Genomic DNA, 115,343 nt, shown 5'->3' with positions numbered 1-115,343 from the left:
ACGAGAGCCTCCTGATCGGGGGATATGTCTATGAAACGCAAGTTGACAATGAATCGAAGGTTCCCCTGCTTGGCGACATTCCGGGGCTTGGTATCTTGTTCCGTTCGACAGAGCAAAGCAACGAGCGGCGCGAACGCTTCTTCATGATCACCCCGAAAATCGTCAATCTTCCTGCGGCGTCTTAGCAATGACAGATCACTCCGCACAAACAAAAGCTGAAAGGCTGATCTCCGATTTCGGCAAAAGCATCGGCATCGAAAGCCTTGCATTTGACGAGTTCGGTTGCTGCATGCTGGCATTCGATGACGACATCATCATCAATATCGCCCAAGAAAAAGCCAATCAGCGTATCCTGTTTTTTGCCTATGTCGGCAGTGTTGTTGCCGCCGTCACCCCATATAGAACTTTGTTGAAGGCAAATTTCTACTGGCGGGCCACAGGCGGGGCTACGTTATCGCTTGATCAGGATGATGGGGCCATTTGCCTGACCAAGCCGTTTGGTGAGGAAGACTTGACCCCACAGGAACTGACCGCCGAGCTGGAGAAATTTATTTCAACCGTTGAAAAATGGCGGGATTGGTCGAAAGAAGGGCAAGACTCACAGGAAACGGCACCACAAGATAAGGAACCAATCGGGACCTTTGTGTAACAAAATCAAAGCGGCATACATTTACGCTTCAGGAGATCAGGCACCTGCCTTGAAACCATGACCGGTATTAGAAACGACAATCTGCCATCCCAGAATGTCTCGACGCATGAGACCAATGGTGTCGCGCGACCGCAGGATGACAGTGCGCAAACCGGACCGGGCAAAATTGGCGAAAGAGCTGTCCGTGCCCTGACCAAGGAAATGCTTGAAGGCGACAGCGGCGCGCTTGCGAAGTTTGGTACGTTTGAGAAAGCACAAATATCGCGGGCCCATTCCACCTTTGCCGAGCAAAACATTGCCCCGCCGTCAGAGAGCAGTGCTTCACTTTTGGATCGGAAAATTGCACTGGCGCAGAACGATCAAAAACAGGCCACGCATAACTCTTTTGTGATCGAAAATTTTATGAGCGCGACGAGAAACGGCGATGGGTTTGTAACTGCTTGTAATCTTGCAAAAATAGACCCGAACAACCTCGACGACCACAAACGTGAACAAGTAGATGAACAGCTATCAGACCTGTTTTCCAGTAAAAAAAGTGCTGCAACACCGGACTTGAGTGATGTATCTGTGCTGCTCGAGAAGTCGGTTGAAGTTATTCGCCAGATAGCGCTGCCACAGCGACCCGGCTAGTTTTCAATGACACCTTAACCACTTAAACAGGCACACTGTCATACGGACCGACGAATGATCAATAATTCCGCCACGCTGACCCAGATTCTGAATGCTGCCCAGGAGGACAAATACGTCCTGCTAAACGGCAACAATGGAAGCCTGAAGGTAGAATCCGTCGGCGAACTTCCCGACAGTGGCCGGCGCGTGAAGTGGGTACGTGCCGTTGATTCCGGTGATGTGTCCGTCGCGGAACTGAATGCCCATAGCGTTTTCACAGCCGAAATGCAGACGGCATTTGGCGAAAAAATCAGCGCGATGGCAATGGATAAAGTGAGCCTTGGTGTTTCGGACAACAAACAAGTTCTGAGCTCCGACGAAATCAAGGCTGCTGTCTTGCGCGCAAAGGAAATCCAGTCCCTTTACGAGGGCATCATGCTCCCCACCCGACTGGAGTTTTCAGCGGTCCGTAAAACACCGCAATTTGTCGCATGCTGTAAGGAGCTGGGCATTCAGCCAAGCGACCTGCCCGCCGAGACGGTTGATATGTTGCTCGACAAAGCACTCAGTAACTACTGTGCTGAGAATGGCCCGATGATCGACCATGCAACGTCGTATCACTTGCTCGCAGAGACGATCAAAAACCTCTCAGCAGACGTCTGAAGTAGAAGCACTGGGGTCAGATACGGCTCGAATTCAAACTCGGTCGCATCGTCCCCTAGAGCGTCACGCGACCGAGTGGCTGAGTATTGATCTCGGACGTTAATTCCTGGAATGACAGGACCGGCAATTCATACAAATCACCCTCGATCAATTTCCGCACATAGCGTCGAATATCCATCGACGTCAAAAGGACCGGTTTGTGCGCAGAGCTTGATATATCCGAGACAGTCTTCTTGATGTTTTCAAGCAACCTCGCCGATACGTCCGGCTCAAGCGCAAGATAGCTGCCGGCAGAAGTCTGTCGGATCGCATTGCGGATTGTATCCTCAACATCCGGGGTAAACAGATAAGCCGGAAGGATGTTGTTGCCACCGCTATATTTGTAGCTGATATAGCGGCTTAGCGACGTCCTTACATACTCCGAAAGCAGCACTGTGTCTTTTTCCTTCTGGCCCCAAACAATCAGGGCTTCGAGGATCGCGCGCAGATTTCGGATGGAAACTTCCTCGGAAACCAGCCGCTGGAAAATCTCTGCGATGCGCTGAAGCGGCAACACGCGCTGAACTTCTTTTACCAGCTCCGAGAAATGGTCTTCGACACTGGCCAACAGATATCGTGTTTCCTGAATGCCGACAAAGTCGGCCGCATATTTCTTAAGAACAAAGGCCAGATGATAGGTCAGAATACTATCAAGGCTCAGGTAGGACAGCTTGCTTTTATCAAGCATGGTCCGGTGTTTTTTATCGACCCAAAGCGTATTCAATCCCGGCAGGAACTTTTCACCCTCTTCATAGGCAAGGTTCAATGTTTGGAGGTTCGCAGCAGGTTCACGAACAAACAGCATGTCTGGCTTCAAACGGCCCTGGGATACGGGCACTTCATGAAGCAATATGCGATAGGAGTCTGCTGGAAGATTTTCATTGAAACGCAAATGAATCCCCGGGAACGGAACGCCAAGGTCATAGTAAAGCGCGCGTCGGACTTTCATCAGTTCCTTGTTCAGGCTTTCCGCACTCAGGAACTCCTTGATGTTTGCCGACACATCCAACAGCAGCGGCACGGTCAGAACGACTTCATCGCCTGTGTCGTCTTCTTCGCGTTCGGAATATGACTGCCCGGCAGGAGCAAGGGACTTAAGATGTGTGGCATCGGAGCCCTTGCTTTTGGCATCGACAGCATTCTGCGCCCTGAAAAGAACAGTCCCGACCCCACCAATGATAAGCGCGAGAACAATGAACGTGCCCGTTGGCATCCCCGGGATCAAACCAAACCCGAGCATGATACAAGCGCCAATCATCAGGGCACGTGGCTGTGCAAGGACCTGTCCACCAATATCCTTACCAACGTTACTTGGTCCGGCACCATCTTCCTCGACCGAAACGCGGGTCACAATGATACCGGCCGTAATGGCGATAAACAGTGCAGGGATCTGCCCGATCAGGCCATCGCCAATTGTAAGGATGGAATAGATATTGACCGCTTCGCCAGCAGCCAAGTCACGCTGCATCACGCCAATCGCCATACCACCGATCAAGTTGACAGCAACAATGATCAGGCCGGCAATCGCATCACCCTTGACGAACTTCATCGCGCCATCCATGGCGCCATAAAGCTGACTTTCCTTTTCGACCAGACCGCGACGTCGGCGTGCTTCATCCATATCGATCACACCGGCGCGCATATCGCCATCGATCGACATCTGTTTGCCAGGCATTGCATCAAGTGAAAAACGTGCGCCGACTTCGGCCACACGTTCAGCACCCTTGGTGATCACAACAAACTGGACAATTGTCAGGATCAGAAAGACCACCAAACCAACAACCAGGTTGCCGCCGACCACGAAGTTGCCAAATGTTTTAACGATACTACCCGCATCAGCCTGCAGCAGGATCAGTCGCGTTGTCGAGATCGACAAAGCCAGCCGGAACAGAGTTGTCACCAGCAGAACAGCCGGAAACGCCGCGAACGCCAGTGGATTTGGCAGATACATAGCAACCATCAAAAGGATGGCAGCCAGCCCCATATTCGTTGCAATCAGGGCATCAACAAGCTGCGTTGGCAGCGGCAGGATCATCATGAAGATGATAGCCACAAGCAAGATCGCAAGAACGATATCTGTACGGTTGGTCGCAAGAAGCAGGAGTTTCTGCAGTTTTTCCATCAGTTCTGTTTCACTCTGTTCTTAGCTGGCGCTGAAGCTGGCACCTTTGATTGCTGTTCATTTTTATTGAGAAAGGCCTGAACGGCCTCCTGCGCCTCTTTGGTATGCCCAAGTGCATGATGAGATCGCGCCATCAGGAAGAAAACACTCGCCGGCGGGTTTGGCCGCGTTGCCAAATAATTCGCGAGTTTCAGGCAGCCTTCATAGTCCTCGCAGGCCAACCGGGCACTGGCGAGACCAAGTCCGTATCTCTGATTTTCGGGGAACTGCGCATAAAGGGCAGCATAAAGCGCCCGGGAATGGCGGAATTTGCCATACTGCGCATAGAAAAAGGCAAGTGCGTCGACAACATTCCAGCCGCTTGCCTTTGCATCAACGATCGCGGATGCTTTTCGGGCTTCGGTGCTAATCGCTGCATCCGGCAGCCCGGATGATGTTTCTCCGCCAGTTTCCGGACCCGAATTCACCCGATTATCATCCTCACGAGGCTCGACTGAAACGTCACTCAACAACCTGTCTCCTACCCCTTGAAAAGCGCGCGCACATAGTTTTGCAGCATGCCTTCGATTTCACGGTTTTCGTTCAACACACGAATGGCTGCCTTGTAGGCCTTGTCATTCTGGCTGTCTTCCGTCCGAAGGCGCTCAAGCTCGGTTATGGCATCGCCAAGAGCCTGCTTGAATGCGCCCGGCGCAAGGAGCCCGCGATCTTCGATCACCGGCTTGAGTTCCGCTTCAAGCACATCCTTGATACCCGGCTTGTCCAAAACAGCAGCAAGCCTGTCGACACCAACATCCTGCGACGGCGGCAACGATGTTGCCTGTGGCAATTGCTTACTTACCTCGTCGGACTGATTGATGATGCGATCAATTCCCTGATTGAAATTGAAACCGCCAATTCTGATATCGACCATCGTTTCTGTACCTGACCTTTGCGTTTCCAAAATCACCGGAAGGCCTAACGGCCATCCAGTGCCTCATGGGCCGACTGAAGCAGCTCCAACGACTGTTCAAGTTTGATGTGGGATACTTGTGCCGCAGATATTCTTGTCAAAAACACCAAGGTGTTTTCGCCGCGCAGGGCCGCCTGTATGCCCGCGGTCCGCGTATTTTTGTAGTTCCCGAAAGACAGGGCTTCTGCCAGCTTCGCATCATCAACATGCTGTATATGACGCGACAGATACACCAGAAGATCATCCCCCGCCTGTTCGAAACAGACCGATCGCTCACCATCATCAAAATCCAGAACAAGGCCGTTTCGACCATCTGCCAGTTCGGACAAACCAAGATTCTCGATGCCGATCTCCTCACCGAACCGTTTGAGGGTTTCTTCGATCCAGTTCACAACAATTCATCCTCTTCGCGTTCGATCACGTCATCCAGACTTTCCTGCAGGGCCATCATGACTTTGTCCTTGGCTTCCTGGTCCGCAAATGCCCGTAACGGCATCTCTCTTACGACTGTTTTGATTTCCTGAAGGAAGCCGATTTGGGCTTCGGTCTCGGCGACACCGCTGTCGTTCAAAAGCCGGTTAAAGGAATCCTTGGTGGTCCAACCAGCCGCTGCAATATCAAGCAAGCCCTGCATGACGGCGACCGGTTCCACGCTATCGCACCCGAAACGGCGTTCCATGTTTTCCGAGAGCATGTCGCACTGCTCAAGCCCTGTACCGATCACTTCCACCGCATACAATTCGTCAATCAACGATTTGAGCAGAACCGGCTCGCTTGACGGTCCTTGTGCACTCAAATCATCGCCAACCGCACGCAGGAGCTTTTCCACGGCATTGGGCAGCTCGTCGCGTCCAAACCTTTCACAAATCCCCGAGAAGGACTGCGCAAGTGTCTGCCCCTCTTCGATCAGACCACGATAGCAGTCCCGGAATGACTGGGTTCGTTCGCTATTGCCTGCACCAAACAGCGAGGCGGTTGATGCGATGTTAAACCCGGCACGAATGTCTGGCCCAAAGTCGTCATCGAGCTCCTCAATCGCGTCCTGAAGCTGTTCCAGAATGTCATCAAAACCACCTTCGGCTTCCAGCTCATGGTAGGCCGAAGACAAGGCGGCATACTGATCGGTAATATCGCCGAATGCAGACGCGGCTTCAAACGGGTTCGTCCCGGATCTCAGCTTGGCGATAAGTTGCTCAAGCTTGCCCTGATCAAACGCTTCGTTTGCAGTCTGAATATACTCATTGATCTTCTCGACCGTCGGAATTTGCCGAGATGCCGCCTGTTTGACCGTGCGTTCCTGAATGCCTTTTGCTTCTTCTTTTTCAGAAGCAGCAAAAGTCATTTCTTCTGCGGCATCAGCAATCATTGATGTCGGGTTTTGACGCACAGAAACATTCTGGCCCTGCCACGATCCGGTGCGCTGACCGATATCGGATTGAGGACCGGAATTCTGATTCTGAATGTTGGCAGACTGAACACCTTCAAGCCCCACCATTTACGCCAACTCCCTTTATTCGTGATCGCACACACGCGTGCTGAATATTAAGTGGCAAAATCCCCCGATCAGTTCCCTGAATTTTCCAACTTGTTTGCACGAAAAAATGCACGGCTCAGGGAACTGATCCTGATCGCCTGTTACTTAATCTGCAGAAAGGGTCGCAACGCTTTCCAAATTGCTGGATCAGGCAACGACGCAGGGTTTTAACCAAGCAAACCGAAGGACGAAAAATGACAGTCGAACCAGAAGTTCAGGCACTTGAAATCGTCAAACAGCTCGAAGCGCTGTGCAATCAGGCTGAAAGCGCGATCAAGGAAACGGATGCGCTGTTTTCCAAAGGTGGTGTCAGCCGTGAGGCAATGGACCAGGCCTTTGGCGCGTTGCCGGAAAGCGAAAAGTCAAAAGGCCGTGCGCAGCTTTCTGCCGACCTCGAAGAAATCGAGCAGGAAGTCAACGCAGCCCGTCAAAGCCTGACACAGGTGCAGACAAAGACCAGCGCCTCGATGAAGCGCATGCGCCGGATGATCTGACCAATCTAAAGACATCCAGGCAGACCAATACTCGGAAACGACGACAAGCAGGAGTTGAGGATATGAGCAGTGTAAGCGGTGCAGGCGCAACATCTGGTGTGCAGGGTATTCAGCCCGGTATGGGTATGGAAGAGATGATGATGCTCGTCCAGGCCGAGCGTGCCAGCAACCTTGAAAGCCAGATGGCAGACCAGATCAAGGAAATTCAGTCGCGCAACGAACAGGTTCGCCAGCTTAATGACTTGCTCAGTTCGCTTCGCGCGGTTCGTCCCTCTGGTGATAACCCCGATAAGTGGGCCGTCCTTGGTAGCAATCGTCAGGAATCACGCGAAACCATTCGCGCTCTGGCCGAAGCAGGGGTCCCGGTAACCATTCAGCTCCTTGATGACGGTTCCTTGGATGATCTGAAAGGCCTGCCGAACGTCACGGTCAAGACGACCCATGGAGACGGGATTTCTGATGAGTATGGCAGCAATGGCTATGACGCCCAGCAGAAAACCATCGACACCTGGATCAATGACATCAAGGGCAAGATCGACGGCCTGAACTCAACCGGCCAGCTCGACATGATCCGGATGCAAAGCCTGATGAACAAACGCAATCAGGCCTTCGACACCCTGTCGAACACCTTGCAGAAAATTCAGAAATCCCTCGATGCCATCGTTGGCAACATGCGCTAACGGCGCTTAATCCACCTACGGAGGACGAAACCATGGTGACCGGAGTTTCTGGTAATAACGTCAACGGCGTTGAGGGCATCAAGCCCGGCATGGGCATGGAAGAAATGATGATGCTGGTTCAGGCCGAACGCGCCAGCAACCTTGAAAGCCAGATGGCTGATCAGATCAAGGAAATCCAGTCGCGCAACGAGCAGGTTCGCCAGCTTAATGACTTGCTCAGTTCGCTTCGCGCGGTCCGTCCCTCTGGTGATAACCCCGATAAGTGGGCCGACCTTGGTGCGAACAAGTCGCAGGCCCGCGAAATCGTCCGCCAGTTGGCAGAACAGGGCGTCAAAATTGACCTGCAGCTCCCGGGCGACGGCTCAATGGACGACCTGCGTGGCCTTCCGAATGTCAACGTAACCTCTTCTGCTGATGGCCGCATCAACGAACCGGGTACCGGAAAATTCGACGCCCAGCAGAAGACCATCGACACCTGGATCAACGACATCAAAGGCAAGATCGATGGCCTGAACTCTACAGGACAGCTCGACATGATCCGGATGCAAAGTCTGATGAACAAACGCAATCAGGCCTTCGACACCCTGTCCAATACCCTGCAGAAAATTCAGAAATCCCTCGACGCTATTGTCGGCAACATGCGCTGAGCCTGAGAAAAGGAACAAGCTGATGACCACCGAGCAAACCAGTGACAGCATCAACCCTGAAGTTATCGAAACGATGGCAACAGAGCTCTTTGAAAACAAAAGCACGATTGCCGCCCTTCGCGGCCTTGGCGAGGACGAACTAGAGGCGATCTATGCGCTTGGTTTCAATGCCTATCGCCAAGGAAAATACCACGATGCGGCACAGACCTTCTCGATGCTCAGCGTCTATAATCACTTCGAGCCGAAATACCACAAGGGTTTGGCGGCATCCTGCCAGATGATGCAGATGTTCCCCGAAGCCATTCAGGCCTATGGCGCTGCTTTGGCAATTGCCCCCCTTGATGTCGAGCCGAAGCTCCATATCGCGGAATGTCTGATCGCCATCGGCGAAATTGACGATGCCAAAGAAATGCTTGGCTATGTCCTGGAAGAAGTCGAAGGCGAAGAAGCAAGCGCAATACGCGACCGTGCAAATGTGCTGCTTGATGCATTGGCCAGCAACTAGGCCCTCGCAAAAGACACGGCACCTATTAGGTCGCACGACGATTGTGCCCATCTGGATGGATCATGATCGGTCGCGCCTGTTCAGTCCCGCGAAGGGAGGAATAAAATGAGTACCATTGGCGTAAACAATAGCAGCGCGACACCGCTGCCCGGAAATACCGATGTTGAAAACGCACAGAACATACAGGCAGCTCAAGCTGGCAAGGCTGGCGCAAAATATGGTGCGGCTCAGAACCTGCCGCCGGAGCTGACCGGTCCGTCTAACGCACCGACACTTGCGCCACCGGCGAACGAAGATTTCGAAAGCCTGGTCATGTTGTTGCAGCAAGCAAAATCGAAGCTGAGCGACCAGATGTCCAAGGCTACGGCAGAGGAAGTGCGTAATAACGGCGAAATCAAAAAAGAACAGAATGAAAAGCTCCAGAAAAAGATGGAGGAGCAGTGGGACAAGATTGCGGATGCCAAGGCCAAAGCCAAGATCGGCAAAATATTTGGCATCATCGGCAAGATCGCCGCAGTCGTTGCCTCCGTCGCCCTGGCTGTAGTGACAGCAGGAGCTGCGTCGCCGCTGGTTGCCGGTGTTCTGATTGCTGTTGCTGCCATTTCGGTGGTTGATCTGGCCTCGACAATTTCAGTGGAGGCGGGTGGACCCGACTTCTCGTTGCAGGCGGGTGCCATGGCGCTTGGAAAGGCCATGTATCCCAACGATGAAGAAATGGCGCAAAAAGCCGGGATGATCATGGGGATCACCTTTACGGTTGCCATTGCGGTCGCCGGTTTGGCTGCCGGGGTTGGTGCAGCAAACGCGGTCTCCCAAGCCCCTGCCCTGTTTGCCAAGGTCTCTGTTGCTGCTGGTGTGATTGGTGGTGCCGCAAACGTGACCTCTGGCGGAGTCAACATCGCGGCTGCCGCTGATCAGCGGGATGCGGACGAACTAGCAGCAGATCAGGTCGACATCAAAAAGTTCCTCGCAAAGCTGCAGGCCTTGATGGACGAGGATTCAGATCGTCTGCAGGAAATTGTCGAGCAAGCACAAGACTGCATGCAAAAGGTCGCGGAGATGGTGTCTTCGACTGCGGAAACAAAAATGCAGATTACGCGCCGTATGATCTAAACGTGGCCAACGGCCCAAAAGGAAATGGTTATGAGCAATACAATCTCGAATACCAATTCGCCGAACCCGTTGCAGCATATTGACCAGCTCAACGAGGCAGAAAGCACGAACGCCACCGGCAGCAAGAAAGCCACGCAAGCCGCACGTCAGGGCAATGCGGCCGATATCAACGACCTTGGAATTTCAAAGGACGGGAACAGCCCGACCCTTGCAGCCCCAAGCAACACGGTAGCAAAGGACATCTCAGGACTTTTGAATAAGTTGCCCGGGGATGGCGATAATGCAGCCGTCGACATGTTTGCCGTCATGTCACTCATGCACAAAATGTCGACCGAAAACCGCAAAGCTGACCGTGAAGACCGTCTGAACCGGATGGACGAGATGGTTACAGCAATGGAAAGCAAGGTCGAAAACCTGCGCAAAGCGGCCAACAAGGCATTTGAAGCAGCAGCAATTCAGGGCGCAGTTCAGATTGGGTCGGGCCTGATCCAGATGGGCGCTGCCGGAATGGCGATGAAGGCGTCAAATACAAGTGCGTCGTACGCCGACCAAGCGACGGCAGCCACCAAAAACGGCATGACAAAAACGGCCGAGTTCTTCTCGAAAGCGGCAACCGCGGCATCAACCAAAGCCCAAAGTATAAACCAAGCTGGTAGCGCTCTTGGAAATGTTGCTGGCGGTATCGGTCAAATCGCAGCAGCTGGTTCGACACGCGAGTCCGAAATGGCCAAAGCTGATGCCGAAGCAGATCAGGGGCATTCGGATGTCAGTCGCCAGCAAATGGACAACCTGCGTGAGGCAGAGCAAGCCTGGCGCGACATGATGAAAGACATTCGCTCGCAGCTCGAACAACAGATCCAACAGGACAGCCAGACACGGCGCAACATCCTGCAAATCTGATCACAACAAGGGGTAAGGGATGACTCCCGTAAATGTACCGGAAAGCAAATTACTTGCTGAAATAGGATTTCTGGCAGCCGGACGTGGTTTGCCAAGCGTTGCCAGAAACATCCTTGAAGCATTACTGGAAGCAAATCCCAGCGAAAGCGGGGCCGTTATCGGCCTCGCTATTGCTGATTTAACAGACAAGAAATTCGATCAGGCAATTTCAACGCTGCAGAAACGCGTTCTCGATAAGGACCCGGACAATGACATGGCTCTGGCCTTCCTTGGCATGAGCATGAAAATGGCTGGACGCGCCGCAGAAAGCGAAATTCCGCTTGATCGCGTCATCTCGCGCAACGCCGACATGCAGGCTGTCGCACTGGCACAATCCATCAAATCTGAAACGGTCTAGACGGAGGTCACCATGGCATTAATCAATGGCTTAGCAGCCGCCATTCCTGGCGCAGGTCCGACTGCTGTCGCAGATGCAGCAACCCAGATCCCCCAGGCACGCATTCCCGCAGCAGAGGCCGATGTTGAAAAGTTCAACGCGACCATGTCGCCCGCAGTCTCGGGCGCGGACGAACATGCCGCTGTGATTACACCAGCTGCCCTTCCACCTACCGGGTTGAGCGAAGAGGTAACAGGCAAGGTCAGTTCAATTGGTGATCATATCCTTGGCGGCCTTGAAAAAATGCGCACCGAGATGGGCGGCCAAGAAAATAACATCCTGAATACGCTCCACAATTCCTCGTCTTCCGGTGCGATGGACGTCAAAGGCATGGTTGAACTTCAGATGCAAGTGACCGGCTGGGCGATCCAGCAGGAATTGGTCAGCAAGGTTGTGTCCAAATCAACCCAAACCGTCGATCAGTTGATGAAGGCCCAATAAATTGAACATGCTCAGAAAGTTGCTCATCTCGCTGTTCGTCAGCCTTGCGTTAACGGCGTGTAGCGAACAAGTCGAACTGGTGTCGGGTTTGCAGGAAGATGAGGCAAACCAGATCCTGTCTGTGCTGCTCAATACCGGCATTGATGCACAGAAATCGCCTGGCGCAGAAGGTCTGGTGATTTCCGTCGGATCCGAAAATGTCGCCGAAGCGCTTGGCATCATGCGTGCGAAAGGATTGCCCCAACAGCAATTCGTCAAGATGGGCGATGTCTTCAAAAAGGAAGGATTGATTTCCTCACCGCTTGAAGAAAAGGTCCGCTACATCTACGCGCTGTCACAGGAACTTTCTGAGACCATCACCCAAATTGACGGCGTTGTCACGGCGCGCGTGCATGTTGTCTTGCCCAGCGAAAGCACGGGCCTGTCTGCAGCAAGCGACCCGGCCTCTGCGTCTGTTTTCATCAAACATGAACCGGACTCAGTTGTTGAAAACGTCGTTCCCCAGATCAAACGGCTTGTCGTGAACAGCATCTCGCAACTAGCCTATGACAATGTGTCTGTGATCCTGGTTCCTTCTGCAGTGATCGCTGCAAGCTCTACTTCGGACATGCGCCCTGTCACCCGCGTCATGGGGTTTGATGTCGCCGTCTCGTCCGCAAGTGATTTCTCCGTCACGCTGATTGGACTGATTGTTGCGCTGTGTCTCAGCCTGATCGGGGTCGGGGTTCTGGCTGTTCTCTGGAAGAAGCCGGACCTTCTGAATTTCCGGTCATCAACGGCAAGCGAGCCAGCCAATGCTGAGTGATGGTTCGCAAACTCAAGCGGATTTCACCGCAGCAATGGCGCGCCGGGAAGACTGGGCGCGAACATATGCCTTCAATTTTCTGCCGTTGGGCTATGTCGATCAGACCCGACTGCCATCAACCTTGCAAACGGCAACAATTGAAGCTGCGGCAACGTCGCGCTCCGTTGCCGGGCATCTCAATAAATATCTGCTCGAAGAATTTGATCTGATCGGAAAATGGGTCACGGCTTTTGACGATGCCGTTTCGCGCGCACTTGCCTTGATGCCCTCATCAATATTTGTCGAGATCGTACGTTTTCTTGGTCTTTGCAGTGCGGGGCAAAGCATCCGCAACCTGATGACCCCGAATGATATTCGCCAATGCAAGGACAGGATCGGCACCAGAGAGTTTGACTTTGTCCTGAACAAGAGCCCGCTCATCGCACCACAAAAAATCTTGCCTGATACCGGCATATCAATTGTCGATCTGACGAATGACAACCTGATGGCAAGCGGTGCCGCGATTGTTGGCTGCGCGATGACGTCTGAGCCAAATGCCCTGAAAAGTCGCCTTGCCCTTAAATTACCCAAGGACATCACGCTTGATGCTGACGGCATCACGTTGTCCGGGCCTGTCGCAAGCGGGCTCGTCAAACGTGTTATCAGGGAGGTCGCCCCGCAATGGCATTCCGCATAAGAAACGCCAACAGCACCATCTCGGTCGATCCATCCGCGCGCGTCCTCAAGGGCGAAACCGTCGATACGATTGCCCAGGCCAAGGATATAATCGAACAGGCCAAACAGGAAGCCGAACAAATCCGTAAAGATGCGCTCGACGCCTTCGAAGCCGAAAAGAAGCGTGGCTTTGAAGAAGGTATTGCCGAAGCACGATTGGAAGAAGCTGAACGGATGCTCGACAACGTATCGCGCACCGTAAACTACTTTGAGAAGATCGAGCATGATGTAGTTGGCCTTGTTTCCACTGCCGTAACCAAGGTCATCGGAGAACTCGACAGCCAGGACCTTATTTTCCGGATCGTGCGTACCGGGCTTGCAGCCGTTCGCACCCAAAATCAGGTGACCGTTCGCCTGAACCCGGCCGAAAGTGAGGCCGTCAAAGATAAAATCAACGACCTGCTGAGTGCCTACCCGGCCATTTCCTATCTGTCGGTCGAACCGGATGTGCGGCTCGCGCCGGGTGCATGCATTCTTGAAACAGAGATCGGCTCGGTCGAGGCAAGTCTCGATACCCAGCTGGAAGCCATTCACAACTCGTTCGAGCGCGTTCTTGGCAGTCAAGGCACAACCGTCACCAAGCCCATGGTTGCCGGAGATAACTGATGCGTGATTTTTCCTACATCACGGATATGATGGCACTTGCGCTGAACGAAGTGCAGCCCCTGACCATCAAGGGTCGGGTTGCACAGGTCGTCGGAACGATCATTCGCGCGGTTGTGCCATCGGTCCGGATCGGAGAGATCTGCATTCTGCGCACGCCCGGCGAAAAATTTGAACTTCAGGCCGAAGTCGTGGGTTTTGCCAAGGATGCCGCCCTTCTGACCCCGATCGGGGATATGTATGGTATCTCGACTGCGACGGAAGTCATTCCGACCGGTCGCGCACATATGGTGCCGGTCGGACCTGCCCTTCTTGGCCGGACGCTTGACGGGCTTGGTCGTCCGCTTGATGTCGCCGAACGTGGCCCCCTTACCGTCGAGCAACATTATCCGGTCTATCAGGAAGCCCCGGACCCGCTTACGCGCCGCATCATTTCATCCCCACTGTCCCTTGGTGTTCGCGTTCTGGATGGCGTTCTGACATGTGGCGAAGGCCAAAGGGTTGGTGTGTTTGCAGCAGCCGGCGGCGGTAAAAGTACATTGCTTGGCATGCTGGTCAAAGGGGCCGATGTCGACGTCACTGTCATCGCGCTGATTGGTGAACGTGGCCGCGAAGTCCGCGAATTCATCGAACATGAACTGGGCGAGGAAGGCCGACGAAAATCTGTCTTGGTTGTCGCCACATCTGATAAATCGTCAATGGAACGCGCCAAGGCGGCCTATGTCGCAACGGCAATCGCCGAGTACTTCCGCGATCAGGGCAAGAAAGTCCTGTTCCTGATGGACTCTGTCACCCGATTTGGCAGGGCACAGCGCGAAATCGGCCTTGCTGCCGGCGAACCGCCAACCCGTCGCGGCTATCCGCCTTCTGTCTTTGCCACCCTTCCCAAACTGATGGAGCGGGTTGGCATGAATGACAAGGGATCAATCACAGCACTCTATACCGTCCTTGTTGAAGGGGACGATATGAATGAACCGATTGCCGATGAAACCCGCTCGATCCTTGATGGTCATATCATTCTGTCTCGCAAACTGGCATCGGCGAACCATTACCCCGCCGTTGATGTCATGGCCTCTGCCAGCCGTGTGATGAACGCCGTGATCACCCCCGAACACAAGGCCGCCGCCGGGCGCCTGCGGGAACTGATGGCGAAATACTACGAGATTGAGCTGCTGGTGAAAGTCGGCGAATATCAACGCGGTACAGATGCCGCGTCTGACGAGGCACTCGACAAGATTGGTGCGATCCGTGCCTTCCTGCAGCAACAGACCGATGAACTCGTTCCGTTCGACGAAACCCTGCGGCAATTGCAGGAGGTCGTCGGTTAATGTCGAACATCTTCGCCGAACTCCTTGAGCTCAAGATCCGTCGCGAACAAGGTGCCGAACGTCGTCTGTCTTTGGCACGGCTTGAGGCGCGAAAAGCGGCCGACAAGGTTATCGAGCTTGAGAACAAGCTTAAAGAATACCGTGTCTGGATGGTCGAGCATCAGGATCAGTTATTCACCGAGATCTGCCAGAAGACAGTCAAGGTGCGTGAAATCGAAGAATTGCGCACCCGCATCCTGATGCTGCGTGATGAAGAACAGGCAATTCAGACTTCAATCGATGATGCAAACAAGGCCCATCAGCAGGCTCTTGAGGCGGTTCATCTTGCGGAACAGCGGCTGAGTGAAGCCAGCCGTCAGCGTGAGAAATTCGAAGATCTGGCTGAAAGCTACGACGCAGAATTGCGCGAGGCGCTGGCCTACAAGGAAGAGATGGAGATGGAAGAGTTCACCTCGCCGGTCATGATTGAAAGCTGGGAAGAGGAGCAGCACGGATGGTAGGTACCAGCGGCACGTCAGCCCCAAGCAACAGCACGGTCAACACCGAAAGCACGTCTTCGAACAGCGGGCCCAAAATGGATCAAAGTCCCCCGGCGCAGGATGATGTGAAACGGTTCAATGAGTCCCTTGAGCGACGCGAACGCGATCAACAGGGCAAAGGTGACCAACAATCGGGTGACAAAGACGGCGGTCAGGATGGCTCGGGCTCCCGGCGCGATGACAAAGGCCAGGGTAACAGTCAATCCGAACCCCAGTCGCCAATGCAGCTTTTTGGCAAGATGAACACCAATCAATCCCAGCCGGTCAAACCTGCTCAGCCACTGTCACCTATGGCAAGCGACAACCGCCTGAATGAGCTCGCGCAGAACCTTACATCGCGCATTATGGTCGGCGAAACCAGTGGTTCAACCGAAGTCCGCATTCAGCTCAACGAGGCTGTTCTGCCCGGAACCGAAGTTCGCATTTCAGAACGCGATGGCAGGCTTGTGGCGGAATTTGTCATCAGCAATGCCGACAGTTCCAACTTCCTTAATCAGCGGCAAGACGACCTTGCGTCGCGCCTGTCCAAGGTATTGCAGAAGGATGTCGACGTTATCACCGTGCAGGACAGCGGTGCCGGAACCAACGAGGGTGATAGCAACCGCCGATCCAGTCAGGAATATCAAGGCGACGATGAAGAAGATGAAGACGGCGAGGATGATGGCCTATGAGTAATATGCGCCCGCTGGCTTCTCCGAAAATTGACCGCGAGACACGTCAGGCCTTGAACATTCTGGCAATGCCACGCCTTCCAGCATCCGTCACCTTCGCAGGTCGTGACTGGCAGGTGCAGGGAAGCATGCTCGCACGCCACGAAGTCCAACGCGCTGCACCGGGATCGGCCTTTACCCTTCGGGCAACACTTGCCAGCCACCCCATCGCCGTCAAAGTACCGGTCGACTTCCTTGGCGATATTCTGAGCGCGACTTTACCTGCCGGAACACCAATCAGCCACGTTCCGGAATCCCTGTCTTTGGCGCTAATTGAAGTGGCCATTGGCGAATTGGTGGCAAGCCTGGCAACACAAGGACTGACCTTTGAATTGCTGGGACTGGAGCAGAGCGACGCCGTTACTGAATATAACAACATCATGTCGGCAACCTTGAACGGCATGCCAGACGGTGATGCATCGACCTGCACAATAATGCTCTTTGCTTCTAACGGTGCACTGCCAGTGCTGGCGTCCCTTTGTCAGCAGGTCCCGATGGATGAGACGCTCAAGGCACCTGACATTCCGACAAAGGTCCGCCTCGAAATCGGTGAGAGCTCCCTCTCGTTCACAGATTTCACGAACCTCACCACTGGTGACGTCATTTTCCCCGATACCATCAGCATCCCCGATGACACCGGGTCGATACTGTTGCGGGTTTCCCAAAGACTTGGTTTGCGCGGTGTTTGGACAGGCACCCAAATCACTATTCAAGAGGTCATTACCGTGAATATGCCCCCTTCCGATGCGCCTGAAATCGTCGACGAGGACAGCGACATCCCGGAAAACGAAACTGAAGAAAGCGCCGTTTCCGAACCGGTCGACATCAGCAGCCTCGCCGATTTGCCGGTGCAACTCAGCTTTGACCTTGGCGTGCACCAACTATCACTTGCGGAGCTCAACAAAACCGGGGTCGGCAGTGTGTTTGAAACCGGCCGCACGCCGGAAAATATGGTCACGATACGCGCAAATGGTGCTGCCGTGGGGCGTGGTGAACTGGTTGACCTTGATGGCCGCACGGGGCTTCGCATTACCAGATGGAATATCCCGTCCACCCCCGACAAGGACTAGAAGCGGACGATGATCAATATTCCTGATCCATTAACACTTGCCCTGTTGCTGGCGCTGCTGGCGTTGATCCCGTTCGTTATCGTTATCACGACATCGTTTGTAAAAATTGCGGTTGTGTTATCTCTGGTGCGTAACGCACTGGGCGTTCAGCAAATTCCGCCAAACATGGCGCTTTACGGGCTGGCATTGATCCTGACGGTTTACATCATGGCGCCGGTCGGGGCTTCCGTTTTTGACATCCTGCAGGAAGGTAATGTGTCGTTTAATGACACGGCGAACCTGTTTGATGTGCTGGCGCAGGCGTTCGAGCCATTCCGCTATTTTCTGATGCAGCATACGGACGAAACCCAGCGGGAATTCTTCGTTCAGACAATCGCCCAGATCTGGCCTGCCGATCTTGCGGCTCAGCTTGGCCCGGACAGTTTTCTCGTTCTGGCCCCGGCCTTCACGGTCGCCGAACTGACATCAGCATTCGAAGTCGGTTTTCTTCTGTATCTGCCGTTTGTCGTGATCGATCTGATCGTTTCCAACATCCTGCTTGCAATGGGTATGATGATGGTTTCACCGATGACGATCTCACTTCCGCTAAAACTGTTCCTGTTCGTGATGGTTGATGGCTGGTCTCGCCTGATTCACGGACTTGTTCTGAGCTACGTGAACTAGGGAAAGGATGCGGAAATGTTCGAAGGCGATATCATAAGCTTCCTGACCCGGGCACTGGTTCTGACATTGATGCTGTCATTACCCCCGATCATTGCGGCCGCCGTTGTCGGCACGCTGGTCAGTCTTCTTCAGGCCCTCACACAGGTGCAGGAACAAACCCTGTCATTCGGTTTCAAACTTGCCGCCGTGGGCATTGTCCTGTTCATGACCGCCTCATGGATCGGTGGCGAGCTTTACCGTTTTGCACTGGCGGTATTCACCGACTTTCCGCAACTGACAAGCTAAGGCGCGGGTTATGGTCATTGAGCAGCTTCAGGACTGGGGTGTTTACGATCTGCATACCATTGCAGTCGCCCTGTCCTTTGCTGTCGCGCGCTTCCTTGGCCTGTTCATCGTTTTGCCCATGTTTGGCAAATCCATCCTGCCCGGACTGATCCGTAACAGCGTTGCGGCGGTGTTTGCCCTTGCCGTCATTCCGCTTGCGATGCCAGCGGTTATTGAAACCAAGGACAGCCCGCTTCTGGTCATGGCGATCATCGGCAAAGAAGCCTTTATCGGTTTTGTGATGGGATTTCTTGTCGCGATGCTGTTCTGGGCGATTGAGGCCATCGGCTTCATCATCGATAACCAGCGCGGCGCAACCATGTCGAGCACCATGAGCCCGCTGACAGGTGTGACGACATCGCCCCTGGCGATTTTGCTTAACCAGGCGGCAAGCGTGTTCTTTCTGATCAGCGGCGGCTTGCTGGTTCTTTTGCGCGCCGTCTATGAAAGCTTCATCTTTTGGCCGATCGGCTCCTTCTGGCCAAAGTTTGTTGGAAATGACGGCGGGCTGTTCTTCCTGCAGCAACTTGATCGTTTTATGTATGTCGCCATGATCATGGCAGCACCCGTCCTGATCGCAATGTTCCTGTCAGAACTTGGCCTCGCCATGATCAGCCGGTTCGCCCCGCAATTGCAGGTGTTCTTCCTGTCTATGCCGATCAAAAGTGCGGTCGGCCTGTTTGTTCTGATCATTTATGCCGGCTTCCTATTTGAATATCTGGGGCCAGAGCTGCGCGCCATTACCGATCACTTGTATGAACTACGTGGTGTGATGGAGTAGCGGCATGAATGAAAAGACCGAAGATCCAACTCCCAAGAAATTACGCGACGCCCGAAACAAGGGTCAGGTCGCGAAATCAAAGGATTTCACACAGACCGTGTTGCTGATCGCGCTGATTGGCTATTTCATCGGTAATGGTGCTAACATCCTCGAAGACATGATGGCGCTTATGGTCCTGCCCGCCGAGATGTATGGCCATCCCGTTTCATCAATGATCGCGCCCATCAGCACCGAAATCATGAACCGTTCGATCGGGATTATTGTGCCGCCAATACTGATCGCGCTGATCCTTGGTGTCTTTGCCGAGATGGTTCAAACCGGGGTTCTGTTTGCCTTCGAATCCCTCAAACCAAGTGCGAAGAAACTCAATGTCGGGGCCAATGCCAAGAACATGGTTTCGGCCAAGAACATGGTAGAGTTTCTCAAAAACATCCTCAAAGTCGTGTTTCTGTCGATCCTGATTTATCTGGTCGTCTATGGCGCACTTGGGGATCTGATGCTGGTGCCGCCCAGCGGCCTGTCCGGTGTCACAGCCATCCTCGCCCAGACTGTCACGCAGGTGATGATCTATACGTCGGCGGCTTACCTCATCGTCGGCTTCTTTGACATTGCCTATCAACGCTTCCAGCACAAAAAACAGCTGAAAATGACCAAGGACGAGGTCAAACGCGAATACAAGGAGTCCGAAGGCGACCCGCTGATTAAAGGAAAGCGTAAGCAACTTCATCAGGAAATGATGCAGAACTCCACAATCGAACGCACACGAAAGGCAAAGGTTCTTGTGACAAACCCGACACACATTGCCATCGCCCTCTATTACGAGGCCGATGAAACGCCGCTGCCGGTTGTGATTTCTGCCGGCGAAGGTGCAGTTGCCAAACGCATGATGGAAGTTGCGGAGCAGGAAGGCATTCCAATCATGCGCAACGTCCCGCTTGCCCGATCACTGTACGAGACAGCAACCGTCGATCAGTTCATTCCCGGCGACCTGATCGAACCGGTCGCGGAAATCCTGCGCTGGCTCGAAAGTGAGGCAACGCCCTACTAGTCTTTGCCAACCGACACGACCTATCCCGTGACTTCCAGCAAATTTGCGCAATAACCTGATATTTCAGGGAACCAACATGGCCCTTCCTGCCACTTACTATCCAGATAATTCATCTGTTCGCAGGAAGGAGTCAGGTCATGCCAAATATCGGTATTCAGAACCCGGTCGCGCATCAACTCGGCGGCATGGAGAATGTCGAGGCACGGCACAATGTCAGCCTGGCGGGCATGAAACTCGAAGTCGCTCCTCCGCCGCAGGGCCGTGCCGCAAATGCAGGCCAGGCAGGCGCACCGACCAGCCTTGCAGATCGCATTCTCAAACATATTCCCGGCACCAAGGTCCGCGCCCAGTATCTTGTTCAGAAAAACACAACTGAGCTGCGCAACAATATCGGCGCATTGGTCAAGGAGCTGGCAAACCCCGACAACAAGACACCGCCAAACATGTCGGCAATCGCCAAGTCGGTGGATAGCCTTCTGAAATCAGGACAGCCGCTTCAGAACATACTGCAGAACGCCATGATCAACAGCATGGAAGAGCTATCGCGCGATGGCGTGCAGCATCTTTCGCAAAAGCTTGCACTGGTCTCCAGCCAGGACCGGATCTCTGACGCACAGGACACAGACCTGGCAAAGGCGGGCGCCAAGGATGTTCTCGCGCTGTTGGCATCCAATGCCCAAACCGCATCGACCATGGTCACGGCTGAATCTGCTACCCGGTCGATGCAAAACGTGACCCGCGACCTTGCCGCGAACAAACCGCTTGCCGATATCCTGCCGTCCATGATGGAAGCAGCCAAATTGCTTCGGGACGTACCGGAAAATGCAAACGGTGCAGACCAAGCCTATCTGGACATGGTGGACGGTGCCAAAGGGCAGATGATTGAACAACTGGTTGCCCGGATGGAAAACGACCTTGATGGCCTGGATATGCCGGCCACCGCCATGCTGCGCGCCTTTTCTGGCGAGATCGGCATGTCGTCCGAGCAACGTCAGCCGATCAAGGACCACGCAAAAACATTCGCCGACGCCGCAATCGATTCTGCCAAGACTTTGCTCGATACAGCAATGGACAGCATTACCGCCGAGAATGGCGACATTTCGGACGCGTTTGGCAAGTTCATTGATGCGTCACGCAAGTTTGGTGAATACGCGCTTGCGACCAATGCCGGTGCTGATGACATGGCAACCGTGTCATCAGACATGATCGATAATCTTTTCGCCGGAATGACACGCGAACAACAGACCAGCTTCATCGAACAGTTCCCACCGACGAAATGGGAAAATCTGGGGATCGAAGCTTTCGACCTGACAGGTCAGTATTCGATGCTCAGTGAGGTTAATTCTTCGGGTGTGACGATGGTCGATCCGTATCAGGGGCCCGCCGCCAACTCCCAATTGATCGGCAGCAACGTTTTCCTGAAGATAGCAACGTCGCTTAATGACATCGTAAAAGAAAACGAAATCGCCATCCCCGAGGATGCCGATACCTCCGTCAGCGATGCCGAAAAAGCCGCCCTTCAGCGGGCCTGTGGCTTTGCCTTCGGCAAGGACAACGCCGCAACCCATATCCGCCTGACACAGGAAGGCTCAGAGCACATCTTGCTCGAAAAGGCCTTCCAGTTTGATCCCCAGAACCTTGGCGACGTCGCCGTTGGTGAACAGTTTTCCAAGGACTTCATACAGCGCGGCACCGTCCAGATCGAAGGACTTCAGGTCAACATCGCGCGCGACGACGAAACCACCACTGACATGGCCGAACGCGTCCACAACCAGCTTTCCGGTATGGGTCAGGCAGACAGCACGGCTCTGAAAACTCTGACCAGTGTGGTTCATCAGGGCATGTTGATGGATATCCTCAATGTCGATGACTACGGACTGCCATTCGAAAAGTTCGATGAAGGCAGCCTGATGCTCGGCGGCGGTGCATTCAGCCAGAACATCAATATTCGGTTCGCAGAAGACGGCACGGTTTCGGCAGATGTCAGCGTCTTCCGGAGATTTACCGAAGAGCAAAACTCCGTTCAATTGCTAGGTTCTGACGGGAACCTGGCGATTAAAAATCTGGACCCCAATGCGTCCGAGTATGGCGTGACATTCTCTGTATCCGTTTCGGGAACGGACATCTCCATCACCCGTCCTTTGGAAATCACTCAGAAGTTGGTCGAAGTAAACTAAGCGTCAGGGAAGTAGCGTTATGGATTTCAAAAACCTTATCACCGAGTTCGGTAAAAGTGCGGGCCTTGATCAATTGACCGTCACCGAGGATGGCACCTGCGCAATCCGGTTTGACGACCGTATCACGCTGAACATCGAACGAGATGCAGTGAAAGACGTCACGCACCTTTACGTTGTTCTGGCAAATGCCGAACAATCCCTGTCAGCAGAAAAAATGCGCATGATGCTTTGCGGCAACCTGTTTGGACATGACACCGGCGGCGCCACACTTGCGCTGGATGACAATCAGCGGGAAATCGTTCTGTGCCGTTATCTGGACTTTGACATCCCAGACGTCGCCACGCTGACCAAAATTATCGAGAAACTGGCTCAGTCCGCAGACCAATGGATCGAAAAACTCGACAAAGCGACGGCCACGAAGCCTCAGAGCTCTGCATCCAAAACCGCTTCGCCCTTCCCCAATCATTTCCAGACGGCCTGACGTGACTAGTTCGTTGCCCAAATATATGCCCCCAGTCGAAGCCGACACAGAAGCGCGGATCCCCCCGCCATGGCCGTCTGATCAGACGGCCCTTTTGGCGTTTCACCAGTCAGAATGGCAAAGCAACATCCTTAGACGTGACGACCCTGCTGAAACTTCATATGGGGTCACGTTACGGTTTCTGGAAACTGCTGATCTGAACGATCTTGTCGAACTTCATCAAGCGGTCGTCGCAAACCTTCCAGACCGTCACATTTTTCGTTCAGACCAACCCGATTTCCTCGCCGATCATATCGAGCGGCGCGGTGCAACCGTTGGCGCCTTCAAAGAAGGACGGCTAATTGGGTATGCGGTTGTGTCCTTTCCCTATCAGGATCCGGACAATCTGGCGCGCTTTACCGATTTGCCTGCAGATGAAGCGTTGCGGGTTGCGCATTTTGATGGCGCGGCCGTCCATCCGGATTTTCGCGGCAATCATTTGCATCAGACGATGAACCAAATTCGCGGCCATTATGCGCTGCTGGCTGGTTATCATCACCTGATGGGCACTGTATCCCCGCTGAACCCATACAGTCTGGGCAATCATTTGGGCGCGGGCTTTCAGGTGATCGGTCATGCGGTCTGCTATGGCGATATGCAGCGCTATATCATTCACCGCAAAGGTCATCCGACGTCACTCCAACGCCCCCGCAATCCAGAGGACAAGGAACTAATCAGCTGCCCGGTCGACGCTTTCTTCGAGGTCAGTGAGCACCTTGCACACGGATATATCGGCTTTGCTGTCCAGCGCACGTCCAGCGGAAAATACCTTTTGCAGATGGCACTGCGCGACACAGTCACCTCAGACACCAATCGGGCGTTTCGCACATGACTTGTAACGTGAACCGAACCACCAACCTTCCTGACAGGCTCCCCCGTATCATGGCATCCTGGATGATACTGGGAATGGCGGCATTCGGTACGCCCGCTTTCGCACAGGACGCCGGATATTCCGACATGCCGGTAGAAACATCCGAGGACGGCACACAGCGCCCATTTCGTATTTTCATGGTGCAGTGGCGGGGGGACACGATAACCGATCAAGGCTTCGTTGATTACTTCGCGAACCGGCATATCCCGATTGAAACCATCGTTCGCAACCCGGCACAAAACTACGAAGAGTTTCAGAAAATCCGCGAAGAAATCCGCGATGCCCGGCCAGATCTGGTTTACACCTGGAGCATGGCGACCGCCCAAAACATATCGGGCAAAACGTCCGAGCTAGGTCAAGCTGACTTCATTTCCGATATTCCGACCGTAAACTGCATGGTAGCTGATGCGAAGATCGGCGACCTTGTCGATGAAAGCCAGACTTCTGGTCGAAACATGACCGGCGTTTCCCATATCCCGCAAAGCTCGGCACAATTGCAAACGATCCTGAGCTATCTCCCCGCCGGAAAAATTGCCGCCATTTATGACTCTTCCCAGTCCAGCCCGACCAGTGCAGTGCAATCCCTACAAGCACAAGCAGAACTGCACGGCCTGGATTTCACGGCCTTCCCGATCCCGCTTGACGCCGAAGGCAGGTCACGACCGGATGCGATTGCAGAAACGGTCGACAAGCTGGCCATGACCCATCCCGACATTGTCTATATTGGTCCGGATACATTTTTGCTGCGAAACCAGAAAACACTTTTTGAAGCCATCGCCACACACAATCTGCCGACATTTGCCGCGGCAGACCCATTTCTTTCCAGTGGGGATGCGTTGTTTGGTCTGGTGGGAAATTACTATGTTGCCGGGCAATATTGTGCCGCCAAGGCGCTTCGCATTCTCGTCGACAAGACCGCACCAGGTGACATTCCCTATGATGCGCTCCCGCAATTCGTTCTGAAAATAAACATGGACATTGCCCGCCGGTTGGAAAAGTACCCGCCACTGGCATTGCTGTCCTTTGCAGAACTTCTTAATGCGCAGGAGAACTAGACAATGCTGGCAAAAAAACTTCCTGTGCTGATTGTTCTCAACCTGTTGATTGTCAGTATCGTTGCCATGGCCATGATGCTGATGATCAATATGTACAAGTTCGAAAAGGCTATTGATCAGGTCGTCAATGACCGCTTCTATTTCCTGATCGAAGGTCTGCGTACATCCCTCGAGGCAGAGATGAGCCTGGGCGGCGTTCCGCTTGCCCGCCTTCCCACCGGCAATCAACAACTTCTTGCCGCGATGGCTGAAAATGACAGCATCCTTTCGATCGAGGTATTTGATCAGGATGGCCGAACAGTTCTGAGCACGGACCCAAGTTTTGTTGGCGACATCATTCCGTCTGGCTGGGAACAGGCATGGCAGGAAAACAAGCATTCCAGCTGGATGGTCGAAGATGATCGCGGTGCCATTTCTCTTGGCCTTGGCGTGATTGATGCGCTTGGCAACCCGACCGGCAGCATTGTCCTTCGCTATTCCCCTGCCCGGCAGGCTCAACTCGTCTCGGACATCAATAAGTCCCTGATTAATGATGGCTTATGGATATGGGTCGGCGGCTTTGTCGCAATGACCGTTCTTGTTTTCTTTGTCACCCGTCCGATCAGTCGCTATCTCAATGGGCTCAGCAGTCATCTTTCCCAACTACTCGACCAACGAGATCAGCAGGAGCCACCCGTTCTTGCCGAACCGGCGCCCACCGCGGTGTCGGCAAAGCCCGGCTCGGAGTTTAACGATTACGGCTTTATGGATAGCTATCGTCTGACCCAAGACACGCTTGATCAAACGGCGAAAAAACTTCGGCAGATTGATGGGGATTTGAACTGATGAATCATTCTTCATCCGCAACAAAAGCAACCGATATATCACAGCAGAAATCCCGGGTTCTGATCTGGCTTCTGATTGGGGCACTCGGCTTGCTCTGCCTAACCTTGGGCGTGTTTTCCTATCGTGCGCTGACGACATTTGAAAACCGGCTATTGCCCGAATTTCAGGACAAGGCGGAGCTTGTCGCACGTAGCATAAGCAAAGATGTCGAACGCGCTGTTGCCGCAGGCATCCCAATCGACAAAATGGTCGGCGTCGAAGCCTATCTTGGAAAAATACTGAATGAAAACAGTGATATTTCCGCGATCTCGATTGCACCGCCTGCAAATGATTACAGCGGGGCCTTTGCATACGAGGCCGGCGAGCGCGGTCTGGACGCACCGCGCATCTCGCACGAAATCCGCCACAAAGGCGAAACCTTTGCCAACGTCACGATTGCCCTGAACCCGGATTACATCAGTAGCCAGCATGAAGAGGTTACCTACGAAGTTTTGACGACCCTTCTGATCACGATGCTCGTGACATATGAAATGTTGGGGTTCCTGATTTACGGCCGGTTGCTAAACCCGCTGCAATCCGTCGTCAACATCCTGCGCGATGGCGCAAAAGGAAGGTTCTCGCATTCGATCCATGCCAATGCGACGGCTGAACTCACCCGGGTTCAGAATGTACTCAACAATGTTCTCTATTTGCTGGCAGTGCGCGCAAGGCTGTTTTTTGATGACGCAAGCGAACTCCGTGCCGCCCAAATAGAGCCGGAAAAAGTCAACCGTATCGATCAAGCCGTCAGATCCATACAAAACAGATTTTCCTTCTCCGACCCCTTCAAGTTCCGCGAGAAGGAAACCAATAACATCCGTGCGTTACGGCTACCGCTGTTTATCTTCATGTTCGCCGAAGAACTGTCGCGCGCCTTCCTGCCTGTTTATGTTCAGAAACTTGGCCTTCCGAGTAGCCTGCAGCACATGCCTGATTTTGCTGCCGGCTTACCCATTATGGCCTTCATGGCAGTCCTTGCAGCAGTGTCGCTTTTGTCATCGCCTCTTGCTGAACGACTGGGGGCCCGCAAGACATTCATTATCGGTCTGGTTCCGGCAGTCAGTGGCTATATCGCGAGCTATCTTTTTGCCGACTTTTACCTGTTTGTTGCGTCCAGAATGCTCTCAGCGCTCGGCTATGGTCTGATCTTTGTTGCGTGCCAAAGCTATATTGCCAGCCGATCCCAACCATCGAGCCGCGCTACCAACATGGCGATATTTGTCGGCGCAATTCTTGTTGCCGGTATCTGCGGCCCTGCAATCGGCGGCATTCTTGCTGATCGGATCGGATATGCTGCGACATTTCTGGTTTCTGCCGGTCTTGCGTTGTTGTCAGGCTTATTGCTTCGTTCAACGCTAAATACCGATACAGAGCACCTCGGACAGCCTGAAGACACCCCTCAATCTGATGCCCAAAACGCGCGAGAAAGATCACGTGTTGGAATGCGGAAGACTCCCGACTTTGCCCTGCTCGGTAATTTGCGGTTTGCCTCTTTGACAGTGCTTTGTGCCATTCCGTCCAAAATCATGCTCACGGGTGTTATTTTCCTGCTGGTTCCCCTTCACCTGTCAGGTTTGAACGCGGGTGATTCTGCCATCGGGCGGGTTGTGATGATGTATGGCATTGCGGTTGTGGTTCTAATGCCACAGGCATCCCAACTTGCCGACAGACGTCATTTACATGCGTTTTTCGTTATCGTCGGCGGCATCCTGGCCGGTTTGGGCGGCATCAGCCTGTCCATATGGGATGGCATTTGGGCGACGGTGGGCGTTGTCGCCCTGATCGGTATGGGCCAGGCGCTCAGCATCTCGCCACAGCTTGCCTTGGTGCAAAACATCATTGTGAAAAGCACGACAACCTCATCACCAGCCGAAGGCCTGAGCCTGTTTCGCTTTCTCGAGCGGATCGGCAACGTGCTTGGTCCGCTGATCGCGGGAAGTCTCGCAACTGTCTATAGTGTGGAAACAGCCGTCATAACCATCGGTATGATCGGATTGCTTGGCGCGATTTCCTTCTGGGTCATTGCTGGTCCCGGCGTGCTGATGGAAACCCTCAACGAAACGGGGGACAACTGATGTTGCTGCGTAACCGCCTGAGCATCTTTTCATGCATTTGCCTGCTCATCGTCTCAAGCAGTCTTTACTGGGCCTTCTCTTATCGCGAAAAATTGCTCCAGGTCGAATTTGGCCGTTCTGCAGCGCTTCAACAAAATAGCCTATGGAGCAAGGTTGTTGATGGTGCTGTCCTGTCGCTGTCTGACAAGATCTGGCTCCTGCGTGAAGACGGGCCACTACGTGACGCGATGCTGCGCAATAACTCCCGCGATATCCATTCGGCAGCACGCGCGATCGCAACTGTTGGCATTACGGATAACGCCTACTTTGATCGCATCGAAGTCTATCAACCGGACGGGGAACAGGCCTACACATCCGAAGCAAGCTATTTCCCAAGTCCACTGATCAACAGCGACCAACTTTTCCTTCTGGCAAATGGGGTTCGCAAGCGATTCACTGGTGTCTCTGTGACCCGTGACCGTCAGACATTTTTGGCCATCGCCGTCCCCCTTCCCTATGGCATGAACAACAACCCGGTTGCGGTTGCCGCAATCAAGCTCGAACGTCTGCTGGATGAGCTCTCTGATCTACAGGAAAGCGAAACACTGCTGATCAATCGTCGCGGCCGTTATCTAAGCGGCCAGAATGAAACGCTGTGGCAAGAGATCGGCAGTAGCGTCCAATACGGAACATCTACCGAAGAGCGCATCCCGTTCGGTGAAAGAATGTACAGCGTCACTAGCAACCCGGTTGTTGGTTTTTCCGAGCAGGCAGGTTACGTCGTTAGTGTTCAGGATATAAGCGAGAGTGTTTACACATTTGCGCAGTTTGAACGTGTCGTTTTTGTTGGAACTATCCTGTTTCTGATCGCTGCAGCCTTCGGGTTGTGGTTCTATATCCGGCGATCACTGAACCCGCTTGAAGGGGTCATCGGTGTTCTGGCCGGCGTCGCGCAGGGTGACTTTTCGCGGCATCTTGGACAGACACGAAGCAACGATGAAGTCGGACAGATTTCATCGGCAATCGTCAAACTGCGCAACGACATGATGCGTCTTGATCGCATGACCCGCTCACGCCGCAACCGCAGTCAACGCCAGGCCCGGGTCATTCGTGATCAAATGACCGAACTTGCCGAAACGCTTGATGAAGATGCACGCAAAGAAATCATGGATGATCTCACCCAGATTGAACAACGGCTTGCGAGTAATGGCACGGAAAACGAGAACGAAGACGTCAAGTCCGCAAGCGAACTTGCGGTCGTTACCCTTACGCTTTCCAGCCTCAAGGAACGCATTCACCAACAGCACGGCACACTGCAATCAACCATCTCTGAACTCGAAGAAGCGCTGAAATCGAAAACCGCCTATCTGTCCCTGCAACAGGAACTTGATATTGCACGGCGCGTCCAATTGGCCATGCTGCCCGACGACATGCCCCCAAGCGCCCAACTTGATATTGTCGGCCAGATGGTTCCTGCAAAGGACGTCGGCGGTGATTTTTATGACTTCTTCTATCTTAATGACAATCGCCTTGCTGTGGTTGTCGCCGATGTATCGGGCAAGGGTGTTCCCGCAGCACTCTTTATGGCGATTACCCGTTCGATCCTGCGTGCCATTGCACCGGAATTCAATTCCCCGGCGGAATGCATCACCGCGCTGAACAATGCACTTTGCCAGAACAATAGCGAGGAGCTGTTTGTCACCGTCTTTTACGGCATCCTGCATCTTGATAGCGGTGTGTTCACCTATTGCAATGCCGGTCACAACCCGCCCTATCATCTGCCGGCCGGACAACAGCAAAGTATTGCAATCCCCGGCACCGGTGACATGGCCCTGGGCGTCATGGAAGACATGCCGTACGAAGACAAGCAGCTGCCAATTGCAGACGGGGATCGTGTGTTCCTGTTTACAGATGGCGTAAACGAGGCCATCAACCCCACAGAAGAAGAGTTTGGCACAGAACGCCTCGAAACAGCGTTGCGTCAGACGTTCGAAAATGTGGGTACTCTACAGGAAGATGTGGTTTCTGCTGTCTATCGCTTTGCAGACAGCGCGCCGCAGGCCGACGACATTACCTGCGTGACCTTCGAATATCGCGATAAGGCGAACTGATCGCCAAACGCCAAAGATATCCGGGCGACCTTTTTACAAGTTCGTACATGCGCCGAATGTGTCGCCCGGGTCCTTACTGAGCAGTAAGCCAGAACCGGTTAACATTGTGATTTTTGGTGCGCTGATAGTCATAGCGCCTTGCCATCGTCTTGACGATGTGGATCCCGAGCCCGCCAATATCACGCGCTTCAAGCTCCTTATCCAGACTGTCTGGAGATTCACGGTCAAAGGGATTGAAGGCGATACCGTCATCTGAAACCGTGACGAGAATTTCCGCGCCGTCGAACGTGATTGATATCTCAATCTGGCCGGTACTTTCTGGTGGATAACCGTATTTCACCGCATTGGACAGCATTTCATCCAGACAAACCTGAATGCGGGTAGCAACCGCAAACGCAACACCTGATTCCTCAAGCCTGTCTCCGAGTGTTTCCAAAAAGTGATTCAATTCTTGCTGATCATTGGTGATCACGGAATGAATTCTGACTTCGGATTGCTCCATCAAAGCGTTTCCTGGACGAAGATTTATGGATACCCGGTTCGCTGGCTCTCAGCAACGACACAGCTCTTGACGACAAAGAAAGGTAGTGTAGCCCGCAGAAAACGTATGCTGCCACCTAAATCTTACGAGGGCCGCCCGTCACATCGGGTGGCCCTCGTGTATAGTTCTGTATTCAGGGTATTGATTTATCAGACCCCGAACTCCTGACGGGCCAAATCATACAGAATGCCAGCAGCAACGAAGTTGTCCTCGTTCGCGAAGTTCCCGCGCTGCGGCTCTCCCTCGTGGATCAACATCTGCTTTTCTTCATCCGTCATCAATCCAAACGCCTGCAGCGGTGAATCCACTTCAACCATATAGGCGGCATCACGACGGTTGCTGATTTGCTCAAGCATCTTCATGGATGCCGTTGCTTCGGCAACCTGTTTGTCCTGATCAGAGGCATTCAAATCGGTCGTTCCGATTTTGCCGTGGAACACGACGAATGTGTTCGCACCAGCTTCATACACCTTGGAACGGTCATCGATCTTGTCCTGGTAGTGGTTCGGGTTATTAACCAGTGAACTCTGGACATTCCCTTTGAAACTGTTCTTGACGGCACGGTCATCAGGGGAGCCGTGCAAGGACGTATACGCCTTGTTTCCGTCATCAAAGACCATGAGTGCGGTACGTGCGCGAATTTCCTGATCCATCAACGACCCATTGGTCGGATTGGTTGCCCCCGCCCGCCCATTCGGATACACAGCCTCCGCCGCAATATTGGAAGCAATCCCGCCATCTGCGAGTTGCACACCATCAAGCACAATACTTTTTGCAATCAGCGGATGGGCCATTGATGCACGGGCAGCAAATGCCACCGGCATATCCGGGGACTCAGTCGCATTGAAGGTCTTTGGCTGTTGGTTCGCCACATCGTAAGCGGTAATCTGAATGTTCTTGAACTGATTTGGCGCCATCGCGTGAAGCATCGCCATGTCAGAGAACGTGACCATGTTTCCGGAACGATCATTGTCAAAATCGGGATTTGCAAGAACACCGATCCGCTGCGAAATCTGGTCTGCGGTCGTGCCGTCGTTCAGGCGCGCGGCATATTCCTGTGCAAAATCATCGCGTGCTTGATCAGAGACAGTATTGAGATAGGCTTCAACCTTTTGACCGGTTTGACGGTCAAGCGCATGGAGCATCGGGGTCGCGTCGCCTCCCATAAAACTGATCATTCTTTTATAATCTGCTTCAGGATAAAGCGCCTTGAGGTCGTCATTGCCCTTCATCAGGGCCTTAAGGTCCTGATTGGTGAAATCCTGCAACTCCTCGGTCGTCAAACCGACGGAGACTGCCACGGCTGTCAAGGCACCGGCCGAAGTCCCTACGACCTGTTTCAGCCCGTCAAGCATGCCGGTTTCCGCCATTTCGCGCAGCGCAGGAGGATAACCGATCCCTTTTGCTCCGCCCCCTTTCAGGACGAGGTTTTCTATCTGCGGCGCCTTACGCACAAGATTGAAATGCCCGTCTTCGGTTTTAAACATCTGCGGTGCGGCAACACGGTCGGGCGCGTTACGCAGTTCGCGACCCATGTCCTGGCTTGCAACATTCATCGCGGTTGGCTTGAGTTCTTTAAGAAACTCCATCGCCATCTTGTTGGCTGCCTGCATGGTTTTCTTGCGGCCGGATATGGTTTTTCCAGACAGCGCCTGATCTTCCATCCGCGCAAACGTTGCGTCGTGAATTTCGCCCAGTCTTTCTTCTGCGACACGCGTAAAGGCACGAACATTGTTATCGTTCATACCTGCGGTCATCGCCTTGACCTCGGAGCGGAAGAAGTTGCTGAACAACTCTTTGCTATTGATCAGCGCATCCACAGTCTTGCCGGTCTTAAGCGTAGCGCCTTGCAGGCTTTCAAAACCAGCTTTCTGCAGCGAAGATTTCCCAATCAGCTTTTTGGTTTCGAGCTGGTCATTCCAAAGAGCGCGATTTATCTCCTGGCGGGCCTCAAATGATTGAAGTTTAACACTCATCACATACCTCCTGCGACTGTATCGAGCTCATATCCGATATCTTCAGACTGGAACGAAATTGTTTGGGCAAGCGAACGCAGGCGATTGGCCTGATCCAGCCAAAAGGTGAGCTCGCGATCAAAGCTTTCGGACCTCAAACCATCAAGCTGGCAGTACCCCGACAGAACGAGGTAATTTCTGCTGTCGATCGTCACCATGAAATTGCTGTTCTGTGCGGCGACCTCATTGATCCCCATGACGGCGTGCACCAGACTGCGACGTACCCCACCCATGAATGCAGAAACATCAAGAACATAGATATCGCTCAGGACAGTTTTGTCGTCGTTGGTCAACGTGACATCGACGTAAAGGCCCTTGTCATCAAAAACCAGATCGAACCGCCGCGACGATGACATTTCAAGGTCAGGCACAAAATCACGCGCGAATTCCTGAAACGTTTGTAATGCCATGGTTCTATTCTCCGAATTCAAAATCTCTGGGGTTTCAGGCCATTGCCCACGGTTGCGGACCGGCGCCACCCACATCTGACTGCTTTGCACCGGGCAAAGACTTTGCAGCCTCGTCAAGCAGTTGACGGGCTCTTTTCAGCAAGGAAAGAACATCGGCATGTTCGTCTGATTGCGCGACATGAAAAGTGAGGTTCACACCACCATCCTCTTCCAAGCTGGCAGTGAAAGGCGCCCCGAACCGAAGCTTGTTGGTACTGGTTAGCAAGTGCTCCAGGAACAAACCAACATGATCTGAATTTATGGATGCGCTATCCTGAATGAGGCTGATCGTCCAGGTGTTGCGCACGCGATTAAAGCCGATCTGGGCCGCACACCCCACCTGAACGGGGACCTGCGCAATTTCAGGAAGACCGTTCTCGTCAAACATTTCCGCCGCGGCATTTTCCTGTTTGATGAGTTTTTCGAAAACACCGGCAATTTCTTCCAGGGAGTTGCTCATGCCACACTCGTCCTTATGCAAAATGGCGTCATGATGTGATTAGGTAGTGAGTAACCAGCACGGCAAATTGGTTCCCTAAAAACGGACTGCGGAGTTTCCATTCGGCAGGCACACATTCCTGTATCCAGACCTGATCAAGACATGCGGCTACTAGCTTCAAGCATGTGCAAGAAGAAAAAAATCAGGCAGAAATCGCGGATTTTAGAGAGGTATTCTAGGTTATTTGGCCTATGACCACGAAAGCATGATAACAGCCAAGGCGGATCAGCATGAAGCTCAGCAATTGGGGGCCGGCAAACGTGGCACTGGCGATCTCCAGCGCACCTCGAAGCCTTTTTGGCTACCTAAACCAAAAAAGGCTTAGAGGGAAAACCTCTAAGCCTTTGAATATTTGGGGCGAGTGATGGGACTTGAACCCACGGCCCCCAGTGCCACAAACTGGTGCTCTAACCACCTGAGCTACACCCGCCATCGTGTGGCGCGGTTTATATGGCCCGAGGCGGTCAACGTCAAGCGCATAATTTCACTTTTTTCCCACCAAAAACGGCAAGTCGTTCAAAGCACCGAATTTTGCGGGCTTTGGCATTCTGGACCTGTTTATAACGCGCAATTCATAACACAAATCACCCCTCCTACCCGTCAGGGCATCTTGCATGTGAAGGCAAATGCCTTAATTAGTTCAATTCAATAACAGGCCCGGATAGCAGAAAGCCGCCCCCTGCCACCCTATATGAACGTTAAGGGTTGGATGAAACAGGCCCGGCTGACCGCGATCAAAGGGCCGCATAAGACCAACAGACGGAGTATCGGAATGAAGTGGGGCATCCTTAGCACCGCCAAGATCGGCACGGAGAAGGTCATTCCGGCCATGCAGGAAAGCGATGCGCTTGAAATTCTGGCGATCGCCGGTCGTGATCATGAAAAGACCCGTGAAGTCGCAGAAAACATGCGCATTCCGCGCGCCTATGGCTCTTACGAGGAATTGCTGGCAGATCCGTCGATCGAAGCGATCTACAATCCCCTGCCCAACCATTTGCATGTCGAATGGACGATCAAGGCGCTTGAGGCTGGAAAGCATGTTCTCTGCGAAAAGCCGATCGGCCTTCATACCGAAGATGCCAAACGCCTGATCGAGGCGCGTGACAAAAGCGGCAAGCAGGTGCTGGAGGCCTTTATGGTCCGCCACCATCCGCAATGGCTTGAAGCCCGCAAAATTGTTGAAAGCGGTCAGATCGGCACGCTTACGACCGTGCAAAGCATCTTTACCTATTTCAATGCCGACCCGAACAATGTGCGCAATAAAAAAGACATTGGCGGCGGCGGGTTGCTTGATATCGGTTGTTACTGCGTCGTCGGCCCGCGCTTTATCACTGGCAAGGAACCAGTGCGCGTGGTTTCGCTGATGGACAAGGACCCGAAATTCGGCACCGACCGCCTGGTATCAGGCATGCTTGATTTCGGATCGGGCCTGCAGGCAAGCTTTACTTGCGGCACGCAATCAGCAGCCGTTCAGCGCGTTCATATCCTTGGTACCGAAGGCCGGATTGAAATCCTGTTGCCGTTCAATGCTGTGCCGGAAAACGAAGCCATCATTCGCGTGGCTGGCCAGAAACAGCCGGGCTTTGATGAAGCCCGCGAGATCAAATTCCCGGTCTGCAACCAGTACACCCTGCAAGGTGAAGTCGCGACCGCGATCTTCAAGGGCGACAGCCCGGTCGACTATCCGATCGAAGACGCCATTGCCAACATGCAGATCCTTGATGCCCTGACCCGCTCCGCCAAGACCGGCAGCTGGGAAATGGTCAAATCCTGATCCGGGCCTAAAACGGAAACAATTAAAAGGGGCGCCAATCACATCTTGGCGCCCCTTTTTGATTTTGATCGCTGATTTCCGGCCAGATTACTTGGCAAACGCCTTTTTCATCCGCGCAATCGCTTCGTCCATCTTGGCTTCGTCCTTACAGAAGCAGAAGCGCACAAAGTGGCGCACGCCGCCATCTTCGCCCTGATAGAAGGCCGAGACCGGAATGGCGACCACACCGGCTTCCTTGATCATGATCTGACAGAACTCGACATCATCACAATCATAGCCAAGCGGGCGGAAATCGCAGGTGATGAAATAGGTACCCTGAGAATCCAGCACATCGAACCCGACTTCCTTCAAGCCCTTCATCAGATAGTCGCGCTTGGCTTCCATCTCGGCGGTGAAGTTCTCGAAATAGGCATCATCCTTGTTAAGCCCGAACGCAACACCATGCTGAAGCGCAGGTGAAACGGTAAAGACAAGGAACTGGTGGGCCTTTTTGATCGGCTCCATCAGTTTCGCACAGGCCGTGATATAGCCGATCTTCCAGCCCGTCAGCGAGAAGGTCTTGCCCGCCGACCCGATCCGCACGGTGCGTTCATGCATCCCCGGGAACGTCATCAGCGGCGTATGCTTGCGCCCGTCAAAGACAAGATGCTCATAAACTTCGTCACACAGCGCGATCACATCATGCTTGATGCACAGATCGGCGATGAATTGCAGCTCATCCTCGCGGTAAACCTTCGAGCACGGATTTTGCGGCGAATTCAGCAGGATCAGCTTTGTTTTCTCGGAAAACGCAGCTTCAAGCTCTTCGCGCGGAAGTTCCCATTCCGGCGGGGTGACGCGCACCAGCTTGGGAATGCCGCCTGCCAGCTTCACCATCGGAAGGTAGCTGTCATAAAGGGGCTCGATCAGGATGACTTCATCACCCGGCGCAACCAGCCCCAGGATCACATCGGCCAGACCTTCGGTCGCACCAACAGACACCAGCACTTCTTTTTTCGGATCGACCTCGATGCCATAAAACCGCTTGTTGTGATCGGCAACGGCCTGAAGCAGTTCGGGCACGCCGGCCAGTGGCGGGTACTGGTTGGACAGATCAGTCAGTGATTTGGCCGCGGCCTCGCGAATATCGGCCGGGCCATCTTCATCCGGCGCGCCCTGCCCCAGATTGATGGCCTTGTGCTTGATGGCCAGTTCGTTCATCACTTCAAAGATCGTGATCCCGCCCGAAGCGAAAAGCGGATTGCCGACAAATTCGGTCATGAGGCGTCCTTTATATAATGGTCAATCACCGGATGGTGGCCTCCGGTCGAGTCCCGCTCATCGTGCATATTTTCACGTGTGATAGAACCCTTGCATAGCAAATCCTGTCGCATGAAGCCCCTCGAATGGCAAGCCCGGAACGGTTTGAACAGGGTTGCCCGGCTTCTAAACAGTGCGTTTGCATAATTTTTGAACATCTTGCCTAAAACGCAGTCAGCAACAAGTCGGAAAATCGTAAAAAATTCATGGGTTTTGCTGGGTTTTCGCAACGAGAATCCTTAGAATGCCGTGGCCGGTGAAAACTGGCATGGTCCGTGCAATAGTCAGCGGGCGAAGCATTACGCTTTATAGAGTTCAACGCAACTCTCGCCAAAAAGCAGAGGGCGCTAATGAAAAAAATTGAAGCCATCATCAAGCCGTTCAAGCTTGACGAGGTAAAAGAGGCCCTTCAAGAGATCGGTCTCAAAGGGATTACCGTTACCGAAGCCAAAGGTTTCGGACGTCAGAAAGGTCATACGGAGCTGTATCGCGGCGCCGAATACGTTGTGGACTTTCTGCCGAAGGTAAAGCTGGAAATCGTTGTCGAGGACACGCTTGTCGAGCGTGCGATTGAGGCAATCCAGCAAGCCGCTCATACCGGGCGTATCGGCGACGGTAAAATTTTCGTTTCCTCACTCGAGGACGCGATCCGTATTCGTACTGGTGAACGGGGCAACGACGCGATCTGATCGGTCACGCCTTCGAAAGAACACCATACGGTAACTGTTTATGAGTTTTAAAGGGTTGCATCATGTCTGACGCTGCTTCTGTACTTAATCTGATCAAAGAAAAAGGCATCCAGTTTGTCGATCTGCGCTTTACCGATACCAAAGGTAAATGGCAGCACACCGCGCAGGATATCTGCACGATCGACGAAGACGTCTTTGTTGACGGTATCATGTTCGACGGTTCGTCGATCTCCGGTTGGAAAGAAATCAACGAATCTGACATGATTCTGATGCCGGATCCGTCGACCGCTGTCGTTGATCCGTTCTCGGCACAGCCGACCCTCATCATTGTTTGCGACGTTATCGAACCGGCTACCGGCCAGGGTTACGAGCGTTGCCCGCGTTCGACCGCGAAACGCGCGCTTGCTTACATGAAGTCAGCTGGCATCGGCGACACCGCATATTTCGGCGCAGAGCCGGAATTCTTCCTGTTCGACGACGTTCGTTGGAGCACCTCGCAGGAGAGCATGGCTTACGCGCTTGACTCCGAAGAAGGTCCGTACAACACCGGCACCGAATTCGAAGGCGGCAACCGCGGCCACCGTCCGGGTCCGAAGGGTGGTTACTTCCCGGTACCGCCGGTTGACTCGGCAAACGACATCCGTGCCGAAATGGTCAACTACATCAACGAAATGGGCGTGCGTTGCGAAAAGCACCACCACGAAGTTGCACCGTCGCAGCACGAACTGGGTATCGCATTTGGCACCCTGATCGAACATGCTGACGCCGTTCAGACCTACAAGTACTGCATCCACATGGTTGCACACCAGTATGGCAAAACCGCAACCTTCATGCCGAAGCCGATCTTCGGTGACAACGGCTCGGGCATGCACGTGCACCAGTCGATCTGGCACGAAGGCAAGCCGCTGTTCGCAGGTAACGGCTATGCGGACCTTTCTGACACCGCTCTGTACTACATCGGCGGTATCATCAAGCATGCCAAAGCCCTGAACGCCTTCACCAACCCGACGACCAACTCCTACAAGCGTCTGGTCCCGGGCTTCGAAGCACCGGTTCTGCTGGCATACTCTGCTCGTAACCGTTCTGCTTCCTGCCGTATCCCGTACACCGCGTCTCCGAAAGGCAAACGCGTTGAGATCCGCTTCCCGGATCCGCTTGCCAACCCGTATCTCGCATTCACCGCAATGCTGATGGCTGGCCTTGACGGTATCGAGAACAAGATCCATCCGGGTGAAGCAATGGACAAAAACCTCTATGACCTTCCGCCGGAAGAGCTCAAAGAAGTTCCGACCGTTTGCCGTTCGCTGCACGAAGCTCTCGACAGCCTCGATGCAGACCGCGACTTCCTGAAAAAAGGCGATGTTATGACCGACGACCTGATCGACGCATACATCTCCCTGAAAATGGAAGAAGTCATTCGCTTCGAACAGTCGCCGCATCCGGTCGAATTCGACATGTACTACAGCGGCTAATCTTCCATCCGGAAGACCATGCTTACGGGAAACGCCCGGCCGATTGGCCGGGCGTTTTTCGTTTCCGCTTAAACCGTTTGATCACCCCTTGCCGATAGGGTTGACCCAGCCATTCGTATCGGGATTTAATCAGCTTCATGAGCAAGGCAGTCGCACCGCCCAGTTTCGCGCAAAAACGTAATCGCCAGAAGGCCGACAAACTGATCAGAAGCGCAGAAAACGCGCTGGCATCAGGCAAGGCTTCTGATGCGCAGGCACAGGCGCAACAGGCCCTTTCGCTTGCAGCTGATTATGGCCCGGCGCTTATGATAATGGCCAAAATTCACCGCGCGACCGGCAATCTCAACGAGGCGGCCAAACTCCTGCAGGCCGCGTGCAATCTGCCCGATACAAAGATCGACTATTTTCGCGAACTGGCTGGCCTGTTTGCCGGGGCTGGAAAGTATGATCTGGTGCAGCAAATCCTGTTTGCCGCCGTTCGCAAATTCCCGACTGACGGCCAGACCTATAGCGACCTTGGGGTCTACCTTATTCAAGGCGAACACATTAACCAGGGCATCACGATCCTTGAAAAGGCCGTGCAATTCAGCCCTGATAACTGGCGTGCCTTGAACAACCTTGGCTCCGCCCTGCTCAAGGTCGGGCGTGAGGCAGAGGCCTTGGAATACCTCGCCCGGGCAGAAGAACTCGCCCCGGATGAACCGGAACGCCGGGTCAACAACTTGCTTCAGATCGGCGAAGCAAAACGTCATACGGGTGATCTGGAAAGCGCAGCGGAATATTTCCGCAAGGCCATCGCCGAAAACCCGAAATCAGGCCGCGCATGGCATGACCTTGCCGATGTCATAAAGTTCACCGCCGACAGCCCCGACATCAAGACTATGGAGAGTATCCTTGGTGAGGATGCTGACGATCTGCCAAAGGTCGATCGAGAAATGATCGGCTTTGCCCTTGGCAAAGCCTATATCGACAGCAAGAATCCCAAGCAGGCGATATTTCACCTTGATGCCGCCAATGCCCTTCGCCGTCAGGACTTCGCCGAGGACACCCCGACACACAAGGCTTATGATTCAAAAACCGCCTGCGGGCGCGTGCGTGCGATTGCCGATTACTTCCCCGCCTCACTGTTTGAGAACCTGCCAGAAAAAACCGTTGACGGCCCCGATCATGCTTTCATCGTCGGCATGCCACGGTGTGGCAGTACCCTGACCGAGCAAATTCTCGGCAGTCATCCTGATACCCTCGCGACCGGCGAACTGCGCAGCTTCCCTAAATTCAAGGATCGACTGTTTGGTACCCTTTTCCCCAGCCAGCCCGAAGATCACGACAAGATCAAAATCCCGGCCTTGCTGGCAGAACTTGCGAAATCCTATCGCGATGAAGTCCTGGCAATGTATCCGCCGGAACCGTCGACGAAGATTGTCATCGACAAGATGCTGGGGAACTTTTCCTGGGCCGGCCTGATATTGCTCTCGGTTCCGGGCGCCAAGATCATTCATTGCCGCCGCAATCCGGTCGACACCTGCCTGTCATGCTATTCGAAGCGGTTTGCCAATCTGCAGGTCTATACCTGCAACCAGACGGAACTGGGCGAGTTCTATCGCGCCTATGAAGACCTGATGGCGCATTGGCGTGCGGTCCTGCCCAAGGACCGGTTTATCGAGATCAATTACGAAGACCTTGTTTCCGATATCAAACCCGAAGCCCGCCGCTTGATCGATTTCCTAGGCTTGTCTTGGGATGAGTCCGTGCTGGACTTCCACAAGACGGAACGCTCCGTCCGCACCGCAAGCGCCGCACAGGTCCGCCAAGGCCTGTATCAGACCAGCGTTGAACGCTGGAAGCCCTACGCCCCCTATATCCAACCGCTCCTGACTGCTCTTGGCATGGAAGCGCGTGACTGATGAGCGGGCGTACCGCGCACGCCCATCCTCAGTCGTCGGTATGCAGGTCTGGTTCGAGTTCAGGGGTATAAAGGCAATATTGAGCTTTTCCGGCCGCCTTGGCTTCATACATTGCCTTGTCGGCACGGCGGAGTTGTTCGCTCATATCACAGCTGCCGCCATCAAAGACAGCCAAGCCGATTGAAGCTGAAATACCGCAATCCTGTCCTTCCCAGACAAAAGGCTGGCTCATTTCGGCAATAATCGCATCGGCGGCCTCGGTCATTTCCTTCTCACCGCCCTTATTGAGGAACAGCAGCGTAAACTCGTCCCCGCCAAGTCGCGCGACTTCCTCTGCCCGGCGCGCTGCGCGTTTCAGACGCTTACCGGTTTCAATCAGAACCCAGTCTCCGGCGGCATGGCCCTGTGTGTCGTTAAGCTGCTTGAAGCCGTCCAGATCAAGGATGAAGATCGCGGCTGGCGTATCAGTGCCGCGCAGGACGTTTTCACACTGATCGAGCTTCTGCATGAAGCGCGCCCGGTTGGCGAGCCCGGTCAGCTCGTCATTATTGGCCTTGTTTTGCAATTCACGCGCGGCGTGCTTTTGCTTGGTAATGTCACTCGTCCACCACAGCACGCTCTCCTCGCCCTGAAACGATAGCGGTTCGATCGAGGTCTTAAGCCAGCGTGCTTCGGACATTTCCGGGCGGCGCAGACGAATTTCGACATCCTGCAACTCGCCCAGCGCATCCATATCCTTGAGCGACTGTTCGCGGTAGCGCTCGGAAAGCAGAATAGAGTCCGAAGGCTCCTTCTCGTCCGCAAGCCCAAGCATTTTGGCAAATGTGCTGTTAAAGAACCGGAATACACCATTTTCGCGGCTGGAAATCCCGACCCCGATCGGCGCACTTTCCAATAGTCCCGTCAGGCGCTCGGAGGCCTCCGCGACTTCGGCCTGAGCTTGCTTGAGGCTGGTGACATCGATCAGCGAGCCAATGGTCCCGGCAATCGCACCACTTGGCCCCCGAAGTGTGGAGGCAGCAAAGAGCGCGGTGCATTCATGGTCATTGAGGGCAAATGTAATTTCATCGCGCACCTGCCCATCGCTTTCACGCAAGGGGGCTTCGAGTTCGCCGATGGTCTTGGCCAGTGATTTTGGCGCAAAATCGGCCATGCGCTTGCCAATCGCATCCTCGGGATCCAACCCGAACAGCTCGGCAAAGGCACCGTTGCAGCGCGTCAGAACCCCTTCGCGGTTTTTCAGATAAACCGGGGTAGGCAGGACATCAATCAGGTGCTGGATAAAGGTTTTATGATCTGCCAGTGCCTTGGCCAGTTCCTGTGCCCGGCCGGCATCCCGCAAAACAAGGGCCAGCGTGCCGGAAGGACCAACATCGCAGTGCCAAAGAAACGGAGTCTTGCCCAGACGAAAGCCCGGCAGTTCCGAAAATTTGCCCGTGGAAATCGACGCAAGTGCCGTGCGCACCGCCGTGACGGCGTCGCCATCGGTAAATTCACCGTTTTTCGCAAGATAGGCGAGAAGCTGTTTGACCTCGGTCCCCGGCCGCAAAACCGACTTGGCATCGCCAAGTTGCTTTTCTGCAGCCGCATTGACATACACGACCTTCAGGTCGTCCGGATCAAGAAAAACAAGACTATCGCGTGACAACGCCGCTGTTGCCACAACATCCGCACTGACTGACAAGACACCCGGCGCGCTGCAAAGCAGCGCTCTCCCTTTTTTCGTGTTTTATGTGATGTCCCAGATCAGACCTTTTAAGACGGCCTTGTAATTTATATGCGCAACCCATTGCATATACTGGAGAATAAGTCATTATTTTTCTTAAGGCTGGGACCATCAAAGCACGGTGCTTGTCAGGATAGGACTATTTTTTGACCGGAAGATCGATATAGCCGCGATCAATGCAATGTTCGAGTTCCTTGGCCACCGCCAGCATTTCCTGGAAACTTTCGCGCAGGTGTTTGAGCTTTGCCAGTTCCTCGGCCGTCGGGTGATCCTCGTTGCGATCATCGCAGAGATGGAAGGCAAATTTCAGATATTCGGCCCGCAGGCGAGCAACCGTAATCATCAGGGGAACAGCGTTTTCCACTGACATATCCGGGATGGCCGGGCTGATGATCTCGTGATTGATCTCACGCAGGACATGTTCCATGCCCATCATGAAGCGGCTTTTGCTGCGCGTTGGATCCTCTGTCATGGCCGTAACTCCTGCACCATAGGTATCTGAATAATCAGACCAGTATCCGAGCGGAAAGTAAAAACTCCCATAACAACTTACCACTCATGGTCGCATTTCTCATCCTGCTTCACGCCAATGTCACCGATCTCACCTTGCAGCCCCGCCCAAGGCGGGCTAGAGGTTAGGGTAACAACTCTTCACAGATGGGAATGCGATTATGGAAGCGCGTGTAAAATGGCTTGAAAACCTGACCTTCACCGGCACCAGCGGCACTGGCCACGGTGTTGTCATGGATGGTGACAAGGATAACGGTTTTGGACCGAGCCCGATGGAAATGCTTCTGCTTGGTATCGGTGGCTGTTCATCGATTGACGTTGTTCATATCCTGAAAAAAGGCCGAGAAAACGTCCTTGATGTCGAAACTGACGTCAAAGCCGAGCGTGCGGAAACCGATCCCAAGGTCTTCACCAAGATCCACCTGCATTTCAAGGTGAAGGGTGAGAACCTTAATGAAACCAAGGTCGGCCGCGCGGTTGAACTTTCGGCAGAAAAATACTGCTCCGCCTCGATCATGCTATCAAAGGCTGCAGAAGTCACCCATAGCTGGGAACTGATCGAGTAACGATTTTTACCAGTTCAAACGGCCCCAAAAAGCGATCTGTTTACAGGTCGCTTTTTTGTTGCTCGCACCATAGCAGCGCGCGCGTTAACATCCCTGCCAACACATTCAAAAGAAACGACACATCACCGACACTGAACGGAGCAAACATCATGGGCACGCCCCGCATCCTCAGAACAGGTCTGGCATCGCTTGCCCTGTGCAGCCTGCTAGCAACCGGCGCCTGCGCGAAGAATGACGCTGCCCTTGAACCATCTGGTGCGGCGATTATGGCCCCGAATGCCGGAATGTCATTTGATGATTATGTCAAATCCACGCGCCAACAGATACGCAACGTACTGACGCAAACGCGCTTTGCCGTGGAGGAAAAACCGTTCGGCGAACACACCCTTGATCAGGTTGTCGACATGCGCGCGCCCTTCGCGCTTGGACCGGTTGGCGCGACATGCAACAGCGATGATGCCGGATTGCAGGGAAATGGTGTTGGTTTCCTGATGGTTCATGGCCTGACGGACAGTCCCTATTGGCTGAGTGACATTCGCGACGATTTGCGGGATCGCTTCCCCTGCGCGACCTTCCATGGCGTCCTTCTGCCCGGCCATGGTACTGTCCCGGGTGACTTGCTTGATGTGGACTATGAAGACTGGCTTGAAACGGTTCGCTTCGGCATGAACAGCTTTGGTGATGAGGTTAAACACATCATTCCGATGGGCTTTTCCACCGGTGCTGCCCTGATCGGTCGGGTTTATAGCGAACAAGCGGATAAGGAGCGGACCAGCGCGCTTGTCATGCTTTCGCCGGGATTAGCTGCCAAAAGCGAACAGGCTTGGCTTACCCCCTATGTCCGCTATGTCAAAGACTGGGTGGGTCAGGGTGAAAACAGTGATCCGGGAAAATATGGCTCCATGGCGATGAATGCCGCGGCGGAGTTTTATCTGCTCACCAAACCTTATGGCGACGGCAGCCTGCCCGACTTTGATTTACCCGTCTTCGGGGTTGTCAGCTCAGACGATCAGACGATCAATCCGGAGCTGGTCGGTGACTTCTTCTGCAACAAGGTCACAAGCGCGCAAAAGCACCTGATCTGGTATCAGGGCGAGATCCCTGCCCCCGATGGCACAGCGACCTGCGACGGCATTGATATCGTGCGCTCTGAAAATCATGAGCTGCGCACGCTCAATCACGCCCACACGGCGATTACCATGAGCCCCCAGGACCCGTTTTACGGGCTGGATGGCGCTGTTCCCGATTGCGGGCATTATGACGAGGGCGATGCGCTCACCCGCTGTCAGACCGGCGAAGATATCCTTTATGGCGAGCGTAATCTGTTTGATACCGCCCCCGATGGCAGCTTGCGCCGCGGGACATTCAATCCCGATTTCGCGGGCATGATGGATAAAATGACGGCCTTTATCACAACCGCACTCGCAGACGAGTAATCAGAACCTGAAAGCCATCCAATGACGTTTGCGATCAACACCCTCACAACACCGGACGGGATCCGTCTGCGCTATGGCGTGCAGACGCCAGACCAGGCGCGACAGCATATTCTGATCCTGCAAGGACGTGGGGAGTATATCGAGCGCTATCAGGAAACCGCAGACGAGCTCTCTGAACGTGGCTTTGGCTGCGTCACCTTTGACTTTCGCGGTCACGGTGGCTCATCACGCGAAACCAGCGATCCGGTAATGGGATATATCCATGACGTTGCGCATTATATCGCCGATACACGCCATGTCATCGGCCATGTCCGTGACAATCACGGGATCACCTGCCCGATTGTCCTGACCCACTCGACCGGCGGATTGGTCGCCATGGTGATGATGCTTGATCGACCGGGTCTGTGGGAAAGTGCCGTAATGGTCGCGCCGTTCTTTGGCCTGGGGGGCCATGACTGGTTGTCGCTCGCGGCACAGTTCGTTGCTGACAGCATGTGTCGCTATGGTTTTGACAAGCAATACCTGCCCGGCCAAAGCAAGCTCAGCCCGCTGACCAAGTTTGTGCACGACAACATCCTGACCTCGGACGCCGTGCGCCATGCCCGAAATGTCGCGATCCTGAAAAAGCATCCGAACCTTGTGGTTGGCGGTGTTTCTGCCGGATGGCTGGATGCCTGTTTCAAGGCACAGGCATTAGTTTCCGACCGGATAGAACATATGAAATCGGGCGCATGGACCCTGCCCCCCATCACCATGGTTCTGGCCGGCAATGATCAGGTTGTTTCCAACCAGACCACCGAAGATCTGTTTGGCAATGTGCCATCCATCATCATCACGGAAATCCCCGAAGCCCGTCACGAGATCCTTCAGGAACATGATCTCTATCGCCACAAGTTCTGGCAGGCTTTTGATGCGCATATCGCGCGCTGCAAGTCCATTTGACGCTTAAAGCTTCGCGATAAGCCTGGCCTTGGTGTCTTCATCAACAAAGGCGGCTTCGATGGCCGTGCGGGTGATGCCCGTCAGTTCTGCCGGACTGAAGCCAAACAGCTCTTCTGCACGCTGATATTCGTCTGCCAGCGAGGTAAAGAAGAACGGCGGATCATCTGACCCAAGGGTGACCTTGACCCCGGCCTCATAAAACTTGCGCAATGGATGGGATGCATAATCCGGGAACACCGAAAGCGCGATATTTGACCCAGGGCAGACTTCCAGCACGATTTCGCGTTTGGCCAATGTTTCGACCAGCTTCGGATCTTCGATGGACCGCACACCATGACCGATCCGGGTCACAGGAAGCTTTTCAATCGCATCCCAGACGCTTTGCGGTCCTTCGACCTCACCGGCATGGGTGGTGCAGCCAAGGCCTGCATCACGGGCGATTTTGAAGGCCGGATAGAAATCTTCCTGCGTGAACATGCTTTCATTGCCGCCCATGCCAAATCCGACAATGTATGGATGCCCGCAAGCAACCGTTTCACGCGCAACCTTGATCGCAATATCCGGCCCGACATGGCGCACACAGGTCATGATGATCCGGCCAATGATCCCGCTTTCCTTTTCGGCACGATCAATGCCTTCAACCACGGCTTCAAGATGATCGTCAAAGGACAGGCCGCAATTGGCCGCATGAGTTGGAGAACAGAAAATCTCGGCATAAAGGGTTCCGACCTTTGCCTGCTCGATCAGATAGGAGGACGTCAGGTCGGCGTAATCCTGCTTGGTGCGGATGGCAGCACTGGCCTTGTCAAAGCTGTTGAGGAATTCTGGAAAGTCATCCCAGAGATAGCGATCCTGATCATCATAGATGTCATCAGGCAGAGTAAGGCCATTACGCTTGGCAAAACGGCGCACAAGCGCTGGCGTCATCGCGCCTTCAAGATGCAAATGCAGTTCTGCTTTGGGAATGGTGCTGGTCATCGCGGTGCTCCGGATTTCTCGGTATCGTTTTCCTTCTGATACCTTCTAACCCGAAGCTCGCCTGAAGGTCACGCGGCAACCGCACGCCGCGATGATTTGACCGCAGCCCGCCATTGACGGATATCCGGATCATCTGCCAGTGCTGCCAACGGCCCGATATAGGGCTCAAACCGCTGCCATTTCTGAACAGAATCCTGATTAATCGGACGGCGCACCTGAATCATGCTGGCCGTCGCAGCCGCCTTGCCCGCGCGATAGAATTCCAGACATTCCGGCCGCCAATCCAGTCCGCAATGAGCCAGATAGTCGCGTGCTACCGCCTCGGGATCAGATACCAAATCCTCGTAGGACAGATCATAAATCTGTCCGTTCTGATCGGTCTCAAAACAGGCATTCATCAGATCGACATATCCGCGATAGTATTGTGCGAACTCTCCCAGATCGTCGGAATAGCGCATCGGCATGGCAAATGGCGTCGTGTAAATCGACAGACATGTCGCCAAAGGATGACGGTGCGTGTGAATAATCGGTGCATCCGGGAAGACACGCCGGATCATTTCAATCCGCAAATAGTTGGCAGGTGTCTTGTTCGTGACAAACTGTTTGTCAGGTGCATATGCTGCCAATGCATCAAGATACTGCTTTCTGATCCGTGCTGCGGCCTTCGCGTCAATTCGCGCTGCCTGTTCCGAAATCTGCCCTGGCCCTACAACATCCGTAACTGCCTTCGCAAGATCACCAATCTCACCAGCAGCATGCACATCCGGGTGCGCGCCAAGAATACGTTCCGTAAGCGTGGTTCCAGATCGCGGCATGCCGACAACAAAGATGGGCTTTGGTCCTGCGGGATCTTCTGCGCCGGCTGACAGCATAGAGGTTTGTCGCGGAGCACTCACCAGATCACGCAGTTTTTGCAGCTCACCAAGTTCGCGCTTGATGTTAAAGGGGCGCCCCGAACGATCAGCAGCGTGCCCTTTCTGATAATATTCAAAGGCCGCCTGCATATTGCCTTGGACTTCCTCGATCTTGGCCAACGCAAATGCGGCCTTGTAGCGTTCTCCACTATCTGCCCCGGCATTATTCACGATGCCGTCAAGTACCTTCTTCGCCCCGTCCGGCATGGCCTGTGGGCGCATAAAGGAAATGATCAGGTAAGGCTGCGCACTATAGTCCGGGTTGCTTTTGATAATTGCGAGGCTGTTTGAAACCGCATCCTCATCCTTGCCTGCAATCGCATAAGACGACGCCAAAAGCATTCGGACTGAAATGTCCCCTGGAGCACGCGCGAGTAACTCTTCGAGCACACTGGATGCCAGCTGATATTCTTCCTGGTGAAGATAAATGCGTGCGAGCAGTTTCTGACTGTCTTCGAACTTCGTGCTTTTCTCGGGAATATTGCGCAAAATCTGAACTGCTTCCGCCAAACGAGGTGCATGGCACAGTCCGGGACTTGAAACGATTTCACGCCGAAAAATGACGTCGGCGAGCATCGCTGACAACATATCGTTGTGCGGCGCCGCACGAAGGCGTTTACGGATTGAAGACTCTAATGATCCGTAGTCATTAAATGCTTCTGCGTATTGCAGAAAATTCTTTGTAACAGCCGGGAAATAATTGTCGCCAAAGGGCAAGGAAGCAAACAGCTTTTTCAGTCTTCTTGCCCCATTATCTGGCAAACCAGCCTGTAGCTCGCTGACAGCTGTCATTATCTGGAGATCGGTTCTCTTTGGGTGCAGACGCACGAGCTGGGCGCCGATTTTGGCGGCCTGCTTAAACTGCGCGGCTGACATCGCCTGCTTCATTCCGAGCGCAATGTCTTTTTTTGGCTGCGTCATTCATCTGTCCCTGGATGCGTAAACTGTTTACTACGCCCCCTCCCCAAGCACATACCGACTATAAGTCATTTAAATATTGCCGCACAGCACAAATATTGCAGAAATTCCGTATAATCACGTAAATGTGACCGATATGTAACAGGGGCCGGTTTCGCGAACCTATTCCGAAGAGAGTGAACGACCTCGCTTGCCAGACAAAAAGTTCGCAGACGCCAGAACAGCGCCACCGACAATCAGGATACAGCCAACAATGATTGCAGGCGTTGCAAGCGCCTTTCCGAAGGCAATCAGCAAGCAGGTACTGAGCAGCGGCGCGCCATAGGCGGCAACACCGAGGATTTGAATGTCACCATGTTTGGTGCCGTGATCCCAGACAAAGAAGGCCGCGCCAACCGGGCCGAGCCCCAGACCGAGGATTGCCAACCATTGTATGGTATCTGGTGTCACCCAGGTTTCGAGTAGGCCATGGGTGACAAAGCCAAGCAACGACGCGCCTGCGCAAAAGCCGCAAACCGCCCCCACCGGAACGTTGCGATAGCGTCGGTTAAGCACTGAATAGCCCGACCAGAGCAAAGAACAGATAACAGCCGCACCATAGCCCAACGCAAATGCCGGGTTGAAAGACAGGCCTTGCCCCTTGCTGACCAAAAGGACTGCACCAAACAATCCCAAAGCAACCCCTGCGAGATGCTGCCATCTCAGGCGTTCACCGGGCAGAAGTGCAGAGAACAACACAATCAAAAGCGGCCAGAGATAGGCAATCAGGCTCGCCTCAACTGCAGGCGCGTTTGCCAGTGCTACGAAATAGAAGAAGTGATAGCCAAACAGTCCACCAACCCCGAGCACCCAAGCACCAAGCGGCTGACGCAAGGCGCGCACGACACTGCCACCGCGCAAAGTGATCCAGAGTGCACTGAAAATACTGGCCACGGCAAAGCACAGGCTCACCAACTGAAAAGGCGGAATGCATGCCAGTTCGGTGGTAAACAGGGCAAGCAGGGCCCAAAGGACCACAGCAATCACCCCGATCAGCGTTGCCTTTCGTTTTTCATCAACCGTTTTCATGGAGCACCCGATCCTGCCGTTTTGCAAGATCGGAAGATGCCCCCGTTCGGGCATCAGGTCTTTGCCCAAACTCCAGAAGTTCTCGACATGAACGAAACGGTATGAGTTGCGCGTTTGGCTTTAAAGAACGGCCGCACCCGGACGTATCGTCCTTGGCGCACAGCCAAAGCGACGGGAAAAGGCACGTGAGAACGCGCTTTGGTCGGCGAAGCCGACGGCGTTCGACAGATCAGACATCGAAAGGCGGATCTCAGGGTCGCGCAGCAGCGCCATGGCCATCTGCAGGCGTTGCTCGGTCAGCCAGCGCATCGGGCTTGTTCCGACATGCTTTTGAAAGGCAGCAAAGAGGCTGCTTTCCGATTGGGCGGCAATGGTTGCGAGGTCGGTGATTGTAATTTCCTCGCCCAATCTGGCCTCGGCCCAGGCCATGGTGCGGACAAGGCGCGATGGTAAATCCACCTTACCGTAAGCCAAGCCGCCATTAGTCTGACGACTGCTCAGAAGAAGCGTTTTCAAACCATCCAGCAACCGTGCCCCGTCAGTACTTTCGTGCGTATCGGCTGTCGACAAACCGTCCAAAAGACCGATTAATCCGCGTTGATGGCCAAGGCCGACTTCAAGATAGGTCGCAGCACTGCCGTGCCGATGCCACAGCGCCTCAAGACCGGTGCGATGGGCTAGGTCGGCGTTGACATCGAGGACAAGGAAACGGTTAAGCCCCTCCGCCCGATAGGCATGGGTTTTGCCTGCCTCGACAAAGGCCAGTTGCCGACCGCAAACCTCGCCACCGCGTCCTTCGACCTCCATCTCGAGCTTGCCGAGCTCGGAGATGATGATCTGATGGAAATCGCTGTGACTGTGGCTTTGCGCTTCGGCGCGGTATTGCCGCATGCTGTAATGCATTTGGTCCTCTGAGGGGCATGTTGGTTGGCCCAGAATAGCAGTGCACCGCCCTTTGACCAATCGTTTCGCGCTTTGCGATGTTTGAGCGAATTGGCAAGCCTCACCGTATCAGAGTGAACAGGGCCGCTATCGCCTTGAATGATAAAACTTCTAGGCTGGATTTTTTGGCTTCGCGCGGCATATGCTAGGCTGACGACACAACAACAAAGCGATTGGCCAAAGCCAGCAGCGCGACGGACGGAATGGAGATCTTGAGGTGACCTATTGTGAAAAATGTGATTCGGTTCCCGAAATCGCCCCCGCCAACGGCACGCTCTATCTCTGGCCGCCGGTCGCCCACACCACCGGAAAAATCCTGGCTGGTGCCAAATCCATCGGTGTAGAGGTTGAAAAATCGGCCTCTGTCGCGACACTTTCGGTACATTACAAACGTCCCGGCCTGCGTGCCCTGATCGACGCCATTTCGGCCCATCTCCTTCCCGAAGAACTGGCCGATACCAAGGCCCTGATTATGCCCGGCGAACAGCGCCCGGAAATTGATGACATTGCACAAATCACAAGCCTTGGCGCAATTCGGGCCGCCATCGGCGCGGAATGGCTGGGCGACTTGTTGCGGGACAACCGGTTGAATTCCGTCTTCCAGCCGATTTTTGCCATTGATGACCTTGGCAAACCCTTTGCCCATGAATGCCTTGTGCGCGGGGAAAGCGTGTCTGGTGAAGTCATCAATCCCGGTCAGCTGTTTGACGCGGCCCAATCGGCAACCCTTCTGTTTCAGTTGGACCGGGCGGCACGGGCTGCCAATGTGCGGAATGCGCACAAGGCCGGCATCAATGGCAACCTGTTCATCAACTTCACGCCCAGTTCGATCTATGATCCGGATTCCTGCCTGCGTTCAACCATCGACGTGGTCGAGGAATGCAATCTGGATCGCAGCAATGTGGTGTTTGAGGTGATTGAAACCGAGAAGGTCCGCAGCACCGCACATCTGAGCGCCATTCTGGAAAGCTATCGCGCATCGGGCTTCCGGGTGGCACTTGATGACGTCGGTTCGGGCTATTCAACCCTGAACCTGTTGCCGGAACTGCGCCCTGATATCATCAAGATTGACCGCGAACTGGTCGATCATGTTGATCATGACAAGTTCAAACAGGCCATCGTCAGCAAACTGATCGCCCTGGCCAAGCAACTTGATATCGAAGTCGTCGCCGAGGGGATCGAGCGCGAGGAGGAGCTTGAATTCCTGCGCAATCACGACGTCGATTACGTGCAGGGCTTCCTGCTGGCCCGCCCCGCCCCGACACCGTTTGCAGCCAAAGTCGGTTAATAATCAGCCTAAATCCGGGCCATCTCAGCCAATTCCCGACCGACCATCCGCTTGTAACTTGCGACGATCTCGCGCCCTTCACTGCGCGGGACGGCGATGGCAAGCCGCATGGTGGATTCCCCTGAATACATGATCAACAGACAGCGTGCGACGATGGTTTTGAAATCACCATCATTGCCCCGCACGCGCAGGATCGCCTTGGCCAGAAGGCCGGCATTGGCCCGGCTGACTTCCATTTCCATATCGCGCAGGGTCTTGTCGGCTTGCGTACCGGTCCAGATGTCGCAAATCACCGGTTCGGCCAGAAACAGCTCGTAATAGGTATCAATCAGCTTATCGAACGCTGCCAGTAAGGCATCAGCTGAGCTTACCTCCGCCAATGCTTCTTCGATGCAATGGACGGATTCGGCGTTATAGCGATCGGCAAGCGCATGAATGATCGACGCCTTGTCCGGGAAATACTGATAGAGCGATCCGATGGAGACTCCCGCCTTTTCGGCGACTTCACCCATCCTGATCGCGTCGCTGCCATGAGTTGAAATCAGCTCGCAGACGACTTTTAGGATGGTGTCGACCCGTTCACGGCTTCTTTTTTGGGTCGGCGCACGGCGCATTTTTTTCACGTTATCAGTCAACGCGTTAGATCCTTTTTCCTCGAAACAACCCGGCATGATGAGCCAGGTTTCACAGGCTTGTGATGGGTCACAACTCTTGACGATCAAAATATGAGGATTTATCACATTTGGCAAATGTGAGGATTCCTCACATTTTGAAACCCTTGTCAGGAGCCAATATGATGTCGACCAATCCCCGCTTTCTTGTACTCGGCGCAACGGCCAAAACCGGCCGCCGCGTTGCTGAAAAACTGATCTCTCTGGGGCATGATGTGCGTGCGGTTTCACGCAGCACCACCCCCGCCTTTGACTGGACCGATCGCAAAACATGGGATGATGTTCTACGCGATCGCGATGCAGTCTATGTCACCTTCCAGCCCGATCTCGCCGTTCCGGGATCTGATGAAATCATTGCGAGCTTTGCCAAGCTTGCCCTGATGCACGGCGTAAAGCGCATTGTGATGCTATCTGGCCGAGGCGAAGAAGCCGCCCATCAGGCCGAACATGCCCTGCATCTTTCCGGTGCGGATGCGACGGTGCTGCGTGCCAACTGGTTCTTCCAGAATTTCAACGAAGACCTGTTCCTGCCCTATATCCAGCAAGGCACGCTGGCCCTGCCGGCCGGGAACACGCCAGAGCCGTTTGTTGATGCCGATGATATTGCGGAATGTGCGGTTGCCTGCCTGCTTGATGATCGTCATATCGGCAAGACCTATGAATTGTCCGGGCCGAATGCCGTGACCTTTGCCGAAGTCACCAAGATCATCTCGGACGTCACCAACCATCCGGTCAATTTCGTGCCCATCACCCTTGATGAGCTTGATCACGGACTGGCCGCCGATGGCATGCCTGATGAGGTGCGCGGACTAATCCGGTACCTGTTCTCCGAAGTACTGGATGGTCGTAACAGCCAGCCAACCAATGACGTGCATGAAATTCTGGGTCGTCAGCCCAACAGCCTGCGCTGCTTTGCCGAAGAAGTGGCACGCACCGGCGTCTGGGATATCGCCAAACGGGCGTGATCTGAAACGCAAACGGCGCGCAGTCCAGAATGCTGCGCGCCGTTTGGTTTGTTTTTTTATCGTGGGTTCGTGCGGAGGCAAATCCTGCCTGATGATCAGGAAAACAGGGGTTTGTTTTCTTCGATGATCTGCGGCAAGCGTTCCATGGTGCCCGAAAGGTGCTGGCGCATTTCGGCACTGGCGGCATTGCCATCACCCGACTGGATGGCATCAATGATCGCCTTGTGGCCTTCAAGGACGGAAACCATTTTACCGGCACGCGGCAAATCAAGGGTCCGCACACGGGCCAGATGGCCACTGCGTGCGGTGATCTGAAGATGCAGGTTTGACTGGCTCACACCATTAAACAGCGCGGCGTGGAAGGTCTCATCAAGCTGCTTGAAAAGATCAATCTGTTCGATGTCGCCAACCAGTGCTTCCTGCATTTTGACAATGCCCTTGGCTTTCACCACCGCTGCGGACTCTTCGGCCTCTGCCAATTGACGAACCACTTCGCATTCAGCGGCAACACGGAGGAAATGTTCCTCGCGGATGCGGGCAACATCGATCTTGGTCACCACTGTGCGCGACTGCGGATAGGACACAACCAGCCCATCCTGTTCGAGGCGCAGGATGGCTTCGCGCACCGGTGACTGACTGACATTGAAGCTGTCGGCAAGCTCGGCCCGCACAAGCGTTGTTTCAGGCAAAAGCGAAAGCGAGATGATCCGGTTACGGACTTCTTCATACACCAGTGCCGATGCTGGAACATGCGCGCTGGTTTTTGCCGCCCCGTCATACATCGCAAGCAATCCGCCCGTCGAACTATTCATCTTCATCTGTCTCCCTGGCATTTTGCCTATGCCTGTCTTCGTCTGAAACTGTCATTACATCAATGTATTGGGTAACAACAATGTCAAACTTGGTACCGCCGCCATCAGAATGAAAAACAGCACCATGGCAATAAAGAACGGAATGGACGCCTTGGTATAGGACCCGGTTTTGACATCGAGAATGCCGCAGACCGTAAACATGATCACACCCACAGGCGGCGTCAGACCGCCAAAGTTGATCAGGGTGACGATCAGAATGCCCATATGCACCGGATCGTAGCCGGCATTGACCAGAACCGGCATGACAATCGGGGTTACCAGCAGGATGTTTGCCGCCCCTTCAAGGAACATGCCACTCACCACCAACACACCGACCACAAGGATCAGGATCGCGGTTTTGTTTTCGGTCAGGGTGGTGACAAATTCCGTGATCTGTTGCGGGGCACGTTCAATCGTCATGGCATAGCCCAGAACCGCCGCCATGATGATCAGCAACATCACCATGCCAAGATCCGAGATCGAACCGAAAATGGCTTCTTTCAGCCGTGCGAAATCAAGCTCGCGATAGATGAACAAGCCAACGCCGAGCGCATAGAAAACTAGAAACGCCCCGGCCTCGGTCGCGGTAAAAATGCCAAAGCGGAAACCAACGATCAGAATGACCGGAAAGGCCAGCGCCCAGATGCTTTCAAAGAAACTCGCCGTCAGATCCTTGGCCTTGGGTAGTTCCGGCAGATCAGGTGTATAGCCGTTCTTGCGCGCGACAATCCATGACGTGATCATCAAAACGATGGTCAGGAAAATGCCCGGCAGAACGCCTGCCAAAAACAGGCGCCCGATGGACACTTCATTGACAAAGCCAAACAGGATCAGACCGATGCTGGGCGGGATGGTTGCGGTAATCACCGACCCGAATGCCAGAACTGCTGCCGTATTGGCCTTGGAATAACCCTTCTTGATCATGCTGGGGCCCAGCAGGCGCGCCTCCATCGAAGCGTCAGCAACGGCCGATCCGGAAATACCACCCATCATGAAGCTCAGCACGACAGAAACCTGTGCCAGCCCGCCAGCCATCCAGCCGGTCAGAAGGCTTGCGAATTTGACAAGGCGATGGGTAATACCCGTCACATTCATCAGGTTGCCGGCAAGAATAAAGAACGGCACCGCCAAAAGCGGGAAGCTTTGGGTGGCCGTGACCATTTTCTGGATCACAACCGTCGGCGGCATCGCACCGGTCATGACAAATACCGGGATGGAAGCAAGCCCCAGCGCAAAAGCCACAGGCAAGCCACACACAAGAAATAGCGTAAACAGCCCTGCAATCAGCAACAGCATCAGTTGACCTCCCTGTTGCGGATGCGACGGATCAGTTGGGAAACCATGGTGCGGATCATCAAAAGGATCCCGACCACCATGGAGGCATGAATGTAGGACGCGTTAATCTGCGCAGCCCCGACAAGACGCGGATGCATCAAGATCATGTTGGTCCAGGCGTAATTGAGCAGAAATACAAGGAAGCCGATAATCACCAAAATATTGATGATCTCGATCCAGGCGCAGACCTTGGCCGGGAAAATTTCCCCCAAAATCTGAAGGCCGAAATGCCGGTCTTCCTGCATGGCAATGTCGGCTGCCAGCATGCATAGCCATGCAAAAATCAGCTGGGCCATTTCGACCGACCAGATAATCGGCGATCCCATGGCGCGCGCGACAGACGCCACTGCGACAAGAATGACCACGCCGACAAGCAACATGCCCCCAAAGGCAAACTCAATCCGCTTGAGCATCAATTCAATTTCCGTTGTGAAGTTTGAAGTGCGTTGCCAGGCAATCCGGGCAACGCACATTCATAGGCAGGGAGACCTAGTTATGGCTTAGCGGCCAAGAACCTTGTTAACCACAGCAGCCTCGGCTTCGAGGTCGAGCATCTGATAAACCGGTGCAACCGCTTCCTTGAACGGTGCTAGATCAACTTCGCTGACGGTAACGCCGCTTGCCGCAACGTCTTCAAGTGCCTTTTCACCAAGCTCGATGGTCAGTTGCGAGGCATAGCGACCATCTTCGACAGCCAGGTCACGCACGATTTTCTGATTTTCCGGCGAAATCTCGTCCCAGGCCTCGGCACCAACCACAAGGGCGGTTACCAGCTGGATATGGCCGGTTTTGGTGACATTCTTGATGACTTCATAAAGCTTGGCATTCCAGATCGCAGTCGGCTGTGCTTCGGCGGCATCGATCGTACCAAGCTGAAGGGCGCTGTATACTTCGCCCCAGGCAATCGGGGTCGGCTCAGCACCCATGGCGCGGATGGTTTCAATCCAGACCGGAGCACCGATGGTGCGCATCCGAACGCCCGAAAGATCAGCCGGGCTTGCAACCGGCTTTTGCGTCAGGGCATGACGCGCGCCCTGATACCAGTTCGATGCAATCATCACGAGGCCGGATTTTTCACGAAGCTCCTCACCCCAGGAAATATATTCGTCTGACAGGGCGAATTTGTCGGCCTGCTCATAGGTATCAAACAGGAACGGTGCCGACATGATGGCAAGTGACGGCACAAAGCTTGAAAGACGGGCGACGTCAGTCACGGTCCCCACGGCTGCACCCGCGCGTGCCTGATCGATCATTTCGGTGGTATCGCCAAGCTGCGAGTTGTGGAACACCTCGATCACCACATCGCCATTGGTGGCTTTTTCCACATCCGCCTTGAACTTTTCAAGGCCCTGGCCCATCGGATCATTGGGCGCCAAAACGGTCCCGATCCGAAGTGTTGTTGCCGCAGATGCGGGCATAGTTGCCGCCAGTGCCCCCGCCAGAACGGCGCATAGTCCGAACGTTTTCCCGAGTGATTTGATAGTGAGCTTCATTTGGATGTCCTCCCGATGGATTGGCTTTTGCCAAAATTGATATTTTAGTTGCTTTGAAATTCTAGATATCACCGATCAATCTTGTCAACGGATTTTTCAATCCTGTAAAATTGTTTATTTTCAACAACTTGAATTATTCGGATTTGCTTGTGCCGCACAACTTGTCATCAACCTGCACACGATTTCGACAGGGATGCTGTTCGCGAAATCTGCCACCAGGAGCGCGTTACAGCAGCCAAAAGACCGGAGCTCGGACATGCCAGAACAGCCCGATGACCACGGGACAATCGGCAGCGTCGTTTGAAACTTTAAAAGGACTAGCGGGAAATATTGCGATACTTCGCAGGCGTCAGACCGGTGAAGTGGCTAAAGCGGGTTGTCAGGTGGGCCTGACTGGAAAAACCGGTCGCCACAGCAATTTCGGCAACCGGTGCATTGCCATCGCGCAGCATATGCATGGCGCGTTCGATCCGGCGGCGCAGAACGAATTTATGCGGCGCCTCGCCGACGGTTTTGCGGAACATCCGGGCAAAGTGATAGGCCGACAAATCGGCAACTTCTGCCAATTCCTCGATCGTCAATGGCTGATCAAGGTTGGCATCGACAAAATCAAACACCCGGCGTTTGATCGCAGGTGACAACCCGCCGCGAACCTTGAAGCCAAGATCACGGCGCGTTGAATAACTGCGCAGCATATGGCCCATTAAAAGCTGCCCGGCATTGGACATCGCCATCCGGTCGGCCGGAATATCCCAATCAAGTGGCAGCATCGACTGCCGCACAGTCTGTTCAATCAGCGGATCAAGAAAGAAGGTCTTTTCCGGGACTTCGACCGCATTGGGTTCGATATCAAAGGCCTCTACCACCGCGCGTTCCCACGAAGTATGCGGAATATAAACGTGAAACAGCTCTACCTCGCCATGCATCAGCCAGTCCGAGGTCAGATAGGCTGGCATCAAACAGCACCGGCCGGGCCCACCACCACTCATCGGGTCGATGCCGATCTTGCGCTGAACACCCGTTCCTCCATTAACATAGAGGCTGATGGTATGATGGTCAGGGTCGGTATAGCGGGTCAGGACATCGGCATTGCGCCGCCAGTGGGCGGCCGAAATGCTTTCGCCGAAATCGCCCGCACGCAACAGGTTTGCATCCCCAATCAACTGATTGAAGACTTCAAACTTCTGATAACGCCCGTTGGGCTGGAAAGCGGGTCCGGTCTCTGCCATTTCCTGTTCCTGACATTAAGTGACCATCATCGCACCGTGATCGCCTTTTGCAAAGCAACGCGACTGCAAGGCTGCCCTGTTTTGCGCAAGAATGTGAAAATCCCGTCGCCCGCCAGACACTTATCGCCCGAAATGATCCTGCCAAATCCGTGTTCGATCCGCATCGCGCGCTTCATAAGCAGCAAGGGCATGGTCGAGATCATCAAAGTCCGGGAATTCCTTGCCTTCAGCCAATGCGGTCAGACGCATTGTGTACCATGCGGTGATCCCGCCAGACGGCGCGCGTTCGAACCGCGGAAACACCGGATCCTTGGGGTCCGACATTCGCCAGATATTTGGCAATGCGGGTTCAATCACAAGCGCCCGGGCCAAACCGACAATATCAATGGCACCACTTGCCACCGCATCTTCTGCCTGTGCGCGGGTTTTAATGCCCCCGGTCAGCATCAATGGCTTGGAAGTATGCTTGCGCGCCTTTCTGGCGAATTCAAGAAAATACGGCCCATCGCCGGCCCCGTCGGATGCCGCCTTGGCACCCGGGAAATAGGTCCCGCCGCTGATATCGATCAGATCAATGCTGCTGCTATCAAGTGCGGCGACAACGGCCAGTGCGTCATCCTGGCTCAAGCCGCCTTCAAGCTGGTCGGTGGCATTAAGTTTGATCGCGACAACAAATTCCGGCCCGACGGCAGCGCGCACCGCATCCACCGTTTCAAGCAGCAACCGCATGCGATTGGCGATCGATCCGCCATACTCATCGCCGCGCCTGTTAAAAAGCGGCGAGAGAAACTGGCTTAACAGGAAGCCGTGCGCAGCATGAATTTGCACCCCGCCAAACCCGGCCCGTTTCGCAAGTTCGGCGGTCTTTGCAAAACGTTTGGGGATGTTACGGATTTCATCATGTGTCAGGGCTGCACATGTCAGGCTTGGCAGATCAAGGGCGCTTGGTCCCTTTGGCGTGCTGGTCGGAGCATAGGCGAGCGCCCCGGCATGACCAAGCTGCAGCCACAAGCTGCTGCCATTTACCGATCCTTCCCGTGCAAGGGCACGAAACCGCTCCAGATCAGCCGCCGCATCAAGCACAAGATTGCCGGGCTTTTCCGCATATCCAGGATGCCCCTGCACTTCGCCGATAATTGAAACCGCAACGCCCCCTCGGCCCAGTGGCGATAAAGCCGATTTTGCACCTTCGTCGGGTGGCCGGTGCCATCCCCAAGAGAGTCCGACATCGCCGATTTGGCAATCCGGTTCTTGAGGATGACACCGCTTGGCAGCTCAAGCGGCCTGAACAACGGGTTTTCAATGGTCATTGATCATTCCGCCAAGGTTGCGCGTGAAGAGAAGCCATCAGTGATGCTTACGCGACGGCGATGGCCAATGCAGAACCGGCCCCGACAACACATCGGCTGCTTCGAAAAACGTCCCAGTATTCTTCTGGCCACTTTCATAAAGCTCGGCTGCCGTCAGATGAGACAAGTCTGGACCGGCAGAAAGATCGCTTTCAGATGTCACCCCAATGGCCATCTGGGGCGCGCGTTTGTGTTTCCTGGCTTCCAGGGAGGCACGCAAAACCTGTAACAGACGTCCGACAAAGCCAATCCGTACTGGGGAAACCAACTTTGTCGCCTTGAACGCAGATACATTTGATGAAGACGTGCCAAGGGCAGGATGACGAGCGTCTTCGCAATAGAATACAGAACCTATCATGAGAATCTCCAATCGATGATGTGGAAAGATTGAGGATTTCTCATTGATTAATCAAACGAGAAGATTTAACATTACCTATCAGAAAAACTCACACATGTGGTGTCTGGATGTTTCAGCAGCACAGTCGGCAACCACAGCTGTTAAACCTAGAGGCAGGCCATGAATTCTCCGACAAGTGCCATTCATAATCTTGATCTTGATTTGGCCCGGACCTTTGTTGCGATCTGTGAAACCGGGAACTTTTCACGCGCGGCCGAAAAGGTTCATCGCAGTGCCTCGGCGATCAGTCTGCAGGTCAAGAAGCTTGAAACCATGGTCGGGCGCGAATTGTTCAAACGGGAAACCCGCAAGGTCACCATGACCGAGGATGGCGAGGTTTTGCTGGGCTATGCGCGGCGCTTACTCAAACTCAATGACGAGGCCATGTCGCGTTTCCATGCTCCGGATTTTGCCGGCTCGGTACGGCTTGGCGTGCCCAATGACACGGGTGTGGTTGTCATTCCCGAAATCCTCAAACGGTTCGCACAAAGCCATCCGCACGTTGATATTGATGTCAGTTTTGGCCCAACCCGTACTTTGCGACAGCGCATTGATAATGGTGAAATCGATATCGCTGTGTTCAGCTTTGATGCAGAACTTGATCACCAGCCGCCAATCCATACCGAACCGCTGGTCTGGCTTGGCGCGCGCCATGGCAGTGCAATTGACAAGCGCCCCCTGCCCGTTTCCATGGCCGAACCGGGTTGTTATTGGCGGACCATGGCGCTCAAGGCGCTTGATGATGCCGGGGTGGATTACCGCATCGCCTATACCAGCGAGTTTTGTCAGGCCCAGATTGCCGCCGTGCGGGCCGATCTGGCGATTGCAGCCGTGCCGATCAGCGTGATTTCAGATGATCTGGTGCATTTGGGCGCGGCACACGGCCTGCCGGAAATCGGTGAATACCGCATGACCCTTGCCAAACGCGATGGCCATGGCCCGGTGGAAGATGCGCTTGCCGAACATGTTATTGCCGGCTTCCGCAAAAGTTCGGAACGCGGCATGCGGGTCTTTGCCTGAGCTCTCGACAGACTGGCGCAGGCTGCACCAAGTTATCATGTAAGTATCACCCTCGGTTCTTGTACCCTTTAAATACAGTTGTCACTTCCCGACCCGAAACCCGGAAGATCAAGCGTACTGAGCCGCTATCGTGTGCTGAGCGGGGTATGGGCAAGTGGCCCCGCATGATCAAGTTGCGGCCGAAGGCTACTGCCATTCACACAACCCTAGCAGGCAATACATGGCGTTTTCTCAAACCCAATGACGAGGTGATTCCGTATTTTGATGTTCAAGAATCAGCCGGTACCTTGCAACTTTTCTTTCCCAATGACACGGAATCCTAAGTTATTGCCAGAAATTGCTAAAAGATTTTGTCAAACTTATTCGAAATTCGATATTGATGTAAATTCTAGCCCAATGTAAGGGTAAGTACGCTTGGCTATTTCCAAAAAGTGGTATGTACGTATCTTCGAAGCCAATCCTGAGTCTACTAAAAGAGGGGATGAGTGGGCTATAGTTCTTAGGGTAGCCATATTTAGGCGAAACTTCGCAACCAATCAGATAGGTTAATCGTGTCATTATCAACTTTGATCCCAAGCACTCCCGGACAGTTCTTTCACTGGTGCCTAGAAAATGCAAATTCGGACCTAGTTCCTTTCAGAGCGAACTACGCCCATTACTATGACCATCGCGGCGGTTCTGAGTATCTTTGGAATGTCTACGACCAGAGGCTAGCCGATATAATCCCGATTGCATCGGCTGAACAGAAAGTTCTCGAGATCGGCTGTGGCATTGGATCGGACTTGCACTGGCTTGCGTTGATGGGCTGTAAAGCGACAGGGATCGATGTGAAATCAGAGTGGATCGACGCGGCCAACGAGTTGACTAAAGTTGTTTCCAAAAATTTCGGCCCGGTTGGTGTCGATATCAGGCGAATCAATTTGCTAGACATGCCGGCTGAGCAATTCGACCTGATTTACATGAAGGACACGTTCCACCACCTTGAACCGCGCGTTGAGGTAACAGCCAAGATCGCCAGCATGTTGCGCCCCGGTGGCCGTGTTGTCATCGTTGAGCCGAATGCATGGAATCCCCTGATCCAACTTCAAATGTTTAGGATACGAGGCTTCAATACTATCTTAACAAAGACCGACCAAGCGACTGGCGAGAAATTCGTTTACGGCAATGAACGGTTGCTTTTTGGCAGCACGATGAAAAGACTTTTCCGGCAAGCTGGCGTTCACGGATCAACTCGAACATTTCGAGTTCTGCCAACCGCTTTAGCAGGAAAACCGGCCTTTGTTAGAGGCGCGGAGATTGTCGAGAAACTCAAACTATGCCACTTGATCCCGCCGCTAGCGATCCACTGTGTCTATAGTGGGACCAAGGCAGGTTAGGCAGCTTTAATTTGAAGGCACTCTGATCCACACAAAACACACGCGGTGATCAAATCGCATATCTTCGCAGAGCTTGCGGTGCCTGAGGCTCGATTGACCGAGGAGGCAAACCGTCTCCAGTCCAGACTCCAACACCTTCGTTTTTCTTCCATTCATGATTGTAATCACTATTTAGTCAAATAGCCCAGATATGCCGCACTGTGCCCAAACGTCATCAGGCCTCAACACCAGCGTTTATAATGTCGAGCCCAATTCGATATCCCATTCGCTAACTTTGGTGTTTTTGGCGAAAGTTACAAACGATTCTGTTCTGGTCGTTTTTGGTAACAACTCTGCATCTGCTGGGTATGCAACGGCAGGGTGTAGAAGCCGGCCACAAGATGGCCAACCCTAAAGTCCATACATACCACGCAGTTCTAAACCAGAGCCGTTATGGGCCTATGAATGAGGTTTTGATGTCAACCTAAAACGATGCACCTCTTTATGATGCCTCGAATAGGCAAACCAGATACTCGGCGCCTTCGAGATATCCATTGTGATACCAGATTAACGATATCTCATGCCTATAGTCGCCAATCACACCGACCATTAATGGCTTCAGACCATACAGATCGCGCGATCAGTTTATTCAGGCTACTATGCATACGAGATGTGAACTGAGCCACACCTGTGAGCACATACAAAAGGCTCAGAAACCTGCCGTCGCCCGCCCAATATGCAAGAGCGATTTTGTAACTTAAAGTTAAGAAATTGGAAACATGTAGCGTTTTCTGTATACTGCCCGACGAATATAAAGGCCCAATAAAACAGGGAAGGCTACACTATGGGAAAACTCTCTACCCTCCTCTTTTCGGCAGCACTTTCGACGGCTGTCATCGCAGGCGCATCTGCACAGGAACAGGTAAAGATCGGCATGCTGCAAGGCTTCACCGGCCCGACGGAATCTCTCGTCAAGCCGATGGCACTTGGTGGCGAATTGGCCATTCAGGAAGTCTCCGACAGCGGCCTGCTGCTTGGCGGGCGTGAAGTTGTTTCGGTACGTGGTGACAGCACCTGTATTGATGCAGCAGCAGCCACCGCGGCAGCTGATCGTCTGGTAACGTCTGATGGCGTCCATGGCATCAACGGCGCGACCTGCTCGGGTGCGACCACAGCCATCCTGAACAACGTTGTCCGCGCCAATGGCGTGGTCATGATCTCGCCGTCGGCAACCTCGCCGGCGCTGTCGTCAATCGAAGATGACGGCTACTTCTTCCGTACCGCACCGTCCGATGCACGTCAGGGCCAGATCATCGCAGAAATCCTTGATCGTCGTGGCATCAAAACGGCTGCCCTGACCTATACCAACAACGACTATGGTAAAGGTCTTGCAGACGCCATCCAGGCGGCATACGAAGCAAAAGGCGGCAAAATCACCGCTGTTGCAGCCCATGAAGATGGCAAAGCCGACTATTCTGCTGAAATCGGCACCCTTGCTTCGGCTGGTGGTGACGTGCTGATCGTTGCTGGTTATCTTGACCAGGGCGGTAAAGGCATCATTCAGGCATCGCTTGATACCGGTGCGTTCGAAACCTTCGTCCTTCCGGACGGCATGGTTGGTGAAGCGCTGACTGACAACTTCGGCGATATGCTTGATGGCTCGATTGGCACCAACCCGGGTACCGATAGCCCGGGCGCATCGATGCTGGCTGAACTGGCTTCGGGCAAAGGCTTCAAGGGTGATGACCCGTATGTCCCCGAAGCATATGACGCATCTGCCATTCTGCTGCTTGCCATGCAGTCTGCCGGTTCGACCGATAGTGCTGTCTACAAAGACCACATCATGAAAGTTGCCAACGCACCGGGTGAGAAAATCTATCCGGGTGAACTCGCAAAGGCGCTTCAGATCCTCGCTGATGGTGGTGAAATCGACTATGTCGGTGGTACCGCGCTTGAATTCATCGAGCCGGGCGAGTCCGCTGGTAGCTTCCGTGAGACGGAAATCAAAGGCGGCAAGTGGGAAACGGAGATGTACCACTAAGCCGATCATCCTTTGATCGCTAACGACGCTGGAACTGTCAGGGACTTCGGTCTCTGGCAGTTCCTCTATTACCGGGCCTTTATTGCTGTATGGCACATCGATGCCCGGGACTGATTGAATGACAGGGTCAAAAACTCCCCATGATACGGGTCGAAAACATCGCCAAGAATTTCGGCGGCATTCAGGCGGTCGATGGCGTGACGCTATCGATCGAAAAGGGCTCCATCACCGGCCTGATCGGGCCGAATGGTGCCGGAAAAACAACGCTGTTTAATATTATCGCGGGCGTTTTTCCGCCGTCTTCAGGGAAAATCTTCCTTGATGACGAAGATGTCACCCACCTGGAACCGCACCAATTATTCCACAAGGGTTTGCTGCGTACCTTCCAGATCGCACATGAATTCTCGACATTGAGTGTGCTTGATAATCTGATGGTGGTACCGGGCGAACAACCGGGCGAACAATTACGCCATAGCTGGTTTAACTATTCCCGCGTCAAGGAAATCGAAGCGCAAAACTACGAACGCGCGCTTGAAGTGATTGATTTCCTTGAGATCGACCACATCAAACATGAATTGGCAGGTAACCTTTCCGGCGGGCAGAAGAAGCTTCTGGAACTGGGCCGTACCATGATGGTCGAGCCGAAAATCGTCTTCCTTGACGAAGTCGGTGCCGGGGTGAACCGCACGCTGCTCAATACCATTGCGACCTCGATCAAGCGCCTTAATGAGGAACGCGGCTATACCTTCTGTCTGATCGAACACGACATGGATTTCATCGCGCGCCTGTGTGACCCGGTGATCGTCATGGCCGAGGGCAAGCTTCTGACCCAGGGCACGATCGAAGAGGTCAAGAATAACGAGGAGGTCATCGAGGCCTATCTCGGAACAGGTCGCAAGCATGAACGGAAGGTACCGTCATGAGTTTCTTGAGCGCAACCGGTATGACCGGCGGCTATGGCGGGTCCGATATCCTCCATGACTGTACGATTAATGTCGAAAAAGGTGAGATCGCGGTTGTCGTTGGCCCGAACGGTGCTGGCAAATCAACGGCGATGAAGGCTGTCTTCGGGATGCTGAACCTGCGCGAAGGGTCGGTGGTCCTTGATGGCAAGGACATCACCAATCTCGCACCTCAGGAGCGTGTCCCCCAGGGCATGGGTTTTGTTCCGCAGAACCGCAACGTCTTTGTCTCGATGACAGTTGAAGAAAACCTCGATATGGGGGCTTTCATCCGCAACGACGACAAGATCGAAGAAACCAAGGAACAGATTTTCAACCTGTTCCCGATCCTTGGTGAAAAGCGCAACCAGCCAGCAGGCGAGCTTTCCGGTGGTCAGCGTCAGCAGGTCGCTGTCGGTCGTGCGTTGATGACCCAGCCAAAGCTTCTCATGCTTGATGAGCCGACCGCTGGTGTGTCGCCAATTGTGATGGATGAACTGTTTGACAAGATCGTGGAAGTCGCCAGAACCGGCGTCGCCATCCTGATGGTCGAACAGAATGCCCGTCAGGCATTGGAAATCGCCGACCACGGTTTTGTCCTCGTACAGGGACGCAACCGGTTCACCGATACGGGCGAAGCCCTTCTCGCCAACGAAGAAGTCCGCCGGTCCTTCCTGGGCGGATAAATGGGGTATTGAATGGAAATCCTTAACGCACTTGCGCTGTTTGCCAATTTTGTGGTCGTTCCGGCGACCGCCTATGGCGCGCAGCTCGCCCTTGGGGCGCTTGGCGTCACACTCATTTTCGGAATCCTGCGCTTTGCGAACTTCGCCCATGGCGAGTTGATGTCGTTTGGCGCCATGATCACCATCCTGATCACCTGGTTCCTGCAGAATATGGGCGTCTCTATTGCGCCCTTCCCGACTGCCCTTCTGGCTTTGCCAATTGGTGTGCTGGCCACGATCAGCTTGGCACTTGTCACCGACCGGATGGTTTTCCGGTTTTATCGCAAGCAGCGCTCCAACCCGATTGTGTTTGCCATCGTATCGGTCGGTGTGATGTTCCTGATTGCGGGCATCATCCGTATCGTGATCGGCCCGGCGGATCAAAGCTTTGCCGATGGTGAGCGCTTCATCATTGGTGCGGTTCAATCCCGCAAGGCACTTGGCCTTGACGAGGGCATCGCGATCAAGCAAAGCCAGCTGATCACGGTTGTTGTCACCGCCATCGTCGTCGCATGGCTGTTCTGGTTCTTGCAGAAAACCCGTTCGGGCAAGGCGATGCGCGCCTATTCCGATGATGAGGATCTGGCACTGCTTTCGGGGATCAACCCGGAACGCGTTGTCATGATCTGCTGGGTTATTGCTGCGGCACTCGCTGCCATCGCCGGCACGCTTTATGGCCTTGATAAGACCTATAAGCCCTTCATCTTCTTGCAGATTCTGCTGCCGATCTTTGCCGCCACCATTCTGGGCGGCATCGGGCAACCGGTCGGCGCGATCCTTGGCGCATTCATTGTGGCTTTCTCGGAAGTCACGGTGACCTATGCGTTCAAGAAGTTTCTCGCTTATCTCGGCCCCACGGACTGGGCGCCCGAAGGGCTCGTGCAGCTGTTGTCGACTGACTACAAGTTTGCGGTCTCCTTCATCATTCTGGTCGCGGTTCTTCTGATCCGGCCAACCGGTATTATTCGTGGGAAAGTGATATGACGAAGAGAGTTGCGCTCCTATATGGCCTTATGTGCCTGGTGTTGATCGCGATCGGCTTTCTTCAAAGCTGGAACGTCGCCTTTGGCATCTTCAATCTTTGTGTGATCTCTGCTGTGATGGCGCTCGGCGTCAACATGCAGTGGGGCTATGCCGGCCTGTTCAATGTCGGTGTGATGGGCTTTACCGCCCTTGGTGGTCTGACTGCTGTTCTGGTCTCCATGCCCCCTGTGGGTGAGGCCTGGGCGGCTGCAGGCGGGGATATTGCCCTGTCGCTGCTAAGCCTTGCGGGCACCATCGCTGCGGTGATTTACGCCCGACGTGTTGTGCCAGGCGCACTGAAACTTCCGGTCACGCTCGTTCTTTTGCTGGCCGGCTACTTTGTGATCGGTGCGTTCTTTGGTCCGGCCAAAGAAACGATCGAAAGCATCGACCCGGCACTCAGTGGCTATCTTGGTGGTGCGGGCCTGCCGGTTCTGATTGCCTGGCCGCTTGCCGGTCTGGTAGCAGCCGGTGCCGGTTGGTTGATCGGGCGGATCGCGCTTGGTCTGCGGGCGGATTATCTCGCGATTGCCACCCTTGGCATTTCCGAGATCATCATTGCGATCATCAAGTACGAAGAATGGCTGTCGCGTGGCGTTAAAAACGTCACCGGCATCCCGCGCCCGGTGCCTTATGAGGTCGACCTGATCGAAAGTGAATGGTTCATCAGCCTTGCGAACTTCTTCGGTGCGACCGAGATTTCCGATGCGGCAGGTCTGTTCGTCAAGTTCTGTTATGCGGTGCTATTCGTTGCCGTGCTTGCGATCATCATGTGGTTTGCCGAACGGGCGCTAAAGTCCCCGTGGGGCCGTATGATGCGTGCCATTCGTGACAACCGCGATGCGGCTGCTGCGATGGGCAAGGATGTCAAACGCCGTCACCTGCAGACCTTTGTTCTGGGCTGTGCGGTGTGCGGTATTGCCGGTGCGATGTTGACCACCCTTGACGGTCAGCTGACCCCGACCAGCTACATCCCGCTGCGTTACACCTTCCTGATCTGGGTGATGGTGATCCTGGGGGGCTCGGGCAACAACTGGGGTTCGATCCTCGGCGGCTTTATCATCTGGTTCCTGTGGGTCGAAGCAGAGCCGTTTGGCAACTGGTTCATGTCGACAATCACCGCACCGCTTGGTGAAGAATCAGAGCTCGCTCAACACCTCGTCGCCGGTGCGGCCTATATGCGCTACCTGATGATGGGGGCGATCCTGCTGGTCGTGATGCGGTTCGCGCCAAAGGGCCTGATCCCTGAAGCCACCAACCGATCAACGGCAATGGCCAAGTAACGGTCAGGTCACCCTTACCAGGCATCTGAACACAAACGGGGCGGATACTTTGCAGTATCCGCCCCGTTTTTAGTAGGATCTGGTTTTATCGGCCATGCAGCGCGTTTAGCAGCAATTGCTGGCCCTTGAAGATATGGTTGCGAATGGCGTAACCAAGCCCGATCGGGTCATTGACGTCAATGCGTCGCACCACCTCAAGCGGCTCATCGGAAACGGCCGCAATGGTGTCTTTCCAGTTCATTTCCGGTAACAGCAACAACCACATGCGTGATGTCTGGAAAAACAGGTTCTGCTGAATTTCGCTGAGTGTCTTGTTGGACGACAGATCAAGCGTCGCCGTCATATAGCGAATATTGACCTCGGCAAAGCCGATGGTATCGCCGGGTTCGAGGGCTTCGAAATCAGCAGCACATTGAATGAAGACATCGCGCGTTTCCGTCGAGAACGGCATCTTGATGTAAGGCCCCATCGATTCAGCAAGCATCAAACGCACGGCATAGACCTCTGCCAGCTGATCGGGTTCGATGCTGGTGACGATCGTTCCGATCCCGTGCTTGATCTCGACCAGCCCTTCATGTTCAAGCATGGAAATCACCCGGCGAATGGGCGACCGGCTGACCGAATATTCCTGTGCCAGCACTTCTTCATGCAACACGGTTTCAGGCGGATAGCGATTGGTGCAGATCCGGTATCGCACCTCTTCGTATATGGACACGATCCGCTGCTGGGCCGTGGTCTTGGCCTTGTTGCGCGTAAGAAGCATCTGGTCGTTTCCTCAGGTTTCTTATCGGCTTGGTAAAGCCGCTTTTTCACTGACAACGCGTGTCAGTTTTGCCGCCACCAAACTCAGTAGCAGGAAAAACACGCCAGCCAAAGTGATTGGTTCGGTGTATTTGAAGGTGTCATTACCGATAATACGTGCGGTTGCAACCAGTTCAATGACGGTAATCGCCAGCAACACAGGCGTTTCCTTGAACATCGTCACGAAATAGTTGCCAAGTGGCAAGATGATCGGCGGCACTGCCTGTGGCAGGATCACACGTTTAAGTGTCTGCCAGGTTGTCAGGTTGATGACCTTGGCTGCCTCCCACTGGCCACGTTCGACCTGCTCGAACCCCGATCGGTAGACCTCCGAACAATAGGCCGAGTAATGAATGCCCAGCGTCAGTATCCCGCAAATCATGGCTGGCAGAATGATGCCGAACTGCGGCAGGAAGTAATACATCGCAAACAGCTGGATCAGGAGCGGTGTGGTGCGGACAAACTCGATAAACAGCCGCACGACAAAGGACAAAACCGGAATTTCAAGAATGCCGATAATGCCCCAGACCAGCCCGAGAATGGCGGCAAGTGCAAACCCGAACGCCGTAGCCTGCAAGGTAACCAGCGATGCCTCTGCCATCTGGGGCAGGATTTCAAAGGTGTAGGCCCAATCCCAGTTCATCGCGCCCCTCCCAGTCGTACCCCGCGTGAGTAATAGCGTTCCAAAAGGCGCATGCCGATGGTGATCGCAAGTCCGATGGCGAAATACATGAACAGAATGATCGTAAAGACTTCGACCGTACGATAGGTCGTCTGATTAAGCTGATAAGCGGTATAGGTCAGATCGGAAATGCCGATAAAGGACACGAGCGCTGTCAGCTTGAACAGCTGGATCGCAAGATTGCCAAAGGGCGGGATCATAATGCGAATGGCCTGTGGCAGGATGATCCGGCGCATACAGGTCACCGGACTGAGATTAAGCGCAATCGCGGCTTCATACTGGGATTTGGGTACCGCACGAATGGATGCCTCGACCATAATCGCGCCATAGGCCCCGACATTAAGCGAAACGCCCAGAACCCCGGCCGTAAACGGATCAATCGTCGGTCCGAACAGGGGCAGGACATAAAACAGCCAGAACAGCTGCACCAGTGCCGACGTTCCGCGGAAAATCTCGATATAGGCGATACTCAGCCACCGAACCGGCGACCAGTTTGACAACCGGCCAATGCCAGCCGCCAGCGATATCGCAAGCGTCAATGCTGCGGAAACCAGCAGCAGCCTCATTGTCATTCCAGCCGCATCAAGAAACACCACCGCACTGTCGACAAACGGCGAGTTCTTGAAATACATCAGCCCGGCAATGACCGTCACGATAAGGGTGATGACAAGTGCACGTATGGACATGGATCTATCCGCCTCTATAAAGGGTGACACCCGCGCCTGATCAACTCAGACGCGGGTATCGGAGCGAACTAGAGACCTTCGCCACACAGTTCCGCCATGGTCTTTGACGGGGCATCGGCCGGGCCAAAGCCCCAGGCAGTGGCCATCTCCTGATACCCGCCGCCTTCCATCCATTTGGCAAGCTCTGCCTGGAAGGCATCGCGGAAGGCCATGTTGGCGGCAAGGGCATCGCCCTCACCCTTCGGGAAGGCGATCGAGCCGTGACCCTGATAGTTTTCACCACCAATCTCGGTGATCGAACCTGAGCTCTCGACCCCGATCAACTCACCGGCAGTTCGCACGATGTCGTTGATTGCAAAGGCCGACAGGGCGAAGCCATCCGCACGGCCGGAAACAACGGCGGAAATACCCGCAGCCTTATCCCCGACCTTCAGAAGTTTCTCGTCCGGAACGCCGTCTTTTTTGGCAAGGGTTTCCTCCGTACCGCCGGCCAGAACCGCAAGCGTTGCATCAGGCGTATTGGCGATATCGGTAAAGGTATGAAGACCTTTCGGGTTGCCGGTCTTTACCAGATAGGCAGCGCCCTGCCCCCAGGTCGGCTCGGCAAACAAGACCTGTTCACAACGCTTCGGGCGGACATAAATTCCAGCCGCAGCAACATCGATACGGCCCGCTACCAGTGACGGAATAAGCGCACCGAAATCCATGGCGACAAATTCGAGATCACTGACCCCCATCTGCCCCAGAACATGTTTGACGATTTCAACCTGTTCTCCAGTAAAGGTGCCGTTCGGCAGCTTGTAGCCATAAGGCGCGTAACCGGCGATGCCGACTGTGGCACCCTCGGCACGGTATTTTTCCAAAAGCGGATTTTCAGACGCGATTGCTGTTGAAGCAGCAAAGAGCGAAGCAGCAACAGCAAAGCCACCCGCCAGCTTTTTGATCAATTTCATCATTGTCTCCAGTGATTGTTCCCTGATGCAGCACTGCGGATGTGCTCCCCCGCTTTTTCTGCTGTGGTCTCAAATGGTATCAAAACCTAAGATGGATACAACATAAAAATTAAATTACGTAAAACTGCGATTTTTTCTTCATATAACGACGATTATATCGTTAGATGTATATCTCTACAGCAAAACAACAGAAAAAATGAGGAACGGGGCGATGGCCGAAGCACGGGTTGTCAGTCTGTACATCGGACGCATGAAAGATGTTGAAATTGACGGGCGCGCTGAACGCACCGCTTTTGTGCGCACCCCTGCGACCACGCCGATCCAGCTCGGGCCAACGGGAATAGAAGGCAATGAATTCGGCACCGGCCGCCGGCTTGGCACGCCTAATCATGCGATCTATCTGTTGAACGCCGAACACTATGATTATTACGAAAACATTCTGGGACGTGCGATTGCACCGGGAAGCTTCGCTGAAAACGTGACGTATCAGGGTCCGGACGAAACCGTCCTTCGTATGGGCGATCAACTGCGCATCGGCACCGCAGTAGTCGAACTGACCTTGCCGCGCATCCCGTGCTACAAGATGGCACATTTCTTCAATGCCGATGCCGGGTTCCCCAGCCTGTTTTCCCTTTCCGGGCGGACCGGCATTTATGCCCGCGTTATCAAGCCCGGCGCCATTGCCCCCGATGACAAGATCGAGATCATCAGGACCGATCCCGTCAATGCGCTGATTTCGGAACTGAATGTGGTTTTGACCGGACCATCCCCCTCGCCCGACATGGTCGAACGCGTCAAAGCGTCCCCGGCGCTGTTTGATGCGCTCCGCCAGCAGATTGATGAACGCATGGAGATGCTGGGCATTGATGCCGAGCCACAGGCAACAACTGTGCGTATCGCCGACATTCGCCAGGAAAGCAGAGACGTTGTTTCTGTTGCCTTTTCCATGCCGGCTGGCACCGCACAGCCGCCAAAGCCGGGCCAATTCATCACCTTTGGCATTACCGACAATAATGGCGCGCAGCATTTCCGCTGCTATTCCCTGATCGAGGCCCCCTTTGCCAATCAGAATGATGATGACAGCGAAATCTGGCACATTGCCGTGCGCAAACAAGCCAATCAAAACGGTGCATTTTCGGTTTCAAGCTGGATCCACGAAAATCTCAAACCCGGTGATCTTTGCGCAGTCTATCCGCCCGCTGGTGAGTTCGTCCTGCCAGATAGGTTGCAAGGGCCTGTTGCCTTTATTGCCGGGGGTATTGGCATTACCCCGATCCTTGCCCAAATTGCGGCACTGGCACGGCAAGGCTACAGCGCCCCTGTCACGTTGATATATGTCGCCCCGGATGACGAAAGCCTGCCCTTCCTTGATGCCCTGCACCTTGCGGCAGCCAAACTGCCGAAATTTGATTTGCGCATTCATCTGACACGGGTGAAATCTTTGCCGGACAAGGCAAAACCGAACTGGAAACTGGGGCATCCCGATTTCGTCCGCGATATTGCTGCACTTGGTGAAACCGATCATGTGTTTATCTGTGGCCCGGCGGGGATGATTGATGCAGTGCGCACCATTCACACCACGCTTGGGCGCCTGACCGGATATATTCATTTTGAACTCTTCGCCAATGATGGCCTGACCACAAGCGCGCTTACCGGGATTGACAGCGCGCAGATCACCATCCGTTCGACCGGATTTTCCGGAACCTGGAACGCCGAAGACGGCAGCTTGCTGAACTGGATCGAAGCCAGAACCGATATCCGCCCGAATGCCGCCTGCCGATCGGGCATGTGCCGGACATGCCGGGCAGATTTAATACGCGGTGAAGTCGCCTATCCGCCAACGGTGTCGCCACCACCGGCCTCATCCATCCTTTTATGTTGTGCACATCCGGCATCCGATCTCGAGATCGCTTTGCCATCATCAGGGAGATAAAAACTTGGATACGCAAAGCCAATATCCGCTTCGACTTGAAGGGGAAAATGTGCCGATGGTGCAGTTTCGCAATGTCAGCAAACGTTATGGCGGGCTTACCGTGCTTGAAGGCCTTGACCTTGATATTGCCGAGGGCGAAATGGTCAGCATCATCGGCCCTTCTGGATCGGGCAAGACAACGGTTTTGCGGGTATTGATGACGCTTGAAACCATCGAGGACGGGGTGATTTATATTGATGGGGAACCGCTGACCCATATGCCCAGGAACGGCAAACTCGTCCCGGCCAATCAGCAACATGTGCGCAGCATCCGCAAGGATATCGGCATGTGTTTTCAGCACTTCAATCTGTTTCCGCACATGACCGCGCTCGAAAACTGTATGGAAGGCCCGGTGCAATCCCTTGGCCTTGGCAAGGCCGAGGCCCGTGACCGCGCGCTTGAACTGCTTGATATGGTGGGTGTTGCCGACAAACGCGATCAACATCCCGCCCGTCTGTCGGGTGGGCAGCAACAACGCGTTGCCATCGCACGTGCACTGGCCATGCGCCCCAAGGTCATGCTGTTTGACGAAGTCACCTCTGCCCTTGATCCCGAAGTCATCGGCGAGGTAACCAACGTCATCCGCAAACTGGTCAGCGACCATAAACTGACCATGCTGATGGTGCCCCATCAGATGGGTTTCGCCCGCGATATTTCCGATCGCATCTGCTTCTTTTATGGTGGCAAGATCGAGGAACAGGGCACGCCGACCGAAGTCTTTGAAAACCCGCAACGCGAACGTACGCAACAGTTCCTGAGTGCGGTTAGCGAGGCAAAATAACGCAACCGGGCAGAATTGATCATCGGCAAACTCGCCCGCAAGAATGTGAAAAACAGCGCAAGAAAGTGAAAGCCGCGCGACGCTGATTGTGGCTTATTGGCGTTACCGGATATGCCCCACATATTCGGGATTCCCTGATTGGTCCCCGCGCGCCACCAACCCGCGTGACCAGATTTACGTCACCCTTCGTGCCACCGAATGCCTTGCACGTGCTGTTTTGAAAGCCCCGATGATGACAGCCCTTTTATTCGTGATCGTCACCGCCTGCTGGGGTTTTACCTGGTATGCGATCAAACTTCAGATCGGACCGATCCCGGTCGAAATTTCGATCTTCTATCGCTTTGCGCTGGCAGCAGCCGTTCTTTGCGGCTTCCTGTTGCTGACCCGGAAATGGCGCCCGGTGCCGTGGCGGGCACATCCATGGATCGTGCTTCTGGGTTGCGGGCTGTTTGGCATCAACTTTATCCTGATGTATTCGGCAACCGGCTATATCGCGAGTGGCATTGTTGCGGTGATCTTCACCACCTCGACCATATTCAATGCGCTGGGCAACTGGGCCTTTTATGGCAACCGTCCGGGCTTGCGCTTTGTCTTTGGCGCGGCATTCGGGCTGGGCGGGATTGCCTGCCTGTTTGCCAATCAGATCTATGCCCTGTCGCACAATCCACATGCAATCACCGGCATGATATTCGCCCTGTGCGGCACGGCGGTATTTAGCTGCGGCAACATGGTTTCGGTCAAGCTGCATGCCATGGGCATTCCCAACCGTGATGCGGTTGCGCACGGCATGATCTATGGCACGGTGCTTCTATTCATCTTTGCCATGTTCAAGGGCCAGACACCGGTCATGCCGACCGATCCGATCTATATCGGCGGATTGCTCTATCTCGCCATTCCGGGCTCGGTCGTGGCCTTCATCGCCTATCTCGCACTCGTCAACCGGGTGGGTGCGGGACGCGCGGCCTATGTCACTGTGCTATTCCCGGTGGTCGCCCTTACCGTCTCAACCTTCCTTGAAGGCTATGTCTGGACACCGATTGGCGCGACTGGCCTTGCCATGGTGCTACTTGGCAACATCACGATCTTTGCCAAGCTGCCGAAATTCATTGGTGCGAGGAATAAAGACCTCATCGCAGAATGATACATCCAATTGTCTGATGATTAAGCGGGGCCAATGTCGCCCCGCTTTTTTTGTATCCACGTTCAAGTCCGAAACTGGCGAGCAGCTTTTGCGCGAGGAGCCTAACCTTCGTCCGTCACCAACTGATGGATGGAGCCTGCGATGTTGCCCCACGAAAACACCACACGCCTGTTATCGCTTGAGAACGAGATTGCCATACGTCCGGCAGGTCGCGGGATTGAGGCCCCTCCCCGTTCCCGGGCGCGCTCTACCCACACCTCGCGGCCGAATGCACCTGCCCCGCTGATGGATCGCACCAGTTGGGTGATGCTGATTTCGCTATCTGTTCTGTGGGGCGGATCGTTCTTCTTTACCGAAATCGCGCTGGTCGATTTGCCTCCGCTAACCCTTGTGCTGTGCCGGGTGTCGATTGCCGCCATCGTGTTGTGGTGGGTGGTGTTGCTGCGTGATATCCCGATCCCGCGGGACCCGAAATTCTGGGGCGCGATTGCTGTGATGGGGGCACTCAACAACCTTGTGCCGTTTTGCCTGATTGTCTGGAGCCAGACGCACATCACAAGCGGCCTTGCCGCGATCCTCAATGCCACCACCCCGCTTTTCACTCTGTTGATCGCCCATATCGCAACGGACAGCGAAAAGCTGAGACCGCGCAAAGCCATCGGCGTTCTGATCGGATTTGGTGGCGTCATCCTGATTTTCGGCGTGCCGACATCTGGCACAGAGTTTGGGCTGCTTGCCCCGGCGGCGGTTCTGTTGGCCGCATTCAGCTATGGCTGTGCCGGCGTATTTGGCCGTCGCTTTGCCGAAACCCCACCGATCCTGACGGCGGCCGGAATGACAAGTGCCTCAAGCCTGATGTTGCTGCCGCTTTCAATCATGATTGATCAGCCCTGGCACCTGCCCGTTCCGACGACCGCCACCATCCTTGCCGTTCTGGGCTTTGCGACGCTCAGCACAGCACTTGCCTATATCCTCTATTTCGCCATCCTCAAACGGGCGGGCGCAAGCAACCTGCTGCTGGTGACCTTCCTGATCCCGGTCAGTGCGATCTTGCTGGGTGTGGGATTTCTCGACGAGATCCTGATGGCGCAGCACATCATCGGCATGGTCGTCATCGGAGTTGGGTTGGTCATCATTGACGGGCGATTGCTGAGCAAACGATATAACTGACCGATATGCATTTATTTCAGAAAACAGACCTAAATGTGACAACTGTCACAGCCGACCTCAGGCGAATTGAGTACCAGTTTTACGTGCTTTATGGGACAACAGCACTCTTTTAGATTATCCTGACAGGGGATTGGGATGACCACCAAAACGTCTTTTCTAAAACTTGCGATAACGTGTTGCACTGCGCTTTTCCTGGCTGCATGCGCTCAAAATAAACCAGCTGCCCCTCTTAGCGGGGTTTCATCGGTTACGATGGTCAATATAGATGACGACCATTATAAGAAGTTGTCTGAAAACTATAAGGGCGAGCAAACGTTTGAAGTACGCACAGTCAGTTCCGAAGGAGGCGATGCCTGGACCGCAGCACCGGAAATTACCGGAGCAACATGTGAGGTGAAACACGAGTATTTCACCGCATCGGTGGTCACACCACATGCCATTCGGGTGCCGCTTTATGGAAGCCAAACTCGGGAATTTACTGTTACTTGCAAGAAGAATGGCTTCCAACAATCTGTCCAGATCATTGGTCCGTTCAATGTAAGCCAGGCAAACCGAACCAGTTCCGGTGCTCAGGTCGGATTGCTGGGGCTTCTTGTTGCTGAAATGATCAACCAGGCATCAGACCCGGAAGATGACCAATTCGAATATCTGCCTTCGGCTGTCAAGCTTGTCCCAGTTCTTACACCAGATGAAGAACTGGCCGAAGAAAGCCAGGTAGTGGCCAAACAATAACGTTCGTAGAATTAGTCCGCCGTTGACAAAAGGACCGGAAACTTCCGGTCCTTTTGTGCGTCAATCTGAGCATTGCCGAAGGCTTGCAGGTTGAAGCCAAACGGGTTCGGCACCGATGATATTGATGAGGGCCTGACAGCCTGGATTGAGCGCAGAACGCCCTACTACACCGCAACCGGAAAATGACAAAGGAGAGAACGCGCAAAGCCATCGGCATTCTGATCGGTTTTGGCGGCGTCATCGTGATTTTTGGGGTACCGACGTATGACACAGAGTTTGGCCTGCTTGCCCCGCCATCGGGGTTGTGTTGATTGTGATTGACGGGCGGGTTTTGTCCAGCCTTGGCCATCATCAGCAGCGAACACTCCGATGATAAGGAAGGCCGGAGCTTTCCGGCCTTCCTTATTGCGTCATTCATCAAAGTATCCGGCGTTTTGCATATCCTCGATCAGGCCGATTTCACGCGGCACCCAACCAAGTGCTTGCTGGGTTCTCCCGCTTGATGCGCAGCAATCGATGGCCGCGAAATGGCTGAACCAACCGAAATAGTCCTCGGCCTGCTCAAGCGTCATGGACTTGAACGGAACATCAAGTCCGACACTGATCGCATGGGCGATATCGGCGAATGCGACACCTTCCTCCGCCACGGCATGATAAGCGGTTTGGCTGGCGTTATCTTCGATGGCGAGGCGATAGGCCCGTGCCGCATCAAAGCGATGTACTGCAGGCCAAAGGTTCTCGCCATCTTCGATACAGGCGGCAAATCCCTTTTCCCGTGCCAGGTTGATCAGAAGCGGAACAAAGCCATGATCTCCCGCCCCATGCACTGACGGCGGCAACCGCATAACCGAGACATTCACGCCATCTGCTGCTATTTCAGCTGCCGCCTCGTCTGAAGCCTTGCGCGGGATATCTCCGCTGACCGTATCGCTTTCAACCAAGGGCCGATCAGCACGCAGAAGCGCGATACCCGATGTCACAATCATCGGGCGATCCGATCCGGCCAGAACCGCCCCCATAGCCCTGATCACGCGGCGATCCTTTTCGCAATTTTCGACATAGCGGGAAAAATCATGATCAAAGGCAGTATGGATCACCGCATCACAGGACGCCGCCCCGCTTTGAAGTTTCCCCACATCTTCAAGATCACCGTGAAAGGCAGTCGCCCCGAGTGCGGCAAGCTTTTCGGCCCCCGCATCGGAACGCGTCAGACCCAATACCGAATGCCCGTGATCAAGAAGTTCCTGCACCACGGCTGATCCGACAAACCCCGTCGCACCTGTTACAAACACACGCATCGTCACTCCGTCCTTACATCACATCTGGAAAAAACCAGAACACATCATGTTCCCGTCCCAAGCACGATATCGCTTGCGATCTGGACGATCTATGCGTATCAGTCCAATATATATTCTCATTCGTCCACAAACAGGCAGCCAATGGATCCGCTTTCCGACATCCTCGCCCTTCTCCGCCCGGAAAACTACCTTTCGGCCGGGTTCGACATCGGCGCGCCCTGGGCGATCCAGTTTCCCGATCAGGGGCAAAACATCAAAACGGCTGCAGTGGTAAAAGGGGACTGCTGGATTTCGGTTGAGGGCGTGACGGAGCCGGTGCACCTGCAAACTGGAGACTGCGTCCTACTGCCTCATGGCAAGGCGTTCTTGATGGCAAGCGACCTTGATGTCGCACCACTGCAAGCAGGCACAACCTTCAAACCTGCCGGGTTTGGCACCATCAAAACACTTAATGGCGGCGGGGATTGCGTGGTGGCAAGCAGCCGATTTGGGCTGCAAGGGCCGCAGGCCGACTTGTTGCTTGCGATGTTGCCGCCGCTTGTGGTTATCCGCAATCGGGATGAAAGCAACGAACTGCGCCACTGCATCGAACGCACCATGGCCGAAATGCGCAAAAACGATCCGGGCAGCAAACTGGTTTTGCAGCATCTGGCACATATGATGCTGATCCAGGTCTTGCGCATGTACATGAATGATGATGCCAAGGGGGTTGGCTGGTTTTTTGCCCTTGCCGACCCGCAAATCAGCAAAGCGATATCAGCAATCCATGCCGATCCCGCACAAAACTGGACGGTTGAGACCCTTGCACGATGTTCGGGCATGTCGCGGTCCGCATTTGCCGCCCGTTTTAAGGACAAGGTCGGACAAAGCCCGATGGCCTATCTGACCCAATGGCGCATGATGCTGGCGGGTGAAAAGCTGCTGCATTCCCGAGAGCCACTTTCACAAATCTCGCTGTCACTGGGCTATGAGTCTGAAAGCTCCTTCAGCACAGCATTCAAACGGGTGATGGGTTGTGCCCCGCGTGGCTATGGCAAGGAAGCGCAAAACACTCCCTCACGTAGCCTCTCATAATTCAATCCCCAAGCATCCGCTCGTAAACCACCCAGTTCGAGGCATCTGTGATCTGATCATACAGCCTGCGGGCGGTTGCATTGTCTTCGGCGGTGATCCAGGTGAGTTTGAACCATCCCTGGTCGCGGGCGATATCGCAAAGCTTTGTCATCAGGGCCTGTGCCACACCAGCACCGCGGGCCTCGGATGCGACGAAAAGATCGTCAAGATGGCCGAACCAGCTACCGGTTAGGGTTTCGGGCACCGCACGGTATTGCGCAAGGCCGACGACCTGCCCGTCCTTGACGGCCAGCAGGCATTCCATGGGGCCGTCAGGATCGCTGATCCAGCCCCAAGTGGTGTCGAGTGCGGTTTCAGAAACAGCACAGCCATAAAACACCATATAGTCGCGAAACAGAGTTTCCCAGGCATCACGATCATCGCGGGTGGCGGGGCGTATTTCGATGTTATCGGTCCTCACTCTGCCATCTCCCAACCGATGTGATAAAGGTTCGTGCCCTCTGCCTTAGCGGCATACATTGCCTGATCGGCGATATGGATCAGGGTATCAAGCGTTCTGGCATGTTCGGGATAAATCGCGATGCCAAGGCTGGCACCGACGCGATAGCTGCCCTCGCCCAATTCCATCGGCTCGGCGATTGCGCCAAGAATCTTGTCTGCAATGCCATGGACCTCGGCATCGGTTTCAAGGTCCTCGAGAATGACGGTAAATTCATCCCCACCGATGCGCGCCACGGTATCAGAGGCCCGGACGGAATTCATCAAGCGCTGCCCGGTATTGATCAGAATGTGATCACCCGCGACATGGCCAAGCTCATCATTGATCTGCTTGAACCCGTCAAGATCCATAAACACCACCGCAACGCGCTTTTTGTTGCGCTTCGCACGGTCCATCGCCTTGCGCAGACGGTCTTCAAAAATGATCCGGTTTGGCAAGCGGGTCAGCGGGTCATGGAAGGCAAGGTCACGGATTTGATCGGTTTCGGCGCGTTCCTCGGTAATGTCGCGCACAACCCCCATCATCTTGATGGTTTGGCCCGCCTCGTTCTTGGTGACATTGCCGGTTTCACGCAGCCAGCGGATGGTGCCATCCGGCCAAACCACGCGGTATTCCTCGTCATGGTTTTCGCCGGTTTCAATGCAGCGGATTTCACCTGCGCGGACGTGCTCCTTGTCATCGGGATGCACGGCATCACAAAACAGCGAATAAGTCGGCGTGACCTCGCCCGGTTTATAGCCAAACATGCCATAAATCGCGTCCGACCAGTAAAGCTCGTCGGTATCAATGCGCCAGTCCCAGGTCCCGATGCGCGCGAAATACTGGCTTTGCTTGAAGCGTTGTTCTTCCTCGGTCGCACCCGGCCGAATACGCGAGAGATCGCGGATAATCAGAACGGTTTCACTCCGGTCACTTGGCGCCAAAAGCGTCACGGTAACCGGGAAAATCGAGCCGTCCGCACGAACGGCGTCGGCCCGGTATTCGATTTGCGCCAATGCGTCGCCAGCGCCGGGAAAGCCCCGTAGCAGATCGGCGAGGTTCCGACCCGAAACCTCCCGGCCAAACATCGCTTTGGCGGCTGCGTTGAGACGCTTAACAGAACCATCCGCACCAAGCGTCACAATACCGTCGGAAATCATCGCCATCACGGCATCAGACAGGTCCTGACGCGCAGTTTCCTGTCTGTGCAAACGGGCCGCATAGCCCACCGCAACAACGGCAACGACGGCAAGAAACAGGGAAATAAACAAATAAACGGCGTCGGGCATCGGTGGGCGCGGGCTTCCCAAACAGAGGGGTTTCTCAGACTATATCTATACGTTGGTAGGATGGGAAGCGAGCAAAACGATAACAGAATTGCTGGAACTGGAAGCAGAGCCCCTTAACTTTCGCGTCGAACGCATGCAGGCCGACCGTAAAAACATCCTAACACACTCAACGACCATAGAACTTGCAGATGGAGCCGTCTGTATTGTCGCAATCACCGTGACCATTTCAGGAAAAACGCACAGGATAAACCTCACGATTAATGCCAATCTGATCAATTTGATCGAAGCGAAAGGCGCTTTTGCGGTTAAGACACAGAAAGCGAAAAGGCCCCTTTCACGATTATAAATAGAACTGTAAATATGTAATACACACAAATATATTTTTGGACTTTAACCATGAAAGACAAGCAACTTCATGCGTTGGTTTTACTTCTTTGCGGTTGGCTCACGGGCATAGTTAGCTCACTAATTTTTTTACCGTCACTGTCCATAGTATCTGATGGATGGGGAAGCATTTTAGGATCAGCAATTGGTGTGTTTGGTGCATTCTTCGCTGCTCATCTAAGCTTCCAATGGCAAGAAGATGCAGCACATACAAAAGCAATGAAACCTTTTCACCAGCGCTTTGCGCTCGCAATCGAAAAAGCTCCTGTTGCGTTGGAGAGACTAAAAGAACTTCAGCCCCAGCTTGAAAACCTAGGAAACAAACTGACTCTGAGCAACGAGTTAAGACCCGAGGAGCGTTTTCCAGAACATGACGAGGGCCTTACAAGGGAAGAGCTAGAGCAGCGCAAACGTATTAGTGAGAACAATGAGGATCTAAAAATCGCATTCAGTCTCGTTGACACAAAACGCGCACAAGAAGTTATCGAGAGAACTCAAGAGATCGCTGCTCACTTTGGTTGGTTAAAAGACAATTTTCAGGCGACACTGTCACCAGATCAACTCCGACTTGTGAAGTTAATCCACTCAAACGCTGAGTCTACTGCAGGATGCCTTTTGCAATCGGTATCCTGCATACAAAATGACTTCGTTTACATCAGAGAGAACAAATTTCGTGCGGGCGAGGAAAAACTCTATCTAATTGATAACTCGCGGACAGCCCTCAGCAAGCTGAAAGCAGTTTGCAACGCGCTAGATGACCTAAAAGAAATCAATTAGTTAATACGCCCAATCAGCAACTGGCCTTTTCTCTTCTATGGAGGTCAGGCAGTCTTCATAGAACTGATATAAGCAATTGGCACGAAAGGAATTGTAAAAACCAGCCTTTGGGCTGCTTTTTATCCTTGGGCTTTGCCCGGCGGACCATCGCCCGATGAGCGATGTCTCTCGAAAGCTGCGTGCCTCGCTTTCTCGCGAACCAGGGGCTCAAGCCCTCTCCTGCCGCGTAGAAATGAAACAAGCCCTGCATCAGGGATGCAGGGCTTATTTAATTGGTAGCGGAGGAGGGACTTGAACCCCCGACACGCGGATTATGATTCCGCTGCTCTAACCAGCTGAGCTACTCCGCCACAAGCAATTTTGTGGTGTTCCGTACGGTGCGGAACGAGGCGGTTTTTAAGTCAGGGAGCCGTCCCCGTCAAGCGCCTTTTTGACGATTTTGTCAAAAAAGATTTCCGCAAATCCGCCAAACAAAACCGACGGGCGAGGATCATCTGCCCTCGCCCGTGGCATTCGGTGATCAGGCAGCGCTTGCGGTGTTGCTGATCAGTTCTTCACGCGTGATCCAGCCACCACCAAGGACGCGTTCGCCCTGATAGAACACCCCGGCCTGCCCCGGTGCGATGCCAAACTGGGCATCGTGCAGTTCAATGCGGGCTTCGCCGGATGCTTCGGGGTAGACGGTTGCGGTCGTCGGCTGCATGGCCGAGCGCAGTTTGACTTCGACCTCAACCCCGTTTTCATCAATCCCGTCACCATCAAGCCAGTTGAGCTCGCGGACATAGACCAGTTTTTTGGCAAGTGCGGCTTTCGGGCCAACAATCACCTGACGTTTTTCCGGCGAGAGTTTGACGACATAAAGCGGTTCTGCCGTGCCACCGATATTAAGCCCACGGCGCTGCCCGACCGTGTAATGGATAAGCCCACGATGATCGCCGAGCACATTGCCATCAAGATCAACGATCTCGCCCGGTTCGCCCGCCTCGGGACGGAGGCGTTCGACCAGACGGGCATATTTGCCATCCGGGACAAAGCAGATATCCTGACTGTCGGGCTTGTCGGCAACTTCAAGGCCGTATTTGGCAGCAAGCGCGCGGGTTTCCGCCTTGCTCATCAAATGGCCCAGCGGGAAGCGCAGGAAATCGAGCTGTTCCTGGGTTGTGGTGAACAGGAAGTAGCTTTGATCGCGGTTGGGATCGGCCGCACGGTGCAGTTCAGCGCGACCATTGGCACCCAGTTTCCGCTGCACATAATGGCCGGTCGCCATGCAATCAGCGCCCAGGTCATAGGACGTTTCAAGCAGATCGCGGAACTTGACGGTCTGGTTGCATTTCACGCAGGGGATCGGGGTTTCGCCGCGCATGTAGCTGTCGGCAAAATCATCGATCACTTCTTCGCGGAAGCGTGATTCGTAATCGAGCACGTAATAGGGAATGTCGATATCCTCGGCCACCTTGCGCGCATCATAAATATCGCGCCCGGCACAACAGGATTTCGCACGGGTCGGGGCATTGGCCCCCATATCATAAAGCTGAAGCGTGATGCCCACCACGTCATAGCCTTCTGATTTCAGAAGGGCTGCAACGGCAGAGCTATCAACCCCGCCCGACATGGCGACAACCACGCGGGTATCTTCCGGGGCTTTATCAAAGCCAAGAGAGTTCATTTTTCCCACCCATCTGCGGGTCAAGGCCGCAGCGACAAGAAGTTAATCCAAAAAGCTAACGGGCGGCATTTCCGCCACCCGCACGTCGTCTTTCGAGCTTATATAGGCGATATTGGCCTATTTTGCCAGATCAAGTCCCATCTGCCAAAAATCGGCTTCAAGGCGGCTTGCCATCGTAAAGGTCTCGACCAGCCCTTCAAGGCGGCGATGACCGCCACGGGTTGCGGATGTATGTTCAAGCAACTCGATCTCGGCCTTTGCCACGTCCTGGAATTCTTCGGACGCATACATTTCAATCCATGCCCGGTACGGATTGCCGTCAAGCCTTGTATCAGAACTTGCCATCAGGCGGTTTGCGATTTCGGCATAGCCCACCATACAGGGCATCAGGGCCACCTGCAGGTCGACCACATCGCCCTGATGGCCACGATCAAGCACATAGCGGGTATAGGCGATACATGCGCGCGCCTCTGGCTGGGCGACGATATCGGCCTCGGAAAGGCCCCAGCCTTTGCAGAAGTCGAGATGCAGGCTCATTTCCATATCAAGGATGGCGTGCACGGTGCCGGAAAACTGGCGCATGGCGTGAAGGTCTTCGGCCTTATAGACCGCCAGCGCATAGGCACGCGAAAACTGGATCAGGAACAGGTAATCCTGAATAAGGTAATGCTTGAACGCAGCTTCGGGCAGCGTGCCATTGCCAAGCTGCTTGACGAAGTCATGGCAGACATAGCTTTGCCAGGCTTCGGGCGCGCAGGTGCGCAATTTGCCAAACAGGCTGTCGGCCGGGATGATGTCGGTGAAGGTGGCGGCTTTGCTCATGGTTGTCACGTCCCTAGTTTATTTATATCTTCGCGCAAACAAAAACGGACCAGCCCGCATGTGCAGGCTGGTCCGGTATTTCGTGATCAGGGTGCAGGCCGTCTGGCGCACATCACGCTCATCAAAATCAGTCTTCGCGTTCGTCGATCCAGGCCATCTGGATGGCTTCGAGAATTTTCTCGTTCGATTTCGCGGGATCGTCTTCGAACCCTTCAAGCTCAGTGACCCATTTATGCAGGTCGGTGAAGCGAAGGTTGAGGTTATCCTTGTCAGGATGGGCTTCCTCAAGCTCGATCGCGATGTCCTGAATATCTGTCCAACGCATATCTGTCTCCTTTGGCGCCAGGGCGGTCACCCGCCCGGTCAGCAGAAGGTGATAAAACTTACTTGTCGACCATCATGTTACGGGTCGCGGACGGCAGGGTCACGCGCAGGCCGTCAAGCTCGTCGCTCATGATGATCTGGCAGCCAAGNCGCGANGTTTCNGTCAGGCCAAAGGCAAGATCAAGCATGTCTTCTTCGTCTTCGGACGGCTCGTCNAGCTTGTCNAACCANTCTTCGTCNAGAACNACGTGGCAGGTCGANCANGCCAGCGAACCTTCGCATGCGCCTTCNAGNTCAATGCCNTTCTTGTGGGCAGCTTCCAGAACGGACAGGCCGTCGGCAACTTCGAATTCCTTTTCGGTGCCATCCGGCTCAACAAAAACGATCTTAGGCATCTGTGCCTTTCTCCTCGGTAATACTTGTCGTTCGATCTCTGTTTATACGAAGCAGTGCTTCGCACTTGTCCGGCCCTGACCTTGGCGGTTGTCGGGGACAATCGCCGCAGTTCGCCGGTTTGTCAATTCTACCGGTGTCGATTAATTCACTTCCTAGTTCACTTCATCGACATTTTGCCCGGCAAGTGCCTGGCGGATCCGGCTATCCATGCGGGCCTCGGCAAACGGGCGCGAGGCATTTTCAAGCGCCTCGGCGGCGTCATTGATCGCATCGCGGTCCTCGCCGGCCATGGCCGTTTCAAGGTTGTTAATCGCCTGATTGATATTGGTTTCGTCTTCTGCGGTCAGAAGCGCCTTGTCCGCTGCCATCGCGGCGTTGACCGCCAGAATGTTACGGCGGGCTTCAACGCGGGCCTCGGTCAGGACGCGCATTTCCATGTCTTCGCGGGCATGCATCATGCTATCGCGCAACATGGTCGCCATATCGGTTTCGTTGATGCCATAGGTCGGCTTGACCGCGACTTCCTGTTCGGTGCCGGTGGTTTCTTCGCGGGCCGAGACAGTCAGAAGACCATCAGCATCGACATTGAACTGCACACGAATGCGCGCGGCCCCTGCGGCCATTGACGGAATGCCGGTCAGAACAAAGCGCGCGAGCGAGCGGCACTGATCAACCATTTCACGTTCGCCCTGCACCACATGGATCATCATGGCCGACTGGCCATCCTGATAGGTAGTGAATTCCTGTGCCTTGGCGACCGGGATCGGGGTGTTGCGGTCAATGACCTTTTCAACAATCCCGCCCATGGTTTCAAGCCCAAGCGACAGCGGCGTGACATCCAGAAGAAGGTTGTCTGAACCACCTGTAAGGGCCTCTGCCTGAAGGGCCGCGCCAAGGGCGACAACCTCGTCCGGGTCGATGTCAGACAGCGGTTCCTGTTCAAACAGATCGGCGACGGCCTTGCGCACGGCCGGCACGCGGGTCGAACCGCCCACCAGCACGACACCCTTGACGTCTTCGGGCAGGATATCGGCGTCATCAAGGACCTGTTCGGTGATCGCGGTCGTGCGAGCGACCAGCTTGGCGATCATCGCATCAAACTGTTCACGGGTGACCGTATGTTTGGTTTCCGTGCCAGAAAGCGCCACGGTGACCTCGACACTGTCCTGATCGGTCAGGCTTTCCTTGACCGTGCGGGCCGCCTTGAGCAGGCGTTTGGCATCAGACGCATCCAAATCATCGGTCGCCCCGCCATCCTTGCGTTCCGCCAAAAGATGTTCGGCAATCGCGTGATCGAAATCATCGCCACCAAGGGCCGCGTCACCGCCGGTTGCCTTCACCTGGAAGACACCCTTCTGCATTTTCAGAAGCGAGATATCAAAGGTCCCGCCGCCAAGGTCATAAACGGCATAAAGCCCCTCTGCCCCGTTATCGAGGCCATAGGCAAGGGCAGCGGCCGTCGGTTCATTGACCAGACGCAGGACTTCAATCCCGGCAAGCTTGGCAGCATCCTTGGTCGCGGTACGCGCACCATCATCGAAATAGGCCGGCACAGTGATCACGGCCTTTTCGACCGACTGATCAAGGCTTTCTTCCGCCCGCGTACGTAAGGAACGCAGGATATCGGCAGAAACTTCGACCGGGGTCAGAACCCGCTTGCCGACATTGAGGCGCACCATCGTCGGTTCGCCGTTTTCGGTCTCGGACTCTTCGGGCACTTCAACGTGATAAGGAAGTGTACCTGCCACCGATTTGACGTCTTCAAGCCCACGGCCCATCAGGCGTTTGACCGATGATACCACGCGGCTGGCATCAGAATTGATCTGATCACGCGCGGCCTCGCCGACCACCGGGGCATCATCGCCGTAATAAACCACAGATGGCACAATCGCATTACCACCGGATTTATCGCGCAGCACTTCGGGCTTTTCCGAGTTCGAGATCGCGACAACCGAGTTGGTCGTGCCAAGGTCGATGCCGACAGCGATCTGGCGTTCTTCCTCGTGCGGGAGCGGGGTTTCGCCCGGTTCGTGGATTTTTAGCAAAGCCATCTTTACGTCCAGTCTTTTTCTATGATCAGGCAGCGGCAAGGCGCGATTTCTTCGCGCGCGCTTCCTCGGTCATTTTCATCAGGTATCTCAGGCGGGTGGCCAGTTTTTTGGCCGCGTCATAGGATTCGCCATCGAAGGCCGCCTCAAGGTCCTTTTCACAGGCACGCGCCTGTTTGCGGGTATCCTTGATCATGGCATCGATGGTGCTTTTATCTGCGGCATCATCAAGGGCCTCACGCATTTCCATCGCTTCCATCAGAAGTTCCGGATCATTGACCGTGTGGCCTTCGCCGCCTTCGGGCTCATGACCGGCCTGACGAAGCATGTAATGCGCGCGTGCGACCGGGTTTTTAAGCGTCTCGAAAGCCTCGTTCAGGCTTGCGGCCTGTTGCGATGACAGGGCCTGCTCACGGCCGGATTTTGAGGCAAACCGGTCGGGATGAAGCAATTGCTGCTGCTTGAGATAGGTCGCTTCCATCGCATCGACATCAACCGCAAAGGATTTTTCCAGGCCAAAGCGGGTAAAATGATCCAGCTGGCCCGGGGCCTGAATGGCGTTGCAGGTTTCGCAAAACAGTGCGCTTGCTTCGACCGGCCCCTTGCAGGACCAGCAAACCTTGTGCGCAGATTGTTCGGTGTTGCTCACGCGATGCACTTCCGAGGATTAAAAAACAAAAACAAATCAGTTCAACAAGGCGAAAGCTGACCGGTATTCGGTCACATCACCCTTTTCAGGCGATGGCCCCGGCGATGTCGCCAGGGCCATAACCATTCAGAAAGCAGGGAAAGCCCGGCCTGATCAGACGTGGAAGGATTCCCCGCAACCACAACGACCTTTTTCGTTGGGGTTCCGGAAAACAAAGCCTTCTTCCATCTTGTTGACCTCGTAATCCATCTCTGTGCCAAGCACGAACATGATGGCTTTCGGGTCGATCAGGATGCGCACGCCGTCTTCAAGCTCGACGACTTCTTCGAAGCCATCGGCACCATCCGCATATTCCAGCGTGTAGGACAGGCCCGAGCACCCTTTGCTGCGCACACCAAGCCGGATGCCGTGCGACGGTTTCCCACGGCTATCAAGCAGTGCCTTGATGTGATCAAGGGCAACCGGTGTGACAGAAATCGGTGACGGTAGAGCCATTGTATTCTCCCAAAATTCCGAAAACGGTGGGGAGTGGGCGCTGCTTATTCAGCAGCGTCCACGTCCGCTGCGCCGTTTTTGGTTTTATAGTCGCTGATTGCAGCCTTGATCGCGTCTTCGGCCAGGATCGAGCAGTGAACCTTAACCGGCGGAAGTGCGAGTTCCTCGGCAATCTGCGAGTTCTTGATCGAACCGGCTTCGTCAAGCGACTTGCCCTTGACCCATTCGGTGATCAGCGAGCTCGACGCAATTGCCGAACCGCAACCAAAGGTCTTGAACTTCGCATCTTCGATGATGCCTTCCGGGGTCACCTTGATCTGCAGCTTCATAACGTCGCCGCAAGCAGGCGCGCCAACAAGGCCGGTACCGACAGAAGATTCGTTCTTGTCCATGGAACCGACGTTGCGCGGGTTTTCGTAATGGTCGATCAGTTTTTCACTATAAGCCATGGTTCTTCTCCAATAATCTTTTGGTCTCTCTCACGAGACGATGACGTTAATTCAGGCGCTTCTTAGTGCTCAGCCCATTCGATCGACTTGATGTCGATGCCTTCTTGGGCCATTTCCCAAAGCGGGCTCATCTCGCGAAGGCGCTCAACGGCAGTGCAGATCGCATCTACAGCTTCGTCGAGTTCTTCCTTGGTGGTGTAACGGCCAATGCCAATACGCAGCGAGGTGTGTGCAAGTTCCTCGTCGACACCAAGAGCACGCAGAACATAAGACGGTTCCAGCGACGCAGAGGTGCAGGCAGAGCCCGAAGATACGGCGATGTTCTTGATGTCCATCAGAAGGCTTTCACCTTCGACATAGGCAAACGAGATGTTCAGGTTGCCGCAAACACGTTCATGTTCGTCACCATTGACATAGATGTCTTCGAGACGGTCACGGAAACGCTGAAGCGTGTAGTCACGCAGCTTCTCGATACGGGCGTTTTCTTCGGCCATTTCATTGGTCAGAATGTCACACGCCTTGCCAAGGCCCACGATCAGCGGGGTCGGCAGCGTACCCGAACGCATGCCGCGTTCCTGACCACCACCGGTGATCTGTGCAATCACACGCACACGCGGACGACGGCGAACGTAAAGAGCACCAACGCCTTTCGGACCATAGATCTTGTGACCGGAAATCGACATCAGGTCGATTTTCATGTCATCAACATCAAGGTCGATCTTGCCAACCGCCTGCGCACAGTCGGTATGGAAGAAGACTTTGCGTTCACGGCAGATTTCGCCGATCTCCTTGAGCGGCTGAATGACACCGATTTCGTTGTTCACACCCATGACAGAGACAAGTGCGGTTTCGTCGGTGATGGCAGCCTTGAGTTCTTCAAGGTCGATCAGGCCGTTTTCCTTAACGCCAAGATAGGTCACTTTGTAACCTTCCTGCTCAAGGTGGCGGGCACTGTCGAGCACGCATTTATGTTCGGTCACGACCGTGATCAGATGCGGCTTCTTCTTGCCGTAGAACTTCATCACGCCCTTGAGTGCAAGGTTGTTGGACTCAGTCGCACCCGAGGTAAAGATGATTTCCTTGGCCGATGCGCCGATGATCTTGGCAACCTGGCCACGTGCCACTTCGACCGCGTCTTCCGCTTCCCAGCCAAAGCTGTGGTTGCGCGAATGCGGGTTACCGAATTTCTCGGTGAAATACGGCAGCATTGCCTCGACAACCCGCGGGTCGGTCGGCGTCGTCGCCTGGTAGTCCAGATAAATCGGCTTTGCTTTAAGCTCGTTCATTTTAAAGGCTTCCTCACTCACTCTTTNGTCAGGCAGCGTGACGCGNNTTCTTACGCGCTGCATTGCCCCTCATCCGGCTCCAAACTCGGACAAATGTATCAACATCTTCGTTGGTGCTTTCCAGCCCCAGACTGACCCGAATGGCCGAGCCCGGCTCGTCAACACCCATCTCCTTGAGTACGTGACTTTCACGTACCTTGCCTGATGAACAGGCTGATCCCGAACTGATGGCCACACCTGCCAGATCCAGTGCCATCACCTGGGTTTCCCCGGGCATTCCTGGCAGGATCAGGCAACTTGTATTCACCAGTCGCTCCGTTCCCTTACCGGCGATCAGAAGCTCAGGCGCCTCTGATGCCAATTCCGTTTCAAGGCGATCGCGCAATTTCGCGACATCCACCATTTTTGCCATGCTGGCTTCCGCACGTTTGGCCGCGGCCTCAAAACCTGCGATCCCGATAACGTTTTCCGTGCCACCACGACGGTATTTTTCCTGCCCACCGCCCCGGATCTGAGGGACCAGCATCACACCCGGCGCAATCGCCAGCGCACCAACGCCTTTCGGACCGCCGATCTTATGGGCCGAGATCGACACCATATCAACCAGCAAGCGGCCCATATCCACCGGCACACGCCCCAGCGCCTGAACGGCGTCGCAATGGACTTTGGCACCATATTCACGGGCCAGCAGACCGACCTTGGCAACCGGCTGAATAACGCCGGTCTCGTTATTGGCCAGCATGACCGACACCAGAACCTTCTGCCCCGCGTCCGATGCGTCTTTGAGCATCGCTTCAAGGGCTACCAGATCAATCACACCATTGGCATCCACCGGGATGCGTTTGGCATCGGACCGGGCTTCGATGACCGACGGATGTTCTATCGCACTGGTAAATACGGTGACATCTTCCAAACCGTTCAGCGCCAGATTGTTGGCCTCTGTCCCGCCGCTGGTGAAAACGATCCGTTCGGAATCGCCGCCCACCAGATCGGCAATGGTGCGACGTGCATGATCAACGATCTTGCGGGCCGCACGGCCACTGGCATGAACCGAAGACGGATTACCTGCAACATCCATCGCAGCGAGCATGGCCTGCTTTGCTTCCTCGCAAAGCGGCGCGCTGGCGTTGTAGTCGAGATAAACCTGGTCGGCCATCAGTTTAAAATCATCCTTATTCGCATCTGCCCTCGATATAGAGGAGCATTTACTGTGCCGCAACCTGTGACGGCTCTTCAATTTGGGTTGTTTTACCCGGGAAAGTCCGAAGCGTGCCGGCAACATTGCGATCCACGACATCGGCCAAGCTTACAGAGGCCAGATACAGGTAAATCTGGTTGCCAAGCTCTTCCCAGAGTTCGTGGGTCTGACAGCGGCCACGATTGGCCTTGCAGCCCTTGGGGGATCCGGACTTGCAACGGGTTGCACGGATCGGTTCATCAACAGCCAGAATGACATCGGCAACACGGGTTTCCGTGGCATTGCGGGCCAGCAGGTAACCACCACCCGGGCCGCGCACTGAACGGACCAGACCGCCCTTGCGCAATTTGCCAAACAGCTGTTCAAGATATGAAAGTGAAATTTCCTGGCGGTCCGCAATATCTGCAAGTGCGACCGGCCGGTCCTTGCTGCTTTCAGCGAGATCGACCATCGCCATAACGGCATAGCGGCCTTTGGTACTCAGCTTCACGGTGCGTCCTCCTGCCTTGCTTTCGGGTTACCCCACAAGCGGGCTTTTTCGTTCACATTGCGCGATGAATGCGCAAATTCTATTCCGATGATGCGACGATGCGCGGTTTCTCGGGCGTGTTGTCTTCGCCAGCCTTTTCGGCCTCAAGCGCAACAACCTTGTCGCGCAGCGTCTGAACTTCACGGCCGAGTTCCTCAAGGGCACGCGCCACCGGATCTGGCAGATCGCCAAGCGGCGTACCGTACGCGCAGAACCGGTCATCCTGTTCACGGCGAACCATCTTGGCCGGGATACCGACCACTGTCGCCCCTTCGGGCACTTCGCCCAGAACAACGGCATTGCCACCAACACGGGCATTCTTGCGCACGGTGAACGGGCCAAGGATTTGCGCGCCAGACCCGACAATCACACCGTCCTCAAGGGTCGGGTGACGTTTCAGGCCGCGCTGGCCGTCGCTATTCACACTGGGCGACGTCCCGCCAAGGGTAACCCCTTGATAAAGGGTCACATCATCTCCGATCTCGGCGGTTTCGCCGATCACGACACCCATGCCATGATCAATAAAGAAGCGTTTGCCGATCGTGGCACCCGGGTGAATTTCAATCCCGGTCAGCCAGCGCAAAATCTGCGACAGGAAACGTGCTGTCAGGCGGAAACCGCGCTGCCACAGCCAATGTGTCCCGCGATAGCCCATGATCGCATGAAACGCCGGATAGCTGATCACGACTTCCCAACGGGATCGCGCCGCAGGGTCACGGGCAATCATCGCGTCAATTTCCTGACGAATTAGCTTGAACATGGGGCGGTCCACTGTGTAATTAGTACCTTCGATTCCCGGCAACCGCACCTACCCCCGGCCTCGCGCATTTCGCGAAACGGGTGAGACAGGCACCAACGGGTTAGCCGGAATATAGGATAACCGAGTAACTTGGTCAAGTATTTGCCCAGCGCAATTTATGCACAAAGTCGAAAAAACTTACAAAAACACTCGGATATTTTTGTTGCACACATCTTTCCATTCGTGGACAGGAGCAGTCTGATCCATGCCTGAGGTCATTTTTAACGGCCCCGAAGGTCGCCTTGAAGGTCGCTACCATCATAACGGCGCTGACGATTCGCCCATTGCACTCATCCTCCATCCGAACCCGCAGCAGGGTGGCACAATGAATAACAAATTGTGCTTCAACATGTTCAACATGTTCAAGGATCGCGGCTATTCCGTCATGCGGTTCAACTTCCGTGGTGTCGGCCGTTCGCAGGGCGTGTTTGATCAGGGCATCGGCGAATTGTCGGATGCGGCATCCGCCCTGGATTGGATGCAGACCTATAATGCCAATGCACGCGCAACCTGGGTTGCCGGTTATTCGTTCGGTTCGTGGATCGCGATGCAGCTTCTGATGCGTCGCCCGGAAATTGACGGTTTCATTTCCGTTGCCGCCCCGGCAAGCGAGCAGGACTTCACGTTCCTCGCCCCCTGCCCGTCATCCGGTATCCTGATCCACGGCACCCAGGACACCAACATTCCGGTCGCATCCGTCAACAAGCTTGCTGACAAGCTCAATGCCCAGAAAGGCATCGAAGTTGACATGTGCGCGATTGACGGTGCCGATCACTATTTTGCCAAACAGCAAGATGAAGTGATCAAGCAATCGGCGGCTTATCTCGACAAGCGCGGCGCCTAAGCACTGCTTGCCTGCAAAAGCCAAACGAAAGGCCGCCTGATCAGGCGGCCTTTTTTGTGGGGTAAAGCTTGCCACCGCAACAGGGCTCCGGAACGCCTGTGGTTCCGGGGAAGCTGAGCGGCAAGTCACGCAAATGGCGGACCGCCAGAAATCCGAAACATTCCGCCTCAACCGCATCACCATCCCAATCCAGTTCATCAACAGATCGCACCGGCACGCCAAGACGGCTACCAAGCGTTTCCATGATGTAATCGTTATGACGTCCGCCCCCGCATACAAACCAGCTTTGCGGTGCCGCCGGCAGATGGTTTACTCCGGCCACAATGGCGGCCACCGTACAGTTGGCAAGGGTTGCTGCACCATCCGGGACATTCAGCTTGGCTTCAACCACCAGACCGTCGATGCGTGCGGCCATATCTTCGCGATCAAGGGATTTGGGCGGGATACGGTCAAAATATGGGTCTTCAAGGAATTTGACCTCGACCATCGGATCGCCGGTGCCCGATGCCGCCGTCGCCCCGTTGAGATCAACCGGATTACCGGTATAGCGCAACATCCAGTCATCAAGCCGTGCATTACCCGGTCCGCAATCAAAAGCCAGCAGTTGGTCATCGGCATCAATATAGGTCACGTTGGACACCCCACCAATATTAAGCACCGCCACGGGCACATCCACCCCGGCACTTTTCATCAGGGCCGCGTGATAAACCGGGGCCAAAGGCGCACCTTCGCCACCTGCCGCGACATCGGCCAGCCGAAAATCCGCCACCACCGGAATACCGGTTTTTTCCGCCAACATATGCGGTGTCCCGATCTGACGGGTCAGACCCGATGCCGGCTCGTGAAACACAGTCTGCCCGTGAAAGCCGATGATGCCGATTTCACCTGGCGACATTCCCGCCTTGGCAAGTAACATGTTAACAGCATAAACATGGATCTGCGTCAGATCATCGGCCACAACATGTTCGGAGTTGGTTGCACTGCGATTGCCAAAACATCCACGCATCCGCTCACGCAATTCCGGGGCATAGGGCACGAAAACAGACTGACCCAACCTACGGACTTCAACGCCATCGGTTTCAATCAGGGCCGCGTCCACACCATCAAGTGACGTGCCGCTCATCATGCCGATTGCCGTGATCCAGTCTTGTGTCATGTCGTGCCTCGTAATTCGATAAGAGCGGCAGCTTATCGTTGAACATCAAAAGGCGACAAGGATGAAATCGCGGGTGGCTCATTGTGCGTTACATCAAACTTGACTCCCGCAAACCTACCTGTTAGTAGGTTGGCATGGACACAAAAACAGCCCTTCTTGATTCAGCAGAAACAATCGCACGTCAGCGCGGTTTTGATGGTTTCAGCTATGCGGATTTGTCAGCAGCCGTTGGCATCCGCAAAGCCAGTATTCATCATCACTTCCAAACCAAGGCCATCCTTGGTCAAGCGATGATGGAACGCTATCGGATCTCATTTGATGATGCCCTGTCTGAAGTCAAACGTGGTACGAACAGTGCCGCAGACCGACTTCGTGGCTATGTCGGGCTGTATCAAGACGCACTTCAGGGCGGAAAAACAATCTGCCTTTGCGTGGCGCTGAGTTCGGATCGAAACAGTCTTGATGACGCAACATTGAACGAGATTTCACGCTTTCATGCCATGAGCCTCGCCTGGCTTGAAACCCTGTTTGATGATGCGAAGTCAGATGGGTCGATCAAAAGTGTAATGGATAGCAAACTGGAAGCTGCGCAATGCCTTGCACTTGTCGAAGGCGCACAGCTTATGGCCCACGCCCAACACGATGTTGATGTTTTCATATCGGCAACTGAACTTTTGCTGGCGCGAGTCAGCGCCTGAGATAATCGTCGAACCAGACACTCGAAATGACGACAGCCCAAGAGACCCGTCGTCTTTTTTTAACCCCATCCAACCTTCCAACTAGTAGGTAGCAAACTATGACCTTTGAAAACAAGACCGCAATTATCACCGGCGCCGGTTCCGGTATCGGCTTTGCAGTTGCCAAACGCCTTCACGATGCAGGTGCAAATATCGTAATGAATGGTCGCAACGCCGCGAAACTTAAGGCGGCGTCAGAAACCATTTCGAATGCATCAGATCGCATTAAACTGGTAGCAGCCGACATTGCCCTGCCAGAAACGGCTAACATGCTGATTGAAGTCGCCGAAGATGCCTTTGGCGGGGTGGATATCCTGATCAACAATGCCGGTGTGTTTGAGCCCAAACCGTTCCTCGAACTCAGTGAAGCCGACTATGACCGGTTCGTTGATATCATCCTGAAGGGTAAGTTTTTTGCCGCCCAAGCCGCTGCCAAATCCATGATCAAGCAAGGTGGCGGCACCATCGTGCAAACCGGATCGATCTGGGCGCTGCAGGCGATTGGCGCAACACCGTCGGCGGCGTATTCTGCGGCCAATGCCGGTGTTCATCAGATGGTCAAAAACCTCGCGATTGAACTTGCCCCACACAATATCCGCATCAATGCAGTCGCCCCTGCGGTTGTGGAAACGCCTGTTTACAACACGTTTATGACTGAGGAGCAGGTCAAGGAAGTCCTGCCGGGCTTTAGCAGCTTCCACCCGCTAGGTCGCAATGGGCAACCCGCCGATATCGCCGAGGCCATTCTGTTTTTGGCCTCCGGTCAGGCATCATGGATTACAGGAACGGTTCTGCCGGTTGATGGCGGCGTGATGGCCGGGCGTAATTAACCCGCACTGGCAGCCCAGATATTTAAGATCGAATTTGGGCTGCCGTCTTTGTCCCCGCCCCTGATGCAAAAGGGAAAGACGTTATGTTGTTGAATGCTGACTTCACAAAAAGGGTTGTTATCCGGCCCGACGATTATCAATGGCAAAAATCGCCTGCCAATGGCGTGGAGCGCATGATGCTTGATCGCATTGGCGATGAAGTGGCGCGTGCCACCACCATCGTTCGTTTTGCCTCGAATTCCTATTTTGACACCCATACCCATGATGGTGGCGAAGAAATCCTTGTCCTTGATGGCGTATTCTCCGACGAGACCGGTGATTATGAAGCCGGAAGTTACCTCCGAAATCCAATTGGCACCCGCCACAAGCCGTTCACCAAGGATGGCTGCACGATCCTTGTGAAACTGCATCAGTTTGATGCGGATGACAAAGCACAAATCAAGATCGACACCAAGAATGCGACCTTCCTGCCCGGCATCGCGCCGGGGCTGTCGGTTTTACCGCTTCATGAATACGGCACAGAACACGCCGCATTGGTGCGCTGGCAACCGGGTACGCAGTTTTCCGCCCATCGTCATTGGGGTGGCGAGGAAATTTATGTGATCGAAGGCACGTTTGCCGATGAGCATGGCGCCTATCCGCAGGGAAGTTGGCTGCGCAGCCCGCATCTTAGTTCCCACGCGCCTTACACCGACGAAGGATGCCTGATTTATGTGAAGACCGGGCACCTGCCTGAAGCAGCCTAACGTCGGAAAAACACATCTGAAAACCGAGATGGGCAACTGATGTTGGTTGCATCGTTGCCCATTTTGCTACGAATGTGCTAGATCATCGCCTCCGCACCAATTGGCGGCTCGAATTTTCTATCACAACCAACATAGCGCAAAAACCATGACTGAACTGAAGTCTGATTTTCTCCGCGTCATGAATGACCGCGGTTACATCCACCAATGTACTGATCTTGAAGGCCTTGATGCCTATGCATCGGATAACACGGTGGTGTGCTATGTGGGCTATGATTGCACTGCAGACAGCCTGCATGTCGGATCGCTTGTGTCGATCATGATGCTGCGCTGGTTGCAGAAAACCGGCCATAAGCCGATCGTCCTGATGGGCGGCGGCACAACGCGCGTTGGCGACCCGACCGGTCGTGATGATGCGCGCCCGGTTCTGACCGACGAAATCATTGGCGCCAACATGGCCGGCATCAAAAAGGTCTTCCAGCAGTTCCTGACTTTTGGCGATGGCCCGACCGATGCGGTTATGGTCAACAATGCCGACTGGCTGGACAAGCTGAACTATATCGAGTTCCTGCGTGATTTTGGTCGCCATTTCTCGGTCAACCGCATGCTGGCATTTGATTCGGTGAAGCTGCGCCTCGAACGTGAACAGTCGCTGAGCTTCCTTGAATTCAACTACATGATCCTGCAGGCCTATGACTTCGTCGAACTCAACCGCAACTATGGCTGCACGCTACAGATGGGCGGATCGGACCAGTGGGGCAACATCGTCAATGGTGTTGAACTCGGTCGTCGAGTGGACGAGAAATCGCTGTTTGGCCTGACCACACCGCTGATGACCACCGCGTCGGGTGCAAAGATGGGCAAGACCGCGGCCGGTGCCGTGTGGCTCAACGAAGAACGCCTGTCGTCCTATGACTACTACCAGTTCTGGCGCAACACCGAAGATGCCGACGTCATCAAGTTCATGCGTCTGTTCACCGAGATGTCGCTCGAACAGATTGCCGAATACGCCAAGCTTGAAGGATCGCAGATCAACGAAGCCAAAAAGGTTCTGGCATTCGAGGCCGTCAAGCTTTGCCGTGGCGAAGAAGCAGCCCTGGCAGCGGCGGAGACTGCCCGCAAAACCTTTGAAGAAGGTGTTCTGGCCGATGACCTGCCGACCGTTGAGGTCGCCAAGGCCGATCTTGATGCCGGTATTCCGGCCTTTGATCTGTTCCGTCGCGCCGATCTTGCCAAATCGGGTGGTGACGCGCGCCGCTTGATCAAGGGCGGCGGTGCCAAGATCAATGACGAAAAAGTCAGCGATGAAAACGCAAACATCACCTCGGATGCGCTCAATGCTGATGGCGTGATCAAGGTTTCGGCGGGCAAGAAACGTCACGTCCTGATCAAGCCGGTCTGATCCAGACAGACACACAGAAAACAAAAGCCCCGCCGATCATCGTGCGGGGCTTTTTTGTGTTTGGCAGGATGCCGACTTAGCCCGGTTCAGCACCGGTAATCAGGTTGCGGAAGACCCCCGGCACGAAGGTCGAGAGTGGATTGACCGTAATGTCCGGTTCATCCAGATCGCCCTCAATCGTGTAGGTCGGGGCAAAGATACCACCGCCCTCTTCACCAACCAGAATATCCCCAAGGATCGGTATGGCACCAAGGGCCGAGTTCAGCGCATAGATCGGAACGATCGAGCCCGCCAGACGGATTTCCGATTTCGCCAGATCAATCGACCCGTTCGCCGTCACCCCAACAGCCGACCCGTTTGCCGCCACCTTGGACAGTGCCAGCACATCATTCACATAGGTGAATTCGCCATTCAGCTCGTTAAAGGAAATGCCGTTGCCCTGCAAAACATCGCCAAGCCCGGTGAGTGATGCGGCACTCAGCACACGGGCCGCAATCGGTGCATTGACCACACGGAATTCTGCAATGCTGGCCTGACCGCTAAAGGGTTGGGCAAAGTCGCGCTCATCGACCGTGCCTTCAATCGTCATGCGCCCACCCAGAAGATTGTCATACATATCCACTGCACGCAGGAAGCGACCAGCGTCCTCGCTGGTGAGTGTGACCTTGCGGGTCTGGAAATCTTCGCGGGTGACTTGCGCAAACACATTGGCCCGATCACCAAATGCCCCATTCAGAACAAGGCGATCCCATTCCTGCCCGACCGTGTGGATGGAGCCACGCACATCGGCCAGCAGCTCGCCATTGGCCATGACCATCTGTTCGATATTGAGGAACACCTCGGTGCTGCCACCGCTACGCTCTGCGCGTTCGCCAATGCCGCCGGTGTTGGCGCCTGAAAGATCGTTGCCCGCGTCATCATCGCCTGCCTCATCGCCAACGATCCACGGCGTCGCGATCAATTGGCGGGCGGTGATTTCAAGTTCGCGTTTTTCAGTTTCCTGACGCAGGGTGATCTTGCCATCATTCAAAAGCGGCGGCTCGCCCTCCTTCAGAAGGAAACCACCAGCCTCAAGCGCGACGAGATAGTTCTGATCAGAAGGTGCTGTGTCTTCGGCAGCATCATCGGCCCCGACACTTTCGATGAAGGGACGCAGATCAAATTGCGCACCGCTCAGATCGACGACCAGCCGGTCACCTTCTTCCATGCGAACGGAACCCGAAACGTCAATATTTTCGCGAAAACGGGTGTTTTCCAGTTCAACAAACCATTTATCGGCCATGGCGTTATCACCGCGCCAACTGCCACGCCCCTTGGCCTCGAGTGCCGGGGCGATCACGCCAAAACTGTTTACCGCACCACCACCATCAAACTGAACGGCAACGTCAAACTTCGCGGATGCCGCCGACCCCGGTTCCTTGCGATAGCCAACCGTTTCGATGGGTACGGACAGGCCGACATTGGCCAGATCGACATCCCCGACAACGCGAACGCGATCAGAGGCCACACGGATATCAAGATCGCCCTTGGCCATTCCGTTCAGATACGGTCCCGGATCAAGTTCGATATCGGGCAACACGGCAAGGTCAAGATCACCAGACAGCTTGTAGTGACTTGTTACCGCAGCGTTGGCATCAAAAGTCTCAACCCAGTTGATGTTGGTTTTGCCCTTGCCGACAGTTGCCGCACCAGCAAGTTCGAGGCCCTTGGTATTGACCTGCAGTTCGAAGCTGCCATTGGCGATATCCATGCCACGAAACGCACCGTCAATCGCAGCATTTTCAATGCGCGAGGCCGCCGCCACATCGACATCATCAAAGGTCACATCACGCAGAAGCGGGAAATGCAGCCGCACCCGCGTCGCCTGATCGCCACTGATCTTGGCCGGATCAATGCCAAGCCGGGTGGCAAAGCCAAGTGGTTTGGCCTCGATCAGTTCAAGTGCCTTGCGTGCGCTACCCTGTGCGACGATTTCGATGTCGGCATCGGGTTTAGGTTCATCAAGCTTGGTAAAGATGATGCTGGCGTCAGTGACCTGAATGCCATCAGCCTCTCCAGTATTTACAAAGATGCTGAAACTGGTTTCGTCAAACTCTGCACGTCCGGCAGCATTCAGAACATCAGGCATCTCACCCAGATAATGCACAGTGATGCCCGACATCGTCATCTGACCACCAAGGTCATCAAGAACAACCTCGCCGGCATCATCCTGATGCAGTTCTGTGTGCATGGTCGCCTGATGGACGATACCCTCGGACAGATTGGTTACAACCCAAGTGCGGGCATCGTCGCCAACACCTTCGGGCCACAGGCGATCCAGCTCATTGGTCGGAACATCGGTCGCCGACAGGTCAAGATTGACCTGCCACTGGCCGAACGGGTCAAGCACCACGCCCTGCAGTTTCGCCGATGCGTCACCGACATTAAGAACCACATCATCAAGGCTGAACCGACCCGGCACATAGCTCGTGACGATCTGCCCGTCAGTCACGCGATAGGTTGCGCGTATTTCTTCCGGGAAGGTAATCACGCCACTTCCAACCGTCAGATCGGTCGAGGCCGAGATCAGCTCACCCGTGGCATCAAGGCGGGCATTGAGCTTGCCCGATACCGGCACATAGGCATCATGCAACTTCTCAAACAGGTCGGAGATGCTGACAAGATCGGCAAGTTCGATCTCGCCAATATCGGCTTCAAGATCAACATCGCCGGTTTCGATGCTGTAATCGCCGGTCACGCGGACCTGCGTGGAAATATCCCCGGCACTGACCTGCATGGAGGCCTCGGCGCCAATCCCGAAGGCGCGTCGCGACAACAGGATGTCGGCCTGCGGTGCGGCCCAGACAATACCGATTTTCTCGTCACGGACTTCAAGGTCCGCATTAACGATCCCGAAGCTTTCGAAATAAGCCGCCGCCGGAATGTCGGTGCGTTCGCCCGACAGGATGGCAAAGATATCGTGCAAGACCGGATTGCCGGACCGCTCGACTGGTTCGGCGTCATTACCTGCGGTTTCGGTCCCAGTAACTGGCGGTTCCGCGACTGTATCCGCGGTTTCTGGCGCGTTCGGCAGTTCGATCACGACGGACGATCCACGTCCCTTATCGTAGGCCTCCCCGGTGGGTGCGGTCGCGCCGTCCCCGTCCCCCTCGCCATCCGCAAGTGTCGCGACATCTTCGACGGCTTCTTCGGCGATATAGCCGACATCAATGGTGCCATCGGCACTGCGCTCAAGACGGATGCGCGGGCCGATCAGATTGAGTTCACGCAGGGCCAGCACGCCTTCAAACAGTGCCTTGCTTGAAAACACGACGTCGGCTTCGGGGACGTGGAGGATTTCCTGATTATCGGGGCCAAAGATGCTGACGCGGCGCAGGCCGACGTCAAACTTTTCATCCCAACCGCGCCAACGCAGAACGACATCGTCGACCGCCAGCCGGTTATTGCCCATCGATTGATTAAGGTGATCGACCAGATACGGGGTCAGCCGGTGTAAAGACACAGGTTCCTGGGACAGTCGCCAGATCGTGACTGCCGCGAACACGCCGACAAACAGGACGATGGCTGATAAAGTCAGCGCCAGCCATCCGGCAAAGGTCTTAACGTGGCGCACTCATTTTACCTTGTGTTCCCGATGTCATATGAAGCGATATCAATAACTTCTATCTTCTGGTGTGGTTGTCGATGCGTTACTGACAACCATATTACCTGAAAGTACCAGACCGCTATTGATCTATACCCCTTTTTGTCCGATCACAGAAAAGCTAGAAACAGATAAGATATCCTGTTGATCAGGACGTCCAACTCCTTGCTGATATTATGCAATCAGGTGCAACCCTTTGCATAGCGCGGTTTGTGACCATTTCGCAATACAAGGAACGCAAAAAGTGTCTCTTTCCTGGATTTCACAGGACCTGCCCAAAGCCTTCGATTCCGACCGTGTTGCCAACGCGTTCGAACGCTGGAACACACTTGCCGACCGACCGGTATTTGAAAGCCTGTCAGATAAAATTGGCGAGATTGCGTCCAATCCCCAAAAACGCGCGGTTCTTGAGGCGCTGTTTGGCAACAGCCCCTATCTGACCAATCTGTGCCTGCGCGATCCCGACACGGTCTGTGACGTTTTTGACAACGGTCTTGATCAGGCGTTTGCCAATGCACTCGAACCGGTCCACATCAGCGCCGATTCCCGCGACCTTGATCAGGCCACCACCATGGCAACCGTGCGCCGGGCGAAACGCCGGGCGGCACTGGTGATTGCGATGGCTGATATCTGCAAGGCCTGGCCGCTTGAAAAAATCACCTCGGCAATCAGTGACACGGCCGAGCAAACCCTTGATTTCACCATGGCGCATTGCCTGTCGGCCATGGCGCGCCTGCGCAAATATGACCTGCCGAGCCAGGAAAATCCGCTTGAAGGATCGGGCATCTTTGCCATTGGCATGGGAAAGCTGGGTGCTGGCGAGCTTAACTATTCATCAGATATCGACCTGATCTTCCTGTATGATCAGGATGTCGTGACCTACCTTGATCCGGACCGTATTCAGCAGGATCTCGTGCGTATGGTGCGCGACATTACCCGGATCATGGAAGAACGCACAGGTGATGGATATGTCTTCCGCACCGACTTGCGCTTGCGTCCCGACCCGGCGTCGACCCCGCCGATCCTGTCGATGATTGCAGCCGAAACCTATTACGAAACCGTCGGGCAGAACTGGGAACGTGCGGCCATGATCAAGGCGCGCATCGTCGGTGGAGATCGCAAATCAGGTAACGAATTTCTTGAAATCCTGCGCCCGTTTGTCTGGCGCAAGCATCTTGATTTCATTGCCATTCAGGACATTCATTCGATCAAGCGCCAGATCAACGCGCACAAGGGCGGCAGCAAGATCAATATTCCCGGCCACAACGTTAAACTTGGCCGGGGCGGCATCCGCGAGATCGAGTTTTTTGCCCAGACCCAGCAATTGATCTGGGGCGGGCGCGAAATTGCGCTACGTGGCAAGGCAACCTGTGACACGCTGCGCACCCTGACCAAATTCGGTCAGGTATCCGAGGAAGTCCGCAATGAAATGGTTGCGGCCTATGAATTCCTGCGGACTGTCGAACACCGCCTGCAAATGATCAATGATCAGCAGACCCAAACCCTGCCCGATACCGATCAGGGCTTGCTGGCACTGGCGACCTTCCTTGGATATGAAACGCTTGATGCCTTCAAGGCTGACTTGCTGCTTCATCTGCGCAATGTTGAAAACAACTATGCCGAATTGTTCGAAGATGACGTTCCGCTGGCCGGAAGTACGGGTAATCTTGTTTTCACCGGGACCGAGGACGATCCCGACACGCTTGAAAACCTGCGTCAGATGGGCTTTGAAAATGCCGAGAATGTCTCGGTCACGGTGCGTGGCTGGCATCACGGGCGCTATCGCGCGACCCGGTCGCGCCGGGCGCGTGAAATCCTGACCGAACTGATGCCGACCCTTTTGGGCGCACTTGGCAAAACCACTAATCCGGATATGGCGTTTCGCGCCTTTGATGATTTCCTCAAAGGTTTGCCGGCTGGGGTGCAGCTGTTTTCACTGTTTACCGCCAATCCGCAATTGCTGGAACTTCTGGCCCAGATTGCCGGCACGGCGCCGCGCATGGCGAAATATATCGGGCGTAATGCGGCCGTGCTTGATTTCGTTTTGATGGCGGGCTTCCACGAAGAACTGCCCGATGCCGATGCGATGCTGGCAGAACTTGATGCCCGACTGTCGCGTGAAGACATGGTCGAAGACTGGCTTGATGCCGCACGGCGCTGGGCCAACGATCAGAAATTCCAGATTGATGTTCAAACCATCGAAAACCGTCATACCCCGCACGAAGCTGGCCGCGCCTTGGCCGATGTGGCTGACGTTGCCATTCGCGCGCTTTTCCCGCGCATTGCCGATGACTTTGCCGCCAAACACGGCAAGTTTTCTGACGGAGGGCTTGCGGTGTTTGCGCTCGGCAAACATGGTGGGCAGGAACTTTCGCCCGGTTCGGACCTTGATATGGTGTTTATCTATGAGGCGCCCGAAGACGCCGAAGAGTCCGATGGCGAAAAGCCGCTGTCACCCGGGCATTATTACATCCGGCTCAGCCAGCGCTATATCAACGCCCTGTCCGCACCGACGGCCGAAGGGGTTCTGTTTGAAACCGACCTTCGCCTGCGTCCGAGCGGATCCAAGGGGCCGCTTGCGACCCATTTCAAAAGCTTTGAGACCTATCAGAATAACGAAGCTTGGACGTGGGAACATATGGCGCTGACCCGCCTGCGCGCTGTTTACGGGCCCAAGGCGCTGTGTGACAAGGTGCTGGCGACCACCAATGACGTGCTGTGCAAACAACGCGATCCCGACCAACTGGTCCGTGCGGTCTATGACATGCGCAACCGCATGGAAGCGGGCAAAGGCGACAATCACCCATGGGCGATCAAGATGCGCCGCGGCGGGTTGGTCGATCTGGAATTCATTGCGCAATATCTGCAGCTGCGTCATGCCCATGACCATCCGGAAATCCTGTCGCCGACCACGCGGGTGGTTTTCAAAAACCTCGCGACGGCAGGTATTCTTGAAGCTGACGAAGCCGAGTTTCTCGCCAACTCCTCCTCCTTCTGGCTCGCCTTGCAGGCAATGCTACGCCTGACCACCGAAGGCCCGTTTGATCCGGAAAAAGCCAGCGAGGATTTGCAAAAAATGCTCGCCAATGCCGGGAAGTGCGACGATTTCGCGAGCCTGCAGGAAAAGATGGAAAGCACGGCAAAGCGCATCAAAGATATCTATGACCGCGTGATTGCGGAGCCGGCCGAAAAGATCGCCCCGTCGGATGCACCACAATGATCCAACAGCACTTGCCAAGCTTATAAGGGTTTGTATTTTCACGGCTGCATATGACACATCCAAGCAGCCTCGATCAGATAAAGGATAGACCATGACAGTTGATGTTGGTGACAAGGCCCCGGATTTCGAACTGCCAACCGATGGCAATGGCAGCGTGAAACTGTCTGATCTGGCAGGCAAGCCGGTGGTGATCTATTTCTATCCCAAGGACATGACCCCGGGTTGCACGACCGAGTCCTGCGAATTCCGCGATGCCGAACCTGATTTCAGCGCGGTTGATGCGCAGATTATCGGCATTTCCAAAGACAGCGCGGAACGCCACGACAAGTTCAAGGCCAAGCATGATCTGAACTTCATTCTCGCCTCTGACGAGAACGGCACCACCTGCGAGGATTATGGTGTCTGGAAGGAAAAGAACATGTATGGCAAAAAATTCATGGGGATCGAGCGGTCCACCTTTGTCATTGATGGCAATGGCGTCATTCGCAATGCCTGGCGCAAGGTAAAGGTCAAAGGCCACGTCGCCGAAGTGCTTGAGGCGGTTAAATCCCTCTAGCCGCTGCCTATTTCAGTTTGAAGGCCCGGTCATTTGATGCCGGGCCTTTTTGTTTGGCTGTATCGTAAAATGCACTTTTCCAAACGGCTTATATCACCTTCTGCTTTACTGATTTTGTTGCCATGGCCCCGATGTCGGGCTAGAAATTTAGGCACGGGAGTATTAGGTGTTCGGTTAGTCACCTAATCGGGGAAAAACAAGCCGGGATTGCCGGCAAAGCAGGTACAGCAATGAACAAGAATGTTGTCGATCTTGACGATCAGATGCTTTCGGACTTTCGCGACGAAGCCAATGACATCATCAATTCCATCGATGTGATTTTGCAAAACGCACGCAGCAAGGGTGAACCGGGTCATCTGACCGCCATCCAGCGCGAAGTTTTCAATCTGCGATACAAGGGCAAGTCCGTTGCCGCACCGCTGATCAACCTGACCAGCCATCGCCTTGCCGACTATGTCACGACGTGCAAGGAACTGAACGAAGGCTCGATCAACGATATTCAGGCCTTTGTCGACAAGATCGAGAGCTTGCTGGCTGGCGACATGAGTGCCGGTGGCAAGGACACTGCCGAGTTCGTCCGTGAACTGCCGTCCAAACGTGCCCCTGATATCGATCCGAACTGGCTGGCCAAGGCCAATGTCGAGGCGCTTCTGGTTATTCCGCAGCGTTCGATGGCAACCATTCTGGAGCGCGAGCTGGCCGCTTGTGGCTATCGCAGTTCAGTCACGCAGACCTCGTTCGAGGCGATCGAACTTGCCGTGCGCACCCGCCCGGATTTCATCATCGTTGCCAAAACCATTGATGAGCTGAGCGGTGTTGATCTGGCCAACGCCCTGCAGGCGATGCCAAAAACACGCGGCATTCCGACCGCCGTTCTGACCTCGGATGCGCCGAACCATCCGTCGCTTCAGGACCTGCCATGCCGTACCGCGATCATCCGCAAGGGCAATGCCTTTGGCGAGGACCTGGCAGAGGCACTGGCGCGCTTTAACATCACCTGATTGCGCGTTCGCTGATTGATTATAAAGGGCGGTCCGGATTTGAGTTCGGGCCGCCCTTTTTGTTTGCCAATTGACCCTCGAGCGCGCAGATGGCAGACAAAGTGCAGATTTTGCCATCAACATAGACCAGACGATCATGACCAAGCTGACCCTTGCCGAAGCCGCGAAAAAGGCCCTTCTGACCGAAGACGCCACCGAGAAGGCCGATATCACGGCCGAAATGGCTGCCATGTGGCGCAGTGGCGAGATCAGCGAAGTCGGATCAACCGACCTGCCCGATCGTCCCGGCCGTCCGGCAAAGCCGGAACTACTTCCGCCCAACAAGATGCCCAAGCGCAAGAAAGGAAGCGTTCAGGGCCGCATCGGGCTTTTGCATGCGCTGGCTCATATTGAACTCAATGCAATTGATCTGGCGTGGGATCTTTGTGTCCGCTTTCCCGAGGCCAACATGCCGCGCGATTTTCATGAAGCCTGGGTTCAGGTGGCCGATGACGAAGCCCGTCATTTCAAGATGATCAGCAAGCGCCTTGGGGAACTGGGTGCGGCCTATGGCGATTTACCTGCCCATGACGGGTTGTGGCAGACCTCAATGGACACGGCCTATGACGTCCTGCCGCGTCTGGCCGTGGTGCCGATGGTGTTTGAGGCCCGCGGCCTTGATGCCACCCCGCCGACCATTGAACGGCTTCTGGCGCATGGGGATACGGAAAGTGCGCGTATCCTTAAGATCATCGCCCATGATGAAATCGCCCATGTCGCAGCCGGTCGAAAATACTACGAATATATCTGCGATCAGCGCGACCTGCCCTATTACACCACCTGGCATGACATGCTGCGCAAACATTTCCGCGGGCCGCTCAAACCGCCGTTTAATGACGAAGCGCGCTATGAGGCGGGAATGCCACCCGACTATTATCAGGACTATGTCCTTGAGCTGCCCGACATTGATGAAGACAGCGCATAAACCGGCGCAAACTTTAATAATTAAATCATCAGACAATTGACTCACCTCATGGTGAGGGCCCTTGAAATCAACGACACTCCCCGGCGCAATATTTGACGAAATCGTTTGTCTTTGTGCGTCATCAGCAAGGAGATGTCACCATGCCCTCCACCATGAAAGCCGCCGTTGTTCGGGAATTCGGCAAGCCCCTGTCGATTGAAGAAGTCACCGTGCCCAAGGTCACGCCGGGAAAAATCCTGGTCAAGATTGAGGCATCCGGTGTCTGTCACACTGACCTTCACGCCGCCGAAGGCGATTGGCCGGTCAAACCGAACCCGCCCTTTATCCCCGGTCACGAAGGGGTCGGCATCGTCGCCGAAGTCGGCGAAGGCGTTAAATCCGTCAAGGAAGGCGATCGTGTGGGCGTGCCATGGCTGCATTCGGCCTGTGGTCATTGCCATCACTGCATCACCGGCTGGGAAACCCTGTGCGGTGAACAGCTCAATACCGGTTATTCCGTCAATGGCGGCTTTGCCGAATATGTTCTGGCCGATCCGGATTATGTCGGCCACCTGCCCGACCCGCTTGAATTTGGCAATGCCGCCCCGGTCCTGTGTGCCGGTGTGACAGTCTATAAGGGGCTCAAGGAAACCGAATGCAAACCCGGCGAGACCGTGGTGATTTCCGGTGTCGGCGGGCTTGGCCACATGGCTGTGCAATATGCCAAGGCCATGGGTATGAAAGTCATTGCCGTTGATATTGCCGATGAGAAACTCAAACTCGCCAAGGACCTTGGTGCCGACTGGACCCTGAATGCGGCCGAGGCCGATGTTGTTTCCGAAGTGCAAAAACAGATGGGTGGCGCCAATGGCGTGCTGGTCACAGCCGTTTCACGCGCGGCCTTCAAACAGGGTGTTGGCATGCTAGGCCGTGGCGGCACGATGGCGCTTTGCGGCCTGCCCCCGGGAACGTTCGAACTTGATATTTTCGATACCGTCCTGTCGCGCAAAACCATCCGTGGATCGATTGTCGGCACCCGTGCGGATTTGCAGGAAGCCCTTGATTTCGCGGGCGACGGCAAGGTGCATTCCCACTTCACGACCGAGCCGATGGAAAACATCAACTCGATCTTTGATCGTATGCGCGATGGCAAGATCGATGGCCGTATTGTCATGTCGATCTGATCGACCGATACATCACGACCACAAAAGGCTGCCATCCGGCAGCCTTTTCTTTTGATTTCAGGCCGCTTTGGCCCGCATGGCGGCTTCATGATCGAGCAACCATTTCTTGCGCTCAAGCCCGCCAGCATAGCCGGTCAGTGTGCCGTTTGATCCGATCACCCGATGGCAGGGCACGATAATCGAAACCGGGTTATGGGCATTGGCACGGGCCACGGCCCGCACAGCCTTGGGATTGCCCAACTGATCAGCCAACCCGGCGTAAGACAGGCTCTGACCACTCGGGATCGTGATCAGCGCATCCCATACCGATTTCTGAAACGCGGTGCCGACCATATTGATAGAGTCCATCGGCAACGGCCCGACGATGCCTGCGAAATAGCCATCCAACCACTTGATCAATGGCGCGGGGGCCGTACCGCCCTCCTCCCATTCAAGGTTTTTGAAACGGCGGTTCTGGATGGTGTGGAGGCGGTCATCATTGTCTTCGAAATCAAGATGCACCAGCTTACAGCCAATGCTCGCAAGCGAGAGTTTGCCGATCGGGCTGGCATAACGCATGACATTAATCTGGGTGGACATCATCATTCTCCTTCCAATGCGGACCAAAGATACTGCGCGGCATAGGCCCGCCAAGGCCGCCAGTTTTCCGAAATGCTTTCCAGCGCCTTGGGTTTGTCCGGACCGCCGCCCATGCCTGATGCCTTAAGGATGCCAAGGTCGGCGGCCGGAAAGGCATCGGGATCACCAAGCCCACGCAGACCAAAGTAATTCAGCGTCCATGGCCCAATCCCCTTGATCGCAGTCATGATGGCAATCAGCTCATCCCCGGATTTCTGATCGCAATCGGGGCTGGCAAAAAGGTCAATGACATCCGCAAGGGTTTGCGCCCGGCGCGTGGTCAGGCCAATCGGGATCAGTTCCTGCCCGATCAGGCTTTGCGGCGTCGGAAACACATGCGTAATGCCGGTTCCGTCCACCAGATCATCTGGCAAGGCCTCGCCAAAGCGTGCCACCAGCCGGCCGGCCAAGGTGCGTGCTGCCGCGACCGAAACCTGCTGTCCCAAAACCGCCCGCAGGGCCAGTTCAAACCGATCCCAGCATCCCGGCACCCGAAGGCCCGGGCGTTTTGCCACCAAGGGGGCGAGCAAGGCATCCTCGGCAAATTGGGCGGTGATGGACGGCACATCGGCATCCAGATCAAAAAGCCTGCGGACCCGTGCCCCGATCTCCAGCACCGCTTCGCGCGCCAGGCCGCGCAGGATGACATCCACACCACTTTGATCAGCACTGAAATGACAGATCATCAAGCCAACCCGACCATCAAACTTGAAACCGCGCACATAGATGCGGTCACACACCGTCTCAAGGCCCGGAATGGCGCGTGCACGGAAGAAGGCCAGAAGATAGTCGGCATCAAACGGTTGGCGGGCGCGCAGACGTAAAATCAGATCGTCATTACGCGCGGCAAACGGATCATCCGTGTCGGGCTTTCCCTGTGCCTTGGTTTTGATGCCCCGGCGAAACGCGGTTGGCGCCTGCCCATAGGCCTGCTTCATCGCATCATTGAAGCGACGCAAACTGCCAAAACCGGCAATATCGGCGATTTCAGTCATGGTCAGGTTGCTATCGACAATCAACTGACGGGCACGCAGCAGTCGCCGTGCCTTGGCGTGTTCTTGCGGGGTGACGCCGGTATGGTCCTTGAAGATGCGGCGCAAATGCCGGTCACCAACGCCAAGCCGATCTGCCAGACCCGCGATCGAGCCATCTTCAAGCGCCCCCTGATCAATCAGCCGCACCGCACGGGCCACGGTGGCGTGCACACCGGCACTTGCCGGGCTGCCCGGTGCAGCTTCTGGCCGGCAGCGCAGGCACGGGCGAAAGCCGTGTGCAATGGCGGCCTCGGCACTGGGATAGAATTCGACATTGTCACGCTTGGGCGTGACGGCCGGACAGATCGGGCGACAGAAAATCCCGGTGGTCCGAACCGCGGTGTAAAACCGCCCGTCAAACCGACGGTCCCGGGTTTTGAGTGCCTGATAGCAGATATCGTTATTGAGCTGTTCCATGCCCGGCAGTTTACCAGAACCGGCAAACAAAACTCGCCAGATTCGGACTCATACGTTCCAAATCTGTTTTGCAGACACAAACACAATACCTTTCAACCTTGGCGTTCAATCACCAAATACTCAACAAACAAGCATAGTCCCTAAATGGGGATGTTTTGGCGTCGTCAACAGAACTAAAAACTATACCAAAGGTTAATATTGACGCTGTCGAAACCTGGGCGAGAGCCCCCCAGACCTCAGTAACGGGCGACGGGCACTGCGAGAGGAAATGTCATGAAACGTATTTCGGTGAAACTACCGACGATCATTGCGTGCCTGATTCTGCTAACCGCGCTGAGCGCGGGTGGCATCCTGTCTTTTGAACTCTGGGTGACCCAGAAAACCGAGGTTCACAACAAACTTCTGGCACTGACAGATGCGCGCAAGAACGCCATTCAGTCCTATCTGCAGGCGATTGAAGAAGACCTGACTATAGAAGCTGACAGTGGTTACACGCGTGATGCTCTCAAGGCATTTGCCCAAGGTTGGGATCGCCTGGATGGCAACCCGATGACATCGCTTCAGAAGCTTTACATCTCGGACAACAGCCATCCGCTTGGCGAGAAGCATCTTCTGACCGACGCGGGCGACGGATCGGACTGGAGCCAGGCACACCAGACATATCACCCGCATTTTCGTGAGTTCCTTGAACTCAAGGGATATTACGACATCTTCCTGATCCGTGCTGATGGGGAACTTGTTTATTCCGTCTTCAAGGAAGCTGACTTTGCCACCAACCTTAATACCGGTGAATGGGCGGAAACCGATCTGGGGCGCGTGTTTCACGATATAATGGCGGCGAGTTCCGCCAAGGACATCGCCTTTACCGATTTCAGTCCCTATGCGCCCAGTGCAGACGCACCGGCGAGCTTCATCGGACATCAGGTCCGCAGCGAAGCGGGTCAGTTGCTGGGTGCCATGGTCTTCCAGATGCCGATTTCACGCATCAACAACATCATGAATGTGTCGGTCGGCATGGGCGAAAGTGGCGAGACCTATATCGTTGGTCAAAACGGCTTGATGCGCAGTGATTCGCGCTTTTCCGAGGAAAGCACCATCCTTAAAACCCGGGTGAACGATGCTGCCACGCGTGACGCATTGTCTGGCAATAGCGGCATTCACGAAATTCTTGATTATCGCGGCATCCCGGTCATCTCTGCCTATATGCCGATCCACTTCAATGGTGTCGACTGGATCGTTCTCGGTGAAATCGATACGGCCGAAGCATTCGGCCCAGTATATAGCGCCCTGATGATTGCCGCCGTGATCGTCGCCATTGTGACAGCACTTGGCGTTGCCGGCAGCATCCTGTTTGCCCGTTCGGTCACCAAACCGATTGAGAAGATTGTCGGCAACCTCGGCCAGCTTGCCGATGGCAAACTTGATACCGAGGTCTTTGGCACCAGCCGTGCCGATGAAATTGGCGACATTGCCAAGGCAACCGAAGTGTTTAAAAAGAACATGATCCGGGCCAAGGAACTCGAAAGCGAGGCCGAAAAGGCCAAGGAACGTGCGGCGGCAGAAAAGCGTGAGCAGATGAACAAGCTTGCCGATGCCTTCCAGGACAATGTCGGCTCCATCGTCAGGGTTGTGGCGTCTGCCGCGACCGAGCTTGAAGCAACCGCGCAGAGCCTGACGGCGATGATGGAACAGACCAACACACAGGCAACCTCGGTCTCAAATGCCTCTGGCCTTGCCAGTGCCAATGTCGAAACCGTGGCGTCCGCCTGCGAAGAAATGGCGACATCCATCCGTGAAATCAGTGCGCAGGTTCAAAATGCCACCCATATCACGACCCGCGCGACCGAAACGGCCACCTCAACGCGCGAAACCGCGACCGGCCTTGCCGACTCTGTGCGCGAAATTTCCAGTGTGGTCGAACTGATCCAAGACATTGCCGAACAAACCAACCTTCTGGCGCTCAATGCCACGATCGAAGCCGCACGTGCAGGCGATGCCGGCAAGGGATTTGTGGTTGTCGCGCAGGAAGTCAAAAACCTTGCCAGCCAGACGGCACGTGCGACCGAAAACATCACTGCACAAATCGAAAAGGTTCAGCGCATTACCAACACCATGGTAACTGCGGTCGACGAGATCAGTGATGTTATTGAAAACAACAAGCAAAGCTCGACCGTGATTTCGGCTGCTGTGGAGCAACAAGACGCCACCACCAATGAAATCACTCATAACATCGCCCTTGCCGCCAATGGCACGCAGGAAGTCGCCAACGCGATTACCGATGTCACCAAGGCCGCAACCGAAGGCAGCCATTCCGCTGCCCAGGTTCTTGCCAGCGCGCAGGAGCTTTCACAATCGGCAAGCCGACTTGGCAAGGAAGTCGACAGCTTCATCGCAACTGTCCGGGCAGCCTGATCAAATCGCCCGACCAGACCAAAACGTGCTCCGTTTCATTACGGAGCACGTTTTTTTAGGGTAACTGGCCGTTAGTTCAACGGGATATCGTTATCCGCCTTGGTGTCCTGATATTGAGCGGACAGCGCGTCATATTCGTCCGAGATCGCCTTGGCGCGGGCAACATAGATTTCCTTTTGCGGCGCCGGCATCTCTGCGACCATGCCCATCATCGAATGGCTATCCCAGAACGCGTTGGATTTATTGTATTCGCCGTCTTCAAGAGTAAAGACCTCCTTCATGATTTTCAGATCATGGGGGATGGCAAAGGCATCGCGCGAATCTTCATACGAGAAGAAGTAATAGAAATTATCAAACCCGGCCCAGGTAATGGCCGAAAGGCACATCGAGCACGGCTCGTGCGTCGAGAGGAAGATCAGCTCCGAGGTTGCCGGGCGCTGGTCAGAGGGCATTTCATAGAAGCGCTTAAGACAATGCACCTCGCCATGCCATAGCGGATTTTCGGTTTCATTGTTGGTTTCAGCAATCACCAGCGACAGATCATCCTTGCGCAGGATCGCCGCGCCGAAAAGCTTGTTGCCACCCGATACCCCGGCGCGCGTTTTCGGCAAGATATCGTCTTCGAGCACGGAAAACAGGCGGTCGAGGATTTGCTGATCAGTCTTGGTATCGGTCATGTTGGCGGTCCCGGATGACGGTGAATGCGTATCATCCCATTTCATCGCGTCCGGGCCGCCAAGCCAACCTGTTTTTCGCTTTTAATCGCGCTAAACAGCGTATCGATCCGTTTGACAATCAAAGACCGCGCAAGATGCCGTCACTGTCAGGCAGTTGCCGACTTTCCGGCGGTACCGGAATATAGAAATCACGATCAAGCAATGTGTTGATCGAAATCAGAGTGGGGGATTTGGTATCACGCACCTTGGTAATCAGCGCATGATCAACCGGTGCCATTTCGCGGATTTTGATGACTTCGAAAATCGGACCGTTGGGTGTAGCGAGTTTGAACTGGTCGCCGACCGCGACCGGACCATGGGACTGATGGGCCATTTGGATCTTCCCGTGAGAGTATGGATGTTTGCTCCGCACAACCTG

114 protein-coding genes and 2 tRNA genes (1 of these 116 only partly in view) are annotated in these 115,343 nt (G+C 54.6%); 65 read left to right on the top strand and 51 right to left on the bottom strand.

Features of this window, described 5'->3' with window-relative positions; all coding sequences use genetic code 11:
* The 4 genes in view from sctC to CMO10_RS03940 are tightly spaced (at most 57 nt apart) and all read left to right on the top strand, a layout consistent with a single transcriptional unit that may run on beyond the window.
* Positions 1 to 185: the 3' end of a type III secretion system outer membrane ring subunit SctC gene (gene sctC / locus CMO10_RS03955; RefSeq protein ID WP_297018968.1), read on the top strand. The gene continues 1,570 nt to the left of window position 1, outside the view; 185 of the gene's 1,755 nt are visible here — the last part of the coding sequence; its start codon lies off the left edge, out of view; it ends in the stop codon at positions 183 to 185.
* A 2-nt stretch (positions 186 to 187) separates the two neighbouring features.
* Complete coding sequence (locus CMO10_RS03950; protein WP_297018967.1) at positions 188 to 649, top strand: type III secretion system chaperone; 462 nt, start codon at positions 188 to 190, stop codon at positions 647 to 649.
* Positions 650 to 706: 57 nt separating this feature from the next.
* Positions 707 to 1,279, top strand: a complete 573-nt coding sequence (locus CMO10_RS03945) for a hypothetical protein (protein ID WP_297018966.1) — start codon at positions 707 to 709, stop codon at positions 1,277 to 1,279.
* Between the two features lie 54 nt (positions 1,280 to 1,333).
* A complete protein-coding gene (locus tag CMO10_RS03940; protein WP_297018965.1) occupies positions 1,334 to 1,921 on the top strand; it encodes a hypothetical protein in 588 nt (195 codons plus the stop codon).
* 55 nt (positions 1,922 to 1,976) lie between these two features.
* On the opposite strand, the gene sctV is transcribed toward CMO10_RS03940, so the two are convergent.
* From sctV to sctW, 5 genes are read right to left on the bottom strand one after another with little or no spacing between them, the layout of a single operon-like run.
* Positions 1,977 to 4,082 carry a type III secretion system export apparatus subunit SctV gene (sctV, locus tag CMO10_RS03935; RefSeq protein WP_297018964.1) on the bottom strand — a complete coding sequence of 702 codons (2,106 nt, stop codon included), beginning with the start codon at positions 4,080 to 4,082 and terminating at the stop codon, positions 1,977 to 1,979.
* Positions 4,082 to 4,591 (bottom strand): hypothetical protein, encoded by a 510-nt coding sequence (locus CMO10_RS03930; protein WP_297018963.1) that lies wholly within the window; start codon positions 4,589 to 4,591, stop codon positions 4,082 to 4,084. The genes sctV and CMO10_RS03930 overlap by 1 nt, the downstream gene beginning before the upstream one ends.
* Before the next feature lie 11 nt (positions 4,592 to 4,602).
* Entirely contained in the window at positions 4,603 to 4,995 is a 393-nt protein-coding gene (gene sctX / locus CMO10_RS03925; RefSeq protein ID WP_297018962.1) for a type III secretion apparatus assembly protein SctX, read from the bottom strand.
* 44 nt (positions 4,996 to 5,039) lie between these two features.
* Positions 5,040 to 5,426, bottom strand: coding sequence for a CesT family type III secretion system chaperone (locus CMO10_RS03920; RefSeq protein ID WP_297018961.1), 387 nt, complete (start codon positions 5,424 to 5,426; stop codon positions 5,040 to 5,042).
* Positions 5,423 to 6,529: a type III secretion system gatekeeper subunit SctW gene (gene sctW / locus CMO10_RS03915; protein ID WP_297018960.1), complete on the bottom strand. Its 1,107-nt coding sequence runs from the start codon at positions 6,527 to 6,529 to the stop codon at positions 5,423 to 5,425. The genes CMO10_RS03920 and sctW overlap by 4 nt, the downstream gene beginning before the upstream one ends.
* A gap of 233 nt (positions 6,530 to 6,762) precedes the next feature.
* Here sctW and CMO10_RS03910 point away from each other — a divergent pair, with 233 nt between their 5' ends.
* The 26 genes from CMO10_RS03910 to CMO10_RS03785 all read left to right on the top strand — a co-directional run bounded on the left by CMO10_RS03910 (position 6,763) and on the right by CMO10_RS03785 (position 30,021).
* Entirely contained in the window at positions 6,763 to 7,062 is a 300-nt protein-coding gene (locus CMO10_RS03910; RefSeq protein WP_297018959.1) for a hypothetical protein, read from the top strand.
* Between the two features lie 62 nt (positions 7,063 to 7,124).
* Complete coding sequence (locus CMO10_RS03905; protein ID WP_297018958.1) at positions 7,125 to 7,742, top strand: hypothetical protein; 618 nt, start codon at positions 7,125 to 7,127, stop codon at positions 7,740 to 7,742.
* A 32-nt stretch (positions 7,743 to 7,774) separates the two neighbouring features.
* Positions 7,775 to 8,389 (top strand): hypothetical protein, encoded by a 615-nt coding sequence (locus tag CMO10_RS03900; protein WP_297018957.1) that lies wholly within the window; start codon positions 7,775 to 7,777, stop codon positions 8,387 to 8,389.
* Between the two features lie 22 nt (positions 8,390 to 8,411).
* Positions 8,412 to 8,894 (top strand): SycD/LcrH family type III secretion system chaperone, encoded by a 483-nt coding sequence (locus CMO10_RS03895; protein ID WP_297018956.1) that lies wholly within the window; start codon positions 8,412 to 8,414, stop codon positions 8,892 to 8,894.
* 105 nt (positions 8,895 to 8,999) lie between these two features.
* Positions 9,000 to 10,007, top strand: coding sequence for a type III secretion system translocon subunit SseC family protein (gene sctE / locus CMO10_RS03890; protein ID WP_297018955.1), 1,008 nt, complete (start codon positions 9,000 to 9,002; stop codon positions 10,005 to 10,007).
* A gap of 30 nt (positions 10,008 to 10,037) precedes the next feature.
* Positions 10,038 to 10,907: a hypothetical protein gene (locus CMO10_RS03885; RefSeq protein WP_297018954.1), complete on the top strand. Its 870-nt coding sequence runs from the start codon at positions 10,038 to 10,040 to the stop codon at positions 10,905 to 10,907.
* A 19-nt stretch (positions 10,908 to 10,926) separates the two neighbouring features.
* Entirely contained in the window at positions 10,927 to 11,304 is a 378-nt protein-coding gene (locus tag CMO10_RS03880) for a tetratricopeptide repeat protein (RefSeq protein WP_297018953.1), read from the top strand.
* 12 nt (positions 11,305 to 11,316) lie between these two features.
* On the top strand, positions 11,317 to 11,784 hold the full coding sequence (locus CMO10_RS03875) for an EscI/YscI/HrpB family type III secretion system inner rod protein (RefSeq protein ID WP_297018952.1): 468 nt from the start codon (positions 11,317 to 11,319) through the stop codon (positions 11,782 to 11,784).
* 7 nt (positions 11,785 to 11,791) lie between these two features.
* Entirely contained in the window at positions 11,792 to 12,589 is a 798-nt protein-coding gene (gene sctJ / locus CMO10_RS03870) for a type III secretion system inner membrane ring lipoprotein SctJ (protein WP_297018951.1), read from the top strand.
* Positions 12,579 to 13,265 carry a SctK family type III secretion system sorting platform protein gene (locus CMO10_RS03865; protein WP_297018950.1) on the top strand — a complete coding sequence of 229 codons (687 nt, stop codon included), beginning with the start codon at positions 12,579 to 12,581 and terminating at the stop codon, positions 13,263 to 13,265. The genes sctJ and CMO10_RS03865 overlap by 11 nt, the downstream gene beginning before the upstream one ends.
* A complete protein-coding gene (locus CMO10_RS03860) occupies positions 13,250 to 13,909 on the top strand; it encodes an HrpE/YscL family type III secretion apparatus protein (RefSeq protein ID WP_297018949.1) in 660 nt (219 codons plus the stop codon). The genes CMO10_RS03865 and CMO10_RS03860 overlap by 16 nt, the downstream gene beginning before the upstream one ends.
* A complete protein-coding gene (gene sctN, locus CMO10_RS03855; protein ID WP_297018948.1) occupies positions 13,909 to 15,234 on the top strand; it encodes a type III secretion system ATPase SctN in 1,326 nt (441 codons plus the stop codon). The genes CMO10_RS03860 and sctN overlap by 1 nt, the downstream gene beginning before the upstream one ends.
* On the top strand, positions 15,234 to 15,734 hold the full coding sequence (sctO, locus tag CMO10_RS03850) for a type III secretion system stalk subunit SctO (protein ID WP_297018947.1): 501 nt from the start codon (positions 15,234 to 15,236) through the stop codon (positions 15,732 to 15,734). Before sctN ends, sctO begins: the two co-directional genes overlap by 1 nt.
* Complete coding sequence (locus tag CMO10_RS03845) at positions 15,728 to 16,444, top strand: type III secretion HpaP family protein (protein WP_297018946.1); 717 nt, start codon at positions 15,728 to 15,730, stop codon at positions 16,442 to 16,444. The genes sctO and CMO10_RS03845 overlap by 7 nt, the downstream gene beginning before the upstream one ends.
* A complete protein-coding gene (sctQ, locus tag CMO10_RS03840; RefSeq protein WP_297018945.1) occupies positions 16,441 to 17,553 on the top strand; it encodes a type III secretion system cytoplasmic ring protein SctQ in 1,113 nt (370 codons plus the stop codon). Before CMO10_RS03845 ends, sctQ begins: the two co-directional genes overlap by 4 nt.
* Positions 17,554 to 17,562: 9 nt before the next feature.
* Positions 17,563 to 18,216 (top strand): type III secretion system export apparatus subunit SctR, encoded by a 654-nt coding sequence (gene sctR, locus CMO10_RS03835; RefSeq protein ID WP_297018944.1) that lies wholly within the window; start codon positions 17,563 to 17,565, stop codon positions 18,214 to 18,216.
* 15 nt (positions 18,217 to 18,231) lie between these two features.
* Positions 18,232 to 18,501 (top strand): type III secretion system export apparatus subunit SctS, encoded by a 270-nt coding sequence (sctS, locus tag CMO10_RS03830; protein WP_297018943.1) that lies wholly within the window; start codon positions 18,232 to 18,234, stop codon positions 18,499 to 18,501.
* Positions 18,502 to 18,511: 10 nt separating this feature from the next.
* Positions 18,512 to 19,321 carry a type III secretion system export apparatus subunit SctT gene (gene sctT / locus CMO10_RS03825; protein WP_297018942.1) on the top strand — a complete coding sequence of 270 codons (810 nt, stop codon included), beginning with the start codon at positions 18,512 to 18,514 and terminating at the stop codon, positions 19,319 to 19,321.
* A 4-nt stretch (positions 19,322 to 19,325) separates the two neighbouring features.
* On the top strand, positions 19,326 to 20,369 hold the full coding sequence (sctU, locus tag CMO10_RS03820; protein WP_297018941.1) for a type III secretion system export apparatus subunit SctU: 1,044 nt from the start codon (positions 19,326 to 19,328) through the stop codon (positions 20,367 to 20,369).
* A gap of 137 nt (positions 20,370 to 20,506) precedes the next feature.
* A complete protein-coding gene (locus CMO10_RS03815) occupies positions 20,507 to 22,546 on the top strand; it encodes a hypothetical protein (protein ID WP_297018940.1) in 2,040 nt (679 codons plus the stop codon).
* A 19-nt stretch (positions 22,547 to 22,565) separates the two neighbouring features.
* On the top strand, positions 22,566 to 23,027 hold the full coding sequence (locus CMO10_RS03810) for a type III secretion system chaperone (RefSeq protein WP_297018939.1): 462 nt from the start codon (positions 22,566 to 22,568) through the stop codon (positions 23,025 to 23,027).
* Positions 23,028 to 23,121: 94 nt separating this feature from the next.
* Complete coding sequence (locus tag CMO10_RS03805) at positions 23,122 to 23,898, top strand: GNAT family N-acetyltransferase (protein ID WP_297018938.1); 777 nt, start codon at positions 23,122 to 23,124, stop codon at positions 23,896 to 23,898.
* 74 nt (positions 23,899 to 23,972) lie between these two features.
* The gene (locus CMO10_RS03800) at positions 23,973 to 24,992 is read left to right on the top strand and encodes an ABC transporter substrate binding protein (RefSeq protein WP_297018937.1); all 1,020 of its coding nucleotides are present in this window, start codon (positions 23,973 to 23,975) and stop codon (positions 24,990 to 24,992) included.
* A 3-nt stretch (positions 24,993 to 24,995) separates the two neighbouring features.
* Positions 24,996 to 25,817 (top strand): hypothetical protein, encoded by an 822-nt coding sequence (locus tag CMO10_RS03795; RefSeq protein ID WP_297018936.1) that lies wholly within the window; start codon positions 24,996 to 24,998, stop codon positions 25,815 to 25,817.
* The gene (locus CMO10_RS03790) at positions 25,817 to 27,931 is read left to right on the top strand and encodes an MFS transporter (RefSeq protein WP_297018935.1); all 2,115 of its coding nucleotides are present in this window, start codon (positions 25,817 to 25,819) and stop codon (positions 27,929 to 27,931) included. The genes CMO10_RS03795 and CMO10_RS03790 overlap by 1 nt, the downstream gene beginning before the upstream one ends.
* Entirely contained in the window at positions 27,931 to 30,021 is a 2,091-nt protein-coding gene (locus CMO10_RS03785; protein ID WP_297018934.1) for a SpoIIE family protein phosphatase, read from the top strand. The genes CMO10_RS03790 and CMO10_RS03785 overlap by 1 nt, the downstream gene beginning before the upstream one ends.
* A 73-nt stretch (positions 30,022 to 30,094) precedes the next feature.
* On the opposite strand, the gene CMO10_RS03780 is transcribed toward CMO10_RS03785, so the two are convergent.
* From CMO10_RS03780 to CMO10_RS03760, 5 genes are all read right to left on the bottom strand, one after another.
* The gene (locus CMO10_RS03780; protein WP_297018933.1) at positions 30,095 to 30,523 is read right to left on the bottom strand and encodes an ATP-binding protein; all 429 of its coding nucleotides are present in this window, start codon (positions 30,521 to 30,523) and stop codon (positions 30,095 to 30,097) included.
* Between the two features lie 188 nt (positions 30,524 to 30,711).
* A complete protein-coding gene (locus tag CMO10_RS03775; RefSeq protein ID WP_297018932.1) occupies positions 30,712 to 32,538 on the bottom strand; it encodes a patatin-like phospholipase family protein in 1,827 nt (608 codons plus the stop codon).
* Positions 32,538 to 32,987 (bottom strand): hypothetical protein, encoded by a 450-nt coding sequence (locus CMO10_RS03770; protein ID WP_297018931.1) that lies wholly within the window; start codon positions 32,985 to 32,987, stop codon positions 32,538 to 32,540. Before CMO10_RS03770 ends, CMO10_RS03775 begins: the two co-directional genes overlap by 1 nt.
* 34 nt (positions 32,988 to 33,021) lie before the next feature.
* Positions 33,022 to 33,486 (bottom strand): hypothetical protein, encoded by a 465-nt coding sequence (locus tag CMO10_RS03765; RefSeq protein WP_297018930.1) that lies wholly within the window; start codon positions 33,484 to 33,486, stop codon positions 33,022 to 33,024.
* Positions 33,487 to 33,878: 392 nt separating this feature from the next.
* Positions 33,879 to 33,955: transfer RNA gene (locus CMO10_RS03760), tRNA-His, on the bottom strand.
* A 342-nt stretch (positions 33,956 to 34,297) separates the two neighbouring features.
* On the opposite strand from CMO10_RS03760, the gene CMO10_RS03755 reads away from it, so the two are divergent.
* Positions 34,298 to 35,299: a Gfo/Idh/MocA family protein gene (locus CMO10_RS03755; protein ID WP_297018929.1), complete on the top strand. Its 1,002-nt coding sequence runs from the start codon at positions 34,298 to 34,300 to the stop codon at positions 35,297 to 35,299.
* Positions 35,300 to 35,386: 87 nt separating this feature from the next.
* On the opposite strand, the gene CMO10_RS03750 is transcribed toward CMO10_RS03755, so the two are convergent.
* Positions 35,387 to 36,559: an aminotransferase gene (locus tag CMO10_RS03750; RefSeq protein WP_297018928.1), complete on the bottom strand. Its 1,173-nt coding sequence runs from the start codon at positions 36,557 to 36,559 to the stop codon at positions 35,387 to 35,389.
* A 389-nt stretch (positions 36,560 to 36,948) separates the two neighbouring features.
* Here CMO10_RS03750 and CMO10_RS03745 point away from each other — a divergent pair, with 389 nt between their 5' ends.
* The 3 genes from CMO10_RS03745 (at position 36,949) to CMO10_RS03735 (ending at position 40,663) form a co-directional block, all read left to right on the top strand.
* Positions 36,949 to 37,287 (top strand): P-II family nitrogen regulator, encoded by a 339-nt coding sequence (locus tag CMO10_RS03745; RefSeq protein ID WP_007091888.1) that lies wholly within the window; start codon positions 36,949 to 36,951, stop codon positions 37,285 to 37,287.
* Positions 37,288 to 37,349: 62 nt separating this feature from the next.
* Entirely contained in the window at positions 37,350 to 38,759 is a 1,410-nt protein-coding gene (gene glnA / locus CMO10_RS03740; RefSeq protein ID WP_044826648.1) for a type I glutamate--ammonia ligase, read from the top strand.
* A gap of 137 nt (positions 38,760 to 38,896) precedes the next feature.
* Entirely contained in the window at positions 38,897 to 40,663 is a 1,767-nt protein-coding gene (locus CMO10_RS03735; RefSeq protein ID WP_297018927.1) for a tetratricopeptide repeat-containing sulfotransferase family protein, read from the top strand.
* A 28-nt stretch (positions 40,664 to 40,691) separates the two neighbouring features.
* Here the strand turns inward: CMO10_RS03735 and CMO10_RS03730 are convergent, their stop codons facing one another.
* Both CMO10_RS03730 and CMO10_RS03725 read right to left on the bottom strand, forming a co-directional pair.
* Positions 40,692 to 42,347 carry a diguanylate cyclase domain-containing protein gene (locus CMO10_RS03730; protein ID WP_297018926.1) on the bottom strand — a complete coding sequence of 552 codons (1,656 nt, stop codon included), beginning with the start codon at positions 42,345 to 42,347 and terminating at the stop codon, positions 40,692 to 40,694.
* A gap of 181 nt (positions 42,348 to 42,528) precedes the next feature.
* A complete protein-coding gene (locus tag CMO10_RS03725; protein WP_297018925.1) occupies positions 42,529 to 42,861 on the bottom strand; it encodes a hypothetical protein in 333 nt (110 codons plus the stop codon).
* A 199-nt stretch (positions 42,862 to 43,060) separates the two neighbouring features.
* On the opposite strand from CMO10_RS03725, the gene CMO10_RS03720 reads away from it, so the two are divergent.
* The 3 genes from CMO10_RS03720 (at position 43,061) to CMO10_RS03710 (ending at position 45,843) form a co-directional block, all read left to right on the top strand.
* A complete protein-coding gene (locus CMO10_RS03720; RefSeq protein WP_044826646.1) occupies positions 43,061 to 43,465 on the top strand; it encodes an OsmC family protein in 405 nt (134 codons plus the stop codon).
* Between the two features lie 149 nt (positions 43,466 to 43,614).
* Positions 43,615 to 44,901 carry an alpha/beta hydrolase gene (locus CMO10_RS03715; RefSeq protein WP_297018924.1) on the top strand — a complete coding sequence of 429 codons (1,287 nt, stop codon included), beginning with the start codon at positions 43,615 to 43,617 and terminating at the stop codon, positions 44,899 to 44,901.
* A 21-nt stretch (positions 44,902 to 44,922) separates the two neighbouring features.
* A complete protein-coding gene (locus tag CMO10_RS03710; protein WP_297018923.1) occupies positions 44,923 to 45,843 on the top strand; it encodes an alpha/beta fold hydrolase in 921 nt (306 codons plus the stop codon).
* Between the two features lie 3 nt (positions 45,844 to 45,846).
* Here CMO10_RS03710 and CMO10_RS03705 read toward each other — a convergent pair whose 3' ends face one another.
* From CMO10_RS03705 to CMO10_RS03690, 4 genes are all read right to left on the bottom strand, one after another.
* Complete coding sequence (locus CMO10_RS03705; protein WP_297018922.1) at positions 45,847 to 46,821, bottom strand: adenosine deaminase; 975 nt, start codon at positions 46,819 to 46,821, stop codon at positions 45,847 to 45,849.
* Positions 46,822 to 46,889: 68 nt separating this feature from the next.
* Complete coding sequence (locus CMO10_RS03700) at positions 46,890 to 48,311, bottom strand: tetratricopeptide repeat-containing sulfotransferase family protein (RefSeq protein ID WP_297019007.1); 1,422 nt, start codon at positions 48,309 to 48,311, stop codon at positions 46,890 to 46,892.
* A gap of 504 nt (positions 48,312 to 48,815) precedes the next feature.
* A complete protein-coding gene (yddG, locus tag CMO10_RS03695; RefSeq protein WP_297018921.1) occupies positions 48,816 to 49,721 on the bottom strand; it encodes an aromatic amino acid exporter YddG in 906 nt (301 codons plus the stop codon).
* Between the two features lie 120 nt (positions 49,722 to 49,841).
* Positions 49,842 to 50,624 carry a helix-turn-helix transcriptional regulator gene (locus CMO10_RS03690; protein WP_297018920.1) on the bottom strand — a complete coding sequence of 261 codons (783 nt, stop codon included), beginning with the start codon at positions 50,622 to 50,624 and terminating at the stop codon, positions 49,842 to 49,844.
* A 256-nt stretch (positions 50,625 to 50,880) separates the two neighbouring features.
* Between CMO10_RS03690 and CMO10_RS03685 the strand changes: the two genes are divergently transcribed.
* Entirely contained in the window at positions 50,881 to 51,951 is a 1,071-nt protein-coding gene (locus tag CMO10_RS03685; RefSeq protein ID WP_297018919.1) for an EAL domain-containing protein, read from the top strand.
* Positions 51,952 to 51,959: 8 nt separating this feature from the next.
* Here CMO10_RS03685 and CMO10_RS03680 read toward each other — a convergent pair whose 3' ends face one another.
* Entirely contained in the window at positions 51,960 to 52,586 is a 627-nt protein-coding gene (locus CMO10_RS03680; RefSeq protein ID WP_297018918.1) for a TetR/AcrR family transcriptional regulator, read from the bottom strand.
* Positions 52,587 to 52,747: 161 nt separating this feature from the next.
* Between CMO10_RS03680 and CMO10_RS03675 the strand changes: the two genes are divergently transcribed.
* Positions 52,748 to 53,587 carry an NmrA family NAD(P)-binding protein gene (locus CMO10_RS03675; protein ID WP_297018917.1) on the top strand — a complete coding sequence of 280 codons (840 nt, stop codon included), beginning with the start codon at positions 52,748 to 52,750 and terminating at the stop codon, positions 53,585 to 53,587.
* A 95-nt stretch (positions 53,588 to 53,682) separates the two neighbouring features.
* On the opposite strand, the gene CMO10_RS03670 is transcribed toward CMO10_RS03675, so the two are convergent.
* The 7 genes from CMO10_RS03670 to CMO10_RS03640 form a co-directional block, all read right to left on the bottom strand.
* The gene (locus tag CMO10_RS03670; protein WP_297018916.1) at positions 53,683 to 54,399 is read right to left on the bottom strand and encodes a GntR family transcriptional regulator; all 717 of its coding nucleotides are present in this window, start codon (positions 54,397 to 54,399) and stop codon (positions 53,683 to 53,685) included.
* A 54-nt stretch (positions 54,400 to 54,453) separates the two neighbouring features.
* Entirely contained in the window at positions 54,454 to 55,734 is a 1,281-nt protein-coding gene (locus CMO10_RS03665) for a TRAP transporter large permease (protein ID WP_082049372.1), read from the bottom strand.
* The gene (locus tag CMO10_RS03660) at positions 55,734 to 56,186 is read right to left on the bottom strand and encodes a TRAP transporter small permease (RefSeq protein ID WP_044826691.1); all 453 of its coding nucleotides are present in this window, start codon (positions 56,184 to 56,186) and stop codon (positions 55,734 to 55,736) included. Before CMO10_RS03660 ends, CMO10_RS03665 begins: the two co-directional genes overlap by 1 nt.
* 87 nt (positions 56,187 to 56,273) lie before the next feature.
* Positions 56,274 to 57,266: a C4-dicarboxylate TRAP transporter substrate-binding protein gene (locus CMO10_RS03655; protein WP_297018915.1), complete on the bottom strand. Its 993-nt coding sequence runs from the start codon at positions 57,264 to 57,266 to the stop codon at positions 56,274 to 56,276.
* A gap of 317 nt (positions 57,267 to 57,583) precedes the next feature.
* Positions 57,584 to 58,495 carry a helix-turn-helix domain-containing protein gene (locus CMO10_RS03650; RefSeq protein WP_297018914.1) on the bottom strand — a complete coding sequence of 304 codons (912 nt, stop codon included), beginning with the start codon at positions 58,493 to 58,495 and terminating at the stop codon, positions 57,584 to 57,586.
* 120 nt (positions 58,496 to 58,615) lie between these two features.
* Positions 58,616 to 59,578, bottom strand: a complete 963-nt coding sequence (locus CMO10_RS03645; RefSeq protein WP_297018913.1) for an oxidoreductase — start codon at positions 59,576 to 59,578, stop codon at positions 58,616 to 58,618.
* The gene (locus tag CMO10_RS03640) at positions 59,518 to 59,805 is read right to left on the bottom strand and encodes a hypothetical protein (protein WP_297018912.1); all 288 of its coding nucleotides are present in this window, start codon (positions 59,803 to 59,805) and stop codon (positions 59,518 to 59,520) included. The genes CMO10_RS03645 and CMO10_RS03640 overlap by 61 nt, the downstream gene beginning before the upstream one ends.
* A gap of 556 nt (positions 59,806 to 60,361) precedes the next feature.
* On the opposite strand from CMO10_RS03640, the gene CMO10_RS03635 reads away from it, so the two are divergent.
* The 7 genes from CMO10_RS03635 to CMO10_RS03605 all read left to right on the top strand — a co-directional run bounded on the left by CMO10_RS03635 (position 60,362) and on the right by CMO10_RS03605 (position 68,629).
* Complete coding sequence (locus CMO10_RS03635; protein WP_297018911.1) at positions 60,362 to 61,261, top strand: LysR substrate-binding domain-containing protein; 900 nt, start codon at positions 60,362 to 60,364, stop codon at positions 61,259 to 61,261.
* Between the two features lie 551 nt (positions 61,262 to 61,812).
* A complete protein-coding gene (locus CMO10_RS03630) occupies positions 61,813 to 62,637 on the top strand; it encodes a class I SAM-dependent methyltransferase (protein WP_297018910.1) in 825 nt (274 codons plus the stop codon).
* Positions 62,638 to 63,460: 823 nt separating this feature from the next.
* Positions 63,461 to 64,657 carry an ABC transporter substrate-binding protein gene (locus CMO10_RS03625; RefSeq protein ID WP_297018909.1) on the top strand — a complete coding sequence of 399 codons (1,197 nt, stop codon included), beginning with the start codon at positions 63,461 to 63,463 and terminating at the stop codon, positions 64,655 to 64,657.
* Between the two features lie 140 nt (positions 64,658 to 64,797).
* Positions 64,798 to 65,580: an ABC transporter ATP-binding protein gene (locus CMO10_RS03620; RefSeq protein WP_044826634.1), complete on the top strand. Its 783-nt coding sequence runs from the start codon at positions 64,798 to 64,800 to the stop codon at positions 65,578 to 65,580.
* A complete protein-coding gene (locus CMO10_RS03615; RefSeq protein ID WP_044826633.1) occupies positions 65,577 to 66,284 on the top strand; it encodes an ABC transporter ATP-binding protein in 708 nt (235 codons plus the stop codon). The genes CMO10_RS03620 and CMO10_RS03615 overlap by 4 nt, the downstream gene beginning before the upstream one ends.
* Before the next feature lie 12 nt (positions 66,285 to 66,296).
* Positions 66,297 to 67,307, top strand: coding sequence for a branched-chain amino acid ABC transporter permease (locus tag CMO10_RS03610; RefSeq protein WP_044826632.1), 1,011 nt, complete (start codon positions 66,297 to 66,299; stop codon positions 67,305 to 67,307).
* Positions 67,304 to 68,629, top strand: coding sequence for a branched-chain amino acid ABC transporter permease (locus CMO10_RS03605; protein ID WP_297018908.1), 1,326 nt, complete (start codon positions 67,304 to 67,306; stop codon positions 68,627 to 68,629). Before CMO10_RS03610 ends, CMO10_RS03605 begins: the two co-directional genes overlap by 4 nt.
* A gap of 85 nt (positions 68,630 to 68,714) precedes the next feature.
* Here CMO10_RS03605 and CMO10_RS03600 read toward each other — a convergent pair whose 3' ends face one another.
* From CMO10_RS03600 to ehuB, 4 genes are all read right to left on the bottom strand, one after another.
* Positions 68,715 to 69,392 (bottom strand): GntR family transcriptional regulator, encoded by a 678-nt coding sequence (locus tag CMO10_RS03600; protein WP_297018907.1) that lies wholly within the window; start codon positions 69,390 to 69,392, stop codon positions 68,715 to 68,717.
* 21 nt (positions 69,393 to 69,413) lie between these two features.
* The gene (gene ehuD / locus CMO10_RS03595; protein WP_297018906.1) at positions 69,414 to 70,073 is read right to left on the bottom strand and encodes an ectoine/hydroxyectoine ABC transporter permease subunit EhuD; all 660 of its coding nucleotides are present in this window, start codon (positions 70,071 to 70,073) and stop codon (positions 69,414 to 69,416) included.
* Complete coding sequence (ehuC, locus tag CMO10_RS03590; RefSeq protein ID WP_297018905.1) at positions 70,070 to 70,798, bottom strand: ectoine/hydroxyectoine ABC transporter permease subunit EhuC; 729 nt, start codon at positions 70,796 to 70,798, stop codon at positions 70,070 to 70,072. The genes ehuD and ehuC overlap by 4 nt, the downstream gene beginning before the upstream one ends.
* Before the next feature lie 68 nt (positions 70,799 to 70,866).
* The gene (ehuB, locus tag CMO10_RS03585) at positions 70,867 to 71,751 is read right to left on the bottom strand and encodes an ectoine/hydroxyectoine ABC transporter substrate-binding protein EhuB (RefSeq protein ID WP_297018904.1); all 885 of its coding nucleotides are present in this window, start codon (positions 71,749 to 71,751) and stop codon (positions 70,867 to 70,869) included.
* Between the two features lie 211 nt (positions 71,752 to 71,962).
* On the opposite strand from ehuB, the gene CMO10_RS03580 reads away from it, so the two are divergent.
* The 5 genes from CMO10_RS03580 (at position 71,963) to CMO10_RS03560 (ending at position 77,547) form a co-directional block, all read left to right on the top strand.
* Positions 71,963 to 73,684 (top strand): MOSC domain-containing protein, encoded by a 1,722-nt coding sequence (locus CMO10_RS03580; protein ID WP_297018903.1) that lies wholly within the window; start codon positions 71,963 to 71,965, stop codon positions 73,682 to 73,684.
* A gap of 4 nt (positions 73,685 to 73,688) precedes the next feature.
* On the top strand, positions 73,689 to 74,504 hold the full coding sequence (gene ehuA, locus CMO10_RS03575) for an ectoine/hydroxyectoine ABC transporter ATP-binding protein EhuA (protein ID WP_297018902.1): 816 nt from the start codon (positions 73,689 to 73,691) through the stop codon (positions 74,502 to 74,504).
* Positions 74,505 to 74,733: 229 nt separating this feature from the next.
* Positions 74,734 to 75,645: a DMT family transporter gene (locus CMO10_RS03570; RefSeq protein WP_297018901.1), complete on the top strand. Its 912-nt coding sequence runs from the start codon at positions 74,734 to 74,736 to the stop codon at positions 75,643 to 75,645.
* A 141-nt stretch (positions 75,646 to 75,786) separates the two neighbouring features.
* Positions 75,787 to 76,815: a DMT family transporter gene (locus CMO10_RS03565; RefSeq protein ID WP_297018900.1), complete on the top strand. Its 1,029-nt coding sequence runs from the start codon at positions 75,787 to 75,789 to the stop codon at positions 76,813 to 76,815.
* A 135-nt stretch (positions 76,816 to 76,950) separates the two neighbouring features.
* The gene (locus CMO10_RS03560; RefSeq protein ID WP_297018899.1) at positions 76,951 to 77,547 is read left to right on the top strand and encodes a hypothetical protein; all 597 of its coding nucleotides are present in this window, start codon (positions 76,951 to 76,953) and stop codon (positions 77,545 to 77,547) included.
* Positions 77,548 to 77,957: 410 nt separating this feature from the next.
* On the opposite strand, the gene CMO10_RS03555 is transcribed toward CMO10_RS03560, so the two are convergent.
* Positions 77,958 to 78,845, bottom strand: a complete 888-nt coding sequence (locus CMO10_RS03555; RefSeq protein ID WP_297018898.1) for an SDR family oxidoreductase — start codon at positions 78,843 to 78,845, stop codon at positions 77,958 to 77,960.
* Positions 78,846 to 78,986: 141 nt separating this feature from the next.
* On the opposite strand from CMO10_RS03555, the gene CMO10_RS03550 reads away from it, so the two are divergent.
* Positions 78,987 to 79,919, top strand: a complete 933-nt coding sequence (locus CMO10_RS03550) for an AraC family transcriptional regulator (protein WP_297018897.1) — start codon at positions 78,987 to 78,989, stop codon at positions 79,917 to 79,919.
* A gap of 1 nt (position 79,920) precedes the next feature.
* Here CMO10_RS03550 and CMO10_RS03545 read toward each other — a convergent pair whose 3' ends face one another.
* Positions 79,921 to 80,379: a GNAT family N-acetyltransferase gene (locus CMO10_RS03545; RefSeq protein ID WP_297018896.1), complete on the bottom strand. Its 459-nt coding sequence runs from the start codon at positions 80,377 to 80,379 to the stop codon at positions 79,921 to 79,923.
* On the bottom strand, positions 80,376 to 81,686 hold the full coding sequence (locus CMO10_RS03540) for a diguanylate cyclase domain-containing protein (protein ID WP_297018895.1): 1,311 nt from the start codon (positions 81,684 to 81,686) through the stop codon (positions 80,376 to 80,378). Before CMO10_RS03540 ends, CMO10_RS03545 begins: the two co-directional genes overlap by 4 nt.
* A gap of 88 nt (positions 81,687 to 81,774) precedes the next feature.
* On the opposite strand from CMO10_RS03540, the gene CMO10_RS03535 reads away from it, so the two are divergent.
* Together CMO10_RS03535 and CMO10_RS03530 are read left to right on the top strand one after the other, a co-directional pair.
* Positions 81,775 to 82,032, top strand: a complete 258-nt coding sequence (locus CMO10_RS03535; protein ID WP_297018894.1) for a type II toxin-antitoxin system HicB family antitoxin — start codon at positions 81,775 to 81,777, stop codon at positions 82,030 to 82,032.
* A gap of 50 nt (positions 82,033 to 82,082) precedes the next feature.
* A complete protein-coding gene (locus tag CMO10_RS03530) occupies positions 82,083 to 82,847 on the top strand; it encodes a hypothetical protein (RefSeq protein ID WP_297018893.1) in 765 nt (254 codons plus the stop codon).
* Between the two features lie 273 nt (positions 82,848 to 83,120).
* On the opposite strand, the gene CMO10_RS03525 is transcribed toward CMO10_RS03530, so the two are convergent.
* The 13 genes from CMO10_RS03525 to cysE all read right to left on the bottom strand — a co-directional run bounded on the left by CMO10_RS03525 (position 83,121) and on the right by cysE (position 93,469).
* A tRNA-Met gene (locus CMO10_RS03525) sits at positions 83,121 to 83,197 on the bottom strand.
* Between the two features lie 170 nt (positions 83,198 to 83,367).
* Positions 83,368 to 84,513, bottom strand: coding sequence for a tRNA 2-thiouridine(34) synthase MnmA (mnmA, locus tag CMO10_RS03520; RefSeq protein WP_297018892.1), 1,146 nt, complete (start codon positions 84,511 to 84,513; stop codon positions 83,368 to 83,370).
* A 117-nt stretch (positions 84,514 to 84,630) separates the two neighbouring features.
* Positions 84,631 to 85,335 (bottom strand): thiaminase II, encoded by a 705-nt coding sequence (gene tenA, locus CMO10_RS03515; RefSeq protein ID WP_297018891.1) that lies wholly within the window; start codon positions 85,333 to 85,335, stop codon positions 84,631 to 84,633.
* 127 nt (positions 85,336 to 85,462) lie between these two features.
* Complete coding sequence (iscX, locus tag CMO10_RS03510; RefSeq protein WP_044826680.1) at positions 85,463 to 85,660, bottom strand: Fe-S cluster assembly protein IscX; 198 nt, start codon at positions 85,658 to 85,660, stop codon at positions 85,463 to 85,465.
* 58 nt (positions 85,661 to 85,718) lie between these two features.
* On the bottom strand, positions 85,719 to 86,054 hold the full coding sequence (locus CMO10_RS03505; RefSeq protein WP_297018890.1) for a ferredoxin family 2Fe-2S iron-sulfur cluster binding protein: 336 nt from the start codon (positions 86,052 to 86,054) through the stop codon (positions 85,719 to 85,721).
* 153 nt (positions 86,055 to 86,207) lie between these two features.
* Positions 86,208 to 88,106, bottom strand: coding sequence for a Fe-S protein assembly chaperone HscA (hscA, locus tag CMO10_RS03500; protein WP_297018889.1), 1,899 nt, complete (start codon positions 88,104 to 88,106; stop codon positions 86,208 to 86,210).
* 25 nt (positions 88,107 to 88,131) lie between these two features.
* Positions 88,132 to 88,752 (bottom strand): Fe-S protein assembly co-chaperone HscB, encoded by a 621-nt coding sequence (gene hscB / locus CMO10_RS03495; RefSeq protein ID WP_297018888.1) that lies wholly within the window; start codon positions 88,750 to 88,752, stop codon positions 88,132 to 88,134.
* A 153-nt stretch (positions 88,753 to 88,905) separates the two neighbouring features.
* Positions 88,906 to 89,247 carry a HesB/IscA family protein gene (locus CMO10_RS03490; protein ID WP_044826600.1) on the bottom strand — a complete coding sequence of 114 codons (342 nt, stop codon included), beginning with the start codon at positions 89,245 to 89,247 and terminating at the stop codon, positions 88,906 to 88,908.
* A gap of 44 nt (positions 89,248 to 89,291) precedes the next feature.
* Complete coding sequence (iscU, locus tag CMO10_RS03485) at positions 89,292 to 89,696, bottom strand: Fe-S cluster assembly scaffold IscU (protein WP_044826599.1); 405 nt, start codon at positions 89,694 to 89,696, stop codon at positions 89,292 to 89,294.
* Between the two features lie 62 nt (positions 89,697 to 89,758).
* Positions 89,759 to 90,982 carry an IscS subfamily cysteine desulfurase gene (locus tag CMO10_RS03480; protein ID WP_297018887.1) on the bottom strand — a complete coding sequence of 408 codons (1,224 nt, stop codon included), beginning with the start codon at positions 90,980 to 90,982 and terminating at the stop codon, positions 89,759 to 89,761.
* A 28-nt stretch (positions 90,983 to 91,010) separates the two neighbouring features.
* Positions 91,011 to 92,138 carry a cysteine desulfurase family protein gene (locus CMO10_RS03475; protein ID WP_297018886.1) on the bottom strand — a complete coding sequence of 376 codons (1,128 nt, stop codon included), beginning with the start codon at positions 92,136 to 92,138 and terminating at the stop codon, positions 91,011 to 91,013.
* A 49-nt stretch (positions 92,139 to 92,187) separates the two neighbouring features.
* The gene (locus CMO10_RS03470) at positions 92,188 to 92,670 is read right to left on the bottom strand and encodes an Rrf2 family transcriptional regulator (RefSeq protein WP_044826596.1); all 483 of its coding nucleotides are present in this window, start codon (positions 92,668 to 92,670) and stop codon (positions 92,188 to 92,190) included.
* A gap of 79 nt (positions 92,671 to 92,749) precedes the next feature.
* Complete coding sequence (cysE, locus tag CMO10_RS03465; protein WP_297018885.1) at positions 92,750 to 93,469, bottom strand: serine O-acetyltransferase; 720 nt, start codon at positions 93,467 to 93,469, stop codon at positions 92,750 to 92,752.
* Positions 93,470 to 93,713: 244 nt separating this feature from the next.
* Here cysE and CMO10_RS03460 point away from each other — a divergent pair, with 244 nt between their 5' ends.
* Complete coding sequence (locus CMO10_RS03460; protein WP_044826594.1) at positions 93,714 to 94,352, top strand: alpha/beta hydrolase; 639 nt, start codon at positions 93,714 to 93,716, stop codon at positions 94,350 to 94,352.
* 40 nt (positions 94,353 to 94,392) lie between these two features.
* Here CMO10_RS03460 and CMO10_RS03455 read toward each other — a convergent pair whose 3' ends face one another.
* Entirely contained in the window at positions 94,393 to 95,508 is a 1,116-nt protein-coding gene (locus CMO10_RS03455; RefSeq protein WP_297018884.1) for an anhydro-N-acetylmuramic acid kinase, read from the bottom strand.
* A 134-nt stretch (positions 95,509 to 95,642) separates the two neighbouring features.
* Between CMO10_RS03455 and CMO10_RS03450 the strand changes: the two genes are divergently transcribed.
* The 4 genes from CMO10_RS03450 to tyrS all read left to right on the top strand — a co-directional run bounded on the left by CMO10_RS03450 (position 95,643) and on the right by tyrS (position 99,220).
* Entirely contained in the window at positions 95,643 to 96,206 is a 564-nt protein-coding gene (locus tag CMO10_RS03450) for a TetR/AcrR family transcriptional regulator (protein WP_297018883.1), read from the top strand.
* Between the two features lie 98 nt (positions 96,207 to 96,304).
* Entirely contained in the window at positions 96,305 to 97,075 is a 771-nt protein-coding gene (locus CMO10_RS03445; protein ID WP_297018882.1) for an SDR family NAD(P)-dependent oxidoreductase, read from the top strand.
* Positions 97,076 to 97,158: 83 nt separating this feature from the next.
* The gene (locus CMO10_RS03440; protein WP_297018881.1) at positions 97,159 to 97,821 is read left to right on the top strand and encodes a cupin domain-containing protein; all 663 of its coding nucleotides are present in this window, start codon (positions 97,159 to 97,161) and stop codon (positions 97,819 to 97,821) included.
* Positions 97,822 to 97,966: 145 nt separating this feature from the next.
* Positions 97,967 to 99,220 carry a tyrosine--tRNA ligase gene (tyrS, locus tag CMO10_RS03435; protein WP_297018880.1) on the top strand — a complete coding sequence of 418 codons (1,254 nt, stop codon included), beginning with the start codon at positions 97,967 to 97,969 and terminating at the stop codon, positions 99,218 to 99,220.
* Positions 99,221 to 99,296: 76 nt separating this feature from the next.
* Here the strand turns inward: tyrS and CMO10_RS03430 are convergent, their stop codons facing one another.
* A complete protein-coding gene (locus tag CMO10_RS03430) occupies positions 99,297 to 102,833 on the bottom strand; it encodes a YhdP family protein (protein ID WP_297018879.1) in 3,537 nt (1,178 codons plus the stop codon).
* Between the two features lie 274 nt (positions 102,834 to 103,107).
* On the opposite strand from CMO10_RS03430, the gene CMO10_RS03425 reads away from it, so the two are divergent.
* From CMO10_RS03425 to adhP, 5 genes are all read left to right on the top strand, one after another.
* The gene (locus CMO10_RS03425) at positions 103,108 to 106,083 is read left to right on the top strand and encodes a bifunctional [glutamine synthetase] adenylyltransferase/[glutamine synthetase]-adenylyl-L-tyrosine phosphorylase (RefSeq protein WP_297018878.1); all 2,976 of its coding nucleotides are present in this window, start codon (positions 103,108 to 103,110) and stop codon (positions 106,081 to 106,083) included.
* Positions 106,084 to 106,174: 91 nt separating this feature from the next.
* The gene (gene bcp / locus CMO10_RS03420; RefSeq protein ID WP_297018877.1) at positions 106,175 to 106,639 is read left to right on the top strand and encodes a thioredoxin-dependent thiol peroxidase; all 465 of its coding nucleotides are present in this window, start codon (positions 106,175 to 106,177) and stop codon (positions 106,637 to 106,639) included.
* Between the two features lie 230 nt (positions 106,640 to 106,869).
* On the top strand, positions 106,870 to 107,640 hold the full coding sequence (locus CMO10_RS03415) for a PleD family two-component system response regulator (protein ID WP_297018876.1): 771 nt from the start codon (positions 106,870 to 106,872) through the stop codon (positions 107,638 to 107,640).
* Between the two features lie 136 nt (positions 107,641 to 107,776).
* Positions 107,777 to 108,604, top strand: a complete 828-nt coding sequence (locus CMO10_RS03410; protein WP_297018875.1) for a ferritin-like domain-containing protein — start codon at positions 107,777 to 107,779, stop codon at positions 108,602 to 108,604.
* A 140-nt stretch (positions 108,605 to 108,744) separates the two neighbouring features.
* On the top strand, positions 108,745 to 109,767 hold the full coding sequence (gene adhP, locus CMO10_RS03405; RefSeq protein WP_297018874.1) for an alcohol dehydrogenase AdhP: 1,023 nt from the start codon (positions 108,745 to 108,747) through the stop codon (positions 109,765 to 109,767).
* A 57-nt stretch (positions 109,768 to 109,824) separates the two neighbouring features.
* Here adhP and CMO10_RS03400 read toward each other — a convergent pair whose 3' ends face one another.
* Positions 109,825 to 110,346: a methylated-DNA--[protein]-cysteine S-methyltransferase gene (locus tag CMO10_RS03400; protein WP_297018873.1), complete on the bottom strand. Its 522-nt coding sequence runs from the start codon at positions 110,344 to 110,346 to the stop codon at positions 109,825 to 109,827.
* A 2-nt stretch (positions 110,347 to 110,348) separates the two neighbouring features.
* The gene (locus CMO10_RS03395) at positions 110,349 to 111,836 is read right to left on the bottom strand and encodes a DNA-3-methyladenine glycosylase 2 family protein (protein WP_297018872.1); all 1,488 of its coding nucleotides are present in this window, start codon (positions 111,834 to 111,836) and stop codon (positions 110,349 to 110,351) included.
* A 273-nt stretch (positions 111,837 to 112,109) separates the two neighbouring features.
* On the opposite strand from CMO10_RS03395, the gene CMO10_RS03390 reads away from it, so the two are divergent.
* On the top strand, positions 112,110 to 114,248 hold the full coding sequence (locus CMO10_RS03390; RefSeq protein WP_297018871.1) for a methyl-accepting chemotaxis protein: 2,139 nt from the start codon (positions 112,110 to 112,112) through the stop codon (positions 114,246 to 114,248).
* 71 nt (positions 114,249 to 114,319) lie between these two features.
* On the opposite strand, the gene CMO10_RS03385 is transcribed toward CMO10_RS03390, so the two are convergent.
* Positions 114,320 to 114,925 (bottom strand): nucleoside deaminase, encoded by a 606-nt coding sequence (locus CMO10_RS03385; protein ID WP_297018870.1) that lies wholly within the window; start codon positions 114,923 to 114,925, stop codon positions 114,320 to 114,322.
* Between the two features lie 118 nt (positions 114,926 to 115,043).
* Complete coding sequence (locus CMO10_RS03380) at positions 115,044 to 115,298, bottom strand: hypothetical protein (RefSeq protein WP_044827497.1); 255 nt, start codon at positions 115,296 to 115,298, stop codon at positions 115,044 to 115,046.
* Positions 115,299 to 115,343 lie beyond the last annotated feature (45 nt).

This window comes from Thalassospira sp. (genome assembly GCF_002709775.1).
GTDB lineage: Bacteria > Pseudomonadota > Alphaproteobacteria > Rhodospirillales > Thalassospiraceae > Thalassospira.
This window is presented reverse-complemented; position numbering and strand designations above follow the sequence as displayed.

Coding starts and splice junctions, on each gene's coding strand:
- CMO10_RS03950 (WP_297018967.1), top strand. CDS start 188: ATGACAGATCACTCCGCACAAACAAAAGCTGAAAGGCTGATCTCCGAT.
- CMO10_RS03945 (WP_297018966.1), top strand. CDS start 707: ATGACCGGTATTAGAAACGACAATCTGCCATCCCAGAATGTCTCGACG.
- CMO10_RS03940 (WP_297018965.1), top strand. CDS start 1,334: ATGATCAATAATTCCGCCACGCTGACCCAGATTCTGAATGCTGCCCAG.
- sctV (WP_297018964.1), bottom strand. CDS start 4,082: ATGGAAAAACTGCAGAAACTCCTGCTTCTTGCGACCAACCGTACAGAT.
- sctX (WP_297018962.1), bottom strand. CDS start 4,995: ATGGTCGATATCAGAATTGGCGGTTTCAATTTCAATCAGGGAATTGAT.
- sctW (WP_297018960.1), bottom strand. CDS start 6,529: ATGGTGGGGCTTGAAGGTGTTCAGTCTGCCAACATTCAGAATCAGAAT.
- CMO10_RS03910 (WP_297018959.1), top strand. CDS start 6,763: ATGACAGTCGAACCAGAAGTTCAGGCACTTGAAATCGTCAAACAGCTC.
- CMO10_RS03905 (WP_297018958.1), top strand. CDS start 7,125: ATGAGCAGTGTAAGCGGTGCAGGCGCAACATCTGGTGTGCAGGGTATT.
- CMO10_RS03900 (WP_297018957.1), top strand. CDS start 7,775: ATGGTGACCGGAGTTTCTGGTAATAACGTCAACGGCGTTGAGGGCATC.
- CMO10_RS03895 (WP_297018956.1), top strand. CDS start 8,412: ATGACCACCGAGCAAACCAGTGACAGCATCAACCCTGAAGTTATCGAA.
- sctE (WP_297018955.1), top strand. CDS start 9,000: ATGAGTACCATTGGCGTAAACAATAGCAGCGCGACACCGCTGCCCGGA.
- CMO10_RS03885 (WP_297018954.1), top strand. CDS start 10,038: ATGAGCAATACAATCTCGAATACCAATTCGCCGAACCCGTTGCAGCAT.
- CMO10_RS03880 (WP_297018953.1), top strand. CDS start 10,927: ATGACTCCCGTAAATGTACCGGAAAGCAAATTACTTGCTGAAATAGGA.
- CMO10_RS03875 (WP_297018952.1), top strand. CDS start 11,317: ATGGCATTAATCAATGGCTTAGCAGCCGCCATTCCTGGCGCAGGTCCG.
- sctJ (WP_297018951.1), top strand. CDS start 11,792: ATGCTCAGAAAGTTGCTCATCTCGCTGTTCGTCAGCCTTGCGTTAACG.
- CMO10_RS03865 (WP_297018950.1), top strand. CDS start 12,579: ATGCTGAGTGATGGTTCGCAAACTCAAGCGGATTTCACCGCAGCAATG.
- CMO10_RS03860 (WP_297018949.1), top strand. CDS start 13,250: ATGGCATTCCGCATAAGAAACGCCAACAGCACCATCTCGGTCGATCCA.
- sctN (WP_297018948.1), top strand. CDS start 13,909: ATGCGTGATTTTTCCTACATCACGGATATGATGGCACTTGCGCTGAAC.
- sctO (WP_297018947.1), top strand. CDS start 15,234: ATGTCGAACATCTTCGCCGAACTCCTTGAGCTCAAGATCCGTCGCGAA.
- CMO10_RS03845 (WP_297018946.1), top strand. CDS start 15,728: ATGGTAGGTACCAGCGGCACGTCAGCCCCAAGCAACAGCACGGTCAAC.
- sctQ (WP_297018945.1), top strand. CDS start 16,441: ATGAGTAATATGCGCCCGCTGGCTTCTCCGAAAATTGACCGCGAGACA.
- sctR (WP_297018944.1), top strand. CDS start 17,563: ATGATCAATATTCCTGATCCATTAACACTTGCCCTGTTGCTGGCGCTG.
- sctS (WP_297018943.1), top strand. CDS start 18,232: ATGTTCGAAGGCGATATCATAAGCTTCCTGACCCGGGCACTGGTTCTG.
- sctT (WP_297018942.1), top strand. CDS start 18,512: ATGGTCATTGAGCAGCTTCAGGACTGGGGTGTTTACGATCTGCATACC.
- sctU (WP_297018941.1), top strand. CDS start 19,326: ATGAATGAAAAGACCGAAGATCCAACTCCCAAGAAATTACGCGACGCC.
- CMO10_RS03815 (WP_297018940.1), top strand. CDS start 20,507: ATGCCAAATATCGGTATTCAGAACCCGGTCGCGCATCAACTCGGCGGC.
- CMO10_RS03810 (WP_297018939.1), top strand. CDS start 22,566: ATGGATTTCAAAAACCTTATCACCGAGTTCGGTAAAAGTGCGGGCCTT.
- CMO10_RS03800 (WP_297018937.1), top strand. CDS start 23,973: ATGGCGGCATTCGGTACGCCCGCTTTCGCACAGGACGCCGGATATTCC.
- CMO10_RS03795 (WP_297018936.1), top strand. CDS start 24,996: ATGCTGGCAAAAAAACTTCCTGTGCTGATTGTTCTCAACCTGTTGATT.
- CMO10_RS03790 (WP_297018935.1), top strand. CDS start 25,817: ATGAATCATTCTTCATCCGCAACAAAAGCAACCGATATATCACAGCAG.
- CMO10_RS03785 (WP_297018934.1), top strand. CDS start 27,931: ATGTTGCTGCGTAACCGCCTGAGCATCTTTTCATGCATTTGCCTGCTC.
- CMO10_RS03780 (WP_297018933.1), bottom strand. CDS start 30,523: ATGGAGCAATCCGAAGTCAGAATTCATTCCGTGATCACCAATGATCAG.
- CMO10_RS03775 (WP_297018932.1), bottom strand. CDS start 32,538: ATGAGTGTTAAACTTCAATCATTTGAGGCCCGCCAGGAGATAAATCGC.
- CMO10_RS03770 (WP_297018931.1), bottom strand. CDS start 32,987: ATGGCATTACAAACGTTTCAGGAATTCGCGCGTGATTTTGTGCCTGAC.
- CMO10_RS03765 (WP_297018930.1), bottom strand. CDS start 33,486: ATGAGCAACTCCCTGGAAGAAATTGCCGGTGTTTTCGAAAAACTCATC.
- CMO10_RS03755 (WP_297018929.1), top strand. CDS start 34,298: ATGAAGTGGGGCATCCTTAGCACCGCCAAGATCGGCACGGAGAAGGTC.
- CMO10_RS03750 (WP_297018928.1), bottom strand. CDS start 36,559: ATGACCGAATTTGTCGGCAATCCGCTTTTCGCTTCGGGCGGGATCACG.
- CMO10_RS03745 (WP_007091888.1), top strand. CDS start 36,949: ATGAAAAAAATTGAAGCCATCATCAAGCCGTTCAAGCTTGACGAGGTA.
- glnA (WP_044826648.1), top strand. CDS start 37,350: ATGTCTGACGCTGCTTCTGTACTTAATCTGATCAAAGAAAAAGGCATC.
- CMO10_RS03735 (WP_297018927.1), top strand. CDS start 38,897: ATGAGCAAGGCAGTCGCACCGCCCAGTTTCGCGCAAAAACGTAATCGC.
- CMO10_RS03725 (WP_297018925.1), bottom strand. CDS start 42,861: ATGACAGAGGATCCAACGCGCAGCAAAAGCCGCTTCATGATGGGCATG.
- CMO10_RS03720 (WP_044826646.1), top strand. CDS start 43,061: ATGGAAGCGCGTGTAAAATGGCTTGAAAACCTGACCTTCACCGGCACC.
- CMO10_RS03715 (WP_297018924.1), top strand. CDS start 43,615: ATGGGCACGCCCCGCATCCTCAGAACAGGTCTGGCATCGCTTGCCCTG.
- CMO10_RS03710 (WP_297018923.1), top strand. CDS start 44,923: ATGACGTTTGCGATCAACACCCTCACAACACCGGACGGGATCCGTCTG.
- CMO10_RS03705 (WP_297018922.1), bottom strand. CDS start 46,821: ATGACCAGCACCATTCCCAAAGCAGAACTGCATTTGCATCTTGAAGGC.
- CMO10_RS03700 (WP_297019007.1), bottom strand. CDS start 48,311: ATGCTCGCCGACGTCATTTTTCGGCGTGAAATCGTTTCAAGTCCCGGA.
- yddG (WP_297018921.1), bottom strand. CDS start 49,721: ATGAAAACGGTTGATGAAAAACGAAAGGCAACGCTGATCGGGGTGATT.
- CMO10_RS03690 (WP_297018920.1), bottom strand. CDS start 50,624: ATGCATTACAGCATGCGGCAATACCGCGCCGAAGCGCAAAGCCACAGT.
- CMO10_RS03675 (WP_297018917.1), top strand. CDS start 52,748: ATGTCGACCAATCCCCGCTTTCTTGTACTCGGCGCAACGGCCAAAACC.
- CMO10_RS03670 (WP_297018916.1), bottom strand. CDS start 54,399: ATGAATAGTTCGACGGGCGGATTGCTTGCGATGTATGACGGGGCGGCA.
- CMO10_RS03665 (WP_082049372.1), bottom strand. CDS start 55,734: ATGCTGTTGCTGATTGCAGGGCTGTTTACGCTATTTCTTGTGTGTGGC.
- CMO10_RS03660 (WP_044826691.1), bottom strand. CDS start 56,186: ATGCTCAAGCGGATTGAGTTTGCCTTTGGGGGCATGTTGCTTGTCGGC.
- CMO10_RS03655 (WP_297018915.1), bottom strand. CDS start 57,266: ATGAAGCTCACTATCAAATCACTCGGGAAAACGTTCGGACTATGCGCC.
- CMO10_RS03650 (WP_297018914.1), bottom strand. CDS start 58,495: ATGGCAGAGACCGGACCCGCTTTCCAGCCCAACGGGCGTTATCAGAAG.
- CMO10_RS03640 (WP_297018912.1), bottom strand. CDS start 59,805: ATGACCATTGAAAACCCGTTGTTCAGGCCGCTTGAGCTGCCAAGCGGT.
- CMO10_RS03635 (WP_297018911.1), top strand. CDS start 60,362: ATGAATTCTCCGACAAGTGCCATTCATAATCTTGATCTTGATTTGGCC.
- CMO10_RS03625 (WP_297018909.1), top strand. CDS start 63,461: ATGGGAAAACTCTCTACCCTCCTCTTTTCGGCAGCACTTTCGACGGCT.
- CMO10_RS03620 (WP_044826634.1), top strand. CDS start 64,798: ATGATACGGGTCGAAAACATCGCCAAGAATTTCGGCGGCATTCAGGCG.
- CMO10_RS03615 (WP_044826633.1), top strand. CDS start 65,577: ATGAGTTTCTTGAGCGCAACCGGTATGACCGGCGGCTATGGCGGGTCC.
- CMO10_RS03610 (WP_044826632.1), top strand. CDS start 66,297: ATGGAAATCCTTAACGCACTTGCGCTGTTTGCCAATTTTGTGGTCGTT.
- CMO10_RS03605 (WP_297018908.1), top strand. CDS start 67,304: ATGACGAAGAGAGTTGCGCTCCTATATGGCCTTATGTGCCTGGTGTTG.
- CMO10_RS03600 (WP_297018907.1), bottom strand. CDS start 69,392: ATGCTTCTTACGCGCAACAAGGCCAAGACCACGGCCCAGCAGCGGATC.
- ehuD (WP_297018906.1), bottom strand. CDS start 70,073: ATGAACTGGGATTGGGCCTACACCTTTGAAATCCTGCCCCAGATGGCA.
- ehuC (WP_297018905.1), bottom strand. CDS start 70,798: ATGTCCATACGTGCACTTGTCATCACCCTTATCGTGACGGTCATTGCC.
- ehuB (WP_297018904.1), bottom strand. CDS start 71,751: ATGAAATTGATCAAAAAGCTGGCGGGTGGCTTTGCTGTTGCTGCTTCG.
- CMO10_RS03580 (WP_297018903.1), top strand. CDS start 71,963: ATGGCCGAAGCACGGGTTGTCAGTCTGTACATCGGACGCATGAAAGAT.
- CMO10_RS03570 (WP_297018901.1), top strand. CDS start 74,734: ATGATGACAGCCCTTTTATTCGTGATCGTCACCGCCTGCTGGGGTTTT.
- CMO10_RS03565 (WP_297018900.1), top strand. CDS start 75,787: ATGTTGCCCCACGAAAACACCACACGCCTGTTATCGCTTGAGAACGAG.
- CMO10_RS03560 (WP_297018899.1), top strand. CDS start 76,951: ATGACCACCAAAACGTCTTTTCTAAAACTTGCGATAACGTGTTGCACT.
- CMO10_RS03555 (WP_297018898.1), bottom strand. CDS start 78,845: ATGCGTGTGTTTGTAACAGGTGCGACGGGGTTTGTCGGATCAGCCGTG.
- CMO10_RS03550 (WP_297018897.1), top strand. CDS start 78,987: ATGGATCCGCTTTCCGACATCCTCGCCCTTCTCCGCCCGGAAAACTAC.
- CMO10_RS03540 (WP_297018895.1), bottom strand. CDS start 81,686: ATGCCCGACGCCGTTTATTTGTTTATTTCCCTGTTTCTTGCCGTCGTT.
- CMO10_RS03530 (WP_297018893.1), top strand. CDS start 82,083: ATGAAAGACAAGCAACTTCATGCGTTGGTTTTACTTCTTTGCGGTTGG.
- mnmA (WP_297018892.1), bottom strand. CDS start 84,513: ATGAACTCTCTTGGCTTTGATAAAGCCCCGGAAGATACCCGCGTGGTT.
- tenA (WP_297018891.1), bottom strand. CDS start 85,335: ATGAGCAAAGCCGCCACCTTCACCGACATCATCCCGGCCGACAGCCTG.
- iscX (WP_044826680.1), bottom strand. CDS start 85,660: ATGCGTTGGACAGATATTCAGGACATCGCGATCGAGCTTGAGGAAGCC.
- hscA (WP_297018889.1), bottom strand. CDS start 88,106: ATGGCTTTGCTAAAAATCCACGAACCGGGCGAAACCCCGCTCCCGCAC.
- CMO10_RS03490 (WP_044826600.1), bottom strand. CDS start 89,247: ATGGCTCTACCGTCACCGATTTCTGTCACACCGGTTGCCCTTGATCAC.
- iscU (WP_044826599.1), bottom strand. CDS start 89,696: ATGGCTTATAGTGAAAAACTGATCGACCATTACGAAAACCCGCGCAAC.
- CMO10_RS03480 (WP_297018887.1), bottom strand. CDS start 90,982: ATGAACGAGCTTAAAGCAAAGCCGATTTATCTGGACTACCAGGCGACG.
- cysE (WP_297018885.1), bottom strand. CDS start 93,469: ATGTTCAAGCTAATTCGTCAGGAAATTGACGCGATGATTGCCCGTGAC.
- CMO10_RS03460 (WP_044826594.1), top strand. CDS start 93,714: ATGCCTGAGGTCATTTTTAACGGCCCCGAAGGTCGCCTTGAAGGTCGC.
- CMO10_RS03455 (WP_297018884.1), bottom strand. CDS start 95,508: ATGACACAAGACTGGATCACGGCAATCGGCATGATGAGCGGCACGTCA.
- CMO10_RS03450 (WP_297018883.1), top strand. CDS start 95,643: ATGGACACAAAAACAGCCCTTCTTGATTCAGCAGAAACAATCGCACGT.
- CMO10_RS03445 (WP_297018882.1), top strand. CDS start 96,305: ATGACCTTTGAAAACAAGACCGCAATTATCACCGGCGCCGGTTCCGGT.
- CMO10_RS03440 (WP_297018881.1), top strand. CDS start 97,159: ATGTTGTTGAATGCTGACTTCACAAAAAGGGTTGTTATCCGGCCCGAC.
- tyrS (WP_297018880.1), top strand. CDS start 97,967: ATGACTGAACTGAAGTCTGATTTTCTCCGCGTCATGAATGACCGCGGT.
- bcp (WP_297018877.1), top strand. CDS start 106,175: ATGACAGTTGATGTTGGTGACAAGGCCCCGGATTTCGAACTGCCAACC.
- CMO10_RS03415 (WP_297018876.1), top strand. CDS start 106,870: ATGAACAAGAATGTTGTCGATCTTGACGATCAGATGCTTTCGGACTTT.
- CMO10_RS03410 (WP_297018875.1), top strand. CDS start 107,777: ATGACCAAGCTGACCCTTGCCGAAGCCGCGAAAAAGGCCCTTCTGACC.
- adhP (WP_297018874.1), top strand. CDS start 108,745: ATGCCCTCCACCATGAAAGCCGCCGTTGTTCGGGAATTCGGCAAGCCC.
- CMO10_RS03400 (WP_297018873.1), bottom strand. CDS start 110,346: ATGTCCACCCAGATTAATGTCATGCGTTATGCCAGCCCGATCGGCAAA.
- CMO10_RS03395 (WP_297018872.1), bottom strand. CDS start 111,836: ATGGAACAGCTCAATAACGATATCTGCTATCAGGCACTCAAAACCCGG.
- CMO10_RS03390 (WP_297018871.1), top strand. CDS start 112,110: ATGAAACGTATTTCGGTGAAACTACCGACGATCATTGCGTGCCTGATT.
- CMO10_RS03385 (WP_297018870.1), bottom strand. CDS start 114,925: ATGACCGATACCAAGACTGATCAGCAAATCCTCGACCGCCTGTTTTCC.
- CMO10_RS03380 (WP_044827497.1), bottom strand. CDS start 115,298: ATGGCCCATCAGTCCCATGGTCCGGTCGCGGTCGGCGACCAGTTCAAA.